This is a genomic window from Bacillus sp. ISL-4 (assembly GCF_018613275.1).
GTDB lineage: Bacteria > Bacillota > Bacilli > Bacillales > DSM-1321 > Peribacillus > Peribacillus simplex_E.
This window is the reverse complement of sequence record NZ_JAGGQN010000019.1, coordinates 1-81,468: the sequence shown is the minus strand read 5'-3', so window position 1 is coordinate 81,468 and position 81,468 is coordinate 1. Positions and strand designations below refer to the sequence as shown.

Below are 81,468 nucleotides of genomic sequence, written 5' to 3'. Positions count from 1 at the left end.
CATGCCGGGCGCACAAAAAGACTGTCCATGAATGATTCATGGACAGTCAGGATCTGTCAAAGGTTTTTCGCTTCAATACCGATAATTGATTATGGAGATGGCATTGAGGAAAGCCATTTATTATTTAAAATGCAGTAAAACCTCATTTATTAAATGTGCTGCCAATGTAACGGTTTTATTATTTTCGTCCAACGAAGGATTCAATTCCGAGATATCAAAAGAGAGGATCTTTTCATTCGATACGATATGCCTGATAATGGCACGGACCAATTTCGGATTCAGTCCAAACGGCGATGGAGCACTTACCCCAGGTGCGTAGGCTGAATCAATAACGTCTGTACATAATGTAAGAATAATGTAGTCATATTCCTTAGCGAAATCATTTATCCGCCGCTTAGTTTCATCCATTTCGTTCAATAATAAATCTTCTTCCAAAATGTAGTCGACCTTACTTCTCTCGGCAGTTTCAAACAGTGCCTTCGTATTCCCCTGCTTCTGAATTCCGATACATAAATAGCCACAACTTTGATCTTCGTCCAAAATCTGCTTAAACATCGTTCCTGATGAACTTTCTTTTTCATAAGGCCTCATATCAAAGTGAGCGTCAATATTAATGATCCCCAATCTAGCTTTTGGTCCAATGGATTTCCTAATCCCAAGATAATGGCCATACAGGGTTTCGTGCCCTCCCCCAAGTATGATAGGAATCGCTTTACTCTCCAATATCCGGGTAACAGCCGATCCCAGTTGGGATTGGGCGGCCTCCATCTCTGTACCTTCACATATTACATCGCCAGCATCCACCAGCTCGGTTTGGGAGGGTAAATGACAGGGTAATTTTGCCAATGACTGCCTAATATGATCAGGCCCCTCTGCAGCACCAATCCTGCCTTTATTCCTTTTGACGCCTTCATCACATTTGAAGCCAATCAATCCAAAGGTACTTGATGCATTGGAAGAGATGGCTAATTCCGAAATCGGTGCCAAACGTACTCTTTGGTGGTATCTGAAGCTGTCCATGTCAGATTGGGAATCAATTCTTCCATTCCAATATTTTAAAGTCGGATTTGTATACATAATTTCTCCTTTATTTAAAAAATTCCGAAATATCTTTTTTCAAAATTATATATGAGATAATATATAATTACCAATACAAAATTTCAATATATCTATAGTTTAAAGCTATAGAAAGGAGAATATATGGATCTTCGTCAACTTCGATATTTCACTACAATTGTCAGGGAAAAGAATTTCTCAAAAGCGGCAAAAATGCTGCATATATCACAACCTTCCCTAAGTAATGCCATAATGAAATTAGAAAATGAAGTTGGTTTTCAGCTTTTGGAACGCAATACAAGGGGGCTTGAGCTTACGGAAGCAGGGGGAATTTTTTATACGAGATCTGTTGATCTGTTAAGAAGATTCGATAATATGCAAGTGGAGCTTAAGGAAATGAAGGATGTTGGAAGCGGAACCGTATCAATAGGTTCCATAGAATCATTCAAATTTTGGTTCCCGAAGATAATCAAGAATTTTAAAATCAATTATCCTAATATTCATATAAAAGTCAGGGAAATATTAGGGGAAGAAAAGGTTTTCGATTCGTTAAATCGGTATAATGTTCATTTCACCATCACGAACCAGCCCATCAACAACGATGAAATTCTGTCCACTCCCCTTTATAATGAAAAGTTCATGCTTTTGATCCATAAAGATGACGAGTTAAACGAAAAAGAGTCCATCACTTTCCAAGACATAGCAAAGAAAGAATTGATCATCAGTACAATTGGATTTCAAACAAGAGATGATATCTTAAGAGCATTTAAGGGTGAAAATGCAATTCCCAATATCCTATATGAAATAGAAAGGCTTGAAACGGCTTGCAGTTTGGTGGAAGCAGGGCTTGGGGTTACAATTTTACCGGAAAACTATATAAGATCCGCTGCAACCCCCAATACTGCAATTCGCGCGATCGATTCGAATTATTTGGAAAGGACTGTTTACCTGGCTTATTTGAAAGATCGATATCTGTCTCCTGCGGTATGTAAGTTAATCGAGGACATACATAGCTTTTTTAAGGGTGATGTTAGAAACGGTGACTAAAAAAATCCAACAGTAATGACAAAAAAACATTCCCCAAATGCACATTGCACAAAGGGAATGTTTGATTAAATGCTCTGGCCATTTTCCTTATTAACATCTTGCTAGAGGAATTTCATTCTATATTCTTCAGGGTAAAATTAATTCGTGACACTGCCATCATCATCTGGATCTTCAATATCCGCCGGGTCTTTTTCCAGTAGTGCCTCTTTGTCTTTTTCGTTCCATTTTGCTTTATATCCTAATGATTGCGCTACTCTTAACACCGGTAGATACGATTTTTTATCTGGTTTAAATGTTTCTAAGTCCCCTGTTCCAATTGCACCCAAACCAAGTAACAATTTGTCTGATTGGATATAGGGTTTTTCATCTATCAGTTTCATTTGTTCAGCTGTATAAGGATAAACGGCTCCATTCACTTTTAAGGTAAATGGTCCCTTTTTTTCTTCTTTTATTTCTTTTGGCTTTTTCGATTTATAGGAAACATTATACACTCCTTGAACAGTTCCTTCTCTCGTATTATCGGCTCCTCCATACATTTTCCCCTTTTCATAATCATAAATAACAGCTTGCACATTTCCGATATGCTGGGGTTTTTCTTCATAAACATGGCCTTTTGCCATTAACTCCAACCTAGTATTTTGTTCAATTCCCGGTTCCCATCTAACTGTCGGATATCCAGCGGAATAAATACGTGGCGCTAAAATAGCATCTTGAATTGGCATTTTATGATCAAGCACGTTCATAATCGTTTCAGATACAGATGCTATTATCGTCGCTCCCCCAGGTGAACCAATGGCCATGAAGGGATTGCCATCTTTTAATACGATGGTCGGGGACATACTGCTTCTTGGTCTTTTTCCTGGTTCCACCTGATTAACTCCACCCGGTGTTGCATCAAAATCCGTCATTTCATTATTTAGCATGAATCCATAATCAGGTACCATGATACCTGATCCGAATACTTGCTCGATTGTAGTCGTATAAGCAACCATATTTCCCCATTTATCCATTACAGAAAAATGGGTTGTTTGACCGATCGGTGTTTTCTCCTCTTTTACCTTTTTCATTGGAGTGGGTTCTTTGCCCTCATACTTCCATGGATCGCCTGCTTTGACATCAGCTGTTGATCTATTTGGTTTGATGAGTTTTCGTCTTTCTTTAATATAATCTTCATCCAATAGTCCTTTTGTAGGTACATCATAAAAATCTTCATCTGCCATATAGGCAGCTCGATCGGCAAAAGCAAGATGCATGGCTTCCGTGAGATAATGAAGATACTCAGGTGTGTTCGCCCCCATCTTTTGTACATCGAATCCTTCCATAAGCTCCAGGATTTGTAGAACGGTCAAACTGCCTGAGCTTGGTGAAGCTGCCCCTACCACTTCAAATCCCCTATATTCCGATTTAATCGGCTCTCTTTCTTTCACTTCATAGTTTTGCAAATCCTCAGTTGTCATCGTTCCTTCACGCTTTTGAACTTCTTTGGTAAGGGCTTCCCCGATTTCACCTTTATAAAAAGCCTTGGAACCTTGTTTTTTTATTAACTTAAGAGTCTTTGCCAGATCTGGCTGAACGAGAGTGTCCCCCTCTTCCAATGGCTTTCCGTCTGGTACAAAAACTTTTGCAGCCGCTTGGTTATTTTTAAGCTTTGTTACATTTTCATCGATATATTGTGCTGTTGCCCAATTGACTCTTACCCCTTGTTCAGCTTGTTTAATGGCCGGTCCTATGACTTGTGATAATTTCAATGTTCCATATTTCTCAAGAGAAGTCTCTACACCCATAAGAGTTCCAGGAACAGCAACCGCTTTACCAGATGTGTGCCGCTTACTAAAAGGAACAGGTTTTCCCTTTTCATCTAAAAAAAGTTTAGGCGTAACATTTTGCGGTGCCATTTCGCGATTTTCAATCATCGTTATTTTATTTTCCTTTTTATTATAAATCATGATAAAACCACCGCCACCGATTCCAGACATCATTGGTTCAACCACATTTAACGATAATTGAATGGCTGCTGCTGCATCGACAGCGTTTCCACCTTGTTTTAATATCTTTATGCCCGCTTCAGCTGCTAACGGGTGGGAAACTGATACGATACCTTTTGTTGCTCCCTTTCCCATTGACCCATCCACTCCGGGGACACTTGCAAAAGCTGGTGTGATCATACAAAAGAAACTGAAAGTAACTAAAATAAAACTTTTTAAAAATTTCATGAATTAGTCTCCTTTCAAAATAAAACAGATTAGGTTTTTTTTATAAGGCAAGTGGATATACGAGCAGATGTCTATAGTAGGAATATGCTGGTTGTCTCGATATAAAAGCAGTCTGCACATTCCCTGCTCTCTTTGATGATTCACTTCAAAAAATCACCCCCCCAAATGGTACAACACTAACCTTTACTTCAGGATTGATATTCGAAGACTTAATTTTTCTCTATGCTTTGCTTATGTTCCAAGATGTTGGGGCTGTCGTGATTGCCACTCTTCCAAAGATATTGTAAAGACAGCAATACGATAAATGCAGATACCCCAATGATGTCCGATATCGTTTCAGGATAGATTAATAGTAAACCAACGATTATAGAGAGGACTCTTTCCAACCAGTGCATCCCCCTCATCCAGTAACCTATAACACCCGCACCAATTGCAATCATGCCGGCCATTGCTGTAAGTACGATCCAGGCAACCTCCATCCAAGTTGTATCGATCATCAGCATTTGTGGGGAGAGAACAAAAATATATGGAATGATAAATGCGGCGATTGCAAGTTTTGATGACTCAATTCCCGTTTTTATCGGTTCACCGCCTGCCACCCCTGCCGCTGCAAATGCCGCTAATGCAACTGGAGGAGTTATATCTGCTATAATGCCAAAATAGAAGACGAATAAATGTGCAGATAAGTCAGGAACACCAAGCAAAATGATTGCAGGTGCTGCAATCGTCGATGTGATTACATAATTGGCGGTCGTAGGTGAACCCATTCCTAAAATAAGTGCCGCTACCATCGTTAGCATCAATGTTGGAATCAAATATCCGCCAGACAAATCGATCAAACCATTAGCCAGCTTCAGCCCTAATCCAGTTTTCGTAACGATTCCTACAATAATGCCGGCTGCTGCGGTTGCGGCTGCAACCGCAAGGGCCGTTCGAGCTCCATCCACCAATGCATAAATGATATCGATGAATTTCATGCGGACATCCTTGTTTATGAATCCTACAAGAACCGAGATAGCAATGGAATACAGTGCTGCATGTGTAACCGTAATATTCAGCATGAGCAAGAGGATAATGGCAAGGATCGGTATTAGTAAATAAAATTTGCCGAACACTTCCTTCTTACTTGGCATCTCTTCTTTCGTTAATCCACGCAGCCCAAGTCGTTTCGCTTCAAAATGGGTCATGATCCAAATTCCTGAAAAGTAAAGGATAGCTGGAATCGCAGCCGCCTTTGCTATATCCCAATACGTTATTCCATTCCCAATGAACTCAACCATTAAGAATGCCGCTGCCCCCATTACCGGAGGCATCAATTGACCGCCTGTCGAAGCGGCCGCCTCCACTGCCCCTGCGAATTCCTTCTTATAACCAAGATTTTTCATCATCGGTATCGTAAATGCTCCTGAAGTGACAACATTAGCTACAGAGCTTCCGCTAATCGTTCCTTGAAGAGCACTTGAAAAAATCGCAACCTTTGCAGGTCCCCCTATCCTTCTGCCGGCAATGGCGGTTGAGAGATCATTGAAGTATTGACCGACACCTGTTCGGACTAGAAAGGATCCAAACAGTAAAAATAGGAAGATGAATGTCGATGACACCGCTAACGGAGTACCTAAAATGCCCTCTGTCGAGAAGAACATCGATTGCACCAAACGTTCCAGAGTTAAACCGCGATGAGCGAGGAATCCTGGCATATACTGTCCAAAAATCCCATAGAAAATGAATAATAAAGCAATGACCATAATGGGAAGCCCTACTGCACGCCTGGTTGCCTCCAAAACCAGGAGAATGGCCATTAAACCAACCGTGAAATCCAAAGCCCCCAAACGTCCGACATTCATGACGATATCCTCGAAAAATAAGGGCCAATATGCACCAACCCCGATACTCAGGATCGCTAAAATGATATCGTACCAGGCAATTTGAAACTTTCCTTTCTGACGCTTCTTCCGGTTTGCAGGAAATAGTAAAAAAACCAGGGAGAGTGCAAACCCTAAATGTATCGTCCGTTGGATTTGTGCTGTAAAAACGCCAAAAATAGCAGTATATAATTGAAATAACGAAAAAGCCAAGAGTCCAAAAAACGCAATGTGGCCCAAGACACCAGTTAATTTCCTTGTCCCGGCTTCTGGATCATATTTTTCCAATAACTCCTGTTGTTCTGCTTCGGTTAAATACTTCGTTTTTTCTTGATCAGCCACTAATTCTCACTCCCTTCAACTGTTCCCATAAAGAAATTCTTTCTGATGAAATCCTGACCCATGTCCCTGGTTTAATAAAGTCTGCCAATGTGTATGTTTTTTCATCATATATTAAACGATGGTTAGCTCTGACTTGTCCTACTCGTAAATCTATATAGGCGAAATTGCGATTCATATTTTTTATGAAGTAGGTACCGTCTTTCTCTTCGAATACTTCGTCCCCCTCTGCATTAGAAGGCATACCGACTGCAAAATCATGATAAGAAAGTTCGGTCTGTTCGATTTGCTTATCCGATAAACGATATGATTCCAAAACATCCGTTAGGTGGATGGAGTGTGTATACTTAATCTTGAATTCTTTTTCTTTTTTCAATGGAAAGTATGCGACTAATTCCCCTTGGTCCTCGAAGGAAAAGGCAATTACATGCTTATATGGAATAAATAATAAAATAGCGATGATCAGAGGTATACCAAAAGCCATGAATCTCGTGAATTTCATAGGTACCCCTTTCAAAACCTGAAATCCCATTCAGAAAAAACGAAGCCGATAGTCCACTTAAAGCGAGCTACCGACCCAATTACATTACTTGGAAACACCTTTTTCTTTAAAGTATTTTGCTGCGCCAGGATGAACTTCCATATCCCCTAACCCTTCAAGTGCAGTCTCTGCTGTAATGAACTTGCCTTTTGCATGTGTAATTTTACCTGTGTTTTCATAAACAGCTTTAGTCATTTCATAAACTAAATCTTCATCAAGATCCTTTGTAACTACTAACATCGCTTTAACAGCAACTGTTTTCACCTCAGATTTGATTTTGTACGTACCACTTGGAATTGTATCTTCAGCATAGTATGGATACTTTTTAACCAATGCTTGAATTTTGTCCTCTGCAATAGGCAGGATAATGATATCATTTTGTACGGACAGCGCCTCAACTGCACCAGTTGGTGTTCCGGCAGTAATGAAAGCTGCGTCAATATTTCCTGCTTGAATTCCTTCGGCCGACTCATCGAATGATAGATTTTGCCCTTTAATATCTTTTTCAGACAAACCATGAATCTCCAAGATTTGCATGGCATTGATGTATGCACCAGAACCCGGCGCACCTACTGAAACCTTTTTACCCTTTAAATCCTCGATTGATTTAATTCCACTTTTGGCAGTCGTTACAATTTGAACGGTTTCAGGATATAAAGAACTGATGGCCATTATATTATCAATGGGTTTCCCGTCGAACATTTCTGTTCCCTCAATTGCATATGCGGCGATATCCGTTTGCGAAAAAGCGATTTCAGCCTCTCCGGCCCTTAATGTTTCCATGTTTTCGGCCGAGGCACCAGATGTTTGAGGTGTTATATTCGCTTTTGTTTTATCGGAAATGATTTTTCCAATTTGTCCACCGAGTGGATAGTATGTACCTCCTGTTCCACCAGTCAACAAACTCAAATTTTGGTTTCCGCTGTCCGAGACACCTGTTTTACTGTCTCCGCAAGCCGTGATAATACCGGTTACCGTCAAAACCAGAACCAATAAAAAGCACTTATGAAATTTTTTCATAAAACTCCCCCTCATATGTTTTCTTCATCCTCAAGAGATGATAGTGTTATTATTCTACCGACAACCTCACTTTCCCTTTTTTTACAAAATTAGACACGTAAACCAAAAGCACTAGTATTTGATTAAAAACTTCTATGGAAATCGAAATAACAAGCAAAAATGTATAAAAATGCCTATTAAAAACAAGGAAAATCCGCTAACTAATAGTATTATTTTACCTCTTATTACCTATTTTTCCTTTCTTTAAGGATAATATTGACTCTTTCATTTTAGAAATATATTATTGTTATAAACTTATAAGTCTATATTATAAAATGATTTTCCTAGTATCTTTCTAGCCTTTAATGGTTATATCCAGCTTTGTTTGAGAGGGAATATTAGAAGTCAACCCTTTCTTTTACCAGCCATTTTAGCCTTTTATTTTCAAATCCAACTGAAGTGGGTGATCGTTTGAATTTCCTATCCCTCCGCTATTTCATAGAGGTTTCTAATCATCTTAGTTTCAGTGAGGCGTCCAAAACCCTGCATATATCCCAGCCCGGACTTAGCCAACAGATTTTATCCCTCGAAAAACAATTAGGCTTTAAATTATTGAATCGAACGACAAGAAAAATTACATTGACGGAAGAAGGAGAGTACATCTATAAAAAACTAGCTCCTTCCTTTGAAGATATTGAGAAAACAGTGAATTACATAGTTGAAAATAAAACCATCCCCAAGCCTAAGCTGAAGATTGCTACCGTCCCTTCTGCAGCTAGTATATATATCCCGAAGTTATTGAAAAAGATTGTGGGGGAATACCCGGAAACAGAATTTTACGTGCATGAAACAACATCCTCAAGGGCTGTAAAACTCGTAAACCAACAAAACTATCACATCGGTTTCATCCGAACGCCCATCCACAGTAACATCATCGCCAATGAAGGATTAAGCATGATTGAATTCATGAGGTTCCCTTTACAATTAGTCGTTTCCATTGATCATCCACTAGCCCAAAAGGATGCTATACATTTATACGACGCAAAAGACGAACCTTTTATCCATTATGATGCCGTCCAAGCACACTCCCTTCAATTCCTTTTGGAAAAGGCTTGTCTGAATGCTGGATTTTCACCTAAAGAATTATGTAAAGGCTCTGAATTACTCACGATTGCCAATCTAATATCCAATAACTTAGGCGTAGCCCTCATGCCGGAAGATATGGTGAGTTTGTTGGGAAAAAGCCAAGTCAAAGCCTTGAACATCGATAATTCGGAATTATCCAGTTCCATATCGGCAGTATGGAAAAACACGGATGCATCAAATCTGACTAAGCATATTTTGAAAACGTTAGAGAATGATCATGATTTTAACGATATATGAGATTCTTGGTTGGAAAAATGCTGCGAAACCACTCGGATTGAAATATATTTTTGGAGTTCCTGGAATTTGTCATCGAAGAATTAAGCGGAGTATCACTATACGGGTATTGCTTAAAACAATCTAAAAAGTCGAATTCCTAACTGTGAAGGAATTCGACTTTATTTTTTAGTCTTAGCCTGTTCCCTTTGTTTCGCAACAAAACCTGTAAAGCCAAAATTTATTTTTTAAGTCCATTAAAGTCAGGACAATCAAGCCCCCCACTTTTTACTTTAGAGGCTCGTCTATGTACTTTTTAATTTCAATTCTTCAGAAGAGTCTTGTTTTTAACTATAGGTCAACCAAATAAGGAAGTACTATGCAACGGCTGAACTTTCGCCATAGGATCAATATAGGCTTTGGCATTATTAACTGCCGTAGGACCTTCACCAAAACCGGAAGCAATTAATTTAACCTTTCCATCATACGTACAAATATCCCCGGCTGCGTAAATGCCTGAAATATTTGTTTCTTGTTTGGAATTAACGACAATTGCATTTTTGTTGATGTTTAGACCCCATTCTTTAATCGCACCAAGTGAAGAGACAAAACCATAATTAATAATTAAATCATCTACGTCAACCACTTCTTTTTGTTGAGTCTTAGTGTGTTCTAAAACAATTTGCGTAATCTGATCTGTTCCTACCAGTTCAGAGGGAATATAAGGTGTTTTAACCTCAACAGAGGAATTCACTAATTTTTCTACACTATGTTCATGGGCACGGAATTTATCTCTTCTGTGTATCAATGTTACCTTTTCAGCAATCGGCTCTAACATAAGGGCCCAATCAACAGCAGAATCCCCACCGCCTAGAATCGCCACTTTTCTTCCTTTAAATCGGTTCATATCATTCACGAAATAATGCAAATTCTTATTTTCGAACTGAGTTGAATCTTCCAATTCCAGTTTACGAGGCTGAAAGGCTCCATTACCAGCGGTAATGATCACTGATTTAGAGAAATGAGTATCGAGGTTTGTGGTGATTTTAAATGTTCCGTCTGCTTGCTTTTCCATCTGTTCAACTGCTTCTTCAAGACAAATTGTCGGTTCAAATACTTTCATTTGTTCTTTTAAATTCTCTATCAATTCCTGTGCCCTTACTTTTGGAAATCCAGCTATATCATAAATGAATTTTTCGGGATAAAGAGCTGAAAGCTGTCCTCCCAATTGAGGAAGACTTTCAAGGATTTTCACCTTTGCTTGCCTCATTCCTCCATAGAACGCCGTAAACAAGCCCACTGGGCCGCCGCCAATAATTGTTATGTCATAGACCTTCTTTTCTTCTGTCAATGTAATCACTCCTTGTTTTTCTAGGTTGGTTGTTCATATTGAACGTGATTTACAGGTTGTAAGGGATTGACTTGTAATTCTTCCTTTTCACCTTATAATAATGATGGATAATATCGGAAAATATCCATCCTTTCAAAAGACAAACTAGTGACGTCAATTTCCCTAGTTTTAAAATCTATAAATCTATAAATCTATAATCAGTACAAACGCCCTCATTGATTATATCTATAAATATTATTCAAATTTATTAGGGTTACCATCAAAGGATACTTGAGCCACTTTAATAGAATCGGTTGGACATCCTTCTGAAGCATCTATCATATCTTCCTCGAGTTCTTCTGGTATAATCGTTGCCCCAACATTATTATCCAATATAACAAACGCAATACCTTCTTCATCGTAATCATAAATATCCGGAGCTGAAGCACCACAAGCTCCGCAAGCAATACAAGTTTCTTTATCCACGATTGTATAATTAGCCATTTTTACGATCCATTCCTCTCTCTAATCTAACCCCTAGTTTTTTACTAAGTCATTTATAGTTCGTTTTTACCTTACTCAATATCGTTCAAAAATTCCAAAATGCTTGAATTAAACTTTTCAGGATTTTCCTGGTAACACAGATGACCGCCTTCTGGAATTATCACTAGCCGGGAGTTTATTAACTCTTCATGAATTGCTTCCGACTCCTTTATAGGAGTTACAGTATCCAACTCACCACAAATTACAAGAACAGGAACATCTATATGAGATAACGATTTCATTTGATTTAGATGATAAAGTGAATATGCTACCGAACGATACCCTGCTGGTCTTATCTGTGTCATAATCTCTTTTACTCGTGTATGGACTTTTCCTGAAGCATGGGGGGATAGCAGTGCTTGTATCCTCTTTTCCGCTATCTCCTCTGTAGAAAGGTTTTCAATTGAAAATAATCGATTTTTCAATTTCGTCTCGTTCTCTTCTGGGGTTAGAGCAGCAGCCCCTCTTGTCGAATCGGCTAATATTAGTTTATTAATCTTATCAGGGTACATGCAACAGTACTCTATCGCAATTGCCGCTCCCATTGAATGGCCGAGCAGATGGATTTTTTCCAACTTTAGCTGATCCATCATGCCGTTCAGAATACGCGCAAACTCTTTAAAATTTCTAAATTCTTCAGCTTGATCTGAACTTTTCCCATAACCCGGGGCATCCCATGCAATTACTGTAAAATGCTCCTTTAATTCCCGGATCTGTTCCTTCCATGACTGTGAATTATTGCTCATACCATGTAATAATACTAAATGATCTCCATTACCTTCTATTTCATAATGTATACTTAAATCTTCTACTTTTACGTATGGCATAATACAGTCCCCCTTATTTTTTTCGGGCATAACTTTGAATGATACAGTTTAGGAAAGCTGTAATAACTTGAAATATATTACCTTAAAATAGCAAATGATTTACTAAATTAATATTTCGCCTGGAAATAGCTTTCGTTTTGATCTGAAAAAGAAAGTGCTTCCTTTTTCTTGAAGATAAGCAGGAAAATCGACTCCCGTTCCCGTCTTACAACTTAGCTAAAACAGTATTCAAAAACTGTGCCAGCTTAGCCAAGTCCTCGCACTGACAATCCGCCGTCGCTTGAAATGATTTCACCGGTGATCGCACGTGATTCGTCAGAAGCTAACAGCACATACGCCGCAACGTGATCTTCCGGCATCTGAGCAAGTTGAAGAATATTCCGTTTTTTAATGCTGCTTGCTTTCGTATCATTATCGACGATTTTCACAAATGGGCGCAGCGGTGGAATCACCGTGAGTGCTGTCAATGTCCCCCCTGGGGCTACCGCATTCACCCGGATGGAAGGAGATAGTTCGAATGCAAGCTGGCGCATCAATCCAATTTGGGCGTGTTTGCTCGCTGTGTACCATACACCGCCGCCATCTGGATAAAAACTTGCACCGGACACGGTAAAAATAATATTGCCATTTGTTTTTTTCAGTTCTTCAAGAGCGGCTTTAGCCCCGAAAAAAGAGCCTTTTACGTTAATATTGAGAAGGAAATCATACGCTTCGGAAAGCGCCTCAGGAGTCACATCGGCAAATTTGGCAAATCCATCGAACACGCCGGCATTCGCAACGAAAACATCTAACTTTCCGAATTGCTCAACAGTAGCTTGGACCGCTTGCTCATTGTCTTCGTATTTGCTTACATCTCCCTGATAAGTAAGGATATTTTCACCAAATTCTTCTTTCATTTTCGCTAACGTGTCTATAGAGCGGCCGATAATGCTCACTTTTGCTCCTTCTTGTATAAAACGGCGTGTGACAGCTTCTCCTATTCCAGAAGCTCCCCCTGTAATCAATACGACTTTATCTTTTAAGGCCATGCCCATTGTCTCCACCCCTTCTGTTATCTTTCAACCGTGATGAATGGTTATCCAAAAATCCATTCATGTATACGGTCTTGTAAGCGAGCACATATTTTTTCATAATGACCGCATATTGTTTTGTATGCAAAACAATGTTTTTTGATATAAACAATTCTAAAATGTAATCGCTTTATTGTCAATGTAAGCTGTAAAAAAACTGAGGCCCTCGTTCGGGAAAACATTACTTGTTCTCTATCAATCTGTGGTTATCCTTACTCCTATGTACTCGTCAATGAATATTCAAGATTTTATTGTGGTTTCTCAGTAAGAATCCAGCGCCCCTTCTTTCTGAGAAACCCTACTTAAAAACGTATTATATTAACTTTTTGCTCTCTATAAAGTTAGTTTGTTTCCTGTCGTATTACTTAGGTGATATTCGGCAACTTCTTGTTTAATCATAAACAAGTACGCAACAAACCCCAGAGTGGCTGCTACGATCAGCATGGCAATCGAGGGACCAAAATCACCGCCAGACATATCGCGGCTCCACCCCATAATATAGCTTGAAAATCCACCCATAATATTTGTGAATCCCATTAAACCGGCTGCGCGGCCCGCTGTTTCAGGTGTTGAAAATTTGATGATGAAGAAATTGGTTAGATGAAACATTCCACCCTGAGTTCCCATTGCGAGCCCCATGGAAACGCCGGCAAAAATAGGATTCGGTGCAATGACAGCGATTGTCAAAAATACAGCTGTTAGTATGAACAGAATCGTCGCAAGCAAACTCGGGCGCTTCGTTTTGTCCGCCAGAAATCCGCCAGCCAGGACAAATCCAAGCGCGAATAGCCACGATAATGAAGTAATGCCAGTCATTGCTTCCCTTTCAAAGCCTTTGGCTTCAACGAGATATGTAGGCAGCCAAATACTGATTCCAAAGAAAAGAAAGGACGACATCAAATTGCCGAACCAAACAATCCAATAACGATAATCCTTTGCGAAGAATTGCTTCGACTGAACATCATCCGCTTCGTCTTTTTGGCGAATATAGGTGACTTCTTCTTTACTCATGCGTGGATGTTCTTCTGGCGTATTACGAGTCAAAAACAGGAACATTGGAATATTTATAAACAAGTTAAAGGCTGCGAGAGCAAAGAACGCGGCCTGCCAATGAAATGTTGAAATAATTAGGATGAGCATAACGGTGCCCACTGCCGGGCCAAGGTAGTTTCCAGTAATCCAGAATGACTGTGCCCTTCCAAGCTCTCGTTTATTAAACCAATTCGAAATGAATTTACCCGATATCGGGATCATCATACCTTCCCCAATTCCGAGGATGACTCTACTAATTAAAAACATTTCGTATGAAGTGGAAAGCCCTCCCATGACCATTGTCGCTGTCCATACCAGTAAACCTAAAACTGCTGTTTTCCGTGCCCCTAACTTGTCGATAATAACTCCCCAAAAAATGTTGGAACAGGCATATGAAATCATGAATATAAAGGAGATCAAGCCAATTTTTACATTTTTATCCGGGCCAGTTAAACCAAGATCACTTAAAAATCCCGGATCGGTTTGGATAACAGAGATACCTACTTTATCAATCTGGCCGAAAAACCAGAAGAAAAAAATAGGAATTGCAATGTACAACCATCTTTTTTGACCTTGTAACATGTTATTTCCCCCTTATAATAGGCTCGTTTGAATGCGCTTTCATGATTTTCAATAAAGAAAAGGACTATCATTCCATCAAACTTCACCAACTCTCCCTTTCAAAAAATAGCAGCAACTCTTGTTTCATATAAAAAACAATGTTACCGATATTTAATGTTATATTGAATTTTCATAATAGTCAATAATATTCAGATTTATATTTTTTGAACAGAAAAAGTAGTTTTATATACAAAACTAAATAGGGTGTTGTTTCGATGAAAACAACCCGAAACAACACCTTAAACGAGCCTTAGATAATGCAACTCAATATTTTTTTTGGAACTTCATTAACATTAACCGAAGCGAGAAAATGTCCATCATGTCCAAAATCCGGGATGCTACGGACTGAAGATCTGCTTAGTCTAATATGTCCGTTCAAGTAAAAGGTTTTAACGGAACAGTATGGCGGTTTCTCCAAAGGAGATAACCTTGGATTCCTGTCCAACACCCCAACATATGCTGCCGCTTGAGGTGAATAAAGCATATGTTACGTCAACCGCAATTCCACAACCCCTGCGTTGAGTAACCCCAAAGTTGAAGTATGATTCTCCAATATATCACCTCATTCATTGCCGTATTTCCTTTTATAACGATTCTTTATATATATATAAAAATTAACTATTTTTATTATTTATCACTCAATGTTAGCATTTTGTTATAAGTTATTTGAAAGGATGAGAGATGAATGACTATACAATTTTCTGAATTCGCAGTATTCGGGATGGGTCCCATCGGAATTGAAATTCTACGCAGTGCTTATCAAACTAATCCTCAATCGATTATCGGTGTTGTCGATATTGATCCCGAAAAGGCAGGAAAGGATATTGGCTTACTAATCAATGAAAAGGAAACGAACAAGCATGTAGTCTCCCATATACAAGAAGTAAATACTGAAGCTGAACACCCTATCGCATTACATGCAACCGGTTCCAACGCACAACAAGTTTGGCCCCAGATCAAAGAGCTTCTAGATCACGGCTTTTCAGTGGTTTCCACTTGTGAACAGCTTTCTTTCCCTTGGCATCGCTACCCTCAACTTTCAAAGGAAATAGATGATTACGCTAAAGCAAAAGGGCTTAGTGTCATTGGGACCGGAATCAATCCAGGTTACATCATGGATACTATGGCCATTTCTTTTACAACAGTATTGACCACAGTTAACCAAATCAAGGTCAATCGTAAAGTTGATGTTTCGAAAAGGCGCCTCCCCTTACAAAAAAAGGTCGGAATCGGGATGACCAGAGAAGAGTTTGAATTTTTAGCTGAACGGAATAAAATTGGGCATGTAGGTCTTGAGGAGTCTGTTAGGTTAATCGCTTATGGGCTGAATTGGGAACTTTCAAGTGTTATCAATACCATTGAACCAACGATTGCAAGCGAAAAGATGACCGTTCCGCTAACAACTATAAAACCAGGGGATGTTAATGGGCTTCATCAAATCTCCACGGGCAAGACAGTGGACGGAAAGGAAATTTCCTTGGATTTAACGATGTCTGCAGGTATTAAACAAGAAGATGAAATCGTTATTGATGGAAACGAAACCCAAAGGTTGATTGTTCCCAACGGAATTTTTGGAGATACCGCAACCGCTGCGATGATTATCAATACCGCTAAGCAAATTGATGCCCTCCGTAAACCAGGTTTACTTACAATGGCTGACATCGGGGTGCCGAGAAATATAAATCAATCTGACTTTGTGCATATTTAATGGCTAACCAACAATCTTGCGTATAAGTCTTACTATATTAGAAAAGGTGAACCGCGAATGGTTCACCTTTTTCGTCCTGACCAGATAGTATTGCATGCCAACATGCCTAAAAACCACCATAAGCGGTGGCTCAGCTTCCTACATATAGAATCCACTATCTTATGTACATTACTTATTTTAGAAAAATACATTCCGAAAATGACATGATTTTTCCATTTTCATTAATGTGTTTGAGAACCCAGTTTCACGGAAATGGCCTTGGCGGCTTTCATTACTTTGTCAATCAATTCAGGCAAGCGTTCTTCCTGAAATCTTGCTTCAATCCCAGCCACACTAATACCAGCCACTATTTGACCCTTACCATTGAGTATCGGTGCACTCACCGCTTTTGTATAATCCTCAAGTTCTGATGAAGTTATCGTGTAACCATCCAATCTCGCTTCATCCAAAGCATGACGGAGTTTAGTTTTATCCGTTATCGTTCCAATGGCGATTGGTTTTAATTGAACGCTTCCCAAATAATTTTCCCGCTCTTCTTCCGGCAAATACGCTAGGATGATTCGAGAATCGCCAGCGTACAATGGCGAACGTCTACCAATGGATGTATAAAGGCGAACAGGATGCAGGGTGTCCACCTTTTCAATATACATCGCTTCATCCTTATCCCTCACAATTAAATTCACTGCTTCTTCAACATCATCCCTAAGGTCTTTCATGATGGGATAGGCGATTGACCTGATATCCAAACGCTCCCCTACCAGTTGGCCGAACTGCAGGAATATCAGTCCAAGTGAATAATGGCCATCATCGTCCTTTGTTAAAAACCCCATTTCCTCCAATGATCCCGCCATACGGTGTAACGACGTTTTCGGCAAATTGGAAAGTTCCATCATTTCATTAAAAGTCAGTTTCGGATGATTTATGAAAAGGGTTAGGATTTGCATGGATTTCACGACGGTCTTATTATGTGCCTGCATACATTGTCTCCTTTCATGATACATGTTTTCCTTAACTATCATTCTATTATAAAACATGGAGGAAAGGATGTAATGCCTTCAGTAAAATATATATTAAAGCGGGAACAAAAAAAAGAAAGCGCTCTTAAAGAGTACTTTCTTTTTTTGCCGAAGGAATTAAATATCCAGCCATTTGTTCAGGGCCAATGAAATCGAAACCTGCAATTCCTTCGATTGTCGTTCTTTTTGAAGCAAAAGCTTTTCAGCCTCCTTTAAGTTCACCCGTGAGAACTGAATGGATTCCCCTGGTTTGATCTGCGCGATAATTGGTAAATCTGCCGTGATCACCTGAGCTATCTTAGGATATCCACCAGTTGTTTGGCTATCCGCAAGGAGAATGATCGGGTTTCCATCAGGAGGAACCTGAACGGACCCATTTGTGACCGCTTCAGATAATAATTCCCCATTATCCTTTAATTCCAGTGTCGGTCCTGATAATCTATATCCCATGCGGTCGGATTGATTGGAAACTTTAAATGCCCCCGCTACAAAAATATCTTTACTTGAATCTGTAAAACTTTCATATTGGCTTCCATCGATGAAACGGATGAGAGGTTTTCCTCCTGGCATGAACTCCTTCTCATTGACAAACCACTTTGGGAAGGAAAATGAACCTTTGAACGCCCGATCACCAAGAATTTTCGAAGGTTCATTAAACTCCAAGACATCGTCAGCCTTTAATGCCCTCCCCATATAGCCGCCAATCCCAGCCCTTAGATAGGTGCTTTTACTCTCCATAACTTCAGGAATAGTGAATCCTCCTGCCACTGTTAAGTAAGCCCTGCAACCTGATCTACACCCTTCAAACCGAAGAATCGATCCTTTTTTCACTAGAATAGGCCTCCACATCGGTACTGCCTGATTATCAATTGTAGGTGATAAATTTCCACCCGTTATCGAAATCAGGCAATTCTTCTCGATTTTAATGGTCGGACCCATTAATGTAATTTCCAAGGCCGCTTCTCCTCCTTCATTGCCAACCAACATATTGGCAATTCGTAAAGAATGTCCATCCATTGCCCCGCTTACAATCACCCCATGTTGTTGAAATCCTTTTCTTCCAAGATCCTGTATACTTGTCAATAATCCCGGTTTGATTACGCGCAGGCTCACTGTAATCCCTCCTTAAGGATCATTTCTTTATATTCTTGATCCGAAATCGGTTGGAACTTCACGATGTCCCCTGCTTGTAATAGACTTGGAGGATTTACATTTGGTAAAAATAGTTTGGTTGGCGTCTGTCCGATCAATTGCCATCCACCAGGTGTTGATATAGGATATACACCCGTTTGCATACCGGCGATTCCTACTGCCCCTGCCGGAATGGTCATTCGGGGAGAGGAACGCCTAGGTGTCGCGATTTCTTCCGACATTCCGCCAAGAAACGGGAAACCTGGTGCGAACCCAATCATATAGGCCAAATACTCCCCGGTTGAATGAATATGAATGACTTCATCAGTAGTCAAATCATTATAACGGGCAACATATTCCAAATCCGGTCCATATTCCTTCCCATAGCACACGGGAATGGAAACTGTTCGATGTGAGAGTTTCTTAGTTTCTTTTAAATCCTGTAATTTCATTTCCATGATGGAACGGACCACTTCAAAAGGAGATATTTCCGTATCATTGCTTTGTTTTTGATCCTTATAAACAACAAGTGGATCATAAAAAACCGTCAAATTAGTAAATGCAGGTACACATTCTATAAATCCTGCAAAAGGTTCATCTTCAAGTAAATCCATTAACAATTTTATTTTTTTGTGTATGCTGTATTCCATTCCATTCCCGAATGTAATCACGATTGCGGAATCGCCCAATGGAGAAAGTGTACATGCAGTTATTTTCAATAGCTTTTCCAGCATAGGGACACATCTCTTTCTGTCAGTTATAAAACTCCTAATTTTCCATCACGAATGTCCGTAATGAACATATGTCCAGGTGCATGCGTGATCATGATCTCCGGTTTGGTCTCCATAGCAATGGATTGCGGCGTTACACCACATGCCCAAAAAACCGGGACTTCCCCATCACGAATCGTGACTGGATCACCAAAATCCGGATGCTGGATGCTGGAAATACCGATCGCTTCAGGGTCACCAATATGGATTGGAGCCCCGTGAACTGCAGGAAACCGCGATGTCACTTGAGTTGCCCTCACCACATCCTTTTGTGGAATCGGCCTCATGCTAGCTACCATTTCCCCATGAAAAATCCCTGTTTCAATGCATGGAATATTGGTTTTATACATAGGTACATTGCATCCCTCTTCAATATGACGAATCGATATATCATTATTCAAAAGGGCGTGTTCGAATGTAAAGCTGCACCCGATTAAAAATCCAACCATATCGTCTTCCCAGTAGTTTGAGATATCCGTTACTTCTTCCACTAATTCTCCATATTTATATACCCTGTATTTAGGTATATCGGTGCGTATATCCCCAGACTTTGCTGCAAATGCGGGAATGGGTGAACCAATTTCCGTAACGTCCAGCAATGGGCAGGATTTAGGGTTGCGCTGACAGAATAATAAAAAATCAAAAGCATGCTCTTTTTTTAAGATGGCTAAGTTCGCTTGTGCATAACCGTTAGCCATGCCGGCAGTCGGTTTAATCCATTCATTATTTCGAATCATTGAACGCAACTCAGCCGGGGTAGCTTGAGAAAGATCGATCATGAGTATTCATCTCCTATTATGAACTGACAGTCAGTGATAAACTGGCAAACCACTTCGACCTGTATTTATTGGATTTTCATTCATTAAAAAAGTGCGGGCAGTTGTTTCATTAATGTATATACGCCCATTAACGCCATGATGACTACCACGAACACACCGGAAATCGTTAACCATAAAGGATGCTTATAATCACCCACGATGTTTTTCTTATATGCGGCAATTAGCAATGTTCCAAGGGCAATTGGTAAAATGAGCCCATTTATGGCGCCGACTATAAGCAGTACTTTAACCGGTTGACCAATTAATAAAAAGCAAATGGTCGAAACGACAATAAAACCAATGATTATCCAGTTCGCCTTCTTATTTATTTTTTCGCTGAATGTTCTGATAAATGAAACGGAAGTATATGCAGCTCCGACTACTGACGTGATTGCGGCAGCCCACATGACGACACCAAAGATTTTATATCCTACATTACCAGCTGCGAGTTGAAAAACGGATGCTGCAGGGTTATCCGAATCAATTTGTAAACCTTTCGATACAACACCCAATACTGCTAGAAATAACGCAATACGCATGACAGTAGTGATCAATATCCCCACTATCGAACTCTTTGTGACCTCAGGTAATGCTCCCACACCTTTCACGCCTGCATCCAAGAGACGGTGTCCCCCTGCAAATGTAATATAGCCACCTACAGAACCACCTACTAACGTTACGATTGCGATAATATCGATTTTATCAGGTGCAAAGGTCCTCACTACCGCTTCCCCGACTGGAGGAGAGGTTGTCCAAGCAACGTAAATCATCAAACAAATCATGAAAAATCCGGCAATTTGCGTAAAACGGTCCATCGCTTTTCCTGCTTCTTTCACTACAAAGATCAGTACGGCAATGACTGCACTTATTGCTGCTCCGGCAGTTGGAGATATCCCCGTCATCGCATTTAGACCTAATCCTGCTCCTGCAATATTTCCAATATTAAATGCCAGCCCGCCCATAACGATCAGTGCTGCCAGTACATAGCCCAACCCTGGAAGGACCATGTTTGCAATTTCTTGCCCCCGTTTTTCGGATACAGCAATAATGCGCCATACATTTGTTTGGGCAAATATATCAAGAATGACCGAAATAAGAATAACGAATCCGAAACTTGCCGCAAGACTTTGGGTATAAACGGTTGTTTGCATTAAAAAACCTGGTCCTATTGCCGACGTTGCCATTAGGAATGCTGCACCTAACAATAAAGTGCGGTTTATTTTTGGCTTAGTCGGATTCATTTTCTGTGCTGTTGTATTTTTAATTGGCTCCAATGGAATCTACCTCCTGATGGTTTTGATTTTTCAAGAAAAGGACTTGACTGTTATTTCAGATAATTGCAAGGATTCTTTAACATGCCGAGCAAAGGATAAAGCATGCGCCCCGTCCCCATGAATACAAATGGTATCTGCTTTTAAAGCCACATCTGAGCCTTGTTGAGACAGAACCTTCCCTTCCTTCACCATGCGAATGACTTGCGCAACGGCATCATCATCGTTTTCGATCAATGCGTCCTTTTCCAATCGGGAAGTCAATGAACCATCATGTTGGTAGGTACGATCGGCAAATACTTCACTCCCGGTTTGCAATCCGATAGCCTGTCCGGCACGTATTAATTCACTGCCTGACAAACCAAATAAGATAAGCTCGGGATTCACTTTATATACCGCTTCGGCAATGGCCATGGATAAATCTTTGTTCTTTGCGGCCATATTGTACAAAGCCCCATGCGGTTTCACATGCTGCATACTTCCGCCTTCGGATTGCAGAAAGCCATTTAATGCACCAATTTGATAGACGACAATATCATAAGCTTCCTGTGGTGAAATATTCATATTGCGCCTGCCAAATCCTATTAAATCCTGTAAACCTGGGTGGGCTCCGATTTTGACATCTTTCCCTAAAGCAAGCTGAACCGTTTTTCTCATGACTGTCGGATCACCAGCGTGGAATCCACAAGCTACATTGACAGATGTTACATAATCCAAAATCTCTTGATCATTACCAATACGGTAAGCGCCAAAGCTTTCTCCTAAATCACAATTCAAATCAACCGTGTTCATACGACCCTCTCCTTTATTAACGGAAATTTCAGTAATTAATCCATATGAATATGTAGGTACTCTTTCATTCACTTAAAACTATATGTTCCGAAATTCGGAATTAGAGTTTCGCATTTCGGAATATTCTCATTCTACCATATTCTAATTATTTCGACAACAATTTGTCAGATAACCTAACATTAAGTTGGATTCAGGATCAGCTCTTAATAAATATTAAGCAATAATAAAAAAAAGCCGTTGTTTCCTTTGGAAGGAAGCAACAGCCATGATTAGGGCATTAAAGGTTGGAGCATACTATGACATTCAATTATTGAATCGATTAATAGAAAACAATGAAATATCTTCCTTGCTAGTACCGGAGATAATCAAGTCACTCAAAATTTCACCCATGACACTGCTGAATTTAAAACCGTGTCCAGAGAAACCTGCTGCTATAGCAATGTTTGGATAATAAGGATGTTTATCCACTATAAAATGCTCATCAGGGGTCATGGTGTAGATGCAAGTTTTCCCATATTTCATTTTTTGATCAGCCGGCATATATTTCCGTAAAAACTTCACCAAATCACCCTCATCATCATCCAATTCACCAAACCCTTCAATACAGCCATCAGGATTTATACGGTTTCCTCCATCATGTCTCCCTATTTTCAATCCAGAACCATTTATACTAGGAAAGCCATAGTATGTACCAACTGAAGTATCAAAAGAAAAAGCCGAAAAAACATTATGATTATATAATTTTTCATTTGCATGAAACCAAGCAAATGTTTTTCTAATGGGTTCTAGCGGCAGATTTAAATCTAACATCGCCAGTATTTTCGGGGCCCATGCCCCAACTGCAACCACTAAAGATTCTGAGTGGAATGTCTGTTCATCCGTTTTAACCGTGACCCCATCGCCATGAACAACTATCTTCCTTACTTCACTGTTTACAATGATGTCGGCACCATTAGATTTCGCAAGTTGTTGATACGCTTTTATGCACTCTTCACTTTTCAACACGCCCGAAGTCGATTCATAGCACCCAATGTAATCTTCTGGCAGTGTTATACCAGGCCATCTATCATGAATTTCATGTGAATCCAAGATTTCCATAGGTAAACCATATTCCGTTGACCCCGCTTTCACTTGTTTAATGAAAGTGGAATTTTCGCTTCCAGCATTCAGGACCCCCGTTGGAAGAAATAATTGTTCCCCCGAATTTCTTTCCAATTCACCCCATAGCTTTTGGGCTTTAAGTGCCAACGATACATACTCCCTCCCTTCACCATAAGCATGTCTAATAATTCTTGTTTCCCCATGATGGCTGCCCTTATTATGAGGAGGAGCAAAGGAATCCAATAATAATACTTTTAGTCCTTTTTTTGAAAGATAATAACCTGAAGACATTCCCATAGATCCAGCTCCAATTACAATTACATCATAGTGCATCTTACATCCCTCCTCTTTTAAATATAAACCTTCATTTTTAAAAAAAGAAAGCCACTTTACCTTATAAAATAAATTAAAACAGCTTCCACATGGTTTTTAGAACTCTATTTCCCCGATTTTCATTTCAACGAGCTTCACTATTTCTCCTTCATGAATTTGCCTATAAACCGCTTCAATGTCAGGATGGAAAAATCGATCTTCTTCAACCATCGGGACTTCGCTCCGAACTAAATGATATACCCCCTCCGTAACCGGTGACGGCTTCAATGGCAGATGAAAATCCATTGCTTGCGTTGCAGTCATCAGTTCAATGGCTAAAATATATTCAAGTTTCTTCGAAATCCGATAGGCTTTCTTCGAAGCGAAATAGGCAAAACTTATCACGTCTTCTTGATTTGCGCATGTAGGGATATTATCTATAGTGGCTGGATGCGAGAGCACCCTGATTTCATTCAATAGCCCTGCAGCTGTATATTGTGGAATCATGTAGCCACTATTTAAACCTGGATTAACCACTAAGAAATTAGGTAATTCACTAAGGTGATGGTTTACAAGCCGATCTATTCTGCGTTCTGTTATTTTTGCTAAGTTTGCTAGCGCTATGGAAATCATATCCGCGTATATCCCAACAAATGAACCATCAAAATTTCCGGCCATTAGTGCCATTCCATCTTCCTCTTCCGGAAAAATCAGAGGATTGTCACTTACGGAGTCCATTTCATTCTCGATCGAAACAGCAGCGTCTTTCAATACTCTTTTTATGGCTCCATGGACTTGTGGAATGCATCGTAAGCTAAGTGCATCTTGTAATCTATGATCCTTGTATGTATCAATGATTTGGCTGCATTCAAGAATCCTTGTTACATTTCTGGCTGTCTTTGCCTGTTCCTCATGTTTTTTCAATGCATGGGGACGGGGATCAAATGCTTTTATTGTACCTTTCAGCACTTCTAAGGACATAGCTCCCGTAATGTCCGCGGTTTTCGCTGCTTGCATGCTATTGTATAAAGCCAGAATGGCCATCGCAGTGACGGAAGGAGTTCCGCTTATAAGAGCCAGTCCTTCTTTACACCCAAGCGTAACTGGCTTCAATCCAGATAGCGCTAATGCATCCTTTCCCGGAATAAGCTCATCGTTGTACCATGCCCGCCCCTCCCCGATCACCAATAAGGACATGTGTGCTTCAGGAGACAGATACCCCACGGACCCCTCACCTGGAACATAGGGAAGTATATCGTGATTTAACAGTGAAGCGATCAGCTTCAAAACTTGTAAACGGACTCCTGAATAACCCTGGCCTAAATTCACGAGGATCATCAATTGAATGGCTCTTACGACTTCTTTTTCAAGAGTTTCCCCTACTGAAACAGCATGTGAACGAACAATATTCCGTTGAAGGGTTTCTGCGTCCTGTGGAGAAATCACTTCAGTCATATTACTGCCGAAACCAGTCGTAACACCGTAAATCAATCTATTATCATCTAAAAACTTTTCTATTAAGCTTCGTGATTTATTTACCCTTTCACAATATGTCTCAGTGAAAGTAACTTTTGCACCATATCTTGCAACCGCAATTACCTCTTGGATCGAGATGGCACCATCCCCTAGTGCCACCTCTTTAATATCCATAGGATGTAAACAATCCGTAGTTGTCATCCTTACACCTCTCCTCTCATATGACTCATCAAGAAGGAGAAAAAAAGTTCTGTTCCTTCTCATTTATTTGCTTGAAAATTAATCTTATGTTATTTTTTCATTTTTTGTAAAGGGAATATCGGTTTCCATCGGAGGGTGCCCCGCTTCAAGTAAAGGATTACTGGCATCATTAAGTGAAAGCGATTTTGTCTCAGGTGCCCAAGCGATCGATACGATTAAGCCGACCAGCAGAATGGCAGCCATTCCTGCCATTGAGGCACTTAATCCAAATGAACTTAAAGATACAGGCAGCAGAAATGTTCCAATCGCAGAACCAATTCGACTAATTGCCGTAACCATACCTATTCCCGATCCACGAATCTCAGTTGGAAAAAGCTCTGCTGGGTATACTAATGTAAGGTTCGAAGCTGCTGACATGAAAAAAGTAAAGATTAAAAAGGCTATCAGCATTAAGAATTGAGAACTATTGTGTAAGAAGCTGAGTGAAAACAATGAAACTGTAAGGATTGTAAATGCCCCGATGGTAAATCCTCTACGAGAAAACTTTGCAAGCAACCAAAGACCAACAATTGCCCCAACAAGCAAGAATAGATTCAGCATCGTATCAGCAAAGAAGTTTTGTTCAAAACCCATTGTACTTAGTATGGACGGCAGGAAAGTGTAAATAGCAAAGTACGGAATAACAAGAGTTAATTTGAATATTCCACCAAAAGCCAAGCGCTTACGAAGCTTTTTACTGAAAAGTCCACGAAATCCTAAAGTCTTTTGGCTTTCAGTGCCAGTCGTCGTTTCTCCCATTTCAACGTTCGGTCCAAGGTGTTCTTTTACAATTTGGCGAGCTTCTTCGACACGCCCCATGCTGACAAGCCATCTTGGTGATTCAGGCGTTCCTATTCTTAAGATTAAAACCACAACAGCTGGAATGGAAGCACTGACAAGCATCCAACGCCATGAGTCTGAACCACCCTGTCCCAGGTAATGACCAACAAAGTTTGATGCTACATATCCAAGCGTCCATACTACATTTATGGATGCGAGGAGCGAGGAGCGATACTTTTTTGGTGAAAACTCGGCGAGTAAAGTAGTACCGACAGCGTAATCTCCTCCAAGTCCAAAACCGATTAGCAACCGTAAAATAAAAAGCTCTTCTGGACTGCTAACAAAAAATTGTAAAATAGTAGCTACCGTAATAAGTAAAAAGTTTACGAGAAAGATTTTCTGTCTGCCTATACGATCGGAAAGTCTACCAAGTATTAAAGATCCCGCAAACAGACCGATTAATGCAGAACTGCCGATCAGCCCTGTCCACATCGCATTCATATTCATTTGAGGCCCGAATACTGTAAGGGCCATCGCGATGATCCCAAGGGAATAGCCATCACAGAAGCTTGAACCGAATGTTAGTCCAGCAATTCGAAAATGAAACTTTTTAAATGGGGCATCGTCTATAGTGTATTTTTGTTCGTTCAAAGAATCCCCTCCATTTTTTGATTTATCAGATTTATGAATCAAAAAAATTTTACTGAAGTACTCCGGTATTGACCCTGTAGTAAAAAGACTTAAAAGTTTGATATTTTACTGACCTTACGAAACAAGGGATGTACACCTGCATGCATGTTAGAAATATTGCACTTACAGGTAGTTTTCATTTTATGGTTAAGACTAGTACTAATTCGGCAAAGAATATTATGAAATAGTAATCTTTTTATAATTTATTTCAAACGATTCTAACTTTTAATTTCTATTTAATTATGAAAATATAGTTTTAGGTTTCGATCAATTGTTTATCATTGAAATAAATGACTTCACTAAGGATTTTACAGCCCTCTATTACCGCAAATTTTTCCCTAGCTTCCTTTTCTGTAGTAAACTCAAACATTTTTATGCCATTTTTCGAATGGATGGTGATTACCCACATAAAATTCCCTCCACATGGAGATTCATTTCCACATTTTCCTTAAAACACTTTCATTTAACTCCACTGTAAAGCAGTAAAGTGTTGAACGCTGCCAATGGGTAGGATGATGAACCACCATCCTACTATTCAACACCATTACATGTGATAAATACTACTTCTAAAAGCCCAATTCACCTGCTGAAATGGGTAGACATTGACTGAAGATCAAGGCCTTATCTTTTTTAGTGATTCTTAAAGGCCATTCAGGCTTTAGTAATCACTCTTCACAAATGGCGTTAAAGAGGGTTTTTACTCGACAAATTCATGCTCACGGCCTTTATTATCCTTTGGAACCGCATGGGCTCTCATAAAAGTAGGAACTTGATCAATCGGATGCTCCTCTTGTAAACTTCTTCTGAAAGTGAAATACATAATCCGTAATCAATATACATCCATTTATGCCTTATCTTAGCTAACCATATTATTGGTGGTTTCCGATGAGTTACCTTGTTTGCCAGGCTTCACGAAAACCATGGCTATCATGCCAATCGTGACGGCTATTGATGCTGCAATAAACATGGCATTATATCCATATATGGCGACAAGACTTCCTGTCAAGGTAGGGGCAATAATGGTAGCTAGATTGGCAATGAAATGAGTTACCCCGCCAAATGTTCCAGCTTTATTCGGTTCTGTATCCAGAACCACGATCCAATAAATGGAATTAGGTAAATAATTAAAGGCATTTCCTATACACATTAAAGTAAGTACCGCCGCCGCACTCTCGACAGTCGGAATCAACATAAAACATACAGCTGTACAAAATAAGGAGACTACTGTGAACCAAGATCTGGCAATACGTAAATTCCCTGTTTTCCTGCGTAATATATCCGAGATTTTACCACCTAATAATCCAGTGATAATAGCTCCTATCCAGGGAATCATACCAATATATGAAAGAGAAGAAAGTGAATAATTAAATTCATCTTGCAGATATTTTGGGGTCCATGTAAGTAATAAAATATTTACATATAAAAAGGCAAAATATCCAATTGCATTAAATACTAACGTAGGGTTTTTAAAAAAATGGTACCATGGTACATTTATTTGTTCGTCTAATTTCGTCTCACCTTTTATTAAAATATCTGCTCTTCGAATTTCTTCTAGTTCGGTTTTCGAGACTCTTGGATGATCTTCAGGTAAGTTTGTAAATACTTTGTTCCAGATTGCTACCCAAATAAAGCCTAATATACCGAGAATAACAAATGTTACTTTCCAGTTAGTGAATGTTAGAAGACCTACTACGATGGGTGCAGTAATTAATGCTCCAATTGGCGTTCCAACTAATCCAAGTGCTACAGCAAACCCTTTTTCTTTAGGAGATACCCAGTTTGCCATCGTTCGGTTCATCGTTGATAAGGTAGGTCCTTCAGCTAAACCAAATAAAACACGAAACACCGCAAATCCTGCCAAGGCAGAGCCTCCAAATAATGCTGCACCTATGTGACCTGCGAATATTGTCCCAATTTCAAAAAAAGACCATGTAGTTCCGGCAATGATCCACATGAATTTAGGACCTTTCTTATCTGCTAAAGCACCACCAAATAGTGCACCGAATATATATCCATATCCAAAATACCCCAGGATCGCTCCCCAACTTACTGGATCTAAATTGAACTCCTTGATTATTTCAGCTTGGGCATATGAAAGTGCACCTCTATCAATATAATTTATGATTGTAATAACAATAATCATAAAAATGATAAAATAACGATAGTTATTTCTCAACATGTAATCACTCCTTGATGTTTGATAGAGAGCAGCAATACTGACTGATTTTAAACTTAAAAACAGTAATCTTAAAACCCTAAATTTAGTCTGCATTATGCAGCCTGTAATAGATTGTAGCCATGAATACCCTGGTCTTGACTGTTTCGCCCCCATAGAGAAGTTCGGATCAAGACAGAAAAACCTGACAATCGGATACTTGCCAAATTCTAGTAAAATATTAAAAAAACCATTAGCAGGCATTCCACCATGGGTAGAAGCATGTATCCCAGTGCAGCTGAAATATCAGATACATCTCTTGCTATGGCAACTCGGAATATTGTTAGATCATTTTGTACGTATCAAAGCCTTTTTACATCCGCCCAAATTCCAGCGGATGTAAAGAGGCTCCTGATACATAGATTGAAGTTCATTAAATGGGCGTTTCATGAGAGATCCGGTCAACCTAATGATGGGTCGACGGGTATAGCCTCTCTTCTTTTAGTGAATTTTATAGACCAGTCAGGCTTTTGGAATCTGTCTTCACTTTATCATTCACAACTTGCACACCATTTTTCCATACAGACTTAACGTGATTGACCCCAAATAGATATTGCAACTCCTGATAGTTTTCAACATTCCATAAAACGACATCCGCTTGTTTTCCGACTTCAAGGGATCCGACCCTTTCTTGCCTGTTGATTGCACAAGCAGCATTGTATGTCGCCGCCGTCAGAGCTTCTGCAGGGGTAAGCCGCATCGAAATGCATGCCAGATTCATGACTAGAGGCATGGATGTCGTCGGTGAAGATCCGGGATTGCAATCGGTCGAAATGGCAACAGCCACACCTTCATCAACAATCCGTCGTCCAGGGGCCGCTTCTTCTCGTAAATACAAGGCGGTGGCTGGAAGCAAGCAGGCAATGGTGCCTGACTTCGCCATAGCAGTAATCCCCTCATCGGAAGCTTTTAACAAATGCTCAGCTGAAATGGCTCCAATCTTCGCAGCTAATTCAGCTCCACCGTATGGCTCAATTTCATCAGCATGAATTTTAGGGATCAAGCCGTACTTTTTCCCCGCCTTTAAAATCCGCTCTGATTGTTCAGGGGTAAAAACCCCCTTTTCACAAAAGACATCATTGAATTCTGCAAGCTTTTCTTCAGAGACGATCGGAAGCATATCATTAATCAGATGATCGACAAATTCATCCTCGCGGCCTTTATAATCCTTTGGAACCGCATGGGCTCCCATAAAAGTAGGAACTAGATCAATCGGATGCTCTTCCTGTAGCTTCTTCATTACCCGCAACTGCTTTAATTCGGTTTCCAAATTCATTCCATAGCCGCTTTTACCTTCTACTGTAGTCACGCCATGAGCGAGAAACGAATCAAGCCGTCGCATGGTTTGCTCCATCAATTCTTCTTCACTTGCTTCCCTTGTCATGCGGGTGGTAGCATGAATGCCCCCACCTGCGTTCATAATGTCCATATATGTTGCGCCTTCAAGACGCATTTCAAATTCACGTTCCCGACTCCCGCCATATACAACATGCGTATGTGGATCAACTAACCCAGGTGTCACCAAATGGCCAGTTGCATCAAAGACTTCAGCTTCATGCTTTCTATCTGCATAGATTTCTTCCAATTCTTTGGTCGTACCGATCGCTTGGATCAAACCAGATTCCATCCACATACTTCCATCTTTGATCAACCCAAGCTCTGACATTGCCTCTTTGGAACGAGGACCTTTCCTATCAGAGGTAAGGGTTGCAAGTTGAGCCGCATGTTTTATCCAAATTGGTTTTGTCATTATTTATCAATTCCTTTATCAAGCATCGGGATATTAATACCTCTTTCACGGGCTGTTTCCTCTGCCAGTTCATATCCTGCGTCAACATGACGCACTACACCCATCCCAGGGTCCGTTGTCAACACTCGCTCAATCCTGGCTGCTGCTTCTTTTGTACCGTCTGCCACAATTACAACGCCTGCATGCATGGAGTAACCCATTCCTACGCCGCCGCCATGATGTACGGAAACCCAGGTTGCACCGCCCACAGCATTCACCATTGCATTTAAGATCGGCCAGTCAGCCACTACATCGGAACCATCCTTCATGGCTTCCGTCTCACGATTCGGCGAAGCGACAGAGCCAGAATCCAAATGGTCACGACCAATTACGATTGGGGCCTTCAATTCACCGCTTGCAACCATATCATTGAGGATTTTACCAAAACGGGCGCGCTCCCCATAACCAAGCCAGCATATGCGGGAAGGCAGACCTTGGAACTGAATTTTTTCTTGAGCCATTCTAATCCAGTTACATAAATGTTCATTATCAGCGAATTCGCGTAAAATGGCTTGGTCTGTTTTATAAATATCTTCTGGATCACCAGATAAAGCCACCCAGCGGAATGGACCTTTACCTTCACAGAATTGTGGACGGATATAAGCTGGAACGAAGCCCGGGAAGTCAAAAGCATTCTCTACCCCTTCATCTTTCGCAACTTGACGGATATTGTTGCCATAATCAAACGTCACGGCTCCTTTTTCCATCATTTCAAGCATCGCTCTTACATGTTTGGCCATTGAAGCTTTAGAGAGTTTAATATACTCTTCTGGGTTTGCATTTCGTAATTCTGCAGCCTCCACCATTGACAAGCCTGAAGGAGTATATCCATTTAGCGGATCATGGGCCGAAGTCTGATCCGTCAAGACATCAGGAATGAAGTTCCTTGCGATCATTTCCGGTAGAATATCTGAAGCATTCCCAATCAAACCAATCGATAATGCTTTCCCTGCAAGTTTAGCTTCATTGGCTAAACGAATGGCCTCATCCAATGAATCCGTTTTCACATCGGTATAACGAGTCTCAATCCTCCTGTCAATTCTTGTCTCATCTACATCGATCCCGATACAGACACCACCGTTCATCGTAACTGCTAGCGGCTGTGCCCCTCCCATTCCGCCTAAACCTGCCGTTAGAGTAATGGTGCCTTTTAACGAGTTATTGAAATGTTGTTTTGCAAGCTCGGCAAAGGTCTCGTATGTACCTTGTACGATCCCTTGAGATCCGATATATATCCAGCTGCCTGCTGTCATCTGCCCATACATCATCAATCCCTTTTTATCAAGTTCATGGAATGTTTCCCAGTTCGCGTATGCAGGGACGATATTTGAATTTGCAAGCAGGACACGTGGTGCATCCGAATGCGTTTTAAATATGGCCACCGGTTTCCCTGATTGGACAAGTAAAGTTTCATCTTCTTCAAGCTCTTTTAGTGATTTGACGATTGCATCAAAGCATTCCCAGTTACGAGCTGCTTTCCCAATTCCTCCGTATACCACCAAATCTTCTGGACGTTCGGCAACTTCAGGATCCAAATTATTCATAAGCATTCTAAGCACTGCTTCTTGTTGCCATCCTTTAGTATGCAATTCTGTTCCAGTATAACGGATAACCTTGTTTGTAATCGTGTTCATTTTCATTTCCCCCTTGTTTTTGTTATATATTCATTCTATAAGAAAAATTCAGAATAATTAATTATAGTTTGGTGATTATTTTATAATTTATTTCAAGTTTTTGTAGTTAACTTTATTTTTTTATGAATAATTTCAATGATTACATTGTAATGAAATAAATAAAAAAGGACGACTCATTTATTGAATCGTCCTTTTTTATAATCCAGACCGATATGCTGATGGTGTACAACCTTCAAGCAGTTTGAATTTGGCATTGAAATAAGTTTGATGTGAATAGCCGGCTAATTGTGAAATTTCCTCCAATGATAAATCCGATTCCTTTAATAAACGTTTAGCTTCCCTAATTCGAACTTGATGCAGAGTATTTCGAAAAGACTCGCCGGATTCAGCCGCAAAACGACGGCTGAGTGTGCTTTTATTGATACGCAGAGTATCTGCACAACTCGCTAGATTCCACTGGGCGTCCCAATAGTTGGACTCGATCAGCTCCCTTGCTTTTTCGCTAAGTGTGCGTGCCCCTTCCTGTAATTGTCCATGATCCTGCAGAAGCATATGGGTGGTGAACGCATGCAGCTCTTTTACTATTTGATGGATGACAGGTTTATGTACAATTTGCTGAAATACATCATAGTATATTGCTTCTAGAGAAGCATTTTGCAAGTCGTATGATTTCATATGCCTACGAATTTGTGCGAGAACGCTTGTAAGGCGGATACGAACGATTTCCGGGTCGGGGTATGGTCGTTCAAAAGTAAGGAATTCACGCTCAATCCAGTTCCTGATGGCTTTCGCATCCCGCCTTTCGAGCATTTCTATCCAAAGTCTTTGTTCAAGAGGAGTGAGGAATGGGTCCATCTCTTGAGGCGAAGTCTGTTGACTTTCGGCTAAAATGATATCATATCCATCGAAAAAGATTTGTCTCGTAAATTCACGTGTCTGCTGATACATCCTTTTTAAAGACTCATCTGAAGTTGCCGCTTTTATTATGATGGCAAGTGGCTCATCCATTCTTTCTTTCCAGTGAGCAAGGAACGCTTGGTACTCTTCCTTATATACCTCATTTTCCTTCGTTTCCTGGACACATAAAATAAAATCCGATAAAGCGAAGATTTGATTCTTCCCAGTAAAAGAATATCGTTGCAGTTCATCATAAACTAAAGGAAGGGTCCTGTTATCAGGTGTCAAAAAAGCGACCATGGTTATTCGACTTTCATGCCTCCGGTCTGTCAAGAAGAAATCCGGATATCCAATATCCAGAGCATTCCCATCATCCATGGTGTTTGTCGAAAGAAGACCAGGACCATTTCTCAATTGAAAACGCAATTGTTGGATATGTTTTACCAAATCCGCCGAAGAAAAGGGACGGAATAAAACATCTTCAGCACGAAAGCGTAAGGCTCGATAAGCCGTTTGAAAGATTCGCTCAGATGAAATGCCTAACCATCGAATTCCCCTCCGCTTTAACGAAACACCCATCACCTCACTTTCATCCGTCCAAATATCCATATCCAAAATAACGAATTCCGGTTGCTGATTGCGCAAGCCCTTTTCAAATTCTTCAATCGTTTTCCATAAGATCAGTCTAACTCCCGTTAGGTGGGACTCCACAATCCAACGAATTCCTTGAGCCTCAATTTCATCTTTCGCCACCAAATGAATTTCCACATCATCACCTCATTTCTGCTGTTATTCCTTTAATGAATAAATATGAAGTCAGTACTTGAAAAGAAAAGAACCCCCTTGTCTTTTCGAAAGCACTTGTATCTCATCTCCATTCTAATCCCGTCGAAAACTACAAACAAGTCTTATTGGGCAGAACCTTCAATTTAGATTGAATTATGGCATGCTCAACCGGTATTTCCATCCCATATATATGTATTTCCTATATGAAAATATAAAAAGAAACATCATGGAAACCTTATGATTTCCAATGATGTTTCTTTTTTAGTCACTTTTCAATAATACATTTAGAACCTTTATAATTGATTAATATTGACTTCAACTTCTTTTACGATATTTTCATCTGAAGCACTTGTCAATTTTAATGATAATAGGGTGATGACTCCCATCACAAGTAATCCGGATAAAATAAACATCCCTTGAGTAAATGCTACAGTTCCGAGAATCATCGGTCCTACAAAACCGCCTAAAGCCGCAAATGAATTGACTATGGCTATTCCAACTGGCGCAGTGGACTCAGTGAAGAAAAATGTCATATAGGCAAAGAAACATCCACTGAACCCGTATAACCCTATAGATGTAATCGTTAACATCAGCACCATCATAAAGACACTATCTGAAAAGCCGCACCCGATAAACCCGACAACTGCAATCATAAGGCAAACGAGCAAGTGTGATTTATGTTCATTGGTCCGATCTGAATTCCAGCCTACAAACATAATAGCAGGTATACCGACTAAGGATGGAATCATCGCTAACCAGCCAATTTCTAGATTGGTTGTCGCATTTTCCGATAAAGATTTTATGATGGTTGGCATCCAGAATGACAATCCATAGATAGATGTGTACCCTGCGAAATAAAAAAGAGCCAACTTCCAGATTTTCGAATCTTTCAGCATATCAAGCTTAGTAACTTTATTTATATTCGAGCTAACTTTTCTTTCCGCACTCAATTCCCCTTCTAGCCAATCACTTTCTTCCTTAGATAACCATTTAGCGCTGGTCGGTCTATTAGTTAAATAGAAAACAACAACAATTCCAATAATAATGGCCGGAATTCCTTCAAGGATGAACATCCATCTCCATCCTGCCATACCCAACCAGGAAATATTGTCAAGAATCCATGTCGATGCAGGCGCACCAATCAATCCCCCAATCGGTAGGGCTAAAAGCAAAACCGCTGTGGCCCTTCCTCTTTCGCGGGCCCTGAACCAATAAGTTAAATACAAAATTATCCCAGGGAAAAAACCAGCTTCGGCGACACCTAATAAAAAACGGAGAATATATAAATGCATCGTTGTTTGCGCAAAACCTGTCAATATTACCACGAGTCCCCACGAAATCATTATACGGGCAATCCATATCCGAGCTCCCACCTTATGCATGATCATGTTGCTTGGAACTTCAAAGAAGAAATAACCTATAAAAAAAATGCCAGAAAGCAATCCAAAAACTTCAGCGGATAAGGTTAATTCTGCATTCATTTGTAAAGCAGCATAGCCTAAATTGACCCTGTCCAAGTAAGCAATGATATAAAGGAGCAAGATAAATGGAAGAACCCGTTTCATCGTTTTACTGATCGTTCTTTTCCCTATTTCACCACTGGAATGATTCATGATTATTTCCTCCCTTTTCATGCTACTATTTCCCAAAAAATAATCCGTTTACCGCACATCTCTTTTCCTTCTTCCCGACACTCTGGTTCATTCCTAGGACCATCAATTTATCTGATACCCCTCCTCCATTTACATATACTGAATCCTCATGGCTATAGAGAGAGACAGTAACCAATTGTATAGGAATCTTCAGAAAAATCTAATCAACCTTTTCAACTAATTCTTCTACTTGAAAAACCTCCTATTTAAACTGAATGAACCTCCCCCATACTTGATTCCAAAACTTTGTAAGCGCTTTCTTAATTTGCGAAATCCAATTAAGAAAGCGTTGTGATTATTGATGATCTACGTTAGATTAAATAGACCACCAATCATTTAACTAGACTGTAGTCTGATATTAAACTACACAGGAATATTCTGTCAATTATCATTTGGAGGTTTTTTATGATTGAACCCAGAAAGAAACAGCTTAGGGGAGAAAAGACTCGTGAAAAAATTTTAAAAATATCTTTAAAGCTATTTAGCGAAAAAGGTTATGATAAAGTTACCGTTGACGAGATCGTGAAAAAAAGCGGCACATCAAAAGGGTCATTTTACCAACACTTTTCAGCGAAATCGGACATTTTTTTAGTAAGATTCAAAGAAGTCGATGATTACTATCGCGAAGTCTTCCGTTCGTTCCCAGTCGATATGGACGCTACAGAGAAATTGTTTATTTTCATACGCAAATTGATGCGTTTTCTGGAAGAAGAAATGGGCAAAGATTTAATGAAAGTGATTTACAGTTCTGCTTTAGATTCAAAAGAACATACTTACTTTTTGAATTCAAATCGCTCACTCTTCCAAATTATTCTTTCATTAGTTGAAGAGGCGAAAGAACAAAACGACATTGGCACTGACCAATCAGTTAACGAAATTTCACAGCTTATCACCCAAAGCCTGATGGGAATTATCTATCATTGGGGATTAAACAACTTAGAACAAAGCTTGGAATCGCTATCCATACCGCTAACCAAAACAATCATTAATGGGCTGAAAACGAAGAACTAATACATAAATCAAAAGATTCATTTTCAATCACACCGAATGGTCAGGGTAACTCCATTAATCTATAAGTTCATACATTTGCATTATTTCAATTGATTGTCAGACATATTAAACGAGGAGTCGAAAGCCAGATATCATGAAACAATTTTTCTTTATCATCCTATATGCACTATTATTTGGATTATCACTGCAGGCTTTTAATTTCAAGCTTGACCACCCTATTGCAGAAGATATCAGCCGTCTGATGCCAGTTAAAATGAAAGCGATTAAGGCAGAAGATAGTGAAAAAGCAATCAAAATGGTCGTTTTGGATGCCGAAAAAAACGATGATCCCATTTCCATTGCCGGAATGCAGCATAGCCAAGGAGGTCAGACATTATATCCAAATGGGATCCTGCTCGATATGAAGCACTATGATAAAATACTTGATTTGGATGTAAAAGAAAAACGCATCACGGTCCAAAGCGGAGCAACCTGGGCTGCTCTCCAGGAATATATCAACCCATATGGACTTGCACTGAAGGTCAGTCAATCTCAAAACATTTTTACCATTGGCGGTTCTTTGAGCGTAAATGTCCATGGCCGCGATATCCGTCATCATGCCTTGATAGAAACCGTTGAATCTTTTAGGTTGCTTAATCCAAAAGGACAAATCCTTACAGTGAGCCGCGAAGAAAATTCAGAGCTCTTCCATTCGGTTATTGGCGGATATGGTTTGTTTGGAGTAATACTCGATGTAACATTCCACCTTACCGATGACGAACTTTATAAAATTAAAACCAAATCACTCCATTATAATGAATATACTTCGTACTTTAAAAGAGAAGTTCTTCAAAAAGATGATGTTAAAATGCATCTTGCAAGAATATCTGTGGCTCCTGGCTCCTATTTGGATGAAATGTATGTAACGGATTATTATAGAGCAAATGACCAAACACAGCTATCTAACTACAATACTCTCAAACGGGAAACGATCATTGCTGTGCCTAAATTCTTTCTTGGTCTCTCACGTTATAATGACTGGGGTAAAGAAAGGTTTTGGGAAACTCAAAAAACCTACACGGCCAATATTGATGGTAACTTGGTTTCGAGGAATAATGTGATGCGGTCGGACTCAGCCTTTATGGATTACAGCAACCCAACCAAAACTGAAGTGCTGCAAGAATACTTCGTTCCGATTGATCAATTTGCTGATTATATCGATGATTTAAGAAAAACCTTATCTGATGAAAAAGATTTTAACTTATTAAATATTACAATTCGTTATGTGGAGCATAATGATGAATCACTCATGTCCTATGCCAAGGATGATATGTTCGCTCTTGTAATGCTCATCAATCAAGGGACAGATAACGAAAGTAAGGCAAATACGGAAAGGGTCATCCGAAACATGATAGATGTGACGCTTGACCATAACGGCAGCTACTATTTGCCCTATTATGGGTATCCAACCAAGACACAATTATTTGAAGCGTATCCGCGTACTGAGGAATTCTTTCAATTAAAGAAGAAATATGATCCTGATAATCGCTTCATGAATCTTTTCTATGAGGAGTATCATCCATGAATTATAAACGTTTCGTTTTTTACCAAGGCACTGTTGGAATGGCCGCCAGCATGATTTTCCCTTTTTATATTTTGCTAATCAAAAATGTAGGCACCAGTTATACGCAATTCGGTTGGGCATATGGAATATTCTCACTGACTGCAGCACTTAGCTATCCTTTAATCGGAAAATTCACTGACAAAGCCGGTGACAAAGCATTTCTCCTTGTCTATTCATGGGGGATGGCACTAATCCTTCTTGCCTTTCCTCTAGCATATGAAATTTGGCATGTCTATCTCCTGCAAATCATTATGGGGGTACTTGGGGCAGTACAAAAAAACACAGAAAAAACAGTACTTGCAAGATATGTTACGAAGAAAACAGCGGGTGAGGAAATTGGAAACTACCATGTTTGGACATCCATCGGTGCTGCAGCTGCGGTGATTGCAACCGGATATTTAGTCGACTTTTTAACGATCGGCAGCATCTTTTACATTGCTTCCTTAATGTTTGCCTGGAGTGGATTTATTATAATGAAGATGGAGAAAAACGCTTTACTATCTAATGCAGAATAAATAACATATAAGCATTTATTACTGGTTAGCGCTAATAAATCAGTTACCCCTTTTAGTAGAAGAAGCATCTGGATTAACCTCAGCAGATGCTTCTTCTACTATGTAAAACATTTGCGGATCAAAAAACAAAAAATGGTTTTACAAAGTTATATTAAACCTGCTCCCCTTTTCTCAATTTGGATTCGTTAAATATACGAATTCTACACTTACTGCTTTAATTAGTACAATTAAAGATATCGGACCAGAGCACATATAATCCAAATACTACTTTCTTATCAACTTGGTTATTATTTTTCCGTCTAAAAAAACTAATGACATCATAATTATACCCATTCCAATCAACTGATGAATAGACAACGCTTCATGTAAAAGGAAAAAGCCTAAAATCACTCCGATGACAGGCACTATATAATTACTATATGAAGTAAATAATGCGCCTTCTTGCCGAATCAGCCTATTAAATAATGCATAAACAACACCTGCATGGAAAATGCCTAAAATCGATAAGTAGATAGATTGAGATCGTGCTAAATCCAATTTGAAAGATTGCTCAAACAAAAGGGACATGGGAATGAGCAATGCACTGGCAATCAGTAATACATTTCTCATATGAATAACGGAAGATCCCTCGTTTAATTTCTCCATGAAAATCAATGATAATCCAAAACTCATGGCAGCCAATATCAATAGGATGTTACCCTGAATACTGTTAGAATGGTCTTGGAATCCTTGTGTTGGCCAGGAAAGGAAGACAATACCTGCAAATCCGAATAGGATACTTGTAATCTCCGGCTTTGTGCTTTTTCTTTTGAAAAATGCTAGTAAAAAGAGGATGGTAAAGACGGGAACCATTCCAATCAGCACCGCTGCGAAACTGCTAGGCACCGATTTCTGGCCTTGTGCAATAAACACAAATGGTAGTACAACCTCGAAAAAAGCAATGATTATATACCATTTATAATAACTCCTAGGTACTCTTCGCTCTTCTTTTGATAAAAAAAAACTAAAAGAAGAGTAAACAGATACCGCCGATACAAGCTTTGATGGCTGACAATGTAATAACCCCAACATTTTCTATGACTAATGCAATAAAGAAGAATTGAGATCCCCATATACCACTAATCAAGAGTAACAACACATATTTATTCATTCACTTTACCTCTCTTTTCAGCAATGGATCGGCAATAGTCTTACTAATATGCTTTGATTGAATTCCACCAAAATAATTCGTGCCGATTACCCCAACAAGAATAATCATTGCACCTATAACATGATAATAATGAATCGATTCATATAAGAAAATTATCCCTGCTATAATCGTAATCAATGTCGCTAAATTACTAAAAACGCTCATTTTAGATGCTGGTAATATAGATAATGCATAGTTTGATAAAAAAGCAGTAAGCAGTGACGATATTCCCCCAAGATATACGATTGAAATGAGGAATGCACTACTTGTGAAGGGTAATAAAAAGCTACTAATAGATTGGTTAATTATATGGTTGATGACGGCCATACTATTAAAAGTCACAAAACCAAAGAACGTCATCACATAAGTTAACGTAAATAGTGAATATTGCTTCGTTACCTTCCTCGCTACCACATTATATAGAGCGGCAGCAATCGAGGATAATAAGATCAGAATCGTTCCCTTCAAACTGTGAGCCGCAAGTTGCAAGTCATTCATGACAAAGATAAAGATAACCCCCATCACAGAAAAATAAAGGGAAATTTTTTGACCTTTACCTGCGTATTCTTTCAAAAATAATGAAGCTGATAATAACGTGAAAATTGGTATGGTCGCTTGAATAATACCCGCTTCTGAAGATGAGATATATACGAGCCCAAACACTTGAAATGTAAAGAATAAAATTGGATAAAGGAAAACCAACGGAAGAATTTTCAAAGTATCGGTTGCGCTCATTTTCACTGATGTCCTCCGATACAGCTTAAAAATTATCGCGATCAAAAAAGCCATCGTAAATCGATGTGCCAATGTATCTAGCGGACTCGCTTCCATTAATGATATTTTTGTAAAAATAAATGAAAATCCAATAATAAAAGCATATAGTATCGCCGCAATATAGGCTTTTTTATGTTCTGGCATATTGAGTAAATCCTCCTTTTCAACACCCGGCCGGTAGTTAGTATCGTATTAAAAGTTCCACTACGATACAATACAAATAAAAAGCATCTGTAACGGTACAGTTTTTAGGAGGTATTCATGTTAAAATACGTAGCTTTGTGTAATGAATTTGAATCTCTCATCCAGAATGGACAGCTCAAAGCGGGCTTTAAACTCCCATCGATTCGTCAATTAAGCGAACAACATCAATGTAGTAAAAGTACAGTTTTGAAAGCTCTGCAAGAATTGGAAAAGAAGCATTTAATCTACGCAGTTCCTAAAAGTGGATATTATGTCGTTCAAAAAGAATTTGATGGTAAAAGTGAACCAACAGCGGAAATCGACTTTGTTACTTCCGCTCCCGCTTGGCATCAATTTCCGTATCATGACTTTCAACATTGCATCAACAAAGCCATCGATACCTATCAGCAAGAATTGTTTATCTATGGCACTCCAAAAGGACTACCTTCTTTAATAAAAGTAATACAAAAACAATTAGAGCAGTATCAGGTTTTCGCCAAAGAAGAACAGATTTTCATTACTTCGGGCGTGCAACAAGCACTTTCCTTATTAACGTTCATCCCTTTTCCAAATGAACGTACCGATATACTTGTTGAACAGCCTAGTTATCATCTATTTGTGGAGCAATTGAAAGCGTACAAGATTTCCGTGCTAGGAATCCAACGAACTGCAGAAGGTATTGATTTAGAGGAATTAGAGCGGATTTTTAGCCGTCAGGAAATTAAATTCTTTTATACGATGCCTCGTTTCCATAATCCGTTAGGGACTTCTTACTCTAAAAAGGACAGAGAAGAGATACTAAAACTTGCTGTAAAGTATGGTGTCTATATTGTAGAAGATGATTATTTAGCAGATTTCGAAGAGAATATGAAGGTAGACCCCATTTTTTCCGGGGATACTCATCAAATGGTCATTTATTTAAAAAGCTTCTCTAAAATAATGTTTCCAGGACTACGCATAGGTGTTGCCGTATTGCCTAAACCATTAGCCGTCAGCTTCCAACTATATAAAAGAACAGCTGATATTGATAGTTCCATGATTTCACAAGCAGCCTTGGAAATCTACATAAAAAGCGGCATGTTTGAACGCCATAGAAACAAGGTACGGCTCTCCTATTTAGGGCGTGCAAACTTGCTGTATGATGCTCTGGAAAAGTACTCTACTCCAGGCTTTAATCGCCCAGCATCCATATGTATGAACGCACATATCGTACTGCCTCATCGTTTAAATAGTGCTCGCCTCATCAAAAACTTACAAAATCAACAAGTACTGGTAGAGACTATTGGCCAAAATTATATAGATGGCTTTCACCAGGAAAAAATATTAAAACTAAACGTGTCCAATACAAATATACAAAAACTTGACCAAGGAATAGCTCTTATTTTTAAAGAATTGAATAAAAAGCAAAATTATTACTTATAAAACTTTTACATAAGGTATAATCACTTTCCACACAGGGCAATAAACAAAATATAGTGAAAATATTTTATCTTATTGTAATACTGAAAAAATATGGGCAAATGGGCACAAACAAAAAAGAGCCAATTAGAATTGGCTCTCAACAAAGTTACTCTTATCAGTACTCTTTATTTATAAAATTTCATACGATCCTCAAGTGGTTTGAATTCTTTATCACCCGGTTGAGCTGTTGGATTTCCAAATGGCATTTGCGCAATCAATTTCCAGTTACTTGGAACATCCCATTCTTTTTTCACTTCATCATCAATTAGAGGATTATAATGCTGTAAAGTTGCTCCCAATCCTTCTGCTTCAAGTGCAGTCCAAACAACTAATTGATGCATGCCTGATGTTTGTTGAGACCAGATTGGGAAGTTATCGGCATAAGTTGCAAATTGTTCTTGAAGTGATTTCACAACAGATTCATCTTCAAAGAATAATACTGACCCATATCCCGCTTTAAAGGAATCCATTTTTTGTTGAGTACCAGAGAAATCTCTATCTCCAACAGCTTTCCTTAAAGCCTGCGTCGTAATATCCCATAATTTATCATGGGCCGATCCTGTCAAAACAACAAGGCGGGAAGTTTGTGAATTAAAAGCCGATGGCGTGTGTTTTACCGCAAATTCAACAATTTCTTTAATTTTCTCATCAGATACTTGGACTTCTTTATTGATTCCATAATATGATCGTCTCTCTTTAATCGCCGTGTAAAAATCTTTTGTCATGATTCATTCCTCCAGAGCATTTTTTCTATTTCAAATGATTATTCCATTTTTTATTTCTACCTGTTTTAGTATAGGCATAAACCAATATATCATTCGCTAAAGGTTGTCAATTATTCTTTAATGAATTCCTTGGTGCTTCTTACTGTATCAATGGGACGGATCAACTTTTCGATTTGATCCCTTTTCGGTTCCAGGAACGGTGGTAAAGATAACTTTTCCCCAAGCGTTTCATACGGCTCATCCCCCATAAATCCAGGACCATCCGTGGCAAACTCGAATAATATTTGCGGCGCCACTCGTACGTAAAGCGACTCAAAAAAGTGACGATCAACATAACCGGACGTATGAAATTGGAAGCTTTCCATTCGTTTGATCCATTCTTCCAGAACGGAACGGTCTTCAACACGGAAGGCTGTATGGTGAACAGTCCCAAAACCCTGCCGTGCCTGAGGAAGGATCGAATTATGCTCGACAATCACTTGTGCACCATTCCCACCTTCCCCTACTTCAAATAGGTGAAAAGATCCTTCCTTGTCTATTTCTTTGAATAATAGAACTTTTTCCATCATTTCTTTAAAGTAATCGAAGTTGGCGATCCGAATGAAAATTGGTCCTAATCCTGTAATGGCATATTCCAGGGGAATCGGTCCTTTTTGCCAAGGAATACCCGCTGCAACCCCTTCATTGTTTTCATCTGAAATCAATTGATATTGCTGATCATCAAAATCCACAAATGAAATGATCTTTTTACCAAATTGTTCCTGAATCCCTGTATTCCTTACTTCTAAACGGTCGAACCGCTTAACCCAAAACTCCAATGCCGCATCATTCGGTACACGGAAGGATGTTTTTGAAATCTCATTAGTCCCATGCACTCCTTTAGGAATACCAGGAAAATCAAAGAATGTCATGTCAGTACCTGGACCGCCAACATCGTCGGCAAAAAACAGGTGATAGGTTTGGATATCATCTTGGTTAACAGTTTTCTTGACTAAACGCATGCCTAATATATTTGTGAAAAATTCATAGTTCTTTTCTGCACTACTTGTTATGGCCGTTACATGGTGTATACCTTTTAATCCATTCATAAATTATTCCTCCCATTAACGATTCAATTTTTAGATGTTCAGCTTGTGAATTAATCCCCTATATTTTTCCTTCAAGAAAAGTAGCTATTCATTAAAGGGGTTGGAAAAGGTTTTACATAATTTTCATTATTATCTTTAATTAATATATCTTTACTTAAGGATAATTTATCATGAATAAAATTCACTGTCAACAAATTATCTCAAATTAATATATCTCAATGTCAAAATAACTTTTTAAAAAACACTGTCAATTTTCATTTAGTTCTAAATATCTTTCGAAAGAATTATGGAAACAGAATATCCATTCTAAAGCAAATGCCATTCCGAATATGGGTTACTATCTATAGTTATAATTAGCGGCAAAGACGATCAATCACTTGTCTTGCTAAATTGAATCAGTATTACAATACGAAAGCCCCCCAGGTAAAGACAAAACCTTTACGTGAGGGCTATTTCGTTTTGGTTTCTTATTTTACATGACGCAATTCCCCTTGTTTTCCGGATGAAGAGTTAGCACCATCTTTTTCTTTCGACTTCTTAGAAGAAAGATAAACCCCAGCGAAGATAATCAGCAAGCCAATAATTACATTAGGATTAATCGCTTCTCCAAGCAGGACATACCCCCAAACCATAGCGCTTGCAGGAATAAGGTATGTAACCGTTGCGGCTAACTCTGGGCTGCCATTTTTATTGATGTAGAAATAGATCAGCTGGCCGAGCCCAGAGCCAAAGCATCCAAGACCGACTATGGAGAAAATCGTTAGCGGGTCCATCAACATCACTGGCTTAATTGGATCTGTTATTAGCATCCCGATCAAACCGATAAAGGCACCCGTGAGCAGCGTAAACGTAGTAATGACCAATATGCTGGTACTGGAAAGAAATCTTTTCGTATATTGGCCGGCAAAACCATAACAGGTGGACGCAAGCAGCATTGTCCCAATCTCGATGAATTCCTTGCCGAAAAGCTGACCTACTTGAAAATCCATCAATACTAGAATTCCGAAAAAACCGATAAGAATGCCCATCCATTGTCGGGCGGTTAAAACATAAGAAAACATGATAAATCCGATGATCCCCGTCCAGATCGGAGTGGTGGCATTAAGAATCGATGCCGTGCTGCTGTTAATCTCTGTTTCACTTAAAGCTATTAAACCCCATGCTAATCCGCAATTGAAGATTCCGACAACACCCAGCGCTTTCCATGGTAATTTCCAGTTGATTTCACTGCGCTTCCACCATAAAACGGGAAGCAGAACAACTGCACCCCCCAAACAGCGGAGAAACACAATCCCCCAAATGCCCGCTGACGGGAGCAGCCACTTCATGAAAACAAACGATAAACCCCATATCAAACTAAGGCCGATTAAAGCCCCGTATAATCGAAGCATGATGTTCCCCCTTCCTACTTTCTTATTATGACAAACATTGTTATGGATTTCATATATATAAGATGAACTTGAAATTTATTTTCTGACAAATTCGGTATAGAATAAACAAAACCTTATAAAGGCAGGATAAAAATGCCACAGATTTCAAATCAAATGAATGATTTTGTTAAGCCATGCTTTCTACTGATTGCAAAAGAATACGTTGAAGGTAAAAACATCAGTGAAATTGCCATAACGATTAAACGAACTGAACCAAACGTTCGCATCTATTAATTGTAAAGTACCCTTCTGCATATTTTCAGATTTCAACTTAACTGTTCGTACTCTTTGGTCAAGTTCACGGACATCCTTGGCAATTTCCTTAATTGATTTTTTATCGGCATGATTAAATCAAGGGAACAAACAAAGCATCCCCCAGTTGGAGGATGCTTTGTGTTCTATTTTAAGGTCCGTTCAATAGGCAACAAGGTCTCTCAGTGCCTTTTCCACTTTTTCTGGATTCACCATGAAGGATTTCTCCAATGGTGGTGAATATGGCATCGCAGGGATATCCGGGCCCGCGAGTCTCATGATTGGGGCATCGAGATCGAAGAGGCAGTTTTCTGCAATGATCGCCGATACTTCACTAATGATGCTCCCTTCCTTATTATCTTCAGTAACCAATAGGACTTTTCCTGTTTTAGATGCAGCTTCCATAATGGCTTCTTTATCTAATGGATAAACGGTTCGTAAATCAAGTATATGAACGGATATGCCATCACTGGCCAGCCTTTCAGCTGCCTGAAGCGCAAAATGAACACAAAGGCCGTAAGTAATAACTGTAACGTCCTCGCCTTCACGTTTTACATCCGCTTTACCAATCGGTAAAACATAATCATCATTCGGCACTTCTTCTTTAATAAGGCGATAGGCACGTTTATGTTCAAAGAAAAGGACCGGATCTTCATCGCGAATGGCTGCTTTCAATAACCCTTTCACGTCGTAGGGTGTAGAGGGCATGACAATTTTAAGTCCCGGTTGATTGGCAAAAATGGCTTCAACGGATTGTGAATGGTATAACGCCCCATGTACACCCCCGCCGTATGGAGCTCTGATGACGATAGGGCAATGCCAGTCATTATTTGAGCGATAACGGATTTTTGCAGCTTCCGAAATGATTTGGTTGATTGCGGGCATGATAAAATCAGCGAATTGCATTTCCGCAATCGGCCTCATTCCATACATGGCCGCGCCGATGCCAACTCCTGCGATTGCGGATTCAGCAAGCGGTGTATCAATGACACGCTGTTCCCCGAATTGTTCGTATAATCCTGAAGTCGCTTTAAACACACCGCCTTTTACCCCTACGTCTTCACCTAATACAAATACACGGGGATCACGTTCCATTTCTTCCCGCATCGCCATTATTACGGCATCTATATAAGATATCACTGCCATCTTCTTTCCTCCTTACTTACTTGCGTAAACGTAATTTGAGAGCGTGTCTTCATTTGCAAATGGAGCATTTTCCGCATAATCCGTCGCTTCGTTCACAACTTCCATTATTTCCTCGTTCATTTGTTTCTCCATTTGATCATCCATGATTCCTGCTTCTTTTAAGTAGGCACCGAAAGTGATGATCGGATCTATTTTTTTTGCCTCCGACACTTCATCAGGCGATCTGTATTGACTATCATCATCATCGCTTGAGTGTGGTGTAAGCCTGTATGAAACCGTTTCGATTAAGCTTGGTCCTTCTCCACGCCTGCCTCTCTCGGCCGCTTCTTTCACCACCCGGTATACTTCGATCGGGTCATTTCCATCAACCGTCACCCCTGGCATGCCATAACCAATGGCCCGGTCCGACACTTTCCCGCAAGCCAATTGCTTTTCAATCGGTACGGAAATGGCATACTGATTATTCTCGCACATTAAGATAACCGGAAGTTTATGTACACCTGCAAAATTCGCCCCTTCATGGAAATCACCTTGGTTTGATGAACCCTCACCGAATGTAACGAATGAAACAATATCTTTTCCTTCCATTTTTCCAGCGAGTGCAATTCCCACTGCATGTGGCACTTGGGTGGTAACTGGCGAAGATCCCGTCACGATGCGATTCTTTTTTTGCCCAAAATGCCCAGGCATTTGACGCCCGCCCGAATTTGGATCTTCCGCTTTTGCAAAACTGGATAACATTAAATCCCTTGCGGTCATCCCAAACGCAAGCACCACACCGAGATCCCGATAATAAGGAAGTACATAATCCTTTTCACGATTCAATGCAAATGCAGCTCCCACTTGAGCTGCTTCCTGCCCTTGACAAGAAACGACAAAAGGAATTTTTCCAGATCTGTTCAACAGCCACATCCGTTCATCTATACGTCTTGCCAATAACATTATTCTATACATCTCAAGCACCTGCTCATCACTTAGACCTGCCTGTAGATGACGGTTTTCAACCATATGTCATCATCCCTCCTAATAATTAAAACATTTTTCTGTTAAAACAAACTTAAATCCGGTTATTTATCTAAGGAAGAAAAATCTCGTTTATGTATGCGTGCTTGCCATATAACACCCTCAAATGCGTTATCATCTAGTATTATTACCTGGTACTAACTCAATGCAATATTATCCTACCACTTTTCATCTCAAATTTCCAACTAATTTCACTCTATTAAAAGGACATTTTTATGTCTATTGAATCAAGTACATAAAAAATTGGATGTTTTCACGCGAAAACATGATGAAACACCTAGAAAATTCAGTTTTTCTGCAGGAACAAAGCTTATTTTTTATGTACGATCAAGGTTTAGATAAACACCGAAATTATGTGATCATTTTTTTGTTGACTAAGCGGAAAAATAGTTGTAAATTAAAATGATTCATAAAATTAAATGTTCGAAATGGAACAGTTCAAAACAGAAAGAATGGTGATGTTGAGTGGAGAATGAAAAACAATTAATGCGTTCCGTACAACTATTGCGTTCATTTTGGAACGTGCAGAAAAATATAATGCGGTTCGTTCAAAAGACAGCCGCAGAAAATGGATTAACAGTTCCTCAATATTCCATTTTGATGACCATTACCCTTTACAAAGAGACCACTCAAAAAAATGTCGGGGAGAAAACATTTCTTCCAAAAAGCACCTTAAGCCAAGCGGTCGATGGTCTCGTTCGGGCAGGCATGCTCCATCGTGAGCATGTGGAGGGCAACCGGCGTGAGATTCAGTTGTCAATCACCGACCAGGGGAAAAATTTATTAAAAACGATTCATTTTCACGAAGGAAGCATTCACCAAGTCTTTCAAACTGCCATTGAAATGCTTTCCGAAGAACAGTTTGAAGAGTTGCTAGAAACGCATCTTCAAATTACAAACTTTTTAGAAGCACAAGCTACCGAACAAGGAGAGTGTTCAAAATGATAAAAATACTGAAAAATTTATCCGTTTATAAGTGGATAATTTCAGCAGTTATCGGTCTGGTTTTTATTCAATCCATGTCGGATCTCTTTTTGCCTACACTAATGGCTGATATTATTGACAAAGGCGTCGTTCAAGGAGACACTCCATACATTTGGAAAATCGGTGGTTTGATGCTGTTGGTTTCCGCACTTGGCGCTTGTGCATCCATAATCGCAAGCTACTATTCGTCCAAAGCGGCAATGGGGATGGGACGCGATCTCCGCCTAAGAGTCTTTAATCATGTTGAAAAATTTTCGTTACAAGAATTTGATGAAGTCGGTACGGCGTCATTGATTACACGGACGACCAATGATATAACGCAAGTCCAGCAAGTGGTTATCATGATGCTTCGTATGGTTATCAGTGCACCTATCATGTTAATCGGCGGAGTGATCATGGCTGTATCCATGGATGCAAAATTATCCCTTGTCATTGTTGTCACAATGCCTTTATTGATTGGCTCGATCTTGCTTATTCTATATAAAGGTGTACCGCTCTTTCAAACGGTGCAAAAACGATTAGACCGGTTGAACCTTGTATTACGAGAAAATTTAACTGGTATTCGCGTCATTCGAGCCTTCAATCGTGAAACACAAGAGAAAGAACGTCTAAAGAAAGCGAATAAAGAATTGACGGATGTCTCGATCAAAGTCAATAAAATCATGGCCTTCATGATGCCTGTAATGATGCTTGTCATGAACTTGACGGTTGTTGGCATCATTTGGTTTGGTGGGATTCGTATTGATAACGGCGGTATGCAGATTGGGGACTTAATGGCATTTATCCAATATGTCATGCAAATTATGTTCGCTCTCGTTATGGCATCCATGATGTTCGTTATGGTTCCACGAGCGGCCGTTTCGGCAACAAGGATAAACGAAGTCCTTGACATGAAACCTTCATTCCTTGATGAGGGGACAGAAAAGGCAGATCGTGAACACGGTACACTTGAATTTGAACATGTGACGTTCAGTTACCCAGGAGCTGAAGAACCTGCATTATCCGATATTAGTTTTTCTACAAGTCCTGGTGAAATCACTGCAATAATCGGAGGAACAGGCTCAGGGAAAACAACGCTGGTCAATTTGATCCCTCGCTTCTATGATATTTCAAGTGGAACGATTCGCGTCAATGGTGTTGATATTCGTAAGTCATCACAAGATGAAGTTCGTTCAAAAATTGGCTTTGTACCACAAAAGGCCGTCCTCTTTACAGGTACGATCGCTGAAAACATTCGCTTTGGAAAACAAACAGCCACACAAGATGAAGTTGAGCATGCTGCTCGGATCGCGCAAGCGGAAGATTTTATCAGCAACATGAAGGACGGCTATCAGGCAGAAATCGAACAAGGCGGTTCAAACCTATCAGGCGGGCAAAAACAACGGCTTTCGATTGCACGGGCACTCATTCGGAAACCCGATATTTATATATTCGATGATAGTTTTTCTGCACTTGACTTCAAGACGGATGCCAACCTTCGCGCAGCCTTGAAAGATGAAACGAAAAATTCGACGGTACTTCTCGTTGCCCAGCGTGTCAGTACGGTGGTTGACGCTGATCGAATCATTGTGTTAGACGAAGGACACATTGTAGGTATGGGAACACACCAAGAGTTGCTAAGTACAAACGACATATACCGTGAAATCGCCTTATCACAGCTCACGGAGGAGGAAATTGCATGAGTAATCAAAAAAAACCTCAAAGCGGCGGTCAGGTTGGGCATGGTCCTGGTGGCGGTAACATGATGATGATGGGTCAAAAAGCAAAAGATTTTAAAGGAACACTTATACGTCTTTTGACCTATTTAAAACCTCGGCGCAACAAATTGATTGCCGTGTTCTTTGCTGCAATCATGAGTACGATATTTATGATTGTCGGACCAAAAATCATGGGAACGGCAATTACGGAATTATTCGAAGGAGCATATGGGAAATTCCAAGGAATACCAGGAGCAGCCATTAACTTTGATAAAATTGGCCATATCCTTCTACTCCTTGCTGGACTGTATGCCTTAAGCAGCCTTTTCAACTATGTACAACAATACATTATGTCGAGTGTTGCACAAGACACGGTATATGATCTTCGAGAAGATGTTAACGAAAAGCTCGAGAAACTTCCACTCAAATATTTTGAAGGACGTCCAAACGGAGAAACACTTAGCCGAATGACAAATGATATTGATACAATCGGGAGCACCCTTCAGCAAAGCTTAACGCAGTTCATCACATCAATCGTAACGATTTTGGGAATTATCATCATGATGCTTTCAATTAGCCCGTTATTGACATTAATCTCGATAGTCAGCTTACCTTTATCAATATTTGCAATCCGGCCTATTTTAAAAAAATCCCAAAAGTACTTTGCCGATCAACAACGTAAACTCGGACAATTAAATGGGCACATTGAAGAGATGTATACCGGCCATCAAGTCGTTAAAGCATTCGGACATGAAAAAAAGGCGAGTGCCCAGTTTACTGCGGTCAATGAAGAATTGTATAAAGCGGGAAGCAGAGCACAGTTTATATCTGGTATCATCATGCCCCTGATGTTCTTTATCGGAAATTTGAGCTATGTCCTCATCAGCGTTGTCGGCGGAATATTGGTAACGCAACGTTCAATTTCAATTGGTGATATTCAAGCATTCATCACTTATTCAAAGCAGTTCACCCAGCCAATCACGCAAACGGCTAACATCGCAAACATTATTCAGTCGACGGTTGCAGCAGCTGAGCGTGTTTTTGAACTACTTGATGAAGAAGAGGAAATGAAAGAACAAACCACAGCTCATATAAAAAGGGCAAATGGTGCTGTCACTTTCGAACATGTGGACTTTGGATATGGGGAAGAAATGTTAATTAAAGATATGAACATCGATGTCTTGCCTGGACAGACGGTCGCAATCGTTGGACCGACTGGTGCTGGAAAAACGACCATGATAAATCTTTTGATGAGATTTTATGAACTCAATGGCGGAAAGATTAATATTGATGGTCTTGATACACGGAGTATGTCCCGGAGTGATCTTCGAAAGAACTTTGGGATGGTGCTACAAGATACCTGGCTCTTTAATGGCACGATTAAAGAAAATATCGCTTATGGCAAAAATGGAGCAACTGATGAAGAAATTTTTGCGGCTGCTCGTACGGCACATGCCGATCATTTCATTCGTACACTGCCAGATGGTTATGAGACAGTCTTAAACGAAGAAGCTTCGAACATCTCACAAGGTCAAAAGCAGCTTTTGACAATTGCCCGAGCTGTTCTAGCAGATCCACCAATCATGATATTGGATGAAGCGACGTCTAGTGTGGACACTCGGACCGAAGTCTTTATCCAAAAAGCCATGAACCGACTGATGGAAGGAAGAACTAGCTTTGTCATTGCCCATCGTCTCTCAACGATTAAGGATGCAGATTTGATTCTTGTTATGGATCAAGGAAAAGTGATAGAGAAGGGAACGCATTCTGACCTTTTAAGGGTGAATGGTTTCTACGCAGATCTTTACAATAGTCAGTTTACTGAAAACGCAGCTGGATAATAAGAAAGAGGCTCAATTTCCAATCGGAATCGAGCCTCTCTTTATAAATTTTCTATCCACAACCGTTCCATTAGACATCCATGAATCAGTGATAACTTATAAGCTGTATCAATATCCCCTTTTATTTCCCTTTTTCACAAATTCCCAATCTACCTCAATATTTTTTCTGACCCTTTGAAGAAGATGCAACATCGTTTCCGTTTCCTCCAAAGAAAATCCAGATAATGCAACATTGTCGGTATACTCTCCTTCTTTTTTCAAAAAGGGATAGACCTTTTCACCTTTATCAGTAGCATATAACTTTTTAATTTTTTTGTTGCCCTCATCATTTTTCTTTTCAATAAAACCTTGAATTTCAAGTTTTTTAATGGCGCGAGCCGCTGTCGTTCGGTCAACCTTTATCATTTCTGCTAACTTTTCCTGAATGATTCCTGGATTTTCACATATTCGGACAAGATACAAATATTGCCCTTTTGTAAGGTCAAATTCTTTAAATTCTATATTACTTATAGAATCCAATGCCCTTGCTATCATTCCAATTTCACGGAGTATTTCTTTCATTCAAAGTGCCCCTAACTTTTTTTGTTGTATTTACAACAAAAATAATTTCGTTATACTAAAAAAGGATATACATTTATTATGACTTGTCTTATTACATAAATCTAGAAAAGGGATGAAGAACATTGGAATCAAAGAGAATTACTACAGAAAATGATTTAAAAATAGCCTTTCATATCAGAAAAGAAGTATTTGTTGAGGAACAAGGTTTCCAATTAGAAACAGAATTTGATGAATTTGACGCACTTCATGCTTCTTCTGAACACATATTAGTCTATTATAATGAAAAACCAGTCGGAACTGGAAGGTTAAGAGTTGTTGATGGTTTAGGTAAATTGGAGAGAATTTGCATCTTAGAGCCTTACCGTAAATTTGGCCTTGGAAAAATAATAATAAAAACGTTAGAAGAGATTGCAAAGGAAAAGCAACTATCCAAGGTTAAATTACATGGGCAAACACAGGCAGAGGGTTTTTATAAAAAACTCGGCTATCAGACTTCATCCGATGTCTTTATGGAAGATGGCGGTCCACATCTTTTAATGATAAAAGAATTAAAGAATGAATAAGTGTGTTAAATGTGAGTAAAACAAACATTACCCTATATTTGATGGGATCATACTATTAACCTTAGGTTATTCTTTAACGATACAATCAGACCGTGGAACATCACCATTTGATGCCCTTTTGGTCGATTTTTTCCATACGATACTTTTAAATTCGCTTTTAAAAAGGAAAAACCCAGAATTTATGGGTCTACTACTGCTTTAATAACCGGTCTTGGTATTGTGAACTATTTACCGGATAAGGGACACACATATACAGTGGCCCTTATCCGCCCTTCAATGATTTAGTGACAATGATAATGATTATGCCAAATTCCTTATCATAGTTATTATCCAACCCGCATATGAGAGAGATATTATTTTTGTATGAATGGATCTTCATCGTCTTGAAATTGTAGATTTATGGATTAATCACAAGCTTATTACACAACGGGTGCTGTTTCATGAACAAGCGGGTGAAGTGCCTGAGTTTCATCAATGTAAATAAAAGCATCATATCTATCTGACATAACAGAAGGTACATAGTTTCCATATTGTTCATATTCCGGTCTGTATACAACCCCAATCGCCCTATGTCCAATCCTATCTTGGAATAGCTGCCGATTTTCATCGGTGAAAATGAGCAACTTATCATACGCCCCTGAAAGGTGCATAGCCTCCTCCCAACTTCCATTAATTGCAGGGGGTACTGTTTTTATTTCAAGATCCATGCCCCACTCATCTGCTGCAATGACAGTTCCAGTGTAGGTTCCGAAACCTGTAATAAATACATCCTCAGCTTGGTTTTGTTCACGAATGACCTGCCCTACGTTAATCATCCCGGAATCTCTCATATCAGTAGCGCTGGCATCGCCAACATGGGTATTATGTTCCCATACAATCGCCTTGCCTTTTGAACCGTAAAAATCCATAATTTCATTTAGTGCATCCACCATATGCATATCTCGAATATTCCATGATTTATCATCATGAACCACCATCGTCCTGTAATAATTTTCTGCATTATATGCTACTAATGCATTCACTTGAAGATTCAAATTCAATTCTTCATGATGGGGGTATTTTTCTTTTTTCCGTTGTATGGTTGTCAGTAATTTGGCTACTTCCTCTATACAGTCTTCTGAAAAAAGGCCTGCGGAAACTGCGTACTCCTCATTATTACGATTGAATGGCTCAAAACATGTGAACGCCTGTCTTGCAGCTTCGAGGTCAGGCGAATCAATTTGTTTTAAGTAATGGATAACTTCATCCATGGATTCCCAAAGACTATAGATATCGATCCCATAAAATCCAACTTTTATTTGATTTTGTCCAGACTCATTGTATTCTTTCATCCATTCAATCAGGTCTATCATTTCCTCGTTTGCCCACATCCAGGTCGGCCAGCGATCAAAAATTTTAAGCACATCCTTTGCGGATTTAGATACTTGGTCATAGCCTTTAACATACCTATTAATTGCCTGGCATGCGGGCCAATCCCCTTCAACGGCTACAAAGGTGAACCCTTTTTCTTGAATCAGTTTTTTTGTTATTTCAACTCGGGCCGTGTAAAACTCGGATGTTCCATGGGATGCCTCTCCAAGCAAAACAAATTTTGAATTTTTAACTTGTTGAATGAGTTTATCCCAATCTGCTTCACTTGTAAGCTTGACTGATTGTTCGATTATTGACTGAACCAGATTATGATGCACTGTTTTTCCTCCTTGTTCTTTTACGAACATTATCGTTTGTATTCAGCATTATAAGAATTTGAACCTGCGTGTACTGACAGTAAAGTATCAGCGTATCCTACTAGACGATTAATAAGTTCATCACAAATTGAGTAAACAAGCTGGAAATTTTCTTCCTCATATAGAACAGGGTCATCCAGAATTACTGTCGTGTTAATGAACATATCTTTGTTTCCATATAGATTGTAGTGCACTATAGCCTTTCCAGCAGCTCCTTCAGTAACTGGATCATTAAAGCCGGGAATGAAAACAAACCATTCTTCAGCCGTGGCGGACCTGAAGTTTTTTGTAAAAGACATTCGCTCGGTTACCTTCATGATCTTTTTAAACTCTTCCGGATTTATATCCTTGATCTTGTTCATTCCATTGCCACCCTTAACACCATATTAATAATCTTCCGTTATATATTTTCCTTAAGGTACCCATCCTATAAATATTATTGTGAAATAATCGGACACTGAAAAAAGAGCCATTATATACATGAAACTTAACAAAAGTAAACTTTTAATAAATGCCGATAATCATGGAACTTCCGCATATAAAAATTATTTTTTGGGTATCAAAAGAAAGAAGATAAATTCCCGGATTGGGTTGGACTGGTCTGGAGTGGAGGAGTTGCTCATGGAAAAGATGAATCGGGGAATTTTAACGGCGCTGTCGGCGATTGGCATTGCACAGGGACTGAAAATTTTAACGCATAATAAGCTGACGGGAAAGTGGGACTTGAAGCAGGCTTTCACAACAGGCGGCATGCCTAGTTCGCACTCTGCAGGTGTGGCCGCACTGGCATCCTATGTGGCAGCGAATAAGGGCTGGCTGCATACGGAAACATCGCTTGCGACAGTGTTTGGCGTGATTGTGATGTATGATGCTCAGGGGATTCGGCGCCATACAGGCGAAATTGCTAAGCTTGTGAATGATCTTGAAGATAATATGGCGAAATTTTCTGGAGAGTTTCCGAGCTTTGAGTATGTGGAGCGTGAGAAAGAACTGAATGAACTGCTCGGAAATCAGCCTGTGGAAGTGGGGGCAGGTGCGCTGCTTGGAGTGGCACTTGGGCTTATTTCAGCTAAATTGGAGGATGGCAAGCCCACCAAAACCAAACGGCTGAAAACGGTGGACATACATTGATATTCCAGATCTTGAAGTAAGGCATGTAATGAACAGGTCTAAAAAAGAGCATGCATGATTTATACGATTTAAAAAACAATCTCAGTATAGGGATACTTTCTTATGAATTCAAAAAAACTTTCCAGCATGAATGCTTTTAATCATAACAATGGCAGCATGTAGTCGTATATTGAATATACTGGTAGATTTTCAAAATGACCTAAGCCTTTCAACTCTCTTGGAAAGGGCTTAGGTCATTTTATGTACAAAATCAATTCTTCCGAGACATTTTCATTGCAAATGAGTACATATCCGATCGGAATAACCCTTTATAATATTCTACTAAGTTACCATCAGAATCAAAAATCATTCGTTCTGTAATCAGCAAGCACATCGTTTCGGCTATACCCAAATGTTCTGCATCTTCTTTTGTTGGAAAGCCGCAGGTTATGATTTGTTCCGCTTCACAAAAGTCAATGTTTAGATCACCTTCGAGTGCATCATACAATACGGTTGTACTTAAATCGAATTTCGTCAATTTTTTTCCTAGGTCCAAAGAATAATAATGCAATTCTATGGCTATGGGAACATCCCCCTGTAACCGCAGCCTTTTAATATGGTAAGATTCATCCTCAAATCCATTTGCATCAGCTATATTTTCAGGTGTCATTACACGGCCATGATCTAATAGTTCAATCCCCATGCCTTTAGTGGTTTCCGTAAAACTTATCATCTTAAGCCATTCTTGTACAGGTTTAAGGGAAACAAACGTTCCCTTCCCATGCCTTTTTTCCAATATCCCCTCACGGACCAGGATGGATACTGCTTCCCGTACAGTGCTCCTGCTGACAGAATACATATCCATGAGTTCCCTTTCACTTGGGATTTTATCTTTATAATAACCTTCCAAAATCTGATTTTCCAATATGGTTTTCAATTGAGCATGTAAAGGGATTGGATTTTTAAAGTCTAACTCCATAAAATTTCCTCCAAACTGAAAAAGACATCGTAATGTTCGTATCAGTTCTTATATTGTAAACCAAATAGTTATAATGTTCAAACATGCTAGCGGTCGATTTTTTCCTTAATTAGGATTTCCCCTATTTCCCACTCCTTCTTTTCCAATAAAACGTTTCTTCAGATGAAAACAAACCTGAATAGATCTATGTATTCAGGGCTTATCCTATATGCAACCTTCATCACGTTTCAGGTATATTTAATGGCCAAAAATAGAAAAGTTTATCTATTAAACGATAAAGTACGAGATTATCGAAAGCAGCAAAGAGGTAATGGTCATGGCTAAAAGAGGACGCATGGCTTTTGTCCGCAGTGCCTGCAGGCTAACATTCAGTCCAAGACCGATCATGGCCATTGTCAATATAAATGTAGTCGTTTTGGAAATACCATCCATTACGAGAGGAGACACAGTGATATACGTTCCAAACACATAACTTCCTATTAGACTCATGATTATAAAACCAACGAGGAACCATGGAAAATCAATTTTGGCATCATGGCCCATTTTCCCGGATGTGCGTTTTTTCATCCAATACATAAAAATGAAACATAATGGGATAAGTAAAAAGACACGGCCCAATTTTGCAAGAAGTGCAATCGCTAGCGCATCTTCACCAGCCGGTGCTCCCGCCAAGGCAACATGGGCGATTTCATGAAGACTGATCCCAGACCAAATTCCATAATCCAAATCAGATAGCGGAAGGATCGGACGTAAAAGTGTATAAACAATGGAGAAAAGTGTTCCCATTAACGCGATTATCCCGACCCCTATGGCTGTATCCTCTTCCTTCGCTTTCACGATAGGAGATATTGCCGCGATGGCTGCTGCGCCGCATATCCCAGTTCCTACTGCAAGAAGAAGGGAAATGGAGGCATCTGCCTTAAACCACTTGGCAATCAAGACCATCACGACTATAGCAAAAGTCACTGTTCCTATGTCACGTACCAACAATGGCAAACCCTGATTGAAAATCACATCGATATTTAATTTCAACCCGTATAAAATAATGGCAAAACGCAAAAGTTTTTTTGCGGAAAATTCTATTCCCGTCCGGAACTTTTCAGGATATCCCGCAATTTGACGATAAATCACGGCAATGATGATCGAGCAAGCAAGTGGACCGATTCGATTGAATCCTGCAATCTTGGACAGCCCCAAGCCTAAGAGAGCAATAAAAAAAGTGAAAGCGATACCGCTCAGCCATAAAACCACACTGTTTTGAAGCAATTTTTGCTGCTCTTGTGGTGTTTCTTCCAGTGGCTCATATTTTTCTAATTCCATATATTCCTTCCCCCTTTCCAGATAAACTAAAGCCCAAATTACGTATCATCCCAACCTTTCAATCGTTTGAAAAAAATCGGTTTCTTCTATATTAGTAGGTGAATTCCCTTTGATAAAACACTCGGATTTCTTTAAAAAAGGCAAGCTTGGATTTTGATTCCCCCACAATTCAGGAACGGCTAGGGTCTGGGAACGATGAGACCTTAAGGCACGAATCTTTTTCTGTAAAGTCCCTGCTATATTCACTCTTGTGATACTGCTCAGCCCGTTTTCCTTTATCCATTCATCATAAAAAGCATGCCAAAGGACAAAGTACAGACTATGAACCTTAAAAGCTGGAAATACTGGATCTGGATTAAAGTTGGGATCACCGGATTTTAGAAAAGCAAATTCGGCAGCACGGCCAATCGCACAATGGTCTGGATGCCCCCCATATTTCTCGTGGAATGTTACTAGTGCATCCGGTTGTACTTCACGAATCACCTTTACGATTCTCTCCGCCAATAGATCGAAGCTTTCAAATTCAATCGTTTTATCCCTTACGTTTAAAAATCGCAGGTCGTTTATCCCCAATTCTTCACAAGCTCTTTTTAACTCCTCTACCCTTAGTTCAGGCAATGCCTCCCTTGTTGTAAGAATGGGATTTCCCATGCGCCTGCCCATTTCGCCTTTTGTCGCACAAAGTAATGTAATATGAACACCTCGCTCAGACATTTTGGCAATGGTTCCGCCACACAGGAATGACTCATCATCGGGATGTGCAAGAACTACCAATAACCTATGTTTTGATTGCATATTTCCTCCTATTCGGATTCTCCAGTTTTCCCACTGCTAGACCCTCCATGAAAAAATGGACATGGATGTCATAACGGTTAGACAAATCATGCCCATCTTCATTTTTCGTATATATAGCCCCTAAAGCTCAATCATCTATTTTGGTTAGCATAATTCATATAAAACGGATTTAACCGTTTCTATGACAAAGCGTAGATCTTCAACGGTCGAGGATAAAGGCGGTGCAATGATCAATACATTTCCATATCCAGGAACAGTATCTCCATTTCGGCCGATGATAAGACCCTTTTCCTTGCAAGCACCGATTATTTTACCCATGAACTCATCGGAAACAGGCGTTTTTGTCTTTTTATCATCCACTAATTCAATGCCATATAAAAACCCTACACCCCGAACTTCCCCCACTTTATCCAGGGCTTTCAATTCAAAGAGCTCACTTAGTGTCGATTCACTAAGTTCAGATACACGTTGAATGATTTTTTCATCTTCCAAAATTTCAATGTTCTTTAACGCAACTGCGCAAGATGCAGGGTGGCCTCCATATGTTGACACATGCCTGAAATGATTTAGATTTCCGTTCTCTTTGAATTTCTCATAAATCCTGGAATTCACTGCCGTTGCTCCAAGGGGAAGATAACCGCTGGTCAAACCCTTTGCCATTGTAACAATATCCGGTTGAACCCCATCGGAGTGCATGAACCCAAACATTTTTCCGGTTCTTCCGAAACCTGAAACCACTTCGTCCACAATTAAAAGAACATCATGCTTTTTACAGATTTCCGAAACCCTCGTTAAGTATTCTTTCGAAGGAATAAGGACCCCTCCACCAGAGATGAATGGTTCAAGAATAACACCAGCTACCGTTTCAGCCCCTTCAAAGTTAATGACCTGATCGATATATTCAGCTGCAAGCAAATCGGAGTTTTCAACGTTTTCACCAAACGAACTCCGATAACTGTACGGCGGTGGCACATGCAGGAAACCTGGAACCGCAGGATCATATTTCACTCTCCGATTTGCCTGTGCGGTTGCGCTTAGCGCGCCAAAAGTATTGCCATGATAAGCTCTGTACCTAGAGATAAATTTGTATTTACCCTGATTGCCATTTTGGGAATGATATTGCCTGGCTATTTTAAAAGCTGTCTCATTGGCCTCAGAGCCGCTGTTCGTAAAAAAAGTTGTATAGGATCCCTTTAAATGTTCACTTATTTTTGCAGATAATTCGATTGCCGGCTTGTGGCTTAACGTTAAAGGGAAATAAGATAAGTTAATCATTTGTTCATAGGCTGCCTGCGCAATCTCTTTTCGCCCGTGACCCAGGTTCAAGCACCATAAACCGGAAACCCCATCTAGATATTTATCACCTTTAGTATCTGTAAACCATGAGCCCGATCCTTCTGTAGCCATCATGGGAGCATCCTTCTCATTATAGCGATGCATCGCATGCCATAAATGGTCTTTATCCATTTGAACAAGGTCTTTCGTTTCAGTTTCCATCTTCACAATTGAAACCCCCTTATTATTCATTGAACGCAATTAAGTTAAGTTCCCATGCTGTTACAGACCTTTATAGAGCGAATTGGTGATGGTGCGATGACCAAAATAGTTCATCAAGTCATCGCACCTGTCATATCACCTTTTCACACCATTATTTATCCCAGTTTTTATGATCTAAATGAGAATATTTTTCTAATAATCTAGTAGGCATTTTTAATGCATCTTTTCTAAATGGAGGAGCTAATTGTGTCCCATCCACTTGTATATCAATGACAGTCGGTTTGTTTGATTTAATTGCTTCTTCAATGACAGCGCCTAACTCCTCAGGTTTTTCCACTCTAATACCAACAGCACCCATTGATCGGGCAACTTCTGCAAAATCAGGATTTTGGATATCCGCCCCTACAAAACGATTATTATAAAAATCGACCTGATTCTTTTTCTCTGCACACCATGCATTATTATTGAACACACATGCTATGACCGGTATGTTTTCTTCAACGGCCGTACTCACTTCATGTAAGCTCATGCCCCACGCGCCATCTCCAACAATGGCTAAAACAGGCGTGTTCGGTTCAGCTAACTTGGCACCAAGTGCAGATGGGTAAGCAAATCCCGTGTTCCCGAATGTAAGCGCAGCGATATGCCTGCGGCTCTGATTGAATTTTAAGTAAGCGTTTGCAGTTGACGATACATTACCGATATCTGTAGTAACGATGGCATTTTCAGGCAATACTTTAGTCAATTCCAAAAGGGCCCGACGCGGATTGATCGGGGTTCCATCGATCATCGCAAGTTTCACCAATTCTTCTTCCCATTTTTGTTTTTCATTCGTTACTTCGACCATCCGCTTTTTTTCTTGTTTTAGGTTAGGTTTACTGGCCTTCAACCGTTTCAAGATTTCATGGCTCGCTTCACGGGCATCTCCGATGATCCCAACTTCCACAGGGTGTGTCCTCGCTATTTGCCTTGGATTAATATCTATTTGGATGATTTGTGCATCTTTAGGGAAATAATCAATGTCATAGCATGGTAACGTTCCAAAAACCGATAATCTTGTACCGACCGCCAATATGACGTCCGCTTTCTTTAGTGTATTCATGGCTGCCTTTGAACCCATGTAACCGATTGGGCCGACTGACAATGGATGATCAGCAGGAAAGGCATCATTATGCATATAGGAGACAGCTACCGGAGCTGTTAAATATTCTGCAATATTCTTAATTTCCTCGATGCCATCTGAATCGACCGTTCCCCTACCGGAAATAATGACAGGATACTCAGCCTCAGCTAAAATTTCTGCCGCTCTATCCAAGGATACAGAAGATCCGCAGCCCCGTTCATCTACACGATATTGATGTGGTTGAAGTATTTGATCTTCCACTTCACCATAGAAGTAATCACGGGGGATATCGAATAAAACCGGTCCTCTCTCGGCATAGGCAATTCGAAATGCTGTCCTAAGGCAATCTGCGACCCGGCCTGGGTGTGTCACTCTAACCGTTTCCTTAGTGATGGCCTTGAAGATGGAAACCTGATCACATTCTTGGAATCCATCCCATCCAACCGTTGGTGTACCAGCAGAAGGTGATATGACCACCATTGGAGTATGAGCTTGATTGGCCGCTGCAACAGAGGTGACCATATTCGTCATTCCAGGTCCGTTTTGCCCGATGACAACTCCTGCAACACCAGAGACACGACAATAGGCATCTTCCATATGTGCTGCACTTTGTTCATGGCGGACACCAATGAACCGGATGCCTGCAGTTGGCAATAAATCAAGCATATCCATGAAAGCAGATCCCAGAATTCCCGAGATATGTTTAACTCCCTCGGCCACTAATGTCTCAACGATAGCTTCACTTGGTGTCATTTTAACTTTCGTTCCTCTTAACATTTTTGTTTCGACCATAGCACATTCTCCTTAATTATAGTTATTTCTGATAATGACGTTGCAACGTCCGTACCAGTTATAAGATGTATAATACTACCATTGGATGAAACAGTCAATAAGTAAATTGAATATTTTGAATTTATCTAAAACCTCTAACCATCATAGTCACTAACTCATGTATAAGAATCTTTTTTAACCAATAAATATATCCTTTTTTTCTATCAATCTGTAGTTGATCCTATCGATGATCTCCAATAAATCACCTATTTCATCAATTACGAAATCGGCTCCTGCATTCAAAAATCGATTTTCTGCATGTTTCATCCGTTTTTGCAGATCGTATGGGTCCATTTCGTTGATTTCCGCTTCTGAAAGGCCGATTTCACTGCCGCCTTTCAATACGGCAACAGTCCACATTCCCGCAGAAATGCCTTCTTTGATGTCACTGATTGTATCGCCGACTTTAACGATTTTGCTGAGTGGATACACTTGGAGATTCATCGCCGTCTTAAAGCACATCCAAGGGGCAGGCCTTCCTGCAGGCACTTCGTTAGACGCAACGATGGAATCTGGTTGATAGCCCCATTTTTCCGCCTCTTGTTTAACAACATTAATCATTTCTCGAGTATACCCTGTCGTCGAACCGATTTTTATTCCTAGCTGCCTTAAACGGCTGACTAATTCAATTGCGCCTGGTATTGGCTTGGCGTTTTCCTTAAGAACCTTAAAAAGCAAAGCCTCAAAGTCCATATACAATGATTTTAGATCTCTTTCGTCCGGTTCTTTCCCGAATTTAGCAATCCATAAATTGGAGATTCGTTTCATTTTCAGGAGTTCCATTATATGATCCATCTTCAATAAACCCATAGGTTCCCTTGCTTCCTTAATGGTAATATCTATCTCCCTTATCCTGAATATCTCGACAAATGCTTGGACCGGCGCAAAACAACCATAATCCACCGTCGTTCCTGCCCAATCAAAGATCACTGCCTGAACCTCTTTGCATTCCTTTGCGCTTTCCAATCTAAGTTCCCCTCCTCATCCTTACCTCCTTTAAAAATCACCAAACCTGCTAAACCTGTTAATACCCATACCCCCCCTACTCCACGGGTATAAAGAGAATTCATTTCACTTCTCCCAAAAATAACTGTAAATCTTCTTTGGTAGCTTCAGAGAGTCGATTTATTTTTTCAAGATCCTTATCCGGATTACCTGACTCCCCAATTAATGGGTAAAGGTTTTTCTCAATCCTTTCATACCAATCGGGGTATTCATCTTCCACTTGCTTTTCTATCGAATCCCATGTAGAACTGATCTCTTTTCCCATTTCTTGAATTTTCTCTGAATCCGCCTCCGTACTTATTTCTGACTCCAATCCTTTTATGGATTGAATCACATCGCCGACACCTTTTTTAATAACCTCTGCATTTTGGGTATCACCCGTATTTGCATCCGGGTTTTCATTCATGACTGGACTTTTTTCTTTTTGAGCCTCGTCCGGTTCACTTGAATTGTTGCAGCCTGACAGCAACATGGCTCCAAGGATAGCCCCACTAGTCATTACACGGAAACCATTCAACATAATCCCTCCTTCATGATTTAAAAGACAGATGGCACCAAGCACCTGTTGGCACAACTCTCTTTTTCTATGGGAATCATATTCTAGCTGATTTGTGATTGAAGAATTTTGTCTGAGGAGTTCCATAGAAGTAAACGAAGCATTGCCTTAAAATGGTATAGAGCAAAAGCTATAATTTTTCAGAATTAGGGGAACCAGAAACAATATTTAATTCATTCTCCATATACTTCGCTTTTTTACGCCGAAGGAAAAAGAATGAACAGATAACAATCAAGCTAAATAGCATGGTAAAGATAAACTGCGGACGTTGCGAATCGATAAATGCCATTAATACCAAAACGGAAATCATGGATAGTATGGTTACATAAGTCAAATAAGGGAATAACCACATTTTGATCTTGAAAATTCCTGGATTTTCTTTCTCCATTCTCTTCCTTAATCTGAGATGGGAAACCGCGATGGCCAGATAAACAAGAATTCCGACTCCACCCGAGGAATTCACTAAAAAGAAAAAGATTTTATCAGGTGAAACATAACTGAAAATGGTGCTGATAAAGGCAAATAATGTAGAGCCGACTACAGCCAATATAGGGACACCGTTCTTGCTCACTTTTGAGAATAACTTTGGAGCATCACCCTTTTGTGCAAGTGAAAATAACATGCGTGAACTCGTATATAACCCCGAATTCAAACAAGAAAGCAGTGCAATGAGAATTACCATATTCATGATCAGGGCAGCAGAAGGGATTCCCATCATTTCAAGTACGGCAACAAATGGACTTTTCAGCAAAGAAGCCGAGTTCCAAGGTAATAGCGTCACTAGAATGGCGATGGACCCAATATAGAAGATCAGGATTCGCCATACCACACTATTCAATGCACTTCTAACTGACTTAACCGGATCACTCGTCTCACCCGCGGCAATCGCTGGAATCTCCACTCCAACAAATGCATGAAAAACAATTGCGACGCCAACAAGAACAGAACTTATCCCGTTCGGAATAAAACCGCCAAAATTCAGAAGATTAGTGGCGCCAGGTGGTTTTATCGTTGGGATAAACCCTAATATCACTGCCACACCCAGGCACAAAAATAGGATGATACTGATTATTTTAATGATTGAAAACCAGTATTCGAACTCACCAAACGATTTTACGGAAAAAATATTCGTCAGTTTCAAAAGGATAATCAAAGATAGACTTATGACCCAAACGGGAACGGAAGGAAGCCAGCTGTGAATGATTGCAGCTCCCGCTGTTGCTTCCAAAGCAATGACGATAACCCAAAAGAACCAATATAACCAACCTGTTGTAAAACCGGCCCATTCACCAATCCCCTCTCTTGCATAAACGGCAAAAGATCCAGTATTGGGATTCACTGTGGCCATTTCCCCAAGCATCCTCATGACTAGAACAACGATCAAGCCTGCCAAAACATATGATAATATCGCCCCGGGGCCCGTTTGACCAATAATGATACCGCTTCCAACAAATAAACCAGCGCCTATGACACCACTTAAGGATATCATCGTTAAATGTCTTTGTTTCAGGCCTGGTTTCAGTTCTTCCTGTTGATGTTTCATACCCTCCACCAACTTTCAATATTTTGGGGAATCAACTAAAATAATCGCTACTTGCATGTAAAAACAAGGCTTTTTTAGCAGCCTGTCCTTTACACTTTCACAAAGATAGTGGGAACTTGGAAACATGGCATTTTAAAAACAACACAGGAGATGACGCTATGAACTTAAGATTCTATATCACTATTCCCCCTTTCTTAAGGCTATTTGGAAATTCGAAGCAGATCTAACATCACTACGTCATGATGTTAGTACCACTTACTATGTGTATAATACACTCTGATTTTTTTAAAGTCAATTTAAAAATCAGAATATTTAGATAACAAAATGAAAATTTTCAAATAAAAAAGGTGCTCATTAATACTGCAAACCTCAAATATTTTTCATTTTACTCCTTTCACCTTGGAGGATTCATCTAGCACACTTTCCGTTGCTAATCTTATGGTATTCTGCTTCCTATCCAGCATTTTCTTTAGAAGATATGAAAAAAGCAATGTAAATGCAATTCCCTTAACAATCGATGTATAACCGTAAACAAGAAGGCCCAATACCAGTACGATAAGATTAATAATCCTTATTGTCGCTGCAATATCTATTTTTTCTTTTTTATGATGTAAAATTAAGGCAATCACATCAAAGCCAACAGTGGAGGCATTTGCTGTTATACATAAATAATATCCTATCGCTATCAAAATCGACGAAATGATAATCACTAAAGCGATATTTATATGGAAATTAATCTTCAATGAATAAAAAAAATTGAAAAAAAACATATAGCTAAGCGAACTTACGATCGACTTAATAAAGTATTCTTTCCCTAGAAAAACTAAACAAATGATCAACAGTAATCCTGTTACGAAATTGGCTAGCATGGCAATGTTATAACCCGATAATGCATTCAATAATAATGCCGAGCTAGTTACCCCGCCGTTAATAATTTCATTGGGAACGATTAAATAAGCATAGGCAAAGGTCATGGAAATGTTTCCTGCGATAATTTTCACTAAATCCTTCATAAACTTCTCACCATCCCGTTCGATATTTTGATAATGCCTTCCCCCCCTAAATATATATTTATACTTGAACCATAAGATACACATTCACCTCTTACAACAATTTATTCGAACCTTTTCACTTTCGATATTTATACAAACACATTCTTATGTTTACTTTGGAATGTTTAATTACCTTTTTCATGTTGGAAATTATATTATGATTAGCTGTAGTTTCTTTAAAATGATGTGAGTGATATAAAGGGGAATATAAATTGCAGAAAACATGATTATCTAGGAAAGCTGCACTTCTTCCGTAACTATCCAATATTCTCTTGAAGGGGGTATAAAATATAACCAGAGGTAAAGACTTTGGGTGCATATCATCTATGAGCAATATTTATATATATTTTAGTGCTTCAATAATGAATCCCAAGGCGTTTCATTCTCCTAATTAGATTTGCATGGTCAATTTTGAGTTTAAAAGCTGCTTTTCGAATGCTTGGTGAGGATTTTAGGGCATCTAAGATTATCTGAGCTTCAAATTGATTCATTGCATCCTTTAAATTAAGATGACTAGAGGGGGATATATATTCCTCATAATCAGTATCACTTTCTAATTTCCAATTATCCCTAATATGTTCAGGCAGGTCCCTAGGCAATATGGAAGGTACTGATGTTGATACCACCAAATACTCTAATATATTTTTCAGCTCACGAACATTTCCTGGCCATTGGTAACTTTCCATAAGCTTTATAGTTTCAGGCATTATTTTTTTTATTAACCCGAACTGCTCACAAAGCATCTTAAGGTAATAGTCAATTAAAGGTAAAATATCAGTTTTCCGCTTTAATAACGGTGGTATATCTAGATGGACTACATTAATCCGATACCATAAATCTTCTCTGAATTGCTTTTTATTAATAAGTTCCCTTAGGTCTTTATTGGTCGAACAAATTAGACGAAAATTAAGAGTAATTGGCCTTGTATCACCTATACGGGTAATAGCTTGATCTTGAAGAACTCGAAGTAATTTGGCTTGCATCAACAATGGAAGTTCACCAATTTCATCTAATAGGATGGTACCAAAATTCGCTTTTTCAAAAAAGCCACCTTTTTTAGCTCCCGTAAATGCTCCATCAGCGTATCCAAATAATTCCGATTCAAATAATTCAGATGGGATGGCTGCACAATTCACCTTAATAAAAGGGGAATTTTTTTGTCTGCTGTACTCATGAATGTAATTAGCTAACACTTCTTTACCTGTCCCAGAGTCACCTGTAATGAGTACAGATGTTGGAAATGCAGCAATTTTTTTTGACTTTTCTATTAATGTCTGCATTTGCTGACTTTTAAAAATAATTAGCGGATGGTTCATGCTTTGTTTTGCGTCATTTTCTTTATCAAGTTCCATTTTTCTTGTTTGACTTTGTAAATGATTCAAATAAGTTATATCTCTTACACTCGTAACTATCATTTTTACCTTTTTCTTTGAATTATCGAAGACTGGAGTAGCCGTTGCTACAAAATATTTACATTTATTGATTTTTTGCATGATAGTGGTAGTGTTCTTAGACTGTAATGCCATATACGCAGCTGATTCATCAAAATACTCCAATAATACTAGATCTTTAATATCCTTCCCTATAACTTCATTACGATTTATTCCTGTCATTTCTTCATATGCCTTATTAACTTCTATGGTGATTCCATCTTCATCCACCACATAAAGTCCGTCTGAGGAAAAGTCAATGATTGTACGCATCAGTTTATTGATTGCCTCTAATTGTTGTACCTTTTCTAAAAGTTCATTTATCCTCATTATTATTCGCCTCCTTTTGTAGTCATTTTATTACCAGGTTGGTGACAATTCAACACCATTATTTTTTATGGATCACCGTTTTTGTACAATTATCCCAATATTCCAAGTTCGGCATGTTTCTTGCATTAGTATTTTATTAGTTACATTCTTTAACAAATCTAAGAAAAGGGTGATAAAATGGCTATACTTGATTTACCTCGGAATATTTTGCTTGAGAATGGTGCCATTCATTATTTAGGGAAATTAATTAGATCAAAAGGAGGAAGAAAAGTTTTAATTCTCATGGACTCTTTCTTGGCTAGACCTCCTTTGAATCTCCATGAAAAGATAAGCCTTATCTTAATGAAAAGCGGCATAGAATTTAAACTTTTCACAAATTTTTCTGGAGAACCGTCTACCAAACATGTGGAAGACGCATTAACGCATTTCAATGATTTTCAGGGAGATTGTGTACTTGGCATAGGCGGAGGCAGTGCCATTGATTTAGCAAAGGCATTATCTGTTTTCGGTAAATCAATGGATACTGAATGGAATAGCATACCTCACTACCAAAAACTAGATCGGCTCCCTCTTTTTGCAGTTCCAACAACTTCTGGAACCGGATCTGAAGTTACTAAAATTATGGTTATCACGGATTTTGTCACAAATATAAAAATGAATCCAAGTCATCCAGACCTTGTTCCAGATGTAGCAATTTTAGATCCGGAATTAACTTTAAGCCTCCCTCCCAATTTTACGGTCTATACTGGACTCGATGCTCTTTCACATGCAATTGAAGCACTTCTTTCAAATAGGGCGACCGTCATGACCAAATTATTCTCTCTTGAAGCTATAAAACTAATCGAAAAGTCACTTCCAAAAGTTTTTGAGGACGGTTCAGATCTCGACTCTAGAAGAGAAATGATGTTGGCAAGCTGTTATGCGGGCATCGCTTTTTCAAATGCCTCCACAAATTTGGCCCATGCAACAGGAAGATCGTTAGGAGCGAGGTTCCATATTCCTCATGGACTAAGCGTAGCATTGCTGATGCCCTTTGTTATGGAATTCAGTCTAGATTCCTGCCAAGAACAATTGGCAGAAATAGCATTGGCACTTGGCGCCTCTCCATCTCTCTGTAAAGAAAACCTTACATCATTTCCTATTTCTGCACTAGCAGAATATAATGAAAAGTTCGGTGTTTGGAATGACGGACTTAAATATATAGACACCCAAAAGTTAAATGCCGAAATTCCAACATTAGTTTCTGATGCTCTTTCAGGTAATGGAATAGCGACCAATAGAAAAGTTCCGACTGAGCAGGACATACGGAATGTTTTTCACTTATTAGCTGAGAAACTATCTAACCGAAATTCACAACTGTACCAGAAATAAAAATTAAGTAATACAAAAAAATGAAAGCGCATACCATCCTGTCAAATCTGAGAGGTTTAACTATAATTGAAATGCCCCAAAGCTGATCTAAAAAAATACATTTACTATAAAAACTTTCTGCTTAAGATAGCATATTGAAAATGATGCCCAATTCACTATTTAAGTTATCAAGAACTGGTAAATATATCGATTGAATTGTCCCCCCACTCAAATTAATAATTATGGGAATATAATTTAATGCTTTATTGTACTCTTCTTCGATTTCCAACCATTTTTTTAAAATTATCAATGTTAGGGAGGAAAAGAAATGGAAATAAAAAAGGGTAAAACACTCTCACGCGTGGTGGGGGCTAGTCTCATTGGTTCAACGATTGAGTGGTATGACTTTTTCCTTTACGGGGTAGTCGCTGGAATTGTATTCAATAAGCTATACTTTCCTGCTGATGATCCGATTGTATCCACTTTGTTAGCCTATGCCACCTTTGCTGTGGGGTTTATAGCCCGTCCGGTGGGAGGATTAATTTTTGGTCATTTCGGAGACAAAATCGGTCGGAAAAGCATGTTGATAACCAGCTTAGGTATTATGGGCGGGAGTACTGTATTGATCGCCCTTATACCCACTTATAACCAAATTGGCATATGGGCTCCTATCTGCTTGCTTATATTAAGAATATTGCAAGGGATTGGGCTTGGCGGTGAATGGGGCGGTGCTGTACTAATGACTTTTGAACATGCACCCCTAAAAAAAAGGGGTCTATATGCAAGTTTGCCTCAAATTGGACTATCAATAGGCTTGCTTTTGTCATCTGGGGTTGTGGGAGTACTTTCTTCTACTTTATCTGACAGTCAGTTCATGTCATGGGGATGGCGTATAGCTTTTGCGCTTAGTTCCATATTGATATTCCTAGGTTTATGGATTCGGCTTAATATTTCGGAATCGCCTGAGTTTAAAAAAGTGAAGGAAAGTAACATAGAATCTAATATGCCAATAAAGGACATGTGGAAAAATAATACTGGTAATGTTCTGGCTGGCATGGGTGCAAGATATATAGACGGTGTGTTCTTTAATGTTATGGGTGTATTTTCAATTACCTATTTAACAAACTCCCTTGATTTATCACGTACCGAGGCATTACTCGGTGTGTCCGCAGCAGCATTTGTCATGTGCTTTTTCATACCTATCTTCGGTCATATATCTGACCGGTTTGGAAGAACTCGAACCTATTTAATTGGTAGTCTTGTAACAGGACTTTCTGCACTTCCTGCTTTTTTGATAATGTCTAACAGTAATGGCAGCACCCTTGTAATCTGGTTGGCACTCATTATCCCTTTGGGAATCTTTTATTCGTCTGTTTATGGGCCTGAAGCTGCTTTATTTGCAGAGCTATTCGAAGCTCCTGTCAGATACACGGGTATGTCATTCGTATATCAATTTTCCGGGATTTTCGCAAGTGGTTTTACTCCCATCATTGCCACTGCATTATTAGGTTATAATAATGGATCTCCCTTTTTACTTAGCTTATATGTTGTTTTTGCTGGTTTAGTGAGCGCAATATCGGTTTGGTGGATTGGTAACAACAAAAAACTTAAATCCACTCCAAATATAAAGTCAGAAGCCATGATAAAAAAAGGATAAATGATCTAATTATTCCCACCAAGTATTATTCCGCAATAAAAAAGTTGAGGGGTATATCCCTCAACTTTTTAGTGTTCAATAACTATTTCCTAAGAAATGTTTCTTTCAATAGGTTGTGGATTTAGCCATTTCATGTTACAGGTAAGGCTGCCTCATCTTTCATTAGCCTTTTTCGGTAAACCATATTGGACAGCTGTACACTCACTTCATAAAGCACAAGCAAAGGGACGATAACCAAAATGTCCGAAATTATATCTGGAGGGGTAATCAGGACCGAGATGACAACCAGGACGAAATAAGAAATCTTACGAGACTTTTTCAATACTGTTGGATTGATGACTCCTAATCTGGTCAGGAACATGACCACAAGCGGCATCTCGAATAAAATCCCGAAAGGTAAGATCAAATTAATCATGAACCGAAAATACTTTTCCGCTGTGAACATCATCTCGAACTGCCCGGCCGATAGGGAAGTGAGGAAACCCAGGACTATTGGAAACAACACAAAATATCCAAATGAGATACCGGTGATGAATAGAATGAAGAGCCCGGGTATGAACCGAAATGTAACTCTTCTCTCTTCCGGTTTCAGCGCTGGAGCCACAAAGCGCCATAACTGATAGGCTGCTAGCGGAATCGTTGCAGCTATTGCACAAACCGCAGCGATAATCATGTATACCCATAGGATCTCACTTGGTCCAAGCACGGCAAGCTTTCCTTCCAAATCCTTAATGAGCAGTTCATAAATATCCTGTACGAATATGAAACTCACTATGAAAAAAGCCAGAAAACCAATCAATGTTTTAATGATTCTGCTTCGGAGTTCCTCCATATGTTCAATAACGTGTAAATCCTTACTTTCCACCTTCACTCCTCCTTTTTAAACATTTTACTTGCACTATTGCAAAAAAGCACTCTCCCTCGAACCCTTCTCATTAAAAGAAGCAGGCGAGTCTTTCCGCCTGCTCTATCCCATTAAATTCATCCCTCTTTTTTAACAGCTCTTAACGCAGCTTTATTCTCATTTTCTTCCTCTTTATCTGAATCATTCACCAATCCTTTGGTTGCACTTTTGAATTCGGATAAAGTTCGACCAAATGCACGGCCGATTTCCGGCAGCTTGGACGGTCCAAAAATAATCAGTGCAATCACGAGGACAATCACCAAACCGGGTATTCCTATATTTGAAAGCATTCTTATTCACTCCTCTGATCTTCTCATTTTTCTTCGCTATATTCTTGTCAATCATCATTATGGTTCCCTATCAATTAGTCACTTTCCCCTGCTTTTTCATTCTTTGTTTTTCATGTGCGCGATTATGGGCACGTGTCCGATCTTCCTCGACTTCGTTCGTTTTTTGTATACCTTCCGTAACCGTTGCTGACGCAACCTTTCTTAGTCCAGTTTGATCCTTATTAAACACAAAAGATGCTCTTGTCGATATATCCGCTTCTGGATCTGTCACGAAAGGAACTACACGGTAATCCGCCTTCCATTGTTCTGGTGTTACTTTGCATCGGACATACCCCCGGTAATCATTAAAGAACTTTATATGTGGATTCTGGCTTAGTATTTTATCCGTATCTGCACGCTTATCTGCTCCGTTTCCACCGGATGTGATGGATGTGCCGACAAACTCCACACCGAAAATCCTTGAATTTGGATCATTGAAATCCGCCTTTAAATTGGCTGCCCAGCTTGCATGTACATCACCGGTCAACACGACCAAATTTTCTATATTATTACTTTTAATTACATCAATCAAACGATCACGTGCAGCCGGGTAACCATCCCAGGAATCCATGCTGAATTTGGGAGCTGTAGGTGTTCCATAATTCCGTTGTGCAAAGAAAATCTGCTGTGGCAGCACATTCCACTTTGTTTTTGATTTCAAAAGATTGTCAGTTAGCCACTGTTCCTGCTCTGGACCTAGCAATGTCCGTTTCGGATCAAGTGACTCAGGCGTTTGCGGGGAACTTCCATCGCCGTTTGCCTGATCATCCCGGTATTGACGGGAATCCAATACAAAGAAAGAGGCCAGATCGCCATATGTGAAACTTCTGTATAACCGCATATCCGCTCCCTTAGGCAAAGATGATTTTCGAAGGGGCATATGCTCATAGTATGCTTGATAGGCGGCGGCCCTTCTCTTGATGAATGCTTCTACCGATTGTCCTTTTTCCGGAATGACATTTGCATAATTGTTTTCAACTTCATGATCATCCCAAGTCACGACCCATGGGAAAGCTGCGTGTGCCGCTTTTAAATGGGTATCAGAGCGGTATTGTGCGTATCTATTTCGATAATCCTCAAGCGTGATGATCTCCGGACCACTATGTACACGGACATTACCTGAAGAAGAAACATATTCATTTGGTCCGTACTCATATATGTAATCGCCAAGATGAAAGACAAGATCCAAATCTTCTTTTGCCAAATGTTTATATGCCGTATAATAACCATGCTCAAATTGCTGGCATGAAACAAAAGCGAATGACAGGTTTGAAACACTTGAACCGATTGGCGGAAGTGTTTTCGTTTTCCCAGTCTGACTTACTTCCCCTCCACTTTTAAAACGGTAAAAATAGACCTTATCCGATTTTAACCCACTTACTTCCACATGAACGGAATGGCCAAGTTCCGGCCTGGCTATTTCCTTGCCTTGTTGTACAATCTTTCTGAAATTTTCATCATTTGCCACTTCCCATTTAACGGAAATGGCTTCTTGTGTCATACCTCCTCCATTTAACGGATCAGGTGCCAGCCTTGTCCATAAAACAACACTATCCGAGAGCGGATCACCTGAAGCTACACCGAGAGTAAATGGATAATCACTGAATTTCGGGGCAGCATTCACTTCAATGCCGCCCATTGATTGGGCAAGGGCAAGACCTAATGAAAGTCCGGCAAGCTTACTTGCTCCCTGGATAAAGTTTCGGCGGTCCATGTTCTTACCTAATTCGCTCCAATTCTTAATTAAATCATCCATTGCTCTTTCATTATTCATTGATCTTTCCCTCCTATTATTTGAATCTGGTTCAAGTATAGTATGGCCCTTTTAAAGGTATATGAATAAATGTAAATCAACAAATTTCCAATTAGGGATTTTCATGCAGGACTTATGGATCTCTTTAAACATTAAAAAAGATCTGATTCACTCATGCATTTACATGGACCTACAAACTTTTTACATATAACCTAATTCTTTTAACCTATTTTTCTTAATGAATCATTTATTTAATCGTTACAAATAACTTCCATGGGCTATTTTAACAAGGAAATTTTTTTAATAAACTTATAGTATTTCATCTGTTTATGTAAGCCTAATGAAGTCTCCGAGATAGTAGAATAAAAGAAAGATACAAAATCGGACTAATGAATGTCCAAATAATTTATGAGTAATCACTCACTTTTTATTTAAAAACATCCTAATTTATGTAATAATGGTTTCATAATAAAAAATGAAAGTACTTGAGGGATTCTGCATTGGAGAGTATGGAAGCATTACATGAAAAAATTGAGATATTGAGGAAAGAATTAATAACTACAGGAATGATATATGGTTTTACAGCCCCAACAACATTATATAAAAGCCAGGAACTAGATAAACTGTTGAATTTACTTAGGAAATGAAAAAGAACCAAATGATTAAAAATATATTTAATTCTACCAATACTTCTTGGGATTGGGATCATTACAACTGCACACATGGAGTTATTTTAGAATTATTTTTAATAGTCACTATGTAGTTCATGCAGCATATTTCTCTTACTTAACCACCTCGTATTCTTTTCTTGGACCCGTGGACTAATTTTTCTGTAATATATCTAATGAATGATCATCCCTTCTAACCTAATGCTTCCCAGTCAAGTCTTCTACGTCTTATTTTGTTGGTTGGAATTGTGCCGTAGAACAATTTGTTTAGGGTCATTTTGAGCACATTCTTTCTCCCCATTAAAAAGCATCCAAATTGAATGGATGCCTTTTTTATTGAATTTTTCTTTTATGTCCTGCATTAAATAAAAAACGATCTATCTCATTTAAATTTATGAATGGTGTGAGTTTAAAATATCAACGAATCTTTTAATTTGTCAGGGCCAACCTAATATTTCCGCTGTGTTAATGATTTTTTTTACTATTTTAGTGACTGAAGCCCTTTCAATTCAGGGACAACATTGCTTATCTCCCTTCCAGTAACCGCTGCAACGAGGTTCTTCGCCGCAAGCATGGCCATATCAAATCGTGTTTGATGAGTAGCTGAACCTATATGCGGCAAGGTAACCACGTTCGGCATAGCTAAAAGCGGATTGTCGGTCGTTACTGGTTCCTGTTCAAATACATCCAAACCGGCTGCAAGGATTTCCTTATTTTGCAGTGCTTCAATGAGGGCCTTTTCGTCCACCGTCTGACCGCGGGATGTATTGATAAAGATCGCAGATTTTTTCATCAGTGCGAATTGCTCCCGTCCCATAAGATGCTTCGTCTCCGGCGTATAAGGGACCATTAAAAGAACGAAATCGGATTCCCTTAAAAGGTGCTCTAAAGAGGAGTAGGTTGTATTGAGCGTTTCCTCCACTTCAGATTTTCTTCGCCGATTATGATACAAAACTTCCATGTTAAAACCGAATTTGCCTCGTCTTGCAATAGATTCCCCAATTCTCCCCATACCGATGATGCCCAATGTTTTTCCATGAACATCAACGCCAAAGAGGGGTTCATCGCCTTTATTTCCCCACTTGCCATCCTTTACAAGCTTGTCCAGTTCCGGAATACGGCGAGCTGCTGAGAGCATTAAGGCTAAAGCTAAATCAGCCACGGTTTCATCGAGAACATCAGGTGTATTTGTACCGATTATGCTTCTCTTTTTCATTGCCTCTAGATCAAAGTTGTTGTAGCCTACCGAGATATTGCTGACAGCCTTTAGACATGGTGCATGGTCCAGAAATTCATCATCTATTTTTTCTCCTGTGATGAGCAGTCCCTCCACATCGGAAATTTCCTTTAACAGCTGGCTTCTGGTGATTGGTTCAGGGCCGTTCCATTTTTCATACTGACAATATTTCGAAATAAATGCCTCTGCCTCGGCCGGTACTGTTCTTGCTATATACACTTTTGGCATCAATTAATGTCCTCCTCGGTTACCCTATTCTTGAATAGGAAGTTTTACAATAAACCAATAACAGATTGCGGCGCATCCGGCGATTAAACCGCCAGATATAAAGGCAAGAGAGTAAGAACCAGTTGCATCCACTATCATGCCTGCCACAACAGGGGAAAAGGCTCCACCAAAATAACCGCCAAAATTCTGAATTGCACCTACGGAAGCAACCATGGAAGGAGGAGCAATGTCACCGGCAAGTGCCCACGCGCTGCCTGTAATGGCAGAAATAAAACAAAGTGCAAGGGTCAGTAATGTTAAGGTAATAGCGAGCCCTTTGGCAAGTGGAACTGCACATACAACAATAGCGGCCGAGATGGCACATATACTAATTAAGGCACGCTTTGCTTTAATAGGTGTAGTAATTCCCTTGTCGACCCATTTTTTAGTAAGATATCCTCCGAAAATATTGCCAAAGATTCCTCCAAGCCAAGGAATACCAGCATATATACCCATTTCTTTAAGTGAGACATGATGGACATCAAACAAATAAAGGGGAAGGAAGACAAGGAAAATGTTCCAAATCCAAATGGTACAGAAGAAGCCCAGAATCATCCCCCACACGCTTCGATATTTAAATAACGAACCCCATTTTATTTTTGATGATTGAATGCCTTGCTCCACTCCACCACCTTCCGACTTAATGTAATCAAATTCCTCCTTGGAAAGTTTTTGGCTTTTTTCAGGATTTTTATAAAAAATAACAAAACCGATCGCGAAGATGATGCCGATCACACCCGTTATATAAAACAGCGCTCTCCACCCAAAAGTCACCATGATGAAAACGAGAATTGGCGGTGCAATGGCTGGTCCCCATTTGGACGAAGAATCCCAAATTCCAGTTGCCAAGCCTCGTTCCTTTTTAGGAAACCAATACGAAGTGATTTTAGCCATCGTCGGAAAACACGGTGCTTCTCCCACTCCAAGTAAAATCCGTGCAGCAATAAATGAACTCATTTTATGAACGGCTCCGGTTAAAATGGTCGCACCGCTCCACCAAATAAGCGCAATTGTATACACCTTTTTGGTCCCGAACCGATCAATCAGCCAGCCGGAAGGAAGCTGCATTATTGCATAACTCCAAGAAAAAAAGGTTCCCAATAGCCCGATTTCGGTCACGCTTAGTCCGAGATCCTTCATCATTTCGGGAGCTGCAATGGAGAGGTTGGCCCGATCTAGATAGTTGATTATTCCCCCAATCAATAACCAGATGACGACGGTCCAGCGAAATTCCCGTCCAATATTTAATGGTTTTTCTTGCTTTGTTTCCATTCTTGCTTCCATATCTTATCCCTCCTTGTTATATAAAACGCCATAAATGGCAGCGCTTCCAAAATAAGAAAAGGCCAAAGTTCACACTTGGAGAATATGTATAGACAAGGAGGTTATTGTTTTATAATATAAAACCCGGTTTTTGTTTTGTGACAAAAAATAAAAAGAAAATTCCATTTATTCTGTAAAGTATCGTATTATGAGGATGTGTGATTGTCAATCTTTATTCTTATTTTTAGGATTATATTCCTAGTAAACGTTTTATGCCAAGTGGGGAAAAATTGATAGACCATTTTTTGAGAGTAAAATCATAACAACCTTTAGCCCACGATCCATTTCCATCTCTGGCTTTGCTACCGGAAAGGCTTAGAGACGTTTTTAATTATTTTTCTATAAGATAAGCAAGCGCTCCTGATACATGCGGGACGTCCATAGACGTACCTGATAAAGCAGTATGTAGTTTACCAGAAAAGTGGGACATTAATTGTTCACTTGGCACTGCTGAATCCACTTTTCTATTGGTATTATTAAATCTTAATGGAAGCTGGGATGGTTAATGGAGTTTCCACTACTTCCTGATAAGCACCCGGAATACTGTTTTCATTTATTGTGGAGATTCCATCCCTTTGCACATTTACTACAACTATATTTTTTAACAGCATTTTTAAAAGAGGAATGAAAGGCTGGCTCATCATCCGTTCCTCACAGTGACATTGAGTTACGCTTACCTCCTCTCCTTTTAGGATCGAGGCATAGTTGTCTTGAGCTTAAAAGCAATAAGTGGAAATACGAAATCACAAAAAAATAACATGAGATATTATGTTAGAATTTTTTAAACGGAAATAAAAGAATAATATTAAACTATTGATCGTTAGTTCAATAAGAAAAAGAGCCGTTGTAACAGCTCCTTGTCCCACTCTTTCACCCTTTTGAAACGATAGGGTAATCTTTCTCCTACTTATTTTTTACTCTTTGCATCCGCTTGTGCTTATATTGTTCAAAATCCCACTCAGACAAAAATTCTTTTGCAGAAGTATAGCCTGATTTATAGAGAAAGTCGATTTCATCCTCATTCAGTTCGAAGTCCGTTGCGTTGATGCCGCCAGTAGGAATTTGAATCGTGCGTTCAATCGTTTCTTCGTTCATATGTCGTAAATCATGGGCTTGAAGCATCGTTTTAAATATATTTTTGAAAAGGTGGATTGGCGTTGGTATAACCGGATCTATATTAACTTTATCTTTCACAAAATGGAATCCGAATGTTGGAAAGCGAGGATTGTCTGTATCGAAAATCCATATTGGGAAGTTACTAAGTAAACCACCATCTAAAATGTAGGATTTTTTCCGATCTTTTGATTTCCAAATAACCGGACGGAAGAAAAATGGTAGAGAGGCACTCATCATTACGGCAGTTGAAACTTTTAAATCAGCAGGAGACATCCCATAGCGTTCCAAATCATCTGGCAAAATAAGCATCTGACCATTCGAAACATCAGACGCAATAATCTTCAACTTTCCATCTGGAAGATCCGCGAATGTCCTAATCCCTTTTTCTGAAAGAAGAGAATCCACCCACGTTTCCAAATAGTCGTTTTTAAAAATCCCAAGATGAACCATAAGTTCCAAAAATGATCCAAAAATAGGAATTTGATTTAGGATTGTCCTGCCTCGCATCTTTGAGTAGTTGATTTCACTATACCGTTCTCTAATTTCATGGCTTTTATAGCCACTAGCCAAAAGAGCTGCGATTACTGCTCCTGCTGATGTCCCAGCGAGTCTTTCCCATTCTACTTTTTCCTCTTCCATTGCTTGAATCGCTCCAATAAAAGCAATTCCCCTGACCCCCCCACCTTCAAAAACGGCATCTGCTTTCATTTTTTTCCACCCCTCGATAAGAGTTATTATAATTATTAACAATAATTTCAAATAAAGCGAATTTTCACACTCTTAAAATCCAAAAATCAGCCCCGTCAGTTGAAGAATATAACCGCCAGCTATCGATGATTGGAATTAATGATGGTTCTATTTTTCTACCAAATTAATTCGCTAACAGGATCTGGATTCTCATGGTTGTCTTTTTCAATCTCTAACACAACTTCTGTAATATCATGTTCTTTGCTCTTGCCAGCTTTTCAGGTTGTTCGCATGATTAACCGCACTTCTAATCTCTGTTTATGCTTTCCATCCCTGATTGACAATTGGTTGCATATCCATCCATTTTTCTTTTTTTATTTTTTAAAACCTTTTTCAATACTACATGTCTGCTGATTCCCTATTTGAGAAACCCTTCATCTACTATGGCTCTACTACTATATTAAAAGTAGAAAAGCCCCCCTTAACATGGGTGAACGCAAAAGTGATGATAATCAAACATAATAACTGTAGTAGGATGACATCTTTTATCATGGTATGTATATAACGAGGCAATTGCATGGACAAATTAACAGATACCTTCAAAAAAAACTTTATCGAATCAAAATAATGTTTAAATTGTTGAACTAATGCCTCAAAATGGGTAAGGTCATTTATGTAAACTAACAGAATTTAATTATTTATCTTTCTTCCAAAATAGTAAAGTATCTACCCCACTTCTTCTTTTATTTAGGCTACTAAACTGGAGTTAGTATAGTTTCATGGACACATTTTAGTTAAGTCCTTACAATGATTTTTGAGAGGATGTGTCCGTCTTGGAACGTAAGAATACAGGTAAAAAATACAATAATGAATTCAAGAAGACTATTGTAGATCTTTATCACTCGGGTAATTCGGT

The 81,468-nt window shown here is 39.4% G+C and carries 68 protein-coding genes and 2 pseudogenes; 17 read left to right on the top strand and 53 right to left on the bottom strand.

Going from position 1 to position 81,468, the window contains the following annotated elements; translation table 11 throughout:
* Positions 1-120: 120 nt before the first annotated feature.
* Entirely contained in the window at positions 121-1,077 is a 957-nt protein-coding gene (gene hutG / locus J7J00_RS15630) for a formimidoylglutamase (protein WP_214791985.1), read from the bottom strand.
* Positions 1,078-1,200: 123 nt separating this feature from the next.
* Here hutG and J7J00_RS15625 point away from each other — a divergent pair, with 123 nt between their 5' ends.
* A complete protein-coding gene (locus J7J00_RS15625) occupies positions 1,201-2,103 on the top strand; it encodes a LysR family transcriptional regulator (protein ID WP_214791983.1) in 903 nt (300 codons plus the stop codon).
* Between the two features lie 137 nt (positions 2,104-2,240).
* Here the strand turns inward: J7J00_RS15625 and ggt are convergent, their stop codons facing one another.
* The 4 genes from ggt to J7J00_RS15605 form a co-directional block, all read right to left on the bottom strand.
* On the bottom strand, positions 2,241-4,316 hold the full coding sequence (gene ggt / locus J7J00_RS15620) for a gamma-glutamyltransferase (RefSeq protein ID WP_214791981.1): 2,076 nt from the start codon (positions 4,314-4,316) through the stop codon (positions 2,241-2,243).
* 209 nt (positions 4,317-4,525) lie between these two features.
* Positions 4,526-6,520: a TRAP transporter permease gene (locus J7J00_RS15615; protein ID WP_214791979.1), complete on the bottom strand. Its 1,995-nt coding sequence runs from the start codon at positions 6,518-6,520 to the stop codon at positions 4,526-4,528.
* Positions 6,513-7,019 (bottom strand): DUF1850 domain-containing protein, encoded by a 507-nt coding sequence (locus tag J7J00_RS15610; protein ID WP_214791977.1) that lies wholly within the window; start codon positions 7,017-7,019, stop codon positions 6,513-6,515. The genes J7J00_RS15615 and J7J00_RS15610 overlap by 8 nt, the downstream gene beginning before the upstream one ends.
* Before the next feature lie 84 nt (positions 7,020-7,103).
* Entirely contained in the window at positions 7,104-8,078 is a 975-nt protein-coding gene (locus tag J7J00_RS15605; protein ID WP_214791976.1) for a TAXI family TRAP transporter solute-binding subunit, read from the bottom strand.
* Positions 8,079-8,516: 438 nt separating this feature from the next.
* Here J7J00_RS15605 and J7J00_RS15600 point away from each other — a divergent pair, with 438 nt between their 5' ends.
* Entirely contained in the window at positions 8,517-9,440 is a 924-nt protein-coding gene (locus J7J00_RS15600; protein ID WP_214791973.1) for a LysR family transcriptional regulator, read from the top strand.
* A gap of 334 nt (positions 9,441-9,774) precedes the next feature.
* On the opposite strand, the gene J7J00_RS15595 is transcribed toward J7J00_RS15600, so the two are convergent.
* The 5 genes from J7J00_RS15595 to J7J00_RS15575 form a co-directional block, all read right to left on the bottom strand.
* Positions 9,775-10,767 (bottom strand): NAD(P)/FAD-dependent oxidoreductase, encoded by a 993-nt coding sequence (locus tag J7J00_RS15595; protein ID WP_214791971.1) that lies wholly within the window; start codon positions 10,765-10,767, stop codon positions 9,775-9,777.
* Positions 10,768-11,001: 234 nt separating this feature from the next.
* A complete protein-coding gene (locus tag J7J00_RS15590; RefSeq protein WP_141993255.1) occupies positions 11,002-11,250 on the bottom strand; it encodes a ferredoxin in 249 nt (82 codons plus the stop codon).
* Between the two features lie 71 nt (positions 11,251-11,321).
* Positions 11,322-12,116, bottom strand: coding sequence for an alpha/beta fold hydrolase (locus J7J00_RS15585; RefSeq protein WP_214791969.1), 795 nt, complete (start codon positions 12,114-12,116; stop codon positions 11,322-11,324).
* Between the two features lie 245 nt (positions 12,117-12,361).
* Positions 12,362-13,150 carry an SDR family NAD(P)-dependent oxidoreductase gene (locus J7J00_RS15580; RefSeq protein WP_260286232.1) on the bottom strand — a complete coding sequence of 263 codons (789 nt, stop codon included), beginning with the start codon at positions 13,148-13,150 and terminating at the stop codon, positions 12,362-12,364.
* A 369-nt stretch (positions 13,151-13,519) separates the two neighbouring features.
* Positions 13,520-14,800: an MFS transporter gene (locus J7J00_RS15575; protein ID WP_214791967.1), complete on the bottom strand. Its 1,281-nt coding sequence runs from the start codon at positions 14,798-14,800 to the stop codon at positions 13,520-13,522.
* A gap of 724 nt (positions 14,801-15,524) precedes the next feature.
* Between J7J00_RS15575 and J7J00_RS15570 the strand changes: the two genes are divergently transcribed.
* Positions 15,525-16,547, top strand: coding sequence for an NAD(P)H-dependent amine dehydrogenase family protein (locus J7J00_RS15570; RefSeq protein ID WP_214791965.1), 1,023 nt, complete (start codon positions 15,525-15,527; stop codon positions 16,545-16,547).
* Between the two features lie 221 nt (positions 16,548-16,768).
* Here J7J00_RS15570 and J7J00_RS15565 read toward each other — a convergent pair whose 3' ends face one another.
* From J7J00_RS15565 to J7J00_RS15495, 15 genes are all read right to left on the bottom strand, one after another.
* Positions 16,769-17,524 (bottom strand): IclR family transcriptional regulator, encoded by a 756-nt coding sequence (locus J7J00_RS15565; RefSeq protein WP_214791963.1) that lies wholly within the window; start codon positions 17,522-17,524, stop codon positions 16,769-16,771.
* Positions 17,525-17,680: 156 nt separating this feature from the next.
* Entirely contained in the window at positions 17,681-18,676 is a 996-nt protein-coding gene (locus J7J00_RS15560) for a 5-oxoprolinase subunit C family protein (RefSeq protein WP_309487178.1), read from the bottom strand.
* Positions 18,673-19,428, bottom strand: coding sequence for a 5-oxoprolinase subunit PxpB (gene pxpB, locus J7J00_RS15555; protein WP_214791961.1), 756 nt, complete (start codon positions 19,426-19,428; stop codon positions 18,673-18,675). The genes J7J00_RS15560 and pxpB overlap by 4 nt, the downstream gene beginning before the upstream one ends.
* A 23-nt stretch (positions 19,429-19,451) precedes the next feature.
* Positions 19,452-20,243, bottom strand: coding sequence for a putative hydro-lyase (locus J7J00_RS15550; protein ID WP_214791959.1), 792 nt, complete (start codon positions 20,241-20,243; stop codon positions 19,452-19,454).
* Positions 20,244-20,326: 83 nt separating this feature from the next.
* On the bottom strand, positions 20,327-21,523 hold the full coding sequence (locus J7J00_RS15545; protein ID WP_214791993.1) for an NRAMP family divalent metal transporter: 1,197 nt from the start codon (positions 21,521-21,523) through the stop codon (positions 20,327-20,329).
* A 63-nt stretch (positions 21,524-21,586) separates the two neighbouring features.
* A complete protein-coding gene (gene pxpA / locus J7J00_RS15540) occupies positions 21,587-22,345 on the bottom strand; it encodes a 5-oxoprolinase subunit PxpA (protein ID WP_214791957.1) in 759 nt (252 codons plus the stop codon).
* A 303-nt stretch (positions 22,346-22,648) separates the two neighbouring features.
* Positions 22,649-23,779 carry an N-methyl-L-tryptophan oxidase gene (solA, locus tag J7J00_RS15535; protein WP_214791955.1) on the bottom strand — a complete coding sequence of 377 codons (1,131 nt, stop codon included), beginning with the start codon at positions 23,777-23,779 and terminating at the stop codon, positions 22,649-22,651.
* A 96-nt stretch (positions 23,780-23,875) separates the two neighbouring features.
* On the bottom strand, positions 23,876-25,435 hold the full coding sequence (hutH, locus tag J7J00_RS15530) for a histidine ammonia-lyase (RefSeq protein ID WP_286201379.1): 1,560 nt from the start codon (positions 25,433-25,435) through the stop codon (positions 23,876-23,878).
* An 84-nt stretch (positions 25,436-25,519) separates the two neighbouring features.
* Positions 25,520-26,905: an MFS transporter gene (locus J7J00_RS15525; protein WP_214791953.1), complete on the bottom strand. Its 1,386-nt coding sequence runs from the start codon at positions 26,903-26,905 to the stop codon at positions 25,520-25,522.
* A 295-nt stretch (positions 26,906-27,200) separates the two neighbouring features.
* A complete protein-coding gene (locus tag J7J00_RS15520) occupies positions 27,201-27,353 on the bottom strand; it encodes a hypothetical protein (RefSeq protein WP_214791951.1) in 153 nt (50 codons plus the stop codon).
* A gap of 447 nt (positions 27,354-27,800) precedes the next feature.
* Complete coding sequence (locus J7J00_RS15515; RefSeq protein ID WP_214791949.1) at positions 27,801-29,123, bottom strand: MFS transporter; 1,323 nt, start codon at positions 29,121-29,123, stop codon at positions 27,801-27,803.
* Positions 29,124-29,610: 487 nt separating this feature from the next.
* Positions 29,611-30,909, bottom strand: coding sequence for an imidazolonepropionase (gene hutI / locus J7J00_RS15510; RefSeq protein WP_214791947.1), 1,299 nt, complete (start codon positions 30,907-30,909; stop codon positions 29,611-29,613).
* A complete protein-coding gene (gene hutU, locus J7J00_RS15505; RefSeq protein ID WP_098371802.1) occupies positions 30,909-32,582 on the bottom strand; it encodes a urocanate hydratase in 1,674 nt (557 codons plus the stop codon). Before hutU ends, hutI begins: the two co-directional genes overlap by 1 nt.
* A gap of 195 nt (positions 32,583-32,777) precedes the next feature.
* On the bottom strand, positions 32,778-34,247 hold the full coding sequence (locus J7J00_RS15500) for a response regulator transcription factor (protein ID WP_214791945.1): 1,470 nt from the start codon (positions 34,245-34,247) through the stop codon (positions 32,778-32,780).
* Positions 34,248-34,558: 311 nt separating this feature from the next.
* Complete coding sequence (locus J7J00_RS15495) at positions 34,559-35,878, bottom strand: MFS transporter (protein ID WP_214791943.1); 1,320 nt, start codon at positions 35,876-35,878, stop codon at positions 34,559-34,561.
* Between the two features lie 444 nt (positions 35,879-36,322).
* Here J7J00_RS15495 and J7J00_RS15490 point away from each other — a divergent pair, with 444 nt between their 5' ends.
* From J7J00_RS15490 to J7J00_RS15480, 3 genes are all read left to right on the top strand, one after another.
* Positions 36,323-36,928 carry a TetR/AcrR family transcriptional regulator gene (locus tag J7J00_RS15490; RefSeq protein ID WP_214791941.1) on the top strand — a complete coding sequence of 202 codons (606 nt, stop codon included), beginning with the start codon at positions 36,323-36,325 and terminating at the stop codon, positions 36,926-36,928.
* A gap of 133 nt (positions 36,929-37,061) precedes the next feature.
* Positions 37,062-38,492, top strand: coding sequence for an FAD-binding oxidoreductase (locus tag J7J00_RS15485; RefSeq protein ID WP_214791939.1), 1,431 nt, complete (start codon positions 37,062-37,064; stop codon positions 38,490-38,492).
* Positions 38,489-39,046 (top strand): MFS transporter, encoded by a 558-nt coding sequence (locus tag J7J00_RS15480; RefSeq protein WP_214791936.1) that lies wholly within the window; start codon positions 38,489-38,491, stop codon positions 39,044-39,046. Before J7J00_RS15485 ends, J7J00_RS15480 begins: the two co-directional genes overlap by 4 nt.
* Positions 39,047-39,310: 264 nt before the next feature.
* Here J7J00_RS15480 and J7J00_RS15475 read toward each other — a convergent pair whose 3' ends face one another.
* Positions 39,311-40,117: a DMT family transporter gene (locus J7J00_RS15475; RefSeq protein WP_214791934.1), complete on the bottom strand. Its 807-nt coding sequence runs from the start codon at positions 40,115-40,117 to the stop codon at positions 39,311-39,313.
* Between the two features lie 79 nt (positions 40,118-40,196).
* Positions 40,197-41,153: a DMT family transporter gene (locus J7J00_RS15470; protein WP_214791932.1), complete on the bottom strand. Its 957-nt coding sequence runs from the start codon at positions 41,151-41,153 to the stop codon at positions 40,197-40,199.
* Between the two features lie 117 nt (positions 41,154-41,270).
* Here J7J00_RS15470 and J7J00_RS15465 point away from each other — a divergent pair, with 117 nt between their 5' ends.
* Positions 41,271-42,614: an aminotransferase-like domain-containing protein gene (locus J7J00_RS15465; RefSeq protein WP_214791930.1), complete on the top strand. Its 1,344-nt coding sequence runs from the start codon at positions 41,271-41,273 to the stop codon at positions 42,612-42,614.
* A 164-nt stretch (positions 42,615-42,778) separates the two neighbouring features.
* On the opposite strand, the gene J7J00_RS15460 is transcribed toward J7J00_RS15465, so the two are convergent.
* The 3 genes from J7J00_RS15460 to J7J00_RS15450 form a co-directional block, all read right to left on the bottom strand.
* Positions 42,779-43,378, bottom strand: coding sequence for a nitroreductase family protein (locus J7J00_RS15460; protein ID WP_214791929.1), 600 nt, complete (start codon positions 43,376-43,378; stop codon positions 42,779-42,781).
* Positions 43,379-43,488: 110 nt separating this feature from the next.
* A complete protein-coding gene (locus tag J7J00_RS15455; RefSeq protein ID WP_214791927.1) occupies positions 43,489-44,466 on the bottom strand; it encodes a ring-cleaving dioxygenase in 978 nt (325 codons plus the stop codon).
* Positions 44,467-44,933: 467 nt separating this feature from the next.
* Positions 44,934-45,857 carry a DMT family transporter gene (locus J7J00_RS15450; protein WP_214791925.1) on the bottom strand — a complete coding sequence of 308 codons (924 nt, stop codon included), beginning with the start codon at positions 45,855-45,857 and terminating at the stop codon, positions 44,934-44,936.
* Between the two features lie 132 nt (positions 45,858-45,989).
* Between J7J00_RS15450 and J7J00_RS15445 the strand changes: the two genes are divergently transcribed.
* The gene (locus tag J7J00_RS15445) at positions 45,990-46,130 is read left to right on the top strand and encodes a hypothetical protein (RefSeq protein ID WP_214791923.1); all 141 of its coding nucleotides are present in this window, start codon (positions 45,990-45,992) and stop codon (positions 46,128-46,130) included.
* A 9-nt stretch (positions 46,131-46,139) separates the two neighbouring features.
* On the opposite strand, the pseudogene J7J00_RS28895 reads toward J7J00_RS15445, so the two are convergent.
* From J7J00_RS28895 to J7J00_RS15435, 3 genes and pseudogenes are all read right to left on the bottom strand, one after another.
* Positions 46,140-46,232, bottom strand: a pseudogene (locus J7J00_RS28895) (hypothetical protein); the annotation flags it as partial.
* 78 nt (positions 46,233-46,310) lie between these two features.
* A complete protein-coding gene (locus J7J00_RS15440) occupies positions 46,311-47,294 on the bottom strand; it encodes an alpha-ketoacid dehydrogenase subunit beta (RefSeq protein WP_214791921.1) in 984 nt (327 codons plus the stop codon).
* 12 nt (positions 47,295-47,306) lie between these two features.
* Positions 47,307-48,302, bottom strand: a complete 996-nt coding sequence (locus J7J00_RS15435; RefSeq protein WP_214791920.1) for a thiamine pyrophosphate-dependent dehydrogenase E1 component subunit alpha — start codon at positions 48,300-48,302, stop codon at positions 47,307-47,309.
* Positions 48,303-48,782: 480 nt separating this feature from the next.
* On the opposite strand from J7J00_RS15435, the gene J7J00_RS15430 reads away from it, so the two are divergent.
* From J7J00_RS15430 to J7J00_RS15420, 3 genes are read left to right on the top strand one after another with little or no spacing between them, the layout of a single operon-like run.
* A complete protein-coding gene (locus tag J7J00_RS15430; protein WP_214791918.1) occupies positions 48,783-49,262 on the top strand; it encodes a MarR family winged helix-turn-helix transcriptional regulator in 480 nt (159 codons plus the stop codon).
* Entirely contained in the window at positions 49,259-50,983 is a 1,725-nt protein-coding gene (locus tag J7J00_RS15425; RefSeq protein WP_214791916.1) for an ABC transporter ATP-binding protein, read from the top strand. Before J7J00_RS15430 ends, J7J00_RS15425 begins: the two co-directional genes overlap by 4 nt.
* Positions 50,980-52,839: an ABC transporter ATP-binding protein gene (locus J7J00_RS15420; RefSeq protein ID WP_286201378.1), complete on the top strand. Its 1,860-nt coding sequence runs from the start codon at positions 50,980-50,982 to the stop codon at positions 52,837-52,839. Before J7J00_RS15425 ends, J7J00_RS15420 begins: the two co-directional genes overlap by 4 nt.
* Positions 52,840-52,947: 108 nt before the next feature.
* On the opposite strand, the gene J7J00_RS15415 is transcribed toward J7J00_RS15420, so the two are convergent.
* On the bottom strand, positions 52,948-53,400 hold the full coding sequence (locus tag J7J00_RS15415) for a MarR family winged helix-turn-helix transcriptional regulator (RefSeq protein ID WP_214791914.1): 453 nt from the start codon (positions 53,398-53,400) through the stop codon (positions 52,948-52,950).
* A gap of 122 nt (positions 53,401-53,522) precedes the next feature.
* Here J7J00_RS15415 and J7J00_RS15410 point away from each other — a divergent pair, with 122 nt between their 5' ends.
* A complete protein-coding gene (locus J7J00_RS15410; protein ID WP_214791912.1) occupies positions 53,523-53,963 on the top strand; it encodes a GNAT family N-acetyltransferase in 441 nt (146 codons plus the stop codon).
* Positions 53,964-53,997: 34 nt separating this feature from the next.
* Positions 53,998-54,182: pseudogene (locus J7J00_RS28125) on the top strand (YitT family protein); the annotation flags it as partial.
* 200 nt (positions 54,183-54,382) lie between these two features.
* Here the strand turns inward: J7J00_RS28125 and J7J00_RS15405 are convergent.
* Together J7J00_RS15405 and J7J00_RS15400 are read right to left on the bottom strand one after the other, a co-directional pair.
* Positions 54,383-55,651: an erythromycin esterase family protein gene (locus J7J00_RS15405; protein WP_309487177.1), complete on the bottom strand. Its 1,269-nt coding sequence runs from the start codon at positions 55,649-55,651 to the stop codon at positions 54,383-54,385.
* Positions 55,652-55,680: 29 nt separating this feature from the next.
* Positions 55,681-56,052 (bottom strand): hypothetical protein, encoded by a 372-nt coding sequence (locus J7J00_RS15400; protein WP_214791908.1) that lies wholly within the window; start codon positions 56,050-56,052, stop codon positions 55,681-55,683.
* A gap of 259 nt (positions 56,053-56,311) precedes the next feature.
* On the opposite strand from J7J00_RS15400, the gene J7J00_RS15395 reads away from it, so the two are divergent.
* Positions 56,312-56,821, top strand: coding sequence for a divergent PAP2 family protein (locus J7J00_RS15395; protein ID WP_214791906.1), 510 nt, complete (start codon positions 56,312-56,314; stop codon positions 56,819-56,821).
* Between the two features lie 250 nt (positions 56,822-57,071).
* Here J7J00_RS15395 and J7J00_RS15390 read toward each other — a convergent pair whose 3' ends face one another.
* From J7J00_RS15390 to J7J00_RS15345, 10 genes are all read right to left on the bottom strand, one after another.
* Positions 57,072-57,779, bottom strand: a complete 708-nt coding sequence (locus J7J00_RS15390) for a GntR family transcriptional regulator (RefSeq protein ID WP_207437798.1) — start codon at positions 57,777-57,779, stop codon at positions 57,072-57,074.
* 267 nt (positions 57,780-58,046) lie between these two features.
* A complete protein-coding gene (locus tag J7J00_RS15385) occupies positions 58,047-59,099 on the bottom strand; it encodes a YeiH family protein (RefSeq protein WP_214791903.1) in 1,053 nt (350 codons plus the stop codon).
* A gap of 45 nt (positions 59,100-59,144) precedes the next feature.
* A complete protein-coding gene (locus tag J7J00_RS15380) occupies positions 59,145-59,894 on the bottom strand; it encodes a PIG-L deacetylase family protein (RefSeq protein WP_214791901.1) in 750 nt (249 codons plus the stop codon).
* A 144-nt stretch (positions 59,895-60,038) separates the two neighbouring features.
* Complete coding sequence (locus J7J00_RS15375) at positions 60,039-61,391, bottom strand: aminotransferase (protein WP_214791987.1); 1,353 nt, start codon at positions 61,389-61,391, stop codon at positions 60,039-60,041.
* 151 nt (positions 61,392-61,542) lie between these two features.
* A complete protein-coding gene (gene xsc / locus J7J00_RS15370) occupies positions 61,543-63,306 on the bottom strand; it encodes a sulfoacetaldehyde acetyltransferase (protein WP_214791899.1) in 1,764 nt (587 codons plus the stop codon).
* 174 nt (positions 63,307-63,480) lie between these two features.
* Positions 63,481-64,311 (bottom strand): phosphonoacetaldehyde hydrolase, encoded by an 831-nt coding sequence (gene phnX, locus J7J00_RS15365; RefSeq protein WP_214791897.1) that lies wholly within the window; start codon positions 64,309-64,311, stop codon positions 63,481-63,483.
* A 100-nt stretch (positions 64,312-64,411) separates the two neighbouring features.
* A complete protein-coding gene (locus tag J7J00_RS15360) occupies positions 64,412-64,867 on the bottom strand; it encodes a hypothetical protein (RefSeq protein WP_214791895.1) in 456 nt (151 codons plus the stop codon).
* 169 nt (positions 64,868-65,036) lie between these two features.
* On the bottom strand, positions 65,037-66,449 hold the full coding sequence (locus tag J7J00_RS15355; protein WP_214791893.1) for an amino acid permease: 1,413 nt from the start codon (positions 66,447-66,449) through the stop codon (positions 65,037-65,039).
* Between the two features lie 380 nt (positions 66,450-66,829).
* Entirely contained in the window at positions 66,830-67,462 is a 633-nt protein-coding gene (locus J7J00_RS15350) for a YitT family protein (RefSeq protein WP_214791891.1), read from the bottom strand.
* A 395-nt stretch (positions 67,463-67,857) separates the two neighbouring features.
* On the bottom strand, positions 67,858-69,261 hold the full coding sequence (locus J7J00_RS15345; protein WP_214791889.1) for a sigma-54 interaction domain-containing protein: 1,404 nt from the start codon (positions 69,259-69,261) through the stop codon (positions 67,858-67,860).
* Positions 69,262-69,438: 177 nt separating this feature from the next.
* Between J7J00_RS15345 and J7J00_RS15340 the strand changes: the two genes are divergently transcribed.
* Both J7J00_RS15340 and J7J00_RS15335 read left to right on the top strand, forming a co-directional pair.
* Positions 69,439-70,632, top strand: a complete 1,194-nt coding sequence (locus J7J00_RS15340; RefSeq protein WP_214791887.1) for an iron-containing alcohol dehydrogenase — start codon at positions 69,439-69,441, stop codon at positions 70,630-70,632.
* Between the two features lie 307 nt (positions 70,633-70,939).
* On the top strand, positions 70,940-72,268 hold the full coding sequence (locus tag J7J00_RS15335; RefSeq protein ID WP_214791885.1) for an MFS transporter: 1,329 nt from the start codon (positions 70,940-70,942) through the stop codon (positions 72,266-72,268).
* Positions 72,269-72,398: 130 nt separating this feature from the next.
* Here J7J00_RS15335 and tatC read toward each other — a convergent pair whose 3' ends face one another.
* From tatC to J7J00_RS15320, 3 genes are all read right to left on the bottom strand, one after another.
* The gene (tatC, locus tag J7J00_RS15330) at positions 72,399-73,100 is read right to left on the bottom strand and encodes a twin-arginine translocase subunit TatC (protein WP_286201380.1); all 702 of its coding nucleotides are present in this window, start codon (positions 73,098-73,100) and stop codon (positions 72,399-72,401) included.
* Between the two features lie 149 nt (positions 73,101-73,249).
* Positions 73,250-73,462 carry a twin-arginine translocase TatA/TatE family subunit gene (locus J7J00_RS15325; protein ID WP_098371765.1) on the bottom strand — a complete coding sequence of 71 codons (213 nt, stop codon included), beginning with the start codon at positions 73,460-73,462 and terminating at the stop codon, positions 73,250-73,252.
* A 70-nt stretch (positions 73,463-73,532) separates the two neighbouring features.
* Positions 73,533-75,275 (bottom strand): alkaline phosphatase D family protein, encoded by a 1,743-nt coding sequence (locus J7J00_RS15320; protein ID WP_214791881.1) that lies wholly within the window; start codon positions 75,273-75,275, stop codon positions 73,533-73,535.
* Positions 75,276-75,763: 488 nt separating this feature from the next.
* On the opposite strand from J7J00_RS15320, the gene J7J00_RS15315 reads away from it, so the two are divergent.
* Positions 75,764-75,901, top strand: coding sequence for an aspartyl-phosphate phosphatase Spo0E family protein (locus tag J7J00_RS15315; RefSeq protein WP_214791879.1), 138 nt, complete (start codon positions 75,764-75,766; stop codon positions 75,899-75,901).
* A 502-nt stretch (positions 75,902-76,403) separates the two neighbouring features.
* Here the strand turns inward: J7J00_RS15315 and J7J00_RS15310 are convergent.
* The 4 genes from J7J00_RS15310 to J7J00_RS15295 form a co-directional block, all read right to left on the bottom strand.
* Complete coding sequence (locus J7J00_RS15310; RefSeq protein WP_214791877.1) at positions 76,404-77,390, bottom strand: 2-hydroxyacid dehydrogenase; 987 nt, start codon at positions 77,388-77,390, stop codon at positions 76,404-76,406.
* 21 nt (positions 77,391-77,411) lie between these two features.
* Entirely contained in the window at positions 77,412-78,710 is a 1,299-nt protein-coding gene (locus J7J00_RS15305; protein WP_214791875.1) for an MFS transporter, read from the bottom strand.
* 515 nt (positions 78,711-79,225) lie between these two features.
* Positions 79,226-79,390 (bottom strand): hypothetical protein, encoded by a 165-nt coding sequence (locus J7J00_RS15300; RefSeq protein ID WP_214791872.1) that lies wholly within the window; start codon positions 79,388-79,390, stop codon positions 79,226-79,228.
* A gap of 262 nt (positions 79,391-79,652) precedes the next feature.
* Positions 79,653-80,573: a patatin-like phospholipase family protein gene (locus J7J00_RS15295; protein ID WP_214791870.1), complete on the bottom strand. Its 921-nt coding sequence runs from the start codon at positions 80,571-80,573 to the stop codon at positions 79,653-79,655.
* Positions 80,574-81,468 lie beyond the last annotated feature (895 nt).

What these genes read in the sequence shown, in the direction of transcription:
- J7J00_RS15605 (WP_214791976.1), bottom strand. Translation starts at nt 8,078, where the DNA reads ATGAAAAAATTTCATAAGTGCTTTTTATTGGTTCTGGTTTTGACGGTA.
- J7J00_RS15490 (WP_214791941.1), top strand. Translation starts at nt 36,323, where the DNA reads ATGATTGAACCCAGAAAGAAACAGCTTAGGGGAGAAAAGACTCGTGAA.
- J7J00_RS15350 (WP_214791891.1), bottom strand. Translation starts at nt 67,462, where the DNA reads ATGAAGGATTTAGTGAAAATTATCGCAGGAAACATTTCCATGACCTTT.
- J7J00_RS15375 (WP_214791987.1), bottom strand. Translation starts at nt 61,391, where the DNA reads ATGGAAACTGAAACGAAAGACCTTGTTCAAATGGATAAAGACCATTTA.
- J7J00_RS15455 (WP_214791927.1), bottom strand. Translation starts at nt 44,466, where the DNA reads ATGAATGGATTAAAAGGTATACACCATGTAACGGCCATAACAAGTAGT.
- J7J00_RS15385 (WP_214791903.1), bottom strand. Translation starts at nt 59,099, where the DNA reads ATGGAATTAGAAAAATATGAGCCACTGGAAGAAACACCACAAGAGCAG.
- J7J00_RS15450 (WP_214791925.1), bottom strand. Translation starts at nt 45,857, where the DNA reads ATGCTTCGATTATACGGGGCTTTAATCGGCCTTAGTTTGATATGGGGT.
- J7J00_RS15520 (WP_214791951.1), bottom strand. Translation starts at nt 27,353, where the DNA reads ATGTGGGTAATCACCATCCATTCGAAAAATGGCATAAAAATGTTTGAG.
- J7J00_RS15610 (WP_214791977.1), bottom strand. Translation starts at nt 7,019, where the DNA reads ATGAAATTCACGAGATTCATGGCTTTTGGTATACCTCTGATCATCGCT.
- J7J00_RS15550 (WP_214791959.1), bottom strand. Translation starts at nt 20,243, where the DNA reads ATGATCGATCTTTCTCAAGCTACCCCGGCTGAGTTGCGTTCAATGATT.
- J7J00_RS15590 (WP_141993255.1), bottom strand. Translation starts at nt 11,250, where the DNA reads ATGGCTAATTATACAATCGTGGATAAAGAAACTTGTATTGCTTGCGGA.
- J7J00_RS15445 (WP_214791923.1), top strand. Translation starts at nt 45,990, where the DNA reads ATGCCACAGATTTCAAATCAAATGAATGATTTTGTTAAGCCATGCTTT.
- J7J00_RS15570 (WP_214791965.1), top strand. Translation starts at nt 15,525, where the DNA reads ATGACTATACAATTTTCTGAATTCGCAGTATTCGGGATGGGTCCCATC.
- J7J00_RS15580 (WP_260286232.1), bottom strand. Translation starts at nt 13,150, where the DNA reads ATGGGCATGGCCTTAAAAGATAAAGTCGTATTGATTACAGGGGGAGCT.
- J7J00_RS15325 (WP_098371765.1), bottom strand. Translation starts at nt 73,462, where the DNA reads ATGCTTTCAAATATAGGAATACCCGGTTTGGTGATTGTCCTCGTGATT.
- J7J00_RS15515 (WP_214791949.1), bottom strand. Translation starts at nt 29,123, where the DNA reads ATGTTGAGAAATAACTATCGTTATTTTATCATTTTTATGATTATTGTT.
- J7J00_RS15420 (WP_286201378.1), top strand. Translation starts at nt 50,980, where the DNA reads ATGAGTAATCAAAAAAAACCTCAAAGCGGCGGTCAGGTTGGGCATGGT.
- hutI (WP_214791947.1), bottom strand. Translation starts at nt 30,909, where the DNA reads ATGACAAAACCAATTTGGATAAAACATGCGGCTCAACTTGCAACCCTT.
- J7J00_RS15470 (WP_214791932.1), bottom strand. Translation starts at nt 41,153, where the DNA reads ATGCCAGAACATAAAAAAGCCTATATTGCGGCGATACTATATGCTTTT.
- tatC (WP_286201380.1), bottom strand. Translation starts at nt 73,100, where the DNA reads ATGGAGGAACTCCGAAGCAGAATCATTAAAACATTGATTGGTTTTCTG.
- J7J00_RS15545 (WP_214791993.1), bottom strand. Translation starts at nt 21,523, where the DNA reads ATGAATCCGACTAAGCCAAAAATAAACCGCACTTTATTGTTAGGTGCA.
- ggt (WP_214791981.1), bottom strand. Translation starts at nt 4,316, where the DNA reads ATGAAATTTTTAAAAAGTTTTATTTTAGTTACTTTCAGTTTCTTTTGT.
- J7J00_RS15575 (WP_214791967.1), bottom strand. Translation starts at nt 14,800, where the DNA reads ATGTTACAAGGTCAAAAAAGATGGTTGTACATTGCAATTCCTATTTTT.
- solA (WP_214791955.1), bottom strand. Translation starts at nt 23,779, where the DNA reads ATGCACTATGATGTAATTGTAATTGGAGCTGGATCTATGGGAATGTCT.
- J7J00_RS15460 (WP_214791929.1), bottom strand. Translation starts at nt 43,378, where the DNA reads ATGACAAAAGATTTTTACACGGCGATTAAAGAGAGACGATCATATTAT.
- J7J00_RS15390 (WP_207437798.1), bottom strand. Translation starts at nt 57,779, where the DNA reads ATGGAGTTAGACTTTAAAAATCCAATCCCTTTACATGCTCAATTGAAA.
- J7J00_RS15435 (WP_214791920.1), bottom strand. Translation starts at nt 48,302, where the DNA reads ATGGTTGAAAACCGTCATCTACAGGCAGGTCTAAGTGATGAGCAGGTG.
- J7J00_RS15340 (WP_214791887.1), top strand. Translation starts at nt 69,439, where the DNA reads ATGGCTATACTTGATTTACCTCGGAATATTTTGCTTGAGAATGGTGCC.
- hutU (WP_098371802.1), bottom strand. Translation starts at nt 32,582, where the DNA reads ATGAACACGATTACAAACAAGGTTATCCGTTATACTGGAACAGAATTG.
- hutG (WP_214791985.1), bottom strand. Translation starts at nt 1,077, where the DNA reads ATGTATACAAATCCGACTTTAAAATATTGGAATGGAAGAATTGATTCC.
- xsc (WP_214791899.1), bottom strand. Translation starts at nt 63,306, where the DNA reads ATGGTCGAAACAAAAATGTTAAGAGGAACGAAAGTTAAAATGACACCA.
- J7J00_RS15400 (WP_214791908.1), bottom strand. Translation starts at nt 56,052, where the DNA reads ATGAACAAGATCAAGGATATAAATCCGGAAGAGTTTAAAAAGATCATG.
- J7J00_RS15465 (WP_214791930.1), top strand. Translation starts at nt 41,271, where the DNA reads ATGTTAAAATACGTAGCTTTGTGTAATGAATTTGAATCTCTCATCCAG.
- J7J00_RS15475 (WP_214791934.1), bottom strand. Translation starts at nt 40,117, where the DNA reads ATGTTGGGGTTATTACATTGTCAGCCATCAAAGCTTGTATCGGCGGTA.
- J7J00_RS15380 (WP_214791901.1), bottom strand. Translation starts at nt 59,894, where the DNA reads ATGCAATCAAAACATAGGTTATTGGTAGTTCTTGCACATCCCGATGAT.
- pxpB (WP_214791961.1), bottom strand. Translation starts at nt 19,428, where the DNA reads ATGCTGGAAAAGCTATTGAAAATAACTGCATGTACACTTTCTCCATTG.
- J7J00_RS15415 (WP_214791914.1), bottom strand. Translation starts at nt 53,400, where the DNA reads ATGAAAGAAATACTCCGTGAAATTGGAATGATAGCAAGGGCATTGGAT.
- J7J00_RS15295 (WP_214791870.1), bottom strand. Translation starts at nt 80,573, where the DNA reads ATGAAAGCAGATGCCGTTTTTGAAGGTGGGGGGGTCAGGGGAATTGCT.
- J7J00_RS15305 (WP_214791875.1), bottom strand. Translation starts at nt 78,710, where the DNA reads ATGGAAGCAAGAATGGAAACAAAGCAAGAAAAACCATTAAATATTGGA.
- J7J00_RS15585 (WP_214791969.1), bottom strand. Translation starts at nt 12,116, where the DNA reads ATGCCATACGTAAAAGTAGAAGATTTAAGTATACATTATGAAATAGAA.
- pxpA (WP_214791957.1), bottom strand. Translation starts at nt 22,345, where the DNA reads ATGAACACGGTTGATTTGAATTGTGATTTAGGAGAAAGCTTTGGCGCT.
- J7J00_RS15480 (WP_214791936.1), top strand. Translation starts at nt 38,489, where the DNA reads ATGAATTATAAACGTTTCGTTTTTTACCAAGGCACTGTTGGAATGGCC.
- J7J00_RS15485 (WP_214791939.1), top strand. Translation starts at nt 37,062, where the DNA reads ATGAAACAATTTTTCTTTATCATCCTATATGCACTATTATTTGGATTA.
- J7J00_RS15625 (WP_214791983.1), top strand. Translation starts at nt 1,201, where the DNA reads ATGGATCTTCGTCAACTTCGATATTTCACTACAATTGTCAGGGAAAAG.
- J7J00_RS15300 (WP_214791872.1), bottom strand. Translation starts at nt 79,390, where the DNA reads ATGAGCCAGCCTTTCATTCCTCTTTTAAAAATGCTGTTAAAAAATATA.
- J7J00_RS15345 (WP_214791889.1), bottom strand. Translation starts at nt 69,261, where the DNA reads ATGAGGATAAATGAACTTTTAGAAAAGGTACAACAATTAGAGGCAATC.
- J7J00_RS15440 (WP_214791921.1), bottom strand. Translation starts at nt 47,294, where the DNA reads ATGGCAGTGATATCTTATATAGATGCCGTAATAATGGCGATGCGGGAA.
- hutH (WP_286201379.1), bottom strand. Translation starts at nt 25,435, where the DNA reads ATGACAACTACGGATTGTTTACATCCTATGGATATTAAAGAGGTGGCA.
- J7J00_RS15565 (WP_214791963.1), bottom strand. Translation starts at nt 17,524, where the DNA reads ATGCAGGCACATAATAAGACCGTCGTGAAATCCATGCAAATCCTAACC.
- J7J00_RS15355 (WP_214791893.1), bottom strand. Translation starts at nt 66,449, where the DNA reads ATGAAACATCAACAGGAAGAACTGAAACCAGGCCTGAAACAAAGACAT.
- J7J00_RS15395 (WP_214791906.1), top strand. Translation starts at nt 56,312, where the DNA reads ATGGAAAAGATGAATCGGGGAATTTTAACGGCGCTGTCGGCGATTGGC.
- J7J00_RS15315 (WP_214791879.1), top strand. Translation starts at nt 75,764, where the DNA reads ATGGAAGCATTACATGAAAAAATTGAGATATTGAGGAAAGAATTAATA.
- J7J00_RS15335 (WP_214791885.1), top strand. Translation starts at nt 70,940, where the DNA reads ATGGAAATAAAAAAGGGTAAAACACTCTCACGCGTGGTGGGGGCTAGT.
- J7J00_RS15495 (WP_214791943.1), bottom strand. Translation starts at nt 35,878, where the DNA reads ATGAATCATTCCAGTGGTGAAATAGGGAAAAGAACGATCAGTAAAACG.
- J7J00_RS15425 (WP_214791916.1), top strand. Translation starts at nt 49,259, where the DNA reads ATGATAAAAATACTGAAAAATTTATCCGTTTATAAGTGGATAATTTCA.
- J7J00_RS15320 (WP_214791881.1), bottom strand. Translation starts at nt 75,275, where the DNA reads ATGAATAATGAAAGAGCAATGGATGATTTAATTAAGAATTGGAGCGAA.